This window comes from Pseudoalteromonas sp. T1lg23B (genome assembly GCF_002964665.1).
Taxonomy (GTDB): domain Bacteria; phylum Pseudomonadota; class Gammaproteobacteria; order Enterobacterales; family Alteromonadaceae; genus Pseudoalteromonas.
This window is the reverse complement of the sequence record NZ_PQBZ01000034.1, coordinates 115,771-231,113: the sequence shown is the minus strand read 5'-3', so window position 1 is coordinate 231,113 and position 115,343 is coordinate 115,771. Positions and strand designations below refer to the sequence as shown.

General features: G+C 42.7%; 111 protein-coding genes and 2 pseudogenes (2 of these 113 only partly in view). 40 read left to right on the top strand and 73 right to left on the bottom strand.

Annotated elements, in window-relative coordinates:
* From C2M32_RS09615 to C2M32_RS09565, 11 genes are all read right to left on the bottom strand, one after another.
* Positions 1-1,754, bottom strand: the 5' end (the start) of a protein-coding gene (locus C2M32_RS09615; protein ID WP_105168227.1) for a non-ribosomal peptide synthetase. Its footprint begins 6,274 nt before the window's first position; 1,754 of the gene's 8,028 nt are visible here — the first part of the coding sequence; it begins with the start codon at positions 1,752-1,754; its stop codon lies beyond the left edge, outside the window.
* A 35-nt stretch (positions 1,755-1,789) separates the two neighbouring features.
* Complete coding sequence (locus tag C2M32_RS21010) at positions 1,790-3,634, bottom strand: condensation domain-containing protein (RefSeq protein ID WP_105168226.1); 1,845 nt, start codon at positions 3,632-3,634, stop codon at positions 1,790-1,792.
* Between the two features lie 2 nt (positions 3,635-3,636).
* The gene (locus C2M32_RS09605; protein ID WP_105168225.1) at positions 3,637-13,641 is read right to left on the bottom strand and encodes a hybrid non-ribosomal peptide synthetase/type I polyketide synthase; all 10,005 of its coding nucleotides are present in this window, start codon (positions 13,639-13,641) and stop codon (positions 3,637-3,639) included.
* 892 nt (positions 13,642-14,533) lie between these two features.
* On the bottom strand, positions 14,534-15,316 hold the full coding sequence (locus C2M32_RS09600; protein WP_105168224.1) for a sporulation protein: 783 nt from the start codon (positions 15,314-15,316) through the stop codon (positions 14,534-14,536).
* A gap of 186 nt (positions 15,317-15,502) precedes the next feature.
* Positions 15,503-16,969, bottom strand: a complete 1,467-nt coding sequence (locus C2M32_RS09595; protein ID WP_105168223.1) for a metallophosphoesterase — start codon at positions 16,967-16,969, stop codon at positions 15,503-15,505.
* 114 nt (positions 16,970-17,083) lie between these two features.
* Entirely contained in the window at positions 17,084-19,570 is a 2,487-nt protein-coding gene (locus C2M32_RS09590) for a S9 family peptidase (protein WP_105168222.1), read from the bottom strand.
* 234 nt (positions 19,571-19,804) lie between these two features.
* Entirely contained in the window at positions 19,805-20,737 is a 933-nt protein-coding gene (locus C2M32_RS09585; protein ID WP_105168221.1) for a YeiH family protein, read from the bottom strand.
* Positions 20,738-20,791: 54 nt separating this feature from the next.
* A complete protein-coding gene (locus C2M32_RS09580) occupies positions 20,792-21,940 on the bottom strand; it encodes a 5-(carboxyamino)imidazole ribonucleotide synthase (protein ID WP_105168220.1) in 1,149 nt (382 codons plus the stop codon).
* Between the two features lies 1 nt (position 21,941).
* Positions 21,942-22,424 carry a 5-(carboxyamino)imidazole ribonucleotide mutase gene (gene purE, locus C2M32_RS09575; protein WP_105168219.1) on the bottom strand — a complete coding sequence of 161 codons (483 nt, stop codon included), beginning with the start codon at positions 22,422-22,424 and terminating at the stop codon, positions 21,942-21,944.
* A gap of 249 nt (positions 22,425-22,673) precedes the next feature.
* Positions 22,674-24,266 carry an ABC-F family ATPase gene (locus tag C2M32_RS09570; protein WP_105168218.1) on the bottom strand — a complete coding sequence of 531 codons (1,593 nt, stop codon included), beginning with the start codon at positions 24,264-24,266 and terminating at the stop codon, positions 22,674-22,676.
* A 64-nt stretch (positions 24,267-24,330) separates the two neighbouring features.
* Positions 24,331-24,528 carry a hypothetical protein gene (locus C2M32_RS09565; protein ID WP_105168217.1) on the bottom strand — a complete coding sequence of 66 codons (198 nt, stop codon included), beginning with the start codon at positions 24,526-24,528 and terminating at the stop codon, positions 24,331-24,333.
* A gap of 136 nt (positions 24,529-24,664) precedes the next feature.
* Here C2M32_RS09565 and C2M32_RS09560 point away from each other — a divergent pair, with 136 nt between their 5' ends.
* Entirely contained in the window at positions 24,665-25,186 is a 522-nt protein-coding gene (locus C2M32_RS09560; protein WP_105168216.1) for a TetR/AcrR family transcriptional regulator, read from the top strand.
* A 33-nt stretch (positions 25,187-25,219) separates the two neighbouring features.
* Here C2M32_RS09560 and C2M32_RS09555 read toward each other — a convergent pair whose 3' ends face one another.
* Positions 25,220-25,708 carry a GNAT family N-acetyltransferase gene (locus C2M32_RS09555; RefSeq protein WP_105168215.1) on the bottom strand — a complete coding sequence of 163 codons (489 nt, stop codon included), beginning with the start codon at positions 25,706-25,708 and terminating at the stop codon, positions 25,220-25,222.
* A 78-nt stretch (positions 25,709-25,786) separates the two neighbouring features.
* On the opposite strand from C2M32_RS09555, the gene C2M32_RS09550 reads away from it, so the two are divergent.
* Positions 25,787-25,999 (top strand): hypothetical protein, encoded by a 213-nt coding sequence (locus C2M32_RS09550; protein WP_105168214.1) that lies wholly within the window; start codon positions 25,787-25,789, stop codon positions 25,997-25,999.
* Between the two features lie 23 nt (positions 26,000-26,022).
* On the opposite strand, the gene bioD is transcribed toward C2M32_RS09550, so the two are convergent.
* From bioD to bioB, 4 genes are read right to left on the bottom strand one after another with little or no spacing between them, the layout of a single operon-like run.
* The gene (gene bioD / locus C2M32_RS09545; RefSeq protein WP_105168213.1) at positions 26,023-26,706 is read right to left on the bottom strand and encodes a dethiobiotin synthase; all 684 of its coding nucleotides are present in this window, start codon (positions 26,704-26,706) and stop codon (positions 26,023-26,025) included.
* A complete protein-coding gene (locus tag C2M32_RS09540; protein WP_105168212.1) occupies positions 26,703-27,491 on the bottom strand; it encodes a methyltransferase domain-containing protein in 789 nt (262 codons plus the stop codon). Before C2M32_RS09540 ends, bioD begins: the two co-directional genes overlap by 4 nt.
* Positions 27,488-28,627: an aminotransferase class I/II-fold pyridoxal phosphate-dependent enzyme gene (locus tag C2M32_RS09535; RefSeq protein ID WP_105168211.1), complete on the bottom strand. Its 1,140-nt coding sequence runs from the start codon at positions 28,625-28,627 to the stop codon at positions 27,488-27,490. The genes C2M32_RS09540 and C2M32_RS09535 overlap by 4 nt, the downstream gene beginning before the upstream one ends.
* Positions 28,627-29,670, bottom strand: a complete 1,044-nt coding sequence (bioB, locus tag C2M32_RS09530; RefSeq protein ID WP_105168210.1) for a biotin synthase BioB — start codon at positions 29,668-29,670, stop codon at positions 28,627-28,629. Before bioB ends, C2M32_RS09535 begins: the two co-directional genes overlap by 1 nt.
* 119 nt (positions 29,671-29,789) lie before the next feature.
* Here bioB and bioA point away from each other — a divergent pair, with 119 nt between their 5' ends.
* The 4 genes from bioA to C2M32_RS09510 all read left to right on the top strand — a co-directional run bounded on the left by bioA (position 29,790) and on the right by C2M32_RS09510 (position 33,905).
* The gene (gene bioA, locus C2M32_RS09525; RefSeq protein ID WP_105168209.1) at positions 29,790-31,079 is read left to right on the top strand and encodes an adenosylmethionine--8-amino-7-oxononanoate transaminase; all 1,290 of its coding nucleotides are present in this window, start codon (positions 29,790-29,792) and stop codon (positions 31,077-31,079) included.
* A 145-nt stretch (positions 31,080-31,224) separates the two neighbouring features.
* Positions 31,225-32,562: a KamA family radical SAM protein gene (locus C2M32_RS09520; protein WP_105169266.1), complete on the top strand. Its 1,338-nt coding sequence runs from the start codon at positions 31,225-31,227 to the stop codon at positions 32,560-32,562.
* A gap of 76 nt (positions 32,563-32,638) precedes the next feature.
* Positions 32,639-33,013, top strand: coding sequence for a hypothetical protein (locus C2M32_RS09515; RefSeq protein ID WP_105168208.1), 375 nt, complete (start codon positions 32,639-32,641; stop codon positions 33,011-33,013).
* Between the two features lie 61 nt (positions 33,014-33,074).
* Entirely contained in the window at positions 33,075-33,905 is an 831-nt protein-coding gene (locus C2M32_RS09510; protein WP_105168207.1) for an acyl-CoA thioester hydrolase/BAAT C-terminal domain-containing protein, read from the top strand.
* A gap of 40 nt (positions 33,906-33,945) precedes the next feature.
* Here C2M32_RS09510 and C2M32_RS09505 read toward each other — a convergent pair whose 3' ends face one another.
* Positions 33,946-34,482: a hypothetical protein gene (locus C2M32_RS09505; protein ID WP_105168206.1), complete on the bottom strand. Its 537-nt coding sequence runs from the start codon at positions 34,480-34,482 to the stop codon at positions 33,946-33,948.
* Between the two features lie 224 nt (positions 34,483-34,706).
* Here C2M32_RS09505 and C2M32_RS09500 point away from each other — a divergent pair, with 224 nt between their 5' ends.
* On the top strand, positions 34,707-36,836 hold the full coding sequence (locus C2M32_RS09500; RefSeq protein ID WP_105168205.1) for a prolyl oligopeptidase family serine peptidase: 2,130 nt from the start codon (positions 34,707-34,709) through the stop codon (positions 36,834-36,836).
* Between the two features lie 231 nt (positions 36,837-37,067).
* Positions 37,068-37,424: pseudogene (locus C2M32_RS09495) on the top strand (IS3 family transposase); the annotation flags it as partial.
* A 26-nt stretch (positions 37,425-37,450) separates the two neighbouring features.
* Here the strand turns inward: C2M32_RS09495 and C2M32_RS09490 are convergent.
* From C2M32_RS09490 to seqA, 12 genes are all read right to left on the bottom strand, one after another.
* Positions 37,451-38,074, bottom strand: a complete 624-nt coding sequence (locus C2M32_RS09490; RefSeq protein ID WP_105168204.1) for a hypothetical protein — start codon at positions 38,072-38,074, stop codon at positions 37,451-37,453.
* A gap of 277 nt (positions 38,075-38,351) precedes the next feature.
* Positions 38,352-38,609 (bottom strand): hypothetical protein, encoded by a 258-nt coding sequence (locus tag C2M32_RS09485; protein ID WP_105168203.1) that lies wholly within the window; start codon positions 38,607-38,609, stop codon positions 38,352-38,354.
* A 59-nt stretch (positions 38,610-38,668) separates the two neighbouring features.
* Positions 38,669-39,526, bottom strand: coding sequence for a rhombotarget lipoprotein (gene rhlP, locus C2M32_RS09480; protein WP_105168202.1), 858 nt, complete (start codon positions 39,524-39,526; stop codon positions 38,669-38,671).
* 119 nt (positions 39,527-39,645) lie between these two features.
* Positions 39,646-40,218: a hypothetical protein gene (locus tag C2M32_RS09475; RefSeq protein ID WP_158678191.1), complete on the bottom strand. Its 573-nt coding sequence runs from the start codon at positions 40,216-40,218 to the stop codon at positions 39,646-39,648.
* A 113-nt stretch (positions 40,219-40,331) separates the two neighbouring features.
* Positions 40,332-40,835, bottom strand: coding sequence for a hypothetical protein (locus C2M32_RS09470; protein ID WP_158678190.1), 504 nt, complete (start codon positions 40,833-40,835; stop codon positions 40,332-40,334).
* Between the two features lie 113 nt (positions 40,836-40,948).
* Positions 40,949-41,239 (bottom strand): hypothetical protein, encoded by a 291-nt coding sequence (locus tag C2M32_RS09465; RefSeq protein ID WP_158678189.1) that lies wholly within the window; start codon positions 41,237-41,239, stop codon positions 40,949-40,951.
* A gap of 419 nt (positions 41,240-41,658) precedes the next feature.
* On the bottom strand, positions 41,659-43,209 hold the full coding sequence (locus C2M32_RS09460; RefSeq protein ID WP_105168198.1) for a dihydrolipoyllysine-residue acetyltransferase: 1,551 nt from the start codon (positions 43,207-43,209) through the stop codon (positions 41,659-41,661).
* Positions 43,210-43,218: 9 nt separating this feature from the next.
* Entirely contained in the window at positions 43,219-44,196 is a 978-nt protein-coding gene (locus C2M32_RS09455) for an alpha-ketoacid dehydrogenase subunit beta (protein WP_105168197.1), read from the bottom strand.
* Positions 44,196-45,413 carry a thiamine pyrophosphate-dependent dehydrogenase E1 component subunit alpha gene (locus tag C2M32_RS09450; RefSeq protein WP_105168196.1) on the bottom strand — a complete coding sequence of 406 codons (1,218 nt, stop codon included), beginning with the start codon at positions 45,411-45,413 and terminating at the stop codon, positions 44,196-44,198. Before C2M32_RS09450 ends, C2M32_RS09455 begins: the two co-directional genes overlap by 1 nt.
* A gap of 287 nt (positions 45,414-45,700) precedes the next feature.
* Entirely contained in the window at positions 45,701-46,735 is a 1,035-nt protein-coding gene (astE, locus tag C2M32_RS09445) for a succinylglutamate desuccinylase (protein ID WP_105168195.1), read from the bottom strand.
* A gap of 96 nt (positions 46,736-46,831) precedes the next feature.
* A complete protein-coding gene (gene pgm, locus C2M32_RS09440) occupies positions 46,832-48,469 on the bottom strand; it encodes a phosphoglucomutase (alpha-D-glucose-1,6-bisphosphate-dependent) (protein WP_105168194.1) in 1,638 nt (545 codons plus the stop codon).
* Between the two features lie 9 nt (positions 48,470-48,478).
* A complete protein-coding gene (gene seqA / locus C2M32_RS09435) occupies positions 48,479-49,027 on the bottom strand; it encodes a replication initiation negative regulator SeqA (RefSeq protein WP_105168193.1) in 549 nt (182 codons plus the stop codon).
* Between the two features lie 127 nt (positions 49,028-49,154).
* On the opposite strand from seqA, the gene C2M32_RS09430 reads away from it, so the two are divergent.
* From C2M32_RS09430 to C2M32_RS09405, 6 genes are all read left to right on the top strand, one after another.
* On the top strand, positions 49,155-49,931 hold the full coding sequence (locus tag C2M32_RS09430; RefSeq protein WP_105168192.1) for an alpha/beta fold hydrolase: 777 nt from the start codon (positions 49,155-49,157) through the stop codon (positions 49,929-49,931).
* 82 nt (positions 49,932-50,013) lie between these two features.
* Entirely contained in the window at positions 50,014-50,235 is a 222-nt protein-coding gene (locus C2M32_RS09425) for a DUF2788 domain-containing protein (RefSeq protein ID WP_070985548.1), read from the top strand.
* 2 nt (positions 50,236-50,237) lie between these two features.
* Entirely contained in the window at positions 50,238-50,516 is a 279-nt protein-coding gene (ybfE, locus tag C2M32_RS09420; RefSeq protein WP_070985549.1) for a LexA regulated protein, read from the top strand.
* A 14-nt stretch (positions 50,517-50,530) separates the two neighbouring features.
* Positions 50,531-51,058, top strand: a complete 528-nt coding sequence (fldA, locus tag C2M32_RS09415) for a flavodoxin FldA (protein ID WP_105168191.1) — start codon at positions 50,531-50,533, stop codon at positions 51,056-51,058.
* Positions 51,059-51,167: 109 nt separating this feature from the next.
* The gene (gene fur, locus C2M32_RS09410; RefSeq protein ID WP_105168190.1) at positions 51,168-51,614 is read left to right on the top strand and encodes a ferric iron uptake transcriptional regulator; all 447 of its coding nucleotides are present in this window, start codon (positions 51,168-51,170) and stop codon (positions 51,612-51,614) included.
* A gap of 151 nt (positions 51,615-51,765) precedes the next feature.
* The gene (locus C2M32_RS09405) at positions 51,766-53,610 is read left to right on the top strand and encodes an ABC transporter ATP-binding protein (RefSeq protein WP_105168189.1); all 1,845 of its coding nucleotides are present in this window, start codon (positions 51,766-51,768) and stop codon (positions 53,608-53,610) included.
* On the opposite strand, the gene C2M32_RS09400 is transcribed toward C2M32_RS09405, so the two are convergent.
* On the bottom strand, positions 53,594-54,196 hold the full coding sequence (locus tag C2M32_RS09400) for a TetR/AcrR family transcriptional regulator (RefSeq protein WP_105168188.1): 603 nt from the start codon (positions 54,194-54,196) through the stop codon (positions 53,594-53,596). The genes C2M32_RS09405 and C2M32_RS09400 overlap by 17 nt on opposite strands.
* Before the next feature lie 290 nt (positions 54,197-54,486).
* Here C2M32_RS09400 and C2M32_RS09395 point away from each other — a divergent pair, with 290 nt between their 5' ends.
* Positions 54,487-55,662, top strand: a complete 1,176-nt coding sequence (locus tag C2M32_RS09395; RefSeq protein WP_105168187.1) for an efflux RND transporter periplasmic adaptor subunit — start codon at positions 54,487-54,489, stop codon at positions 55,660-55,662.
* A 3-nt stretch (positions 55,663-55,665) separates the two neighbouring features.
* Positions 55,666-58,839 (top strand): efflux RND transporter permease subunit, encoded by a 3,174-nt coding sequence (locus C2M32_RS09390; RefSeq protein WP_105168186.1) that lies wholly within the window; start codon positions 55,666-55,668, stop codon positions 58,837-58,839.
* An 81-nt stretch (positions 58,840-58,920) separates the two neighbouring features.
* On the opposite strand, the gene C2M32_RS09385 is transcribed toward C2M32_RS09390, so the two are convergent.
* Together C2M32_RS09385 and C2M32_RS09380 are read right to left on the bottom strand one after the other, a co-directional pair.
* Positions 58,921-59,448 carry an AidA/PixA family protein gene (locus C2M32_RS09385; RefSeq protein WP_105168185.1) on the bottom strand — a complete coding sequence of 176 codons (528 nt, stop codon included), beginning with the start codon at positions 59,446-59,448 and terminating at the stop codon, positions 58,921-58,923.
* 221 nt (positions 59,449-59,669) lie between these two features.
* On the bottom strand, positions 59,670-60,278 hold the full coding sequence (locus C2M32_RS09380; protein WP_105168184.1) for a GNAT family N-acetyltransferase: 609 nt from the start codon (positions 60,276-60,278) through the stop codon (positions 59,670-59,672).
* A 179-nt stretch (positions 60,279-60,457) separates the two neighbouring features.
* On the opposite strand from C2M32_RS09380, the gene C2M32_RS09375 reads away from it, so the two are divergent.
* The 7 genes from C2M32_RS09375 to C2M32_RS09350 are packed head-to-tail and all read left to right on the top strand — an operon-like array spanning position 60,458 to position 67,663.
* On the top strand, positions 60,458-61,057 hold the full coding sequence (locus C2M32_RS09375) for a PilZ domain-containing protein (protein WP_105168183.1): 600 nt from the start codon (positions 60,458-60,460) through the stop codon (positions 61,055-61,057).
* Positions 61,058-61,111: 54 nt separating this feature from the next.
* Positions 61,112-62,155, top strand: a complete 1,044-nt coding sequence (locus tag C2M32_RS09370) for an agmatine deiminase family protein (protein ID WP_105168182.1) — start codon at positions 61,112-61,114, stop codon at positions 62,153-62,155.
* 3 nt (positions 62,156-62,158) lie between these two features.
* Complete coding sequence (locus C2M32_RS09365; protein WP_105168181.1) at positions 62,159-63,049, top strand: carbon-nitrogen hydrolase; 891 nt, start codon at positions 62,159-62,161, stop codon at positions 63,047-63,049.
* A gap of 24 nt (positions 63,050-63,073) precedes the next feature.
* Positions 63,074-66,562, top strand: a complete 3,489-nt coding sequence (gene mfd / locus C2M32_RS09360; RefSeq protein WP_105168180.1) for a transcription-repair coupling factor — start codon at positions 63,074-63,076, stop codon at positions 66,560-66,562.
* Positions 66,559-67,350 (top strand): CsiV family protein, encoded by a 792-nt coding sequence (locus tag C2M32_RS09355; protein ID WP_267894526.1) that lies wholly within the window; start codon positions 66,559-66,561, stop codon positions 67,348-67,350. The genes mfd and C2M32_RS09355 overlap by 4 nt, the downstream gene beginning before the upstream one ends.
* The gene (locus C2M32_RS21105) at positions 67,338-67,400 is read left to right on the top strand and encodes a hypothetical protein (RefSeq protein ID WP_325047877.1); all 63 of its coding nucleotides are present in this window, start codon (positions 67,338-67,340) and stop codon (positions 67,398-67,400) included. The genes C2M32_RS09355 and C2M32_RS21105 overlap by 13 nt, the downstream gene beginning before the upstream one ends.
* Positions 67,401-67,414: 14 nt before the next feature.
* Positions 67,415-67,663, top strand: a complete 249-nt coding sequence (locus C2M32_RS09350) for a DUF3862 domain-containing protein (RefSeq protein WP_105168179.1) — start codon at positions 67,415-67,417, stop codon at positions 67,661-67,663.
* A gap of 104 nt (positions 67,664-67,767) precedes the next feature.
* On the opposite strand, the gene C2M32_RS09345 is transcribed toward C2M32_RS09350, so the two are convergent.
* The 32 genes from C2M32_RS09345 to C2M32_RS09190 all read right to left on the bottom strand — a co-directional run bounded on the left by C2M32_RS09345 (position 67,768) and on the right by C2M32_RS09190 (position 86,240).
* The gene (locus C2M32_RS09345) at positions 67,768-68,022 is read right to left on the bottom strand and encodes a hypothetical protein (RefSeq protein ID WP_105168178.1); all 255 of its coding nucleotides are present in this window, start codon (positions 68,020-68,022) and stop codon (positions 67,768-67,770) included.
* 218 nt (positions 68,023-68,240) lie between these two features.
* The gene (locus C2M32_RS09340; protein ID WP_105168177.1) at positions 68,241-68,624 is read right to left on the bottom strand and encodes a rhodanese-like domain-containing protein; all 384 of its coding nucleotides are present in this window, start codon (positions 68,622-68,624) and stop codon (positions 68,241-68,243) included.
* Between the two features lie 201 nt (positions 68,625-68,825).
* A complete protein-coding gene (locus C2M32_RS20650; RefSeq protein WP_199886144.1) occupies positions 68,826-69,002 on the bottom strand; it encodes a hypothetical protein in 177 nt (58 codons plus the stop codon).
* A gap of 120 nt (positions 69,003-69,122) precedes the next feature.
* A complete protein-coding gene (locus C2M32_RS09330) occupies positions 69,123-69,662 on the bottom strand; it encodes a manganese efflux pump MntP (protein WP_105168175.1) in 540 nt (179 codons plus the stop codon).
* A 228-nt stretch (positions 69,663-69,890) separates the two neighbouring features.
* The gene (locus C2M32_RS09325) at positions 69,891-71,234 is read right to left on the bottom strand and encodes a S8 family serine peptidase (RefSeq protein WP_105168174.1); all 1,344 of its coding nucleotides are present in this window, start codon (positions 71,232-71,234) and stop codon (positions 69,891-69,893) included.
* A gap of 251 nt (positions 71,235-71,485) precedes the next feature.
* The gene (locus tag C2M32_RS09320; RefSeq protein ID WP_070990327.1) at positions 71,486-71,779 is read right to left on the bottom strand and encodes an antibiotic biosynthesis monooxygenase family protein; all 294 of its coding nucleotides are present in this window, start codon (positions 71,777-71,779) and stop codon (positions 71,486-71,488) included.
* Positions 71,780-71,858: 79 nt separating this feature from the next.
* Entirely contained in the window at positions 71,859-72,194 is a 336-nt protein-coding gene (locus C2M32_RS09315; protein WP_105168173.1) for a zinc ribbon domain-containing protein YjdM, read from the bottom strand.
* An 80-nt stretch (positions 72,195-72,274) separates the two neighbouring features.
* A complete protein-coding gene (locus tag C2M32_RS09310; RefSeq protein WP_105168172.1) occupies positions 72,275-72,691 on the bottom strand; it encodes a DUF3574 domain-containing protein in 417 nt (138 codons plus the stop codon).
* A gap of 149 nt (positions 72,692-72,840) precedes the next feature.
* Positions 72,841-73,194, bottom strand: coding sequence for a hypothetical protein (locus C2M32_RS09305; RefSeq protein WP_105168171.1), 354 nt, complete (start codon positions 73,192-73,194; stop codon positions 72,841-72,843).
* Between the two features lie 119 nt (positions 73,195-73,313).
* The gene (locus tag C2M32_RS09300; protein WP_105168170.1) at positions 73,314-73,667 is read right to left on the bottom strand and encodes a hypothetical protein; all 354 of its coding nucleotides are present in this window, start codon (positions 73,665-73,667) and stop codon (positions 73,314-73,316) included.
* A 101-nt stretch (positions 73,668-73,768) separates the two neighbouring features.
* Positions 73,769-74,515 (bottom strand): hypothetical protein, encoded by a 747-nt coding sequence (locus C2M32_RS09295; protein ID WP_105168169.1) that lies wholly within the window; start codon positions 74,513-74,515, stop codon positions 73,769-73,771.
* A 124-nt stretch (positions 74,516-74,639) separates the two neighbouring features.
* Complete coding sequence (locus C2M32_RS09290; protein WP_105168168.1) at positions 74,640-74,891, bottom strand: hypothetical protein; 252 nt, start codon at positions 74,889-74,891, stop codon at positions 74,640-74,642.
* Between the two features lie 91 nt (positions 74,892-74,982).
* On the bottom strand, positions 74,983-75,417 hold the full coding sequence (locus C2M32_RS09285) for a hypothetical protein (RefSeq protein ID WP_105168167.1): 435 nt from the start codon (positions 75,415-75,417) through the stop codon (positions 74,983-74,985).
* 131 nt (positions 75,418-75,548) lie between these two features.
* A complete protein-coding gene (locus C2M32_RS09280; RefSeq protein WP_105168166.1) occupies positions 75,549-76,052 on the bottom strand; it encodes a hypothetical protein in 504 nt (167 codons plus the stop codon).
* A gap of 105 nt (positions 76,053-76,157) precedes the next feature.
* The gene (locus tag C2M32_RS09275) at positions 76,158-76,667 is read right to left on the bottom strand and encodes a hypothetical protein (RefSeq protein ID WP_105168165.1); all 510 of its coding nucleotides are present in this window, start codon (positions 76,665-76,667) and stop codon (positions 76,158-76,160) included.
* Between the two features lie 108 nt (positions 76,668-76,775).
* Positions 76,776-77,264 carry a hypothetical protein gene (locus tag C2M32_RS09270; protein ID WP_105168164.1) on the bottom strand — a complete coding sequence of 163 codons (489 nt, stop codon included), beginning with the start codon at positions 77,262-77,264 and terminating at the stop codon, positions 76,776-76,778.
* Between the two features lie 104 nt (positions 77,265-77,368).
* Entirely contained in the window at positions 77,369-77,857 is a 489-nt protein-coding gene (locus C2M32_RS09265) for a hypothetical protein (protein WP_105168163.1), read from the bottom strand.
* Positions 77,858-77,940: 83 nt separating this feature from the next.
* Positions 77,941-78,417 (bottom strand): hypothetical protein, encoded by a 477-nt coding sequence (locus C2M32_RS09260; protein WP_105168162.1) that lies wholly within the window; start codon positions 78,415-78,417, stop codon positions 77,941-77,943.
* Between the two features lie 124 nt (positions 78,418-78,541).
* Complete coding sequence (locus C2M32_RS09255; RefSeq protein ID WP_105168161.1) at positions 78,542-79,051, bottom strand: hypothetical protein; 510 nt, start codon at positions 79,049-79,051, stop codon at positions 78,542-78,544.
* A 115-nt stretch (positions 79,052-79,166) separates the two neighbouring features.
* Positions 79,167-79,622, bottom strand: a complete 456-nt coding sequence (locus C2M32_RS09250; protein WP_105168160.1) for a hypothetical protein — start codon at positions 79,620-79,622, stop codon at positions 79,167-79,169.
* Positions 79,623-79,735: 113 nt separating this feature from the next.
* Positions 79,736-80,305, bottom strand: coding sequence for a hypothetical protein (locus C2M32_RS09245; RefSeq protein WP_158678188.1), 570 nt, complete (start codon positions 80,303-80,305; stop codon positions 79,736-79,738).
* 99 nt (positions 80,306-80,404) lie between these two features.
* Entirely contained in the window at positions 80,405-80,899 is a 495-nt protein-coding gene (locus C2M32_RS09240; RefSeq protein ID WP_105168158.1) for a hypothetical protein, read from the bottom strand.
* A 91-nt stretch (positions 80,900-80,990) separates the two neighbouring features.
* Positions 80,991-81,491, bottom strand: a complete 501-nt coding sequence (locus tag C2M32_RS09235) for an SUKH-3 domain-containing protein (RefSeq protein WP_234401269.1) — start codon at positions 81,489-81,491, stop codon at positions 80,991-80,993.
* A gap of 11 nt (positions 81,492-81,502) precedes the next feature.
* Positions 81,503-81,955, bottom strand: coding sequence for a hypothetical protein (locus tag C2M32_RS09230; RefSeq protein WP_105168156.1), 453 nt, complete (start codon positions 81,953-81,955; stop codon positions 81,503-81,505).
* A 106-nt stretch (positions 81,956-82,061) separates the two neighbouring features.
* A complete protein-coding gene (locus C2M32_RS09225; protein ID WP_105168155.1) occupies positions 82,062-82,547 on the bottom strand; it encodes a hypothetical protein in 486 nt (161 codons plus the stop codon).
* Positions 82,548-82,668: 121 nt separating this feature from the next.
* Entirely contained in the window at positions 82,669-83,061 is a 393-nt protein-coding gene (locus C2M32_RS09220; protein WP_105168154.1) for a DUF6678 family protein, read from the bottom strand.
* A gap of 108 nt (positions 83,062-83,169) precedes the next feature.
* Complete coding sequence (locus C2M32_RS09215) at positions 83,170-83,499, bottom strand: hypothetical protein (RefSeq protein ID WP_105168153.1); 330 nt, start codon at positions 83,497-83,499, stop codon at positions 83,170-83,172.
* Positions 83,500-83,532: 33 nt separating this feature from the next.
* Positions 83,533-84,147, bottom strand: a complete 615-nt coding sequence (locus C2M32_RS09210) for a hypothetical protein (RefSeq protein WP_105168152.1) — start codon at positions 84,145-84,147, stop codon at positions 83,533-83,535.
* Between the two features lie 115 nt (positions 84,148-84,262).
* Positions 84,263-84,517: a hypothetical protein gene (locus C2M32_RS09205; RefSeq protein WP_158678186.1), complete on the bottom strand. Its 255-nt coding sequence runs from the start codon at positions 84,515-84,517 to the stop codon at positions 84,263-84,265.
* Positions 84,518-84,648: 131 nt separating this feature from the next.
* Positions 84,649-85,011: a hypothetical protein gene (locus C2M32_RS09200; RefSeq protein ID WP_158678185.1), complete on the bottom strand. Its 363-nt coding sequence runs from the start codon at positions 85,009-85,011 to the stop codon at positions 84,649-84,651.
* 118 nt (positions 85,012-85,129) lie between these two features.
* Positions 85,130-85,432 carry a hypothetical protein gene (locus tag C2M32_RS09195; RefSeq protein WP_234401268.1) on the bottom strand — a complete coding sequence of 101 codons (303 nt, stop codon included), beginning with the start codon at positions 85,430-85,432 and terminating at the stop codon, positions 85,130-85,132.
* A 145-nt stretch (positions 85,433-85,577) separates the two neighbouring features.
* Entirely contained in the window at positions 85,578-86,240 is a 663-nt protein-coding gene (locus tag C2M32_RS09190) for a hypothetical protein (RefSeq protein ID WP_105168148.1), read from the bottom strand.
* Between the two features lie 236 nt (positions 86,241-86,476).
* Between C2M32_RS09190 and C2M32_RS09185 the strand changes: the two genes are divergently transcribed.
* The gene (locus tag C2M32_RS09185) at positions 86,477-87,433 is read left to right on the top strand and encodes an integron integrase (RefSeq protein WP_105168147.1); all 957 of its coding nucleotides are present in this window, start codon (positions 86,477-86,479) and stop codon (positions 87,431-87,433) included.
* 53 nt (positions 87,434-87,486) lie between these two features.
* On the opposite strand, the gene C2M32_RS09180 is transcribed toward C2M32_RS09185, so the two are convergent.
* The 7 genes from C2M32_RS09180 to C2M32_RS09150 form a co-directional block, all read right to left on the bottom strand.
* Positions 87,487-88,248, bottom strand: coding sequence for an SDR family oxidoreductase (locus tag C2M32_RS09180; protein ID WP_105168146.1), 762 nt, complete (start codon positions 88,246-88,248; stop codon positions 87,487-87,489).
* A gap of 5 nt (positions 88,249-88,253) precedes the next feature.
* Entirely contained in the window at positions 88,254-89,141 is an 888-nt protein-coding gene (gene mmsB / locus C2M32_RS09175) for a 3-hydroxyisobutyrate dehydrogenase (protein WP_105168145.1), read from the bottom strand.
* A gap of 10 nt (positions 89,142-89,151) precedes the next feature.
* A complete protein-coding gene (locus C2M32_RS09170; protein WP_105168144.1) occupies positions 89,152-90,291 on the bottom strand; it encodes an enoyl-CoA hydratase/isomerase family protein in 1,140 nt (379 codons plus the stop codon).
* Positions 90,291-91,067 (bottom strand): enoyl-CoA hydratase, encoded by a 777-nt coding sequence (locus tag C2M32_RS09165; protein WP_105168143.1) that lies wholly within the window; start codon positions 91,065-91,067, stop codon positions 90,291-90,293. The genes C2M32_RS09170 and C2M32_RS09165 overlap by 1 nt, the downstream gene beginning before the upstream one ends.
* 10 nt (positions 91,068-91,077) lie before the next feature.
* Positions 91,078-92,235 carry an acyl-CoA dehydrogenase family protein gene (locus C2M32_RS09160; RefSeq protein ID WP_105168142.1) on the bottom strand — a complete coding sequence of 386 codons (1,158 nt, stop codon included), beginning with the start codon at positions 92,233-92,235 and terminating at the stop codon, positions 91,078-91,080.
* 85 nt (positions 92,236-92,320) lie between these two features.
* Positions 92,321-93,811, bottom strand: a complete 1,491-nt coding sequence (locus C2M32_RS09155; protein ID WP_105168141.1) for a CoA-acylating methylmalonate-semialdehyde dehydrogenase — start codon at positions 93,809-93,811, stop codon at positions 92,321-92,323.
* Between the two features lie 88 nt (positions 93,812-93,899).
* Entirely contained in the window at positions 93,900-95,078 is a 1,179-nt protein-coding gene (locus tag C2M32_RS09150; RefSeq protein WP_105168140.1) for a thiolase family protein, read from the bottom strand.
* Between the two features lie 320 nt (positions 95,079-95,398).
* Between C2M32_RS09150 and C2M32_RS09145 the strand changes: the two genes are divergently transcribed.
* From C2M32_RS09145 to C2M32_RS09110, 8 genes and pseudogenes are all read left to right on the top strand, one after another.
* A complete protein-coding gene (locus tag C2M32_RS09145) occupies positions 95,399-95,794 on the top strand; it encodes a MerR family transcriptional regulator (RefSeq protein ID WP_070986986.1) in 396 nt (131 codons plus the stop codon).
* A 20-nt stretch (positions 95,795-95,814) separates the two neighbouring features.
* A complete protein-coding gene (locus C2M32_RS09140) occupies positions 95,815-96,990 on the top strand; it encodes an isovaleryl-CoA dehydrogenase (RefSeq protein WP_105168139.1) in 1,176 nt (391 codons plus the stop codon).
* Positions 96,991-97,000: 10 nt separating this feature from the next.
* On the top strand, positions 97,001-98,608 hold the full coding sequence (locus tag C2M32_RS09135) for a carboxyl transferase domain-containing protein (RefSeq protein WP_105168138.1): 1,608 nt from the start codon (positions 97,001-97,003) through the stop codon (positions 98,606-98,608).
* Between the two features lie 12 nt (positions 98,609-98,620).
* Positions 98,621-99,403 carry an enoyl-CoA hydratase-related protein gene (locus tag C2M32_RS09130; RefSeq protein WP_105168137.1) on the top strand — a complete coding sequence of 261 codons (783 nt, stop codon included), beginning with the start codon at positions 98,621-98,623 and terminating at the stop codon, positions 99,401-99,403.
* Between the two features lie 10 nt (positions 99,404-99,413).
* Positions 99,414-101,365: pseudogene (locus C2M32_RS09125) on the top strand (acetyl/propionyl/methylcrotonyl-CoA carboxylase subunit alpha).
* 1 nt (position 101,366) lies between these two features.
* Positions 101,367-102,269: a hydroxymethylglutaryl-CoA lyase gene (locus tag C2M32_RS09120; protein WP_105168136.1), complete on the top strand. Its 903-nt coding sequence runs from the start codon at positions 101,367-101,369 to the stop codon at positions 102,267-102,269.
* Positions 102,270-102,341: 72 nt separating this feature from the next.
* A complete protein-coding gene (locus C2M32_RS09115; RefSeq protein WP_105168135.1) occupies positions 102,342-103,040 on the top strand; it encodes a CoA transferase subunit A in 699 nt (232 codons plus the stop codon).
* Positions 103,041-103,050: 10 nt separating this feature from the next.
* Complete coding sequence (locus C2M32_RS09110; protein ID WP_105168134.1) at positions 103,051-103,710, top strand: 3-oxoacid CoA-transferase subunit B; 660 nt, start codon at positions 103,051-103,053, stop codon at positions 103,708-103,710.
* 85 nt (positions 103,711-103,795) lie between these two features.
* Here the strand turns inward: C2M32_RS09110 and msrA are convergent, their stop codons facing one another.
* Positions 103,796-105,076, bottom strand: a complete 1,281-nt coding sequence (msrA, locus tag C2M32_RS09105; protein ID WP_105168133.1) for a peptide-methionine (S)-S-oxide reductase MsrA — start codon at positions 105,074-105,076, stop codon at positions 103,796-103,798.
* Between the two features lie 179 nt (positions 105,077-105,255).
* On the opposite strand from msrA, the gene C2M32_RS09100 reads away from it, so the two are divergent.
* The 7 genes from C2M32_RS09100 to asnB all read left to right on the top strand — a co-directional run bounded on the left by C2M32_RS09100 (position 105,256) and on the right by asnB (position 113,185).
* A complete protein-coding gene (locus tag C2M32_RS09100; protein WP_105168132.1) occupies positions 105,256-106,770 on the top strand; it encodes a leucyl aminopeptidase in 1,515 nt (504 codons plus the stop codon).
* Positions 106,771-106,895: 125 nt separating this feature from the next.
* Complete coding sequence (gene pxpB, locus C2M32_RS09095; protein ID WP_105168131.1) at positions 106,896-107,552, top strand: 5-oxoprolinase subunit PxpB; 657 nt, start codon at positions 106,896-106,898, stop codon at positions 107,550-107,552.
* Positions 107,546-108,472 (top strand): biotin-dependent carboxyltransferase family protein, encoded by a 927-nt coding sequence (locus tag C2M32_RS09090; RefSeq protein WP_105168130.1) that lies wholly within the window; start codon positions 107,546-107,548, stop codon positions 108,470-108,472. The genes pxpB and C2M32_RS09090 overlap by 7 nt, the downstream gene beginning before the upstream one ends.
* Positions 108,473-108,481: 9 nt before the next feature.
* A complete protein-coding gene (locus tag C2M32_RS09085) occupies positions 108,482-109,210 on the top strand; it encodes a DUF969 domain-containing protein (protein WP_105168129.1) in 729 nt (242 codons plus the stop codon).
* On the top strand, positions 109,207-110,226 hold the full coding sequence (locus C2M32_RS09080) for a DUF979 domain-containing protein (RefSeq protein ID WP_105168128.1): 1,020 nt from the start codon (positions 109,207-109,209) through the stop codon (positions 110,224-110,226). The genes C2M32_RS09085 and C2M32_RS09080 overlap by 4 nt, the downstream gene beginning before the upstream one ends.
* Positions 110,219-110,881: a pyroglutamyl-peptidase I gene (pcp, locus tag C2M32_RS09075; protein WP_105168127.1), complete on the top strand. Its 663-nt coding sequence runs from the start codon at positions 110,219-110,221 to the stop codon at positions 110,879-110,881. The genes C2M32_RS09080 and pcp overlap by 8 nt, the downstream gene beginning before the upstream one ends.
* Before the next feature lie 630 nt (positions 110,882-111,511).
* Complete coding sequence (gene asnB / locus C2M32_RS09070; RefSeq protein ID WP_105168126.1) at positions 111,512-113,185, top strand: asparagine synthase B; 1,674 nt, start codon at positions 111,512-111,514, stop codon at positions 113,183-113,185.
* 79 nt (positions 113,186-113,264) lie between these two features.
* Here the strand turns inward: asnB and pssA are convergent, their stop codons facing one another.
* Positions 113,265-114,590 carry a CDP-diacylglycerol--serine O-phosphatidyltransferase gene (gene pssA, locus C2M32_RS09065; protein ID WP_105168125.1) on the bottom strand — a complete coding sequence of 442 codons (1,326 nt, stop codon included), beginning with the start codon at positions 114,588-114,590 and terminating at the stop codon, positions 113,265-113,267.
* A 254-nt stretch (positions 114,591-114,844) separates the two neighbouring features.
* On the opposite strand from pssA, the gene trxB reads away from it, so the two are divergent.
* On the top strand, positions 114,845-115,343 hold the 5' portion of the coding sequence (trxB, locus tag C2M32_RS09060) for a thioredoxin-disulfide reductase (RefSeq protein WP_105168124.1). The gene runs 455 nt beyond the window's last position; the window shows 499 of its 954 coding nt (coding positions 1-499); the start codon lies at positions 114,845-114,847; its stop codon lies off the right edge, out of view.

Below are 115,343 nucleotides of genomic sequence, written 5' to 3'. Positions count from 1 at the left end.
GTATCGTACTCGCTGAGATCGTGTTGGATAATGTTAACCACATGGTCATTATTAAGATATTGAATCGCTTGCCCTTGTGTGTCCTTTCGGTAGTTAAAGCGCAAAATACTTTGTTGCTCAATGACCTGTGAAAAGGCCAGTGTCAGTGCATCAATATCTAATTGACCAGCCAACTTAAAAACACCCTGTAAGTTGTACTGACTACTATGCCCTTGCATCTGGTCAACAAACCATAAGCGTTGCTGAGAAAACGATAACGGATGCTCACCAAATAATGAATGTGGTTCTAACACCTCTGGCTGGGTAATACTTTGTTTGTTCTGAGATTCAATCGTATGCGCAAGTTCGGCCACGCTTGGATTGGCAAAAATTTCTTTCAGCGTTAATGTATACCCCAACTTCGCACGTATTTGGTTCAGCAAACGCATTGCTAACAACGAATGACCACCGATGGCAAAAAAGTCATCATGGATACCCACATAATCGCAGGCAACAATTTGCTTAAACAAGCATACCAGCTCATTTTGCAATGGTGTTTGAGCACTGTTACCCGCGTCATTACTTGCAACGGATAACGCTGGTTTATGTTGTAACAGTTGTGTGCGATCTATTTTGCCATTTGCAAGCATGGGTAGCTTATCATGTAGCACTATCACACTTGGGATCATAGGCTCTGCCAGACGTAACTTTAGTTCAGACTTAATACGGTGTTGCTGCTGTTTGGCACTGAGTGCACTGTGCTTGGCAACCACATGCGCAATCAAACTTGTGTGGCCGTTGCTTGATTGGCAAACCACCGCAGCAACTTTAACCTCAGGTAGCGCATTAAGTTTGGCTTCAATATCAGTTAAGTCCACGCGATAGCCACGAACTTTAGGCTGATTGTCTAACCTACCGAGGTACTCAATCTCACCCGCTTGATTCAATCTGACACGATCGCCGCTACGATAAAACCGCTGGTTATTCTCTAAAGTGACGAAATACTTTTCCGTCAATTGCGACGCATTGATATAGCCTAACGCAACACTTTGGCCACCAATATATAGCTCACCAGGCATACCCACTGGTACGCCCTGTTGCTGCTCATTAAGAATTTTAACTTCTACGTGGCAAAGCGGCTTACCTATGCTGAAGCTGCCCCAATTCTGCGTACTTTCAGATGTAAGCTGATTACACGTTACGCCAACACAAGTTTCAGTTGGGCCGTAATGGTTGACGATGTTTGCCTTTGGAAAATTACGTCTTATTTGGCAAACGAGTTTATCGGTGAGCGCCTCCCCGCCTAGCACCCATTGTTCAATGGCTGGCTTGTTTGTTAATTCAGCTATTTGCGGCAGTAACTCATTGGCAAAAGACGGTGTGATCTTAATAAAGTTAGCTTGGCTGTCTATAAGTTCTGTTACGATTTGCTGTGGCTCTGAAAACTCACTGTTTGCCGCGATTAATGCTACGCAACCTCCTTGCGCCAACACAGGATATAGCCCTGTTAAACATAAATCGGTCGCTAAGCCTGTTACAATCGCTGAACGCGTCTGTGATGACACCTCCAACACTTCACTCACCCCGGCAACATAACTATTCAATGCATGATGAGAGATCATGACACCTTTTGGTTTCCCCGTTGAACCCGAAGTAAACATCACATAAGCACAATCGCTGTTATCGATATCTACGGCTTGGTGTGCTGCTATGTCGCCTTGGTCTAGTTGGCTAAATCTATGACTATGAATTTGTGCATGACTTAATGTGTCCAAATCCGCATCAGATAATGACGTATCATCAATAACAATTAGATTGCAAACTGTGCTTGATGCAGCACTTCGATGATTCGACTAACAGGTGTGCCTTGTTCAAGCGGTAAATAAGCATGACCCGAACGTAACACCGCCATCATCGCCACCACACTGTTGATGGTACGCGGCACCAAAAGTGCAATAGGTGCGTAACCCGAGAACTGCTTATGTTTACAGATAGAGTGTGCAACTAGTGCACTTTGCCTATCAAGTTCACCATAACTGAGCTGTCGTGGTTCAGTGCCCTGTTCAAGCAATGCAATCTTTTCTGGATGGGTTTGACCATGCGTTAAGATTGATTCCAAAACCGAGTGACTGTTCGCTTTAGCCTGATTGTCTAGTAATTGATTTGCCCTAAGGATACTTGGCAGTTGAAGTTGTGTTATTGGACTGTCAGGTTGCGTGTAAAACGCCTCTGTGAGTGCGACAAAATCATCACCGAGATCATTCATTAATTGTGCATCGAATAAACTGTCACAATAATCAATGGTTGCGGCCAAACCCGCATCAGTTTGGGTAATGTTTAACGTTAGGTCGAATTTAGCGCTATGGTTATCAACCGGGAACACTTGTGCAGATAAATCACCGTTTGACAATGTATCAAGTCCAACCCCATTGTAATTAAACAATACTTGGAACAACGCCGAATGGGCACTGGACTTGGTCAAGTCAAGGGAGCGAATAATATCTTCGATTGCCACGTTTTGATGCGCTAAACCTTGTTTTACAGTCTCTTTTACCTGAGCAGTCAACGTGCAAAAGTTGATAGCTTCATCAACCTGAACTCGCAAAGGTAAGGTATTGATAAAGCAACCGATCATCGATTCAAATTCTGCCATCGAGCGATTGAGCACTGGCACGCCCAAGATGATATCCAGCTTTTGACTATAGCGGTGCAACAGCGCGTAAAAAACACTCAACAAGCCGGCAAATTGTGTGATTTCTAAAGACTTACACTGGCTGTTGAAGGACGCTAACCGTGGGCCATCAATCACAAAGTGATGTGTACGACCACGATAGCTTTTGTTGGCATTGCGAGGGTAACTAGTGGGCAGCTCGAACAATTCAAGTTCTGTTAGCTGCTCGCGCCAATACCCTAACTGATTTTGATACTCATCGGTACGTTGGTATTGCTGCTCCCAGTGTACATAATCCAAGTATTGTAAAGCGTGTGAAGTCGCGCCGTTACTTTGCCCATTGAGCTCCTCCAGTAAGGCTTGCACAAACAGCCCAACAGACCAACCGTCGGCGACAATATGATGCATCGCAACATAAAGCCACTGCCCCTGCTGAGTGCTTTCATCCACAAACAAAGTGGCACGTAGCAACAAATCATGTTCAAGGTCAAAACAATAGCTTAGTTCTTTATCTAAACGCTTAACAATGTCAGATTTACTGACATTTGGGGCCACTGGTTGCGCCTGCAAAGCAAACTCTGGGCGTTCGTTAATGCATTGAATTGCCCCTTGCTCATCATATTTAAAGTTAGATCTGAGCACTTCATGACGCATTAGCAAACTACCTATTGCATCATTAGCCTGACGAAGCGTAACAGGCCTTGAAAGCTTCACCACCCCTGCCATGTTATAGGCGTTAGATTGGCCTTCATATTGCGAGATAAACCAAATTCGTTGTTGCGCTGATGATAACCGGCCCTGCTTTTTATTATGCTGCTGCATGTAAGCGATTAGCTGGTCCTTTTGCGCCTTAATTCGCGCTAACTGTTCACTTGGCACACTCGCTAATTTGGTTCTGAGCTTTAACTTACCATCTTGCAGATACACATAAATACCTAGGCCGTCGAGTTCGGCCAACAAACTTTGAATTGCTGAATTATCCATTATTACAAGTCCATCTCCGTCATGGATTGATCCGCTAACGCGTCACTGATATCTCGGCCACTAACTACATCGCTAACCTGCTGTACTTTAGGGGCGGCACTGGCTGCTGAGCGAGCACTCAACAAGTCGTCAATACGTTGAGCAAGTTGTAATACGCTCGGGTAATCAAAAACATCTGCAACCGTGATACGTACCCCAAATTCCGTGTTGATATTCGATACCAGTTGCATTGCCAGTACCGAATTACCGCCGCCGTCAAAAAAGCTTTGTGTGGTACTGAGCTTTTCACGCTGTAAAATGTTTAAATAACATTTCAGTAGCACCTCTTCGCTGGGTGTATGTGGCAATTGCATCTCACAATCGCCTACCCGCTGAGGTTGCACATCAGGTAATGCTTTAGTATCCAACTTACCATTTGCAGTGGTTGGCCAATGCGTTAACCAACAAAGGTGTTCAGGTAGCATGTAGTTCGGTAAATACTGTGCTAGCTGTTGACGTAGCAAAGGGAGTGTCCAACGGGACTGCAATTGCTCTGCATCCAAACAATAGGCACATAGTGCGTTTTGGCCAGTGCTTGGAGAGACAATGAGTACCTTGACGTAAGAGCAGCCAAGCAACTGCGAAATATGGTATTCGATTTCACCCAACTCGATGCGATGACCATTTAGTTTAACCTGTTGGTCTAATCGACCTTGTAGCTCAATACGACCGTCAGCCAAACGCCTTGCTCTATCACCCGTTTTATAGACACGCTGTTGCAGCTGTGAAACAAACTCATGATTGACAAACCGTTCATCGGTTAGTGCGGCTCTATTTAGGTAGCCCTTTGCGACCCCTGCACCACCAATCCATAATTCCCCCCAGACACCAATTGGCAATGGCAAGGCGTGGTTTTGCGCTAATTCGTCCATCACCAATAAACTAGTATTGGCAATTCCAGCACCTATGGTGATGTGCTGTGCATCTGTAACGTGGCTAACTGCTGACCAAATCGTTGTTTCTGTGGGGCCATACATGTTCCAAAGCTCGCCACCGTGGACCAGCACTTCGCTTGCAAGTGCTTGATCTAACGGCTCGCCGCCACATAAAACCTTGAGCCCATTAGCACAGCGGGGTTCTGTACGCAGTAATAATCGCCATAAAGTTGGCGTGGCTTGTATGATAGTGATATTGGCGCTGTTGATAAGCGATACGATAGCGTTGGGGTCACTGCAAACTTGTTCGTTTGCCATCACGGTTGTTGCGCCAACCGTTAACGGCAAAAGCAATTCCAGCATAGCAATGTCAAACGCTATGGTCGTAACCGCAAGCAGCTTATCATCGACATGTATCCCGGGCTCAACTTGCATTGCTCTGAGAAAATTAATAAGCCCACCGTGGCTAATTTCAACGCCTTTAGGACGGCCGGTAGAACCGGAAGTGTAAATAACATAAGCGCGATGTTCCGCGGTTAAATCCACCGAGCATGAAGTGTTACTTTGTGCCGCGATTCGCTGTGCATCGTTGTCTATATCAACAACGCTGTAGCCACTTTGCTGCACCACAACACTACCGTCACTTTGGCTATCACATATCAGCATTGTGACGTTAGCATCATCAAGAATGTCTTTGATGCGTGATTCTGGGTAGGCTAAATCCAGTGGCAAGTATGCCGCGCCAAGCTTCATAATCGCCATTATGGTGATAAGCAATTCATTGCGTCTTGGTAATGCGATGGCAATCAACTGTCCTTCAGATACCCCTTTTTTAGCTAGGTATCGCGCCATTTGATTTACCCGCTCGTCAAGTTCACGATAGCTCAAGCTTTGTTGTTCACTTTGAAGCGCAATATGCTCAGGGTAACGCTTTACCACATCTGCAAAATCACTTACCACACTTGCACTGATTGGCAGCTCGCACTGGCCTTGTTGTAGAGGTGCAAGTAGCACACTATGGTATTGCTGATTATCCAGCAATGAACACGCTCTGCTCGACAATGTGTCACTACTTTGTAATTCACCGAATAATGACATCAGGCTTTGCACATGGTGCTCAACCATACCACGCTCAAACTTGCCTTTATTGAACTCAACCTGCAAAGACCATTGCTGCTCAATACAGACAAGGTTACAACTTAACTCAAATTGACCATATTGCGCTGAACTACTTACATCCTGTGCTGTTAATCCTGCAAAATCAGGTAAACTCTGTACCTTATCCAAGTTAAACAAAGTCGCAGGCAAATTCACCTTTTGATGAGTTAACGCCGAATACGGATAGTGTTGGTGCTCGAAGGCATCAAGCAGTTGGGTTTGCACCATTTTCACTAGCGAGGCAACATCTCTAGCTGCTTCTACATTAACCGTGATAGGCAAGATATTGGTACAATAACCCACCAATCCTTGGTCTAACAACGCAGAGTCATGACGCTCGGCAAGCAGCTGCCTATCTGATACAGGAATAGCCACAGTAACAATCGACTCTCGGGTCAGTTTATGCAACCACAGCATGTATACCGCAAGTAAGGTTGCAAATTGACCACAGCCCTGTTGTTTAGCCAACGTTGTAACGTTATTTATGGCATCTCTACCCATTGTGTACTTTAAGCTATCTACTTCGTAGCTCGAAGTTTGCTTGCTAGTAGCACTTTTTGGTAAAGACACACTTGCGCAATCGGCTAGTTGGTTAAGCCAATATTGTTCATCGGCCGCACAGCGCGGCGACGCGAGGTAGTCTTCCAGTGCGTCCACATAGTCACTAAAATGCACAAACTGTGGTGTGGTTCCCATAGCGGGCTGACTATAAAACTGCGCCACATAGTCCAGTAACTGTGCCATCGCAATGCCATCAAACAACACATGGTGCGCCACAATACTTAGATAATGCGTATGCTCATCAGCAACAATCAATGTAAAACGGCATAAGTCACCAAGTTCAAAGTTAAATGGCTGGTAACGCAAGGTTTGTAATTGGCTTTGGATTGAGTCGTTGCGGCTAAGCTCAATAACCTCAAGTTGTGCCATCGCTTCTTGTCGGCTCTGATGGCAGAGTTTGTCTGTATTTATGCCATAATTTAACACCGCAATATTGCAATATACTTTCTCTATTGCCCTTTGAAGCCGCTTTTTATCAAGCGTACCTTGTAGTTTCACAGTTGCTTGTAGATGATATGCTTTTGCTCCCTCATCACTGCGAAGCGCTAAAGCGAGCAATTGTTGCTGCGCTTGGGTGAGCGCAAATTCGTCAGTTTGCGGTGCTATATCAACGACAACCGCACCAAAATAGCCCGCTTTCTGTAATGCAAGTACACTGTCTTTTACCGCTTTAATTATCGCCTCAACATCCGCATCAGTGTGTGCATCGCTTAAGAAACAATTACGGCCTTCCCAAATAAAGACTCCGCGATTAAGCATTTCATAGAAGAACACGTCCAAGTTCTGATTAAATCTGAACCGAAATAACGATGCAAATGACTCAATACTGATGGGAATGCTGTGAGATTCAAAAAACGCGTTAAGGGTGTCTTTTAAATACGTGGTTTTTTCACTTATTTGTTTTTGGCACTGTGCGCCTCGATTTTTAATTTCACTCAGCACGGCTTTCGCACATGCCATCGCCAAAGGATGTTTACAGAATGTACCTGCGAAGAAAGTAGTATCCACTTGCGGATAGGATTGATCGCCGTATTGCCATGCGCCGCCATCAATGCAATCGAGATATTGAGCACTACCTGCAACCACGCCAATCGGCATACCACCACCAACAATCTTGCCATAGGTTGCCATATCAGCCTGAATACCCAGCAAGGCTTGTACACCACCTGGATGTGCCCTAAAGCCTGTGATCATTTCATCGAATATTAAGGCAATGCCAAGTTCTTTGGTCAATGCTCTTAACTGATGTAAAAATTCCCATGGTTGTAACTGGGGGTAACGACTCTGCACCGGCTCTACCAACACCGCTGCAATTGAATCTGCTTGAGCGCGTATGATTTCCAGTGCTTGTTCGCTACCGTAATCCAGTACTAGATTATCTGCAATTGCACCATGACGTACCCCTGAACACATAGGCTCAACGTCATCACCCGTAGGCGTTGGATGAGCAAGCGTACCATCGTAATGACCGTGATACGCGCCATTGAACTGAACAATTTTGTCTCGTTTGCTGTGTGTACGAGCTAAACGAACCGCGGTCATTACCGCTTCGGTGCCAGAGTTGCAAAAAGTGACACGCTCCAACTCGGTAAGTTCACTGATCAACTTAGCCACATCACACGCCAAAGGACTTGCAAGCCCCAACTGCATACCAGAATCAATCTGCGTCAACATCGCCTGAGTAATAAATTCGGGTTTATGACCAAATAAATTAACGCCAAAGTCCATGGTGATATCAATATATTCATTGTCATCAATATCCCAAATACGTGCGCCCTCACAGCGTTTTGCGAACACAGGATAAAGCATTTCTTTGCTAGATAACCTAAATCCTGCAGAAGCGCGGCAGTCGGCCAAATGTACTCGATGCTCTGCGACGAGCTGTTTAGAACTTACCGTTTTGTCACAATAGTTTTTTGCAAGCTCAGCTTGATAGCGTTTACTTTGCTCACTACCTTGTTGTGCACTGAGTTGTTTGGATTGAAACCCTGGCAACACACTCGCCTTTTGTGTAAGCTCAGTGGTGACCATGTTAGACACCTTCGACTGTGCGATGGTTAGATTAACGCTTTGCGCGGCCGCACTTGGCGCTTGCGTTACAACCAAACCCTGTAGCATTTGTAGTTGTCTGGCGCTGACTGCGTCTACGCTTAGCCTTGCTTGTTCTGAGGTCACACTCGCTGCTGCTTGCAATTGCTCTTTGCAAATTGCGGTCAATACCTGTTCGTTCACAGTGCCAATGGTATTGCCGTTGGATACGCGAACTTCATTTTGAGCTGGCGTCGGTGTATCAGTCGATGCAGGTAATGGTGCTGGCGCAGTTTGATAATCACTATGGCGTTCAATATAATCCACTAAGCGCTCAACAGTACTGAGTTCCTCATAAAACTGCCGTACACTAAACTCTAATGAAAACTCTTTTTCGTAAGTTCTAACCGCCTGCATGATCATCAACGAATCTACACCCATTTCTAGCAATGGTTGCTGAACCTCAATATCCGACACTGGGATAGATAACAATGATGACAACGTATTAAGCACGAACCTGCTAATAGCATCATGGCGAGACTGCTCAGAACCTTGCGGTTGCGTGTCAATCTGAGAAGCGCTCTGATTAACAGGCTCTCCCACCACCCAAAATCTTGATTTAGCGAAAGGGTAGCTTGGCAGGGGCTGTCTTATAACATCGCTAGATGGATATATCTCGGACCAGCTAACGTCAATGCCGAGTTCAAAGGCTCGGGCGATCGCCGCAGCATAGCGTTCAAAACCATCTCCCTTAGAATGCAATACGCTGATATATTCACAGTTTGCCCTAGGTAGATTTTCCTGAACGATGGCACTGAGCACGGGTTTTGGTCCCATCTCAATAACGCAGAAATGCTCAACCGACGCCAAATGAGTTAAGGTGTTAGCAAACAAAACTGGTTTGGTGATCTGTTCAACCCAGTAATCGGGGTGACACAACGCCTGTTGCTCAGGTTGACCCGTTACGCTTGATATAAACTCGTAACGTGGCAATCCATACGCGATGGTTTCAGCCACGGCTTTAAAGTCAGCAAGCATCGGTTGCATCAATGGCGAGTGAAACGCTCTAGCCGTATTCAACGCTTTATATTTTATGTCGCGCTGTGCTAATTGCTCACAAATATACTTTATCGCCTCATCGCTGCCGGAAAACACTACACCACTTTCCCCATGATAGGCTGAGATAGCAGCCTCTTCGCTGTAAGGTTTAATCAGTTCTTGTGCTAATGACTCGTCACAACGGGCCGACACCATGCTACCTGTCGCTTTGAGCTGCTCCATGAGCATCGCGCGAGCCGTGATTAATTTAATTGCGTCTGGTAGTGAAAACACCCCCGCTATGCACGCACTAGCATACTCACCAACACTATGACCTATGAGCTTATCGGGTATCATCCCTAAACTGATCCAAAGCTTACAAAGCGCATACTCAATGGCGAAAATGGCCACCTGCGTCCACTTGGTTTGATGCAATAACTCAGCCGTATCGTCTGTATACAACACATCCAGCAGGCGTTCGCCAAGTTTGTCGGCAAGTAGTTCGTCACATTGCTCAATGGCTTCTTTAAAGACAGGTTGAGTATCGTAAAGCGCCTTGCCCATGGCGTAATACTGTGCCCCCTGACCTGTAAACAAGAACACCTGTCCAGGTTTGTTACTTGGCTCTTTATGCGCTTGATGATTACCCTGTTCAAGATTTGCAAGCAGTTGCGAGCGCGACGTTGCGTAAACGCCTACCCTAAACCCTTTTACGAAAGGTCTATGCGCTAAGGTATGCACCAAAGCATCAAACTGCTCATCACTTGCATTGCTTAACCGCTGCGCATACCTATCGATTAACTGCAAAAGTGACGTTTCAGATTTAGCTGACAACGGTAAAATATAAGGTTTATTAGCCTGAGTGATATCGAGTGCGGCAGTGCATTGTAATGGCGCTTCACAACAAATCACATGGGCGTTTGTACCACCAAATCCAAATGAACTAACCGCCGCCATCGCCGCTTTACCTTGATGTTCAGGCCAGTCCGTAAGGTCACTTTTAACAGTCAGTGACATTTTATCCCACGCGATATGGGGATTTAACTGCTCTACGTATCTTTGCCCTGGGATCTGCTTATGCTGTAAACACAATAGTGCTTTGATCAGCCCCGCAATACCGGCACCAGATTCCAAATGACCTATGTTGGCTTTGGTAGACCCCAGTATTAAAGGCTGTTGAGATGTTCTGAGCGCACCATAGGTTTTGTTTAAAGCAGATACCTCAATGGGATCGCCAAGTTCAGTTCCTGTACCATGAGTTTCAACGTACTGGATGTCAGCTCCCGATACAGCTGCATTGGCCAAAGCCGCATTGATCACTTTTTGCTGTGCACCACTATTTGGTGCCGTTAGTCCATTACTGCGGCCATCCTGATTTACTGCACTGCCTTTAAGTACACCGTATATAGGGTCTTTATCAGCAAGCGCCTGAGCTAAAGGTTTTATCAAGATACTGCCCACACCCTCACTTCTGACGTAACCATTCGCAGCTTGTGAGAAAGTTTTACAATGGCCATCCGCCGAGAGCATCTGTGCACTCTGGCAGGCGTCAGTTACTTCATTGCTTAAAATCAAATTAACACCGGACACCAAAGCCAATGGGATCTCTTTGGCGCGAATCGCTTGCATTGCTTGATGTAAGGCGACTAAAGAGGAAGAACACGCCGTATCAATAGCTATACTTGGGCCAGTAAAATTATAGGTATAAGACAAACGATTAGCGGCGATACTCAGTGCAGTGCCAGTACCCAAATAAGGATTTTCCGATTGCGCTTGTTGCGACAACAAGAAATAGTCATTTTGTGAAATGCCAACATACACACCGACGCTTTCACCTGCGAGCTCTTCGGGTCGATAACCTGCCGCTTCAATTGCGTGATAAGTGGCTTCAAGTAATATTCTGTGCTGAGGATCAATAAATTTTGCTTCAGTTGGTGAGAGCGCAAACATCGCCGCATCAAAGCTGTCTATTTCATCCAAATAACCACCCATGCGATTTTCTTGCAATTGTTGGCACAAGGAAAGGCGCTGTGCGCTTGGCGTACTGATAGCGTCAACCTTATTCACTAACAACTGCCAATATGCAGATAAATCTTCAGCTTGCGGATAACGGCATGCCATACCTATGACAGCAATATCATTATCATCATACATCAGCGCGTCTTGCTTTGGCGTATGTGTGGCAATATTCTGCTCAGGTGCCTTAATATCGACTTTGACACTGTGCGGGGTGTTTTTAAAAGCCTGCTGCACCGCCTCAAATTCGCATAGGTATTGAGTCAATTGTGCAATGCTTGGGTGTTCATATAAAACCGTTGCTTCAAGCTCTATGTTGTGCATTTCCATTAACTCACCGGAAATACGCACAGCCTTCATTGAATCAATACCCAACGACTGAAAAGTTGCATCGACATCAAGGGAATGAGCGTCCTTGTCGACCTCAAACGCAATTACCTCTTTAACCAACTTTTGCACTCTGTCACGCATTGCCTTATCAAGGCCTTTTTCATTTTGTAGTGACACCGATGAGTCTGAGTTTTTATGCTTGATGTCGCGGCTTCGCGCGATAGGCTCAAAGCGATTGTTCAAATAGTGACGTTTATTTTCTTGGCGCTGAATTTTACCGCTAGACGTTTTTAAAACTCTTCCCGGTTTGATCAGCACAAGTTCGTAGGGAGTAACACCATGCTGCTCTATAATCGCTTGCGTAACCGTTGAAAACACCTGTTCAACATCGAGCTTACGCAGTGCTGTGCGCTTAACCTGCTGCACAACAACTAATCCTTCATCACCATTTGGTGTGGTGACTGAGAATGCAGCTCCACCATTGTTATCCAATGCTTGGTGTGACTCTGTAACAGTGAGTTCTATATCCTGCGGGTAATAATTTTTCCCTCTGAAAATCAACACATCCTTGCACCGCCCAGTTACATAAAGCTCATCTTGATACATAAAACCAAGATCGCCGGTGCGTAAATAAGGGCCATCATGTTCATCAGCAATATAGGCATTAAAGGTTTCCTCTGTCGCCTGCTCGTTTTGCCAATACCCTTTGGCAACACTTGCACCTTTAACCCATATTTCACCAATGGTCCCTTCTTCACAGCGCTGCTTTGATTCAGGATTAACAATAACAATCGTATGATTTTGCCAGCTCACACCACAAGATATAGCATGATACGACTGCTCATCGTCTTGCCCATCAAAATCATAAAAAGGTTGTTCCTGCTGGTATTGGGCAACGAGTACCGCTTTGCCCTGATGCATTTGTTCGGCGTTGAGCTTTAATACCTTAGTTAGCTGCGACAGCTTTCCGCCGGTGGCAAATAAGGTGGTTTCGGCCATACCATAGCAAGGTGAGATGCTCTGGCGTGTTAAACCACACCGCTTAAATTTTTGATAGAAGCGCTCAAGAGTACTGGCTCTAACGGGTTCTGCACCATTAAGTGCACAGCGCCAGTTCGATAAGTCTAATGTTTCCAGTTCATCGTCTTTTACGGTGTCAACACACAAATCATAAGCAAAATTAGGCGCACTGGAGGTTAATGCTTTTGTTTCACTGAGCAATTTCAGCCAACGTACGGGCTTTTGCAAAAAGTAAGTCGGATTCATTAACGCAGCTGGCGCACCAATGTAGATAGGATGCATAATGCCAAAGATAAGGCCCATATCGTGAAAGTGCGGCAACCAACTAACAATGGGTGTACTTTCGTCATGACCAAATGCCAACTTCATCATTTCTTCGTTATCCATGATGTTGGCGTGATCAACCATCACTCCCTTTGGATTACCCGTAGAGCCAGATGTGTACTGTAAAAAGGCCAGATCACTACTTTCAACATTAATATCATGCCATGACAATGGCTCAACGATGCTGCTATGCTCATCCGTTGTGAATATGGGTAAATCCGTCAGACTTGGTTCGCTCTCGAAAAGAGGTCTGGCTATGTCATGAATTCTAACCGTCGTCAATGCACCTGAAGCACCCGCGTCAACAATGATGCTGCGTAGTCTGTCGATATTTTGATTCTTCTTTGGCGGATAAGCTGGCACTGCCACAACCCCAGCGTATAAACATGCAAAAAACGCTTCTACGAACTCAAAACCTGAGTTGTAGAGTAGTAACGCTCGGTCGCCCTTTTTAAAGTGGGTTTTAAGCTGTGATGCGATTGTTCTCGCATTTTGGTCTAACTGTGCGTAGGTAAGGGTTTTACTCGGTTGCTCATCTTCGAAGAAATATTGATATGCGACATCATCGCCCCGCGTTTTAGCCAATGAAACTAAAGACGCCACTATGTTTGTATTCATTCCATGCCCATCAACGATAAGTACTGTGTTACCTCATCGATCACTTTGGCAGCTACCGCGTGACGTTGATGGTACCACTGTACATTTACGATCTTATAATTGAAAAAAATCAATTAATTTATTTAGTTCAATAAATATGTTTTTGCAAAACACCTATTGAATACTAATTAAGAATGACTAGAGAAAACTTACCTCTAATCAACTGCTTCTTATTACAACCACATTAATCAACGCGAAAAAATCGTGCTAATTACAATATTTGCTAAGCAGAAATCGTAAATCTCGTATCTCACACCTACGGCACTACAAACAATTTCAAAAAACTTAACAGTCTAAAAAATTACTCATTAGAACAGAATGTTACCACACCCATAAATCTAATAAAGAAATAAATACAAAAATTTAACACCAGAGTTACTTTGGCGCATTCTATTTACCTCGTATCGTATTAAATCACTGAGGTTAGGTAAATTACAGCGACTTACACAATGACTCTGTGCGCCAAAGTTAATCATCAAGCCATTTGTAAAATTAGCAGTATTTAGTCACTTACCTGTGTTTAGACGTTATTTTTAGAAAAGTGTAGTCTAACCGTATTATTTTGCTCAATTTATTTCAGAGCTATGAATTTTTTAATATTGAGTTCTTGCGGGTAAATAAAGTAGCTTTCACAAAATTGCGTCATTACTATCTGTAACGGATATGTTAGTTCTTAAAGAGTCAAGACATGCAGGTGAGCTTTACGGAGGTGTTTTTAAGAGGAGAGCTATTTGAATCGCGTAAGCGCAAAACACGCTTGTTAACTTACACAGCTTAAAATGTCGAGAAAAGGTGCCTTGACCCACCGATTAAATCAGTAAGTCAAGCCACTTGGTTGGTTTGATATTTCAACCTAGCTGTGCTGCTCTAAGAGTTGACTGATCATATCCTCAAGATGTTCGAGGTCGTCATCAGCAATAACCAGTCTCGCTTTTGACTCGTCCAAATCCAACGCTTCTTTAAAGAAGCTGACGAATCCTCTCGCCTTTCGATCAATTTCAAAAATGACTTCCAGTTGCTCACCACGATTGAAGAAAACAAGCTCAACTTCGTCGAAACGGCCATGAAATTGGCCACTTATGGTTTTAAACTCTAACTCTTGTACAAATGGTAGTTTTGCAAACGATACTGAATCTATGCCTTCGCAATCAGCCTCGTACAACTTAAAGCCTAGCGCTTCTAACGCATCAATAACCGCCTGTTGTAATGTATTGGGAACCACATAGACATAATCTTTATCAGACTTATCAAGCGCCATGTCTATGTCTAAGTTAGTCTCTAACCAAGTTTTTGAATGACCAACAGTGATTGGCGCATCTTCTGATAGCTCCAATACAAAAGGAAACTCTCTGTGTTCTGCAGGCTCAATGGTGAATTTTTCATCTAACACAAAGCGAGACAAGGTGTATTCCCTGACCTCGGTGACTACCTCATCATCTTCCGTTTCTACTTCAACGGTATAGTTACACACTACATCTAAGTCTATTTTATTAATCTCTTGAGCGACATTACCGCCAACGACTTTTATAACACCGGTTAGTTCATCACCAGGCGCGACTTCGTTGTGGTCTAATACTGCGTCTATCTTCGCGGCTCCAATACCTACACTACTTAAGACTTTTTTGAAAAACGACATACTTATCCTTATATATATTCAAAACATCGCATACTTGAGTTTTCCACTCGTAAGCTATTGTCATACAACAGAGTTTAAATCGCAACAATACACTGTATAAGCTTTAAATATGCTAGGTTTGATCGTATCAGGTTCAATAATAAAAATATTTATATCAACGATTATTGCTCTTTTAACCTTTAGTTATTAATCAGCTTTATCACATACAGCCTGACCCGCCGAAACATTCTCAGAGCCGCAGGTAATAAATACCGTACCTTGGGTATCAATGAACTCACCTTTCCATCCTTGTGTGTTTGCCAGCCTTTCTAATGATAGATAGCCAAACTTACCTTGTGTGTTAGTTATTGCCTGCTGAGAATCGATAGCCGCTGACACACTTTCATTGACGCTTTTGTTACTCAAACTCACACCGCTATTTCCCACTATGATTTGTGGTGGTCTGGCACTGTCTTCGCTAAATGTGACTGACTGATAAATATGCATGTGACCGGATAACGATAATGCGATTTGTGAAGGCAGCACTCCAAGCTTGGTTTTTGCAAGCGCGGTTTGTAACTGCGTATTCAAGGTATCTAACGGTGTGGCACTATTAAGTCCCCATATTGGTCGATGCGTCATCATCCAAGTGGTGTGGTTCGAATTTGCAGTGAAGGTGTTTAGTTGCTCAAATTGAGCACTGTATTGTGCGGTCAAATCATTTGTAGCCAGTTCATCGCAGGCATTGGCGGAGTCAAACACCCACAAGTTAAAACTATCTAGTTTCAAGCCATAGGGTTCTATCATGGCAATGTGCGGCGCTGCGGTTTTTGGCGGATGCGTGTAATCTCCTTGATTAGGACATACTCGCTGTGTAATTGAATCATCAAATTGCGCCCCAGGACCAAAAAAGTAAAACCACCCCACTCCAGCTCTTGAACATAACTCATGATTTCCTCTTGCAAACACCCAAGGTGCCGTTGCCATTAATTTGCTCGCAGGCTCAAAAAAGTCAACTCGCCAGCTATCCCAACTGTCCGGTCTGGGGCTGTTTTTTGCGTTTTGGCTATAATAAGTGGTTTCGAGTCCACATGTTGCTCCGCCGTAACCACCATCACCAGCATCATAAGCATATGTGTCGCCACTAACGCTGCCTGATGTACCACGGTAGTTAAAGTCTCCCATGTGCAAGATTAGATCTTTGTGACTTTGTGACGCTAAGTCAGCAAGCGTTTGGAACGGCTCAGCCGGTGCGTCTTTACAGACCTTTTCCTTACACCCTGTATCACCAAATACTTGAATATGCGTAGGGGCTAAGGAAGTTTTAGCGAGACTTAACGTACTACCTTGTACTGTGTAATGCGTATTCTCAACCAATATTGCCTCACACACTGTCACAGGAAATAAGGCTTTATCAGGTCTTAAATCACGTATTTTGGTTTGAATAAGCTGTCCATCATCAGTTTGTAATGTTGGGCACGACGCATTGTTATCAACTACCTTTGGGAGTACAACCCGTCCATATATTAGGGTCTGGCCTGCTTTACTCGGTGCCAGCATGCTATAGGCCGCCAATGGTGTTATATCGGGCTGAGGTTTTGATGAGCCATTACTACTTTGCTGCTCACAGCCAAGTAACAATGCAAAGATAATAAATAGTGTGGGTGATCTCATTGCTGCATTCCTTTATAAAAATCTTGTATAGATTCTAATATACAATGCCATTTTCACACGATATTTGTATAAAAAACGCCAGCTTAGTGCTGGCGTTCAATTCATAGCTTTGCTTTAAAGGTGTTCTTTAAACAACTTGTGGATACGTCGATATTCATCCAACCAACTTGATGGTTGTCTAAACCCATGTGGTTCTACTGGATAAATTGCTGTTTCAAAGCCTGTTTTCTCTAGCTCTATCAATCGTTGTACCAAGCGTACCACATCTTGGAAGAATACATTATCATCCAACATGGGGGCGTTGATCAGCAGCTCATTTTTCAACCCTTCTGCGAAGTAAATTGGTGAGCTTCGTTCATAGGCAATCGGGTCAACGTCTGGGTGGTTCAAAATATTCGACGTGTAACCTCGGTTATAATAAGCCCAATCTGTTACAGGCCTTATCGCAGCACCAGCTTTAAATAAATCGGGTTGAGTAAACAGCGCCATAAAGGTCATAAACCCGCCATATGAGCCACCATATGTGCCAACAGCTTGCTGATCCACATTCGCGTTCTCGACCATCCATTTAACCCCATCAGCCAAATCTTCAACTTCTGGTTTACCCATGTGGCGATATATTGCGGTGCGCCAATCACGACCATAGCCTTTAGAAGCGCGATAATCCATGTCCATTACCACATAACCCTCACTGGCTAATAATGAGTGAAACATAAACTCTCTAAAGTACACCGACCATCCCATATGAGAGTTCTGTAAGTACCCTGCGCCGTGGTTGAAGATCACGGCTTTGCGTTTTTTACCCGTCTCACCTTCGACGTAGTCTGCTGGATAATAGACTTTGGCATACACCGGCTGTTCACCATGGCTAGATGGAACAGCAACAATCTTTGGCGCTATCAACTTTTTATTTAAAAATTCCTCAGACACCGTGTTGGTTACACGTGTTGCAGTCGCTTTGGGTGCCACGTTAGCAACATATAACTCCTGAGGCATCATAATTTTTGAATGCGTCAGCAACAGTTGGGTCTCATCAGGGCTTAAGATGTAATCTGTCATACCATCAAGATCGGTCAGCTGTACACGTTGGCCCGTTTGTGTATTGACACGATAAATTTCATACAAACCAGGGTGATCAATATTCGCTTTGAAGTAGATGTGGCTATCATCTTTACTCAAGGTAAGGTCTGAAACAACAAACTGACCTTTAGTCAACTGCTTAGCTTTGCCTTGTAATGGTTTGGTATAAACATGGCTGTAACCACTTTGCTCAGACAAGTAGTACAAAGTGTCGCTGTTATTAAACCAGCCAAAGTCGTTATGAGCGTAGTTTACCCAAGCGTCATCGTGCAAACGGTGCTGAGATACCAGCTTTTGCGCATCAAAATCGATGGTTGCTATCCAGCGATCTTTGTTGTCCCACGCTTCGAGCATCAACGCAACCTGATCGCCTGAGCTATTCCATTGCACCGCATCTGATCCTCTTTGCTGAAGCAGGTTGATATCTCTGGGCTGATTGTTTGCTTGGTACGTTTTACCTTCCCGCGCTGCATTTTCTTTCTTGACTGCACTTAGCACATCTTCATCAAAACCGGGTAAAGTGTCATACGCTAAGGTGGTTTGTGTCTGAGTTTTAAGATCGATAAAGATCACTTCTGATGAATGACTTTTCGAATCTGCAACTTTACGGCGGGCGGGAACAGACTCAATGTGTCCATCCTGACTGACATAATTGGGCATGATATCCCCTTCATCACGCCATGAGCGTTTGTCGCCAATAACAACTACCAGTTTGTCACCTTTTGGAGATAAGCTCACTTCAAAAAGTTGCTTGCCTTTACCTAGATATATTTGATTGTTGGCTAAGGTCGAATTTTGTTCTTTGAGTTGCTCCGCACGCGCTTGTGCATCCACTTTGTTTTTATGCTGTAAAGCAACAAATTCAATTAACTTGTGCTGCTCTTTGGCAATATAGGTACTCGGCTCTTTAACGCCTGTAGGTTTGTCATTGAGGTGAAGTTTCACGATTTCCTGAGATCGGCCAGTCTCTAAATCAATTTTGTAAATAGTATTATCAATACGATAAGCAAGTTCACCTGAGAGTAAGAACTGTAGACTCGACTCACGCTCAGAGCTATGGGTCAGTTGAGTAATGACGCCACTGGTTAGAGTCTTTAAGAAAATATTCCCTTCAAATGTATAAGCCTGATATTTACCATCTGCAGAATAAATAGCATCTTGTGCACCGACAGTGTGTAGCTGACTAAGTAGAACTTGATTGGCAGTGAAGTTTTGGCTCGATGCTCCCAGCTCTACAGAGAATGTGTCTCTTAGCTCACTGCCTTGTTGTTTGCGATTAAAGATCACAGTCTTGCTATCAGCCCCCCAGAAAGCGCTTTCGGGCTGACGGCCCAGCCAATCCGGGTGTGCCATTGCTTGTTCGAGTGTAATATTCTCACCACCAAAATCAACTGGCGTGGCAACTACTGATTGAAAGACTTGTTGCGATTCGCTGCTTTGAGCAGCCTGATGAGTCGTTTGACAACCCGTGAGCAGTAAACCAGATGCCACGGCAATCGAAAGGATAGATTGTTTGATCATAGCGCTTCTTATTGATTGTAATATTAACGCTATTAAAGCAAATGTAAGTCAGGAATTCATTTAATTTAAGATTAATCACAGAGTTTCAAGATAAAAAAAGGCCAGTAAGTGATACTGGCCAAATACTCTCTGCGCTCACATAGTCGTTGATGGACAACGATTATGAAATGAGGCCTATCCACGCCTCAAGATATAGGACTGTAGAAACATAAAACAGTTCAAAAAAATTCTTAATTATTGAATAAGACCGTCAATAATGAGCAGTAATAGAACTGCACTTACAATGATCCAAAGCACCATCGCCATGGCGAATGGGCGCCAACCTGTTTGTTTTATAACAGCTTTTGATACTCCTGCGCCAATCAGGAACAGTGTTGCTACCAATACATGTTTCGCACCGACATAAAGAGTCTGCCAAAGCTCATTAAATTGAGGAAAATAACTGTTACACAGCGCAGCTAATAAAAAGCCAAAAATAAAAAGTGGGATGCTGGCACGCTCTTCGCTGCGCCAAAACACGCCTGCAGCTGCTGTGTATGGAATGATCCACATAGCGCGTGTCAATTTTATGGTTGTAGCAATACCTACCGCGACGGGACCATAGGTAGCAGCGGCGGCGACAACACTACTAGTATCATGTATTGCCAGAGCGGCCCACAGTGCGAATTGTTCATCGCTTAGCATCAGTGATTGTCCAAGCAAAGGAAACAACACTAACCCAATCGCATTGAGAGAAAAAACAACCGCTAATGCCACCGCAATTTCATGTTGTTTGGCTTTGATCACGGGTGCCATTGCAGCAATTGCACTCCCTCCACAAATAGCCGTGCCAAATGAGATGAGTACACCGGTATTTCTATTCAGTCGGAAAGCTTGCGTGAGGATCTCACCTAAGCCTATGATTGCTGTGATACTTACAATCGTTAAAACTATTGAACTGCGCCCAACTTCAATGACTTCCAATATGTTTACATGGAAACCTAGGCCAATTACCGCAACCTTCAGCAACCATTTACTCAACTGGTTGCTTAACTGCTCAAATGGATTTCTTAAAAACCAGGCAAACCCGACACCAAGCGCTAAGGCCAAAGTGGGATTAACCAAAGGAGTAAAGCTCAATATAAACAAGCTAATAAAGGCGTATTGAATGATTCGTGTCGGGTTCATAACAGCATCACTATGTATAAAAAAACCGAGCTAATTAGCTCGGTTTTGTCATTCTTAAGCGTCGATTAAACTACGCGCAGTGGCTGCAACACCGGGATAATCTTGCTCTGGTAGGATTGCTGCCAAGTCATGTAAACGTTGTCCCAACTGTTTAAGGTCATGCCCCGAAACATTAATGTGCCCCATCTTACGACCAGGCTTTGCTTCTTTGCCGTACCAGTGACTGCTTGTATCCGCCACATTTAATACTGCATGTGGGATTGCATCTTGCCCAAGCACATTAATCATTGCCGTTGGTCTTAATAACTCTGTTGATCCTAACGGCAAGCCAGACACGGCACGCATGTGGTTTTCAAACTGGCTAACATGACAACCTTGTTGGGTCCAGTGTCCTGAGTTGTGCACACGTGGTGCTATTTCATTCACCAGCAGCGTACCTTGCACATCGAAAAATTCAATTGCCAGTACCCCAACGTAATCCAAAGCATTTGCTAGCGCATTGAACGCATCCTGCGCTTGCTGTTCAATCGCCAGCTTTTCTTTGCCTGCGATTGAAAGAGTTAATACACCGTTAGTATGCTGATTTTCAGTAAGAGGGTAAGTTTTGCACTGCCCTTGCTTGTCCCGCACCCCGATGATTGATACTTCTCGATCAAACGGGATCATTTTCTCTGCAATGATTGAATGTGGAGCGATTTCAGTGCCTGAAGCGATGAACTGTGCCATTTCAGACCAAATTTGCTCTACATCTTCTTGGCGTTTAACGCGCCATTGACCTTTACCGTCATAACCTGCTTGGCAGGTTTTAACAACGAGTGGCATTCCCAATCGCTCAATGGCATGCAAAAAATGACTTTTTTCGGTGATCAATTGATAAGGCGCACATGCTACTTTGGCTTTATCAAGTAATGCCTTTTCTTTTGCTCTGTCACCGCCCGTTGCAATGGCCTCAGCACCGGGATAAAACTTACCACTTTGCGAACATAGCGCCAGCACATCATGTGGGATATGCTCAAACTCAGCAGTAATCGCGTGACTACGTGCAATAGCCTGTTCTAACGTGTAGCTTTTTGTCTCGAACGTGACTGGATTAACCACCTGCTTTGTGCCCACATCATACGCCAGTACATGCAGGTCTAAGTGAGTAGCAGACAAACTCATCATGCGAGCAAGTTGCCCTGCCCCTAAAACAAGAATATTCATATTACTCAGCAGGATTTGGGTTAGCTAAAACAGTCTCAGTTTGTTCTTTACGGAACGCTTCAACCTTGGCAAAAATCTCTGGTTGCTGACAACCTAGAATTTGTGCGGCTAGCAAGCCAGCATTCGCAGCGCCCGCATCACCAATGGCCAAAGTACCAACCGCAACGCCTTTAGGCATTTGGCAAATTGATAACAGGGAATCTACGCCATTTAGTGTCTTTGACTTAACTGGCACACCCAACACAGGTAGGCTGGTAAACGCCGCCGCCATACCAGGTAAATGCGCAGCGCCACCGGCACCAGCAATAATCACTTTGATACCGCGTTCTGCGGCACTTGAGGCGTAATCGGCTAACAGATGAGGAGTACGGTGTGCTGAAACGACTTTCGTTTCGTATTCGATGCCAAATTTGTCCAACATGTCTGCTGCGTGCTGCATAGTAGGCCAATCTGACTTTGAACCCATAATAATGCCAACCGTCATAATAAATCCTCGGTGTTAAGTTAAACGATACAGTAACAATATGCTACTTTGAGCAATAATTGGGGTACCCAAAGCAACCATAATTTTTGCGCGCTATTATACCTAATCAGCCACGTAATACCATTATTTTCAGGCCTGTCAGTAACATCAATGTCTTGCTATGGTGGCTAAAACTGAATCCGGTTCAGCGCATTTTTCAAACTAACTGTAAATAAAAAACCGCGCTGGTCGCGCGGTTTTCTGTATTCATTACTTAGCTTGTTCTTGTGTTGCTAAATATTCTTCGTAAGTACCTCTGAAATCAATGACTTTGCCGTCTTTGATCTCCCACACTCTGGTTGCCAGTGAAGATACAAATTGTCTATCATGAGAAACGAAGAATAAAGTTCCTTCGTATTGCTCAAGCGCCAAGTTTAGTGCTTCAATCGATTCCATATCCATGTGGTTGGTAGGCTCATCCATCAGCAAAATATTATGCTTGTGCATCATCAACTTACCGAACAACATACGGCCTTGTTCACCACCTGACAACACTTTTACAGACTTTTTAATGTCATTTTGTGAGAATAACATGCGGCCAAGATAACTACTTACAACCTGTTCGTCATCACCTTCTTGCTGCCATTGTTCCATCCACTCAAAGACATTTTGGTCTTTTTCAAATTCATCTGCATGATCTTGAGCATAATAACCAATATTGGCATTTTCAGACCATTTGAAATCACCGGATTTAGGTGCCAAGCGGCCAGCTAATGTGTGTAGTAACGTGGTTTTACCTACACCGTTTTCACCGATAACAGCAATGCGCTCACCCACTTCAACCAGACCTTCTAAGCCTGAAAATAAAGTGCTCTCATAGCCCTGAGATAATCCGTTGATTTCCAAAGCATTACGGAATAGCTGCTTAGACTGTTCAAAACGAATAAAGGGTGTTTGACGAGAAGATGCTTTAACTTCATCAAGTTGGATTTTATCTATTTGCTTAGCACGTGATGTCGCTTGCTTCGCTTTAGAAGCATTAGCAGAGAATCGCGACACAAACTGTTGAAGCTCAGCAATTTGTGCCTTTTTCTTAGCATTTTCACTCAAAAGCTTCTCACGAGCCTGAGTTGCGGCAAACATGTACTCATCGTAGTTCCCCGGATAAACACGTAGCTCACCATAATCAATATCAGCCATATGCGTACATACTGAATTTAAAAAGTGACGGTCGTGAGAAATAATGATCATGGTGCAGTCACGTTGATTCAATACGTCTTCGAGCCACTTAATGGTGTAAATATCCAAGTTGTTGGTCGGTTCGTCCAACAGCATGATGTCAGGATCGGCAAATAATACTTGTGCAAGTAGCACTCGAAGTTTGAAACCAGGCGCAATCTCGGACATAGGACCATAGTGTTGCTCGGTAGGTATGCCTACACCAAGTAGCAATTCACCTGCTTTTGACTCGGCTGAGTAGCCATCCATTTCAGCAAATTCAGTCTCTAGGTCGGCGACTTTCATACCATCCGCTTCGCTCATTTCTGGCAAAGAGTAGATACGGTCACGTTCTGCTTTTATGGTCCATAACTCTTTATGCCCCATAATTACCGTGTCGATAACACTGTATTCTTCGTATGCAAATTGGTCCTGATTTAGCTTAGCCAAACGAGTGTTAGGAGATACGCTGACATTGCCAGTGCTAGGTTCAAGTTCACCTCCAAGGATTTTCATGAAGGTAGATTTACCACAACCGTTCGCGCCGATCAGACCATAGCGGTTACCGTCGCCGAATTTTACTGAAATATTCTCAAAAAGAGGTTTTGCACCAAACTGCATGGTGACATTAGCTGCGCTTAAAATAATGGGCTCCTAGGAAGTTGTCTAAGCCTAAAAACCCGATTTTAAACTAATCTGAGATGTAAAACTACGAAAGTTCTACGGGATTGTTTGCACGGTAGTCTTCAAGCGCTAATTTCATATGATGAATAAACGCCTTTGGTCCCATAATTAGCAGTAAAATCGCTAACCCTCCGGGTATCAACACAGCTTTAAGCGCAGGCCCCAAAATATAGCTATAGAAAACAATAAACGGTAGAAATAGCACATAGCCGATAAAATTCATTTTACACCTTCCATAATGATAATAAACAAAAAATGAGCGTGCTCATTATTATTTATGAGCGCGCTCATTTGCAAGTGCTTTGGGCATTTTTTTATCCTTATGTTATGCTCTTTAACTCTAACTACTTGGTAATAAAATGAATAAAAAAACATCAACTAGACAAAATATTTTGCGAGCCAGTTGGCAGCTATTCAATGAACAAGGCTTCGCGCAAACAACCACTCGACAAATATCTCAGTTGGCGGGGGTTGCTACAGGGACTGTTTTTTCTCACTTTCCTACCAAGTTAGATATTCTGAAAACTGCTATGCACGAGAAAATCGAGCACACTCTCGCTCAAGCGGCTCAATCTGAAAAATTACACACGCCACGCCTCAGGCTCAGGCACTATGCAAAGTTTTTGTATCAATTTTACTTAAGTAATAGAGAGTTTAGTAAGGAACTCATTGGCGGAATTTTGTGGCAGCACGACTACTTCAGTGAGCAACTTGAAGCATTTAAACATACCCTTTTTGAAGGCCAGCCTTATGACTCATACAAAGCAGACATCATGATGGACTGCTACTTCATGACTCTGATCATAGGTTTGAATGATGAACATTCCGATGTGGACTCACTCGTACGTTTGCTGAGTAATAAGCTGCAATCAATTCAATAGTAAGATGTGTTCTTAGAGGATTTATCTGCGTTACTAAACGGTCAGTAATTTACAGTACAAGGTGCTAGATTGTTCAGTAAAGCCCAACTTTTGTAGCAGTCTAACTGAGCGCTCGTTATCTGCATCAAGATGCGCAAACACCGATGTATCCGCAGTTATATCCAACAGCTCTGAGATATTGTCCAACATACATTGTATGGCCTCTATCATGTAACCTCGTCGCCAATGGACACTGGCCAACTCAAAACCAATGCTGACGCTATGCTTATCAGCATCAAAGTCGTATAAGCCAACGGTCCCTAACAACTGTCCTTGTGGATTTGTTATCGTCATCCGACATCCCAGTCCCAAGTAGCCCTGCTCTAAGTCCCATTGGATGAGATCTTTGATATCCTGATGCGATAACGACTTGCCATAGTCATTATACTGGGCAACCAGTGGATCATTTAGCACGCCATACAGCGCCAATGCGTCCTTATGGGTAATAGACTTAAGGATCAGTCTTGGAGTTATCAAACGCATTTGTGGTCGGTCTCGATTGGCAATTTGCCAAAATAGTATAAACTAGCTGGCAAAAATAAGTCTAACGTGGAGTATTGTATGTCAGACGAATTTAAAGTTATTCCTCCAACAACCAAAGTGCTGTGCCCTGAACGTGGCGAAGGCTGGACCTTAACAGGGATCACCGGTATTCATGAACACACATCCGTGATGTTTAATGGGGTACGTTACACTATCCCAGCCAGAGAAATCGTCGAACATCTGTTGCCCAATTATATTAATCAGCAAGATAGCAACTCGAAAAGCGAGTGAGGCATAGGCCAACGCTTGTTGGCCTATAAGTGAATACCAAATAAATCCGTCAACGCCGCATAGATTTGTAATTTTGCTTTGTCTTCACTGTATGGTGCAACCGCCAATAAAGGCGCATCAATACGTTTACGTAAACTATCTAGATTCTCATCAAAGTTAGCCATGTTAGGGTCGATTTGGTTTGCCACCCAACCAACACACTTTATACCCTGAGCCTTGAGCGCATGACTGGTCAAAATGGCGTGATTTAAGCAGCCCAACTTCATACCAACGACTAATATAACGGGCAGTTGCTCTTTTTGTACCCAGTCACATAGGTATTGGGTGTCGTTTATAGGTAAAGCCCATCCACCAGCACCTTCCACCAAGGTAAATTCGGCACCAAGTTTTGCTAGCTCATGATAGTGATAACTCAACTTTTCTAGTGTTATTTCTATACCAGCCTGCTCAGCGGCAATATGTGGCGCGATAGGAGGCGCGAAGCAAATGGGATTGATCTGCTCGTATTTGCCATGCACAGTGGCCGATTCCATTAGTGTTAGCGCATCTTCGTTAACCAATTGCCCAAATGCTTCCTCAGCACCGGCAGCGATTGGTTTAAAGCCTATCGCTTGGCGCTTGTGCTGCGCTAAAAACTTTAGTAGTAATGCTGTAATGTGAGTTTTACCCACTTCGGTATCTGTGCCAGTTATAAAAAATGCACTCATAGCTTGATTAGCTCCATAATTGCGACCTCATAGCTTACTACAGCCAGCCCACCCTCAAGTGGATAACCAGACAATAACTGACCATATCGTGTTCTGCCCATTAAGCCACTTTGTTTGCTATCTTGAGACTGGATTTGATTGGCACCTATATGTTTTACCGACTTGAGCGCCTCTTTGGGGGTAGCAAACTTGTCTTTAAGACGAACCTGTCGAGCGGTTTTGACTACAAAGCCCGCATCGGTTGCAAATCGCTGTAATTGCTGCAACGTTAAAAAGTGATTAACGTGACAGCGGCTGTCAATATTTCGCCAAGCTTGTGCTATTTCTTTCAATGAGCCGTCCAATACGCTAGAGATGACTAACTGAGCTTCCGGTTTACAAACTCTATGCAACTCTTTAAATAACTGAGCCGGTAAGCTGCTCCACTGTATCGCAAAATTTGAAAATACCGAACTCATACTGTTTGCTTGCAAAGGCAGGCTATCCATATCTGCGCAGACACGCCATGCGCTATCGTCACCCTGCTGCAACATGCCATGGCTCAAATCCATGTTCAGAACATGCGATGCGTGCTGCCCTAGCTGCTGATGATGTAACAATGGCCCCGCACCTAAATCCAGCAAACGGTCATGACCGCTTTGTAACATTGTAAAAAGTAGTTTAGCTGCTTGCTGTTGCACGTGAGCATGATGCTGGTAGCACTTAGCTGCTTTTGAGAATCGTTGCGCGGTGTTTTGCTTGAGCTCTGAGTTAACTAATGGCACATCATGTAGCATCGCATTCATAGCACCTCCTCAAGCTGCTTAACCAAGAACCGAATATCTTCTTGGCTATGCGCAGCAGTCAGAGTTATTCTCAGTCGAGCAGTGTTGGCTGGAACAGTTGGTGGGCGAATAGCGCTAAGCCAAATCCCCTTTTGCTGCAACGAGCGTTGTGCATTTAGGACATTCTCAGCGCTACCCAGCACAACCGGTTGAATGGCGGTATCCGATTGCATCACCGCAATGTTGGCCTGCTCTGATAACTGCCTAAACAAAATGATGTTCTCATTGAGTCGGGCTCGCTCACGGTTTGCGTTGACTAAACGCTCAAGCTGAAAACATGCCGCATTGACCATCAAAGGCGACATAGCGGTAGAGTAAATATAATCGCGATTAAACTGAAGCATATAGTCAGCCACCGCTTTACTGGTCAGTACCGCTGCACCTTGACAGGCCATGGCTTTACCAAAAGTGATCACTAGGATGTCAGGCTTATCTTTATGTCGCTGACAAGAGCCCAAACCATGCTCTCCTACCACGCCAAACGCATGCGCATCATCTAACATCAACCAAGCATTGTGTTGCTGTTTTAGGTTAAACAAAGCCTCTAATGGCGCTTTGTCACCATCCATTGAAAACACGCCTTCACTGATGATAAGTTTGTTGGTCGCCGTGGACTTTTCCAACCGAGAACGCAAGTGCCCCATGTCATTGTGATTAAAACGGATATGCTTCGCTGCGCTTTGTAAGGCTCCATCAATTAAGCTGGCATGATTAAGTTTATCTTGAAAAATTGCACAGTTCTGTAATGGCGCAGAATCATTAAACAACGCTTTTAAAACACTTGAATTGGCGCTAAAGCCAGTACTGAATAACAGTGCGGATCCGTAGCCGAGTAGTTCGCATAGCCTATCCTCAAGCTGCTTATGGATCTGCTGATAGCCCGTTACCAAAGCCGAACTTCGACTACCCGTAATGCCTTGTTGTTCATTAAAACATTGATCAGCAAGCCCAAGATAATCGTTACTGGCGAAATTTAAATATTCCTTGCCAGCAATAGTGATGCTGCGCGCGTTACTGTGTTGAACCAACACCCGACTTCTCAGTAGTGTTTGTTCTTTGCGCGCAACTAGGCTTTGTTGTATATATTCAAAAGCCATTAATTTGCTTCGTAAAACAGCTCAGAAGTTGCTTTATCAGCGATGGCCGATGACAATGATGCCTCGTAAGCTTCATCCGAGTAGTCGTGGCGTTCTTCTGGTTTCATACCCAGCTTTTTAAGTAGGTTCATATCCGCATCGGCTTCTGGGTTTTCTGTGGTGAGTAACTTATCGCCATAGAAAATTGAGTTTGCACCCGCAAAGAAGCACATCGACTGCATCTGTTCATTCATCGCTGTACGCCCTGCTGACAAACGAACATAACTTTTTGGCATCATAATACGTGCCACGGCAATGGTACGAACAAATTCAAAATGATCTAAGTCTTCCACATCCTCTAAAGGCGTGCCTTTAACTTTAACTAGCATGTTAATTGGCACACTTTCAGGTTGCTGAGGTAGGTTCGCAAGTTGCATTAACAAGCCAAAGCGATCCGCCGCTTGCTCACCCATACCAACAATGCCACCAGAACATACTTTCATACCAGCATCACGCACATTATCAATGGTATCTAAACGGTCTTGATAAGTTCTGGTCGTGATGATCTGTTGATAATACTCAGGTGACGTATCTAAGTTGTGGTTGTAGTAATCTAGGCCCGCATCTTTGAGTGCATGAGCTTTTTGGTTGTCGAGCATCCCTAAGGTCATGCAGGTTTCTAGGCCAAGTTCTTTGACTTCACGGACCATTTTTTCAATATATGGCATATCTCTTTCTTTTGGATCTGACCAAGCTGCGCCCATGCAAAAACGCGTTGCGCCTTTTTGCTTCGCCAAACGCGCTTGTTCAACCACTTTTTCAACTTCCATCAAACGTTCACGCTCAAGATCCGTTTTGTAATGTCCAGATTGTGGACAATATTTACAATCTTCAGGACAGGCACCGGTTTTAATTGATAACAGTGTTGAGATCTGTACTTCGTTAGGATTAAAGTTCTCACGGTGAATACTGGCCGCTTTAAATAGCAAGTCGTTAAACGGCATTTCAAATAGTGCTTTTACTTCTTCATGAGTCCAATCGTGACGAACTGTAGCCATAGTTATTTTCTCTTTTATTGTAAATATTACTGCCTAAAAATGATGCAGTTAACTTGACGGTAATTGGCTTAGTCTACTTTCTAACGTAGTATTGTCAACGCCAACCAGTTAGCAAAGGTTTACCAATGAGCAATTTTACACCAATAGACAAAGAATTTGATAAGAAGCATATTTGGCACCCCTACACTTCTATGCTTAACCCGCTGCCTTCATACGGGGTAACACATACACAGGATAACAAATTACACCTTGATACTGGTCAGGTATTAATCGATGGCATGGCCTCTTGGTGGAGTGCGATTCATGGCTATAACCATCCTAAATTGGTTAACGCTATTAAAGAGCAAGCCAATACCATGAGTCATGTTATGTTCGGCGGCATAACCCACTCGCCAGCAGTTGAATTATGTAAAAAGCTCATTGCAATAACACCGCAGCCTTTAAACCGCGTGTTTCTCGCTGATAGCGGCTCTGTCAGTGTTGAAGTCGCCATTAAAATGGCATTGCAATATTGGATAAGCAAAGGCTGCAAACGCAAAAACAAATTGATGACTGCACAAAAAGGTTATCACGGAGATACCTTTGCTGCGATGAGTGTCTGTGACCCTATAAACTCAATGCACAGTATGTATCAAGGCTTTTTACCAGAACATGTTTTTGTCAACGCGCCACGCGCCAAATTCAATGAGCCTGTTGATTTTTCTGAACTAGAACAACTGGAGCAAGCATTTAAGACCCATCATCAAGACGTAGCAGCCTTCATTATAGAACCTATTGTGCAAAACGCTGGCGGCATGAATTTTTACAACCCCGCGTATTTAGCCAAACTCAGGGAACTCTGTGATAAGTATGATGTGTTACTTATCTTGGATGAAATAGCCACCGGTTTTGGTCGCACTGGTAAACTGTTCGCCTGTGAACATGCTAATATCAGCCCTGATATTATGTGTATTGGTAAAGCGCTTACCGGCGGCACCATGACACTATCAGCAACACTCACCAGCGAAAAAGTCGCCATTGGCATTAGTGAAGGAGACGCGGGTGTGCTCATGCATGGCCCTACTTTCATGGGAAACCCTTTGGCCTGCGCCGTGGCAAATGCCAGCATTGATTTGCTGTTTGAAAATAACTGGCAACAACAGGTTACTCAAATTAACCAAGCGATGAGCGCATTAAAACGCTGTGAAACCTTAGCTGAGGTCGTTAATGTCAGAATATTAGGGGCTATCGGCGTTGTTGAAATAGACAAAAATGTCGATGTCGCTAAAATACAGAGGTTTTTTGTTGATCAGGGAATATGGATCAGACCATTCGGTAAACTGATTTATATCATGCCCCCTTACATCACAGAGGCTCAAGATATCGAGCGTTTAGCAAACGCCATATACCAAGCTATTGAGCAACAGCAATACTAGTGGTTAGATTTGGGCCGAGTGACGTTATCTCGGTCTCATTACCACCTGAACTGTTGCCGTTTTAGCACAGTTGAATGAATTTGCATGGCAAAAGCTGTTACAATGTACCGCTTTTACACAGCAACCAGTAAAAGTACGAGGATTTATGCAGCAAACCGTTCATTTGCAGCCTGCCCAAGCGTATCAAGCGCCAAGGTTTAAAGTTTATCAACATCGCCAAATCGACAAGATAGAGCAACTCGATAAGCTTCCTGAGCATTTACGTTTTGAAATGAAGGTTGTTGCGAACGTTTTCCCATTTCGTGTTAACAACTTTGTCATCGAGGAACTTATTGATTGGCACAAGGTGCCCAATGACCCCATTTTCCAGCTGACTTTTCCGCAACGTGGAATGCTCGATGATGAATCATATGAGCAGATGGCTGCGTTGCTCAAACGCACACATACACAAGATGAAGTGATTGAACTTGCCAATCAGATCCGTCACAACCTGAATCCTCATCCTGCTGAGCAAATGGAGAAAAATGTACCTCAGTTTCAAGGCAAGCGTATTGAAGGTATCCAGCACAAGTACAAAGAAACCGTGTTATTTTTCCCATCTCAAGGGCAGTATTGCCATTCCTATTGCACGTTTTGTTTTCGATGGGCGCAATTTGTCGGCAAGGCAACCCGCTTCAATAATCATGATGAAGAATTACTTCACAGCTACCTTAGCGCCAATAAACAGGTCACTGATTTATTAATGACGGGCGGAGATCCAATGGTAATGCGTACCATAAAACTACGTAATTACCTAGAGGCACTTAAGGGCCCAGACTTTGATCACATAAAAACCATTCGTATTGGCACCAAATCTCTTACCTTTTGGCCATTTAGATATGTGACAGACCCTGATGCCAAAGACCTACTGGCGCTACTCAAAGAGCTCGTTGATGCAGGCAAACATGTGTCCATAATGGCGCATATTAATCACAAACAAGAGCTACGCAGTGAAATTACCAAAGAAGCAATTCGACTGTTGCGTAAAACCGGCGTACAGATCCGCACTCAAGCACCTTTGCTCAATCATATAAATGTGGATGCAAATATGTGGTCACAAATGTGGAAGGAGCAAACGCAATTAGGCATGATCCCTTATTACATGTTTATCGAACGCGACACTGGTGCCAAAAGATACTTTGAAATACCCCTGTATAAAACGTGGGAGATATTTCGTGATGCCTATAAAAACGTATCTGGTGTAAGTAGAACCGTTCGCGGTCCTTCGATGAGCGCGGGTCCCGGCAAAGTAGAAATCAGTGGCGTCGCAACGATCCATGGTGAAAAGGTGTTTGTGCTGCGCTTTATTCAAGCGCGCAACCCTCAGTGGGTACAACAGCCCTTTTTTGCAAAGTATGATGAAAAGGCAACCTGGTTGAGTGATTTGCAGCCTGCGTTTGGAGAACAGAAGTTTTTCTGGGAAGATGAATACAACACCATGTAAAGACGCGTTGTAGTGGGATGAGTGCCAACCACCCTATTCTACTAAATTATCATTAAGTAAAAACAGGCGGAAAACAATGCTCAATTTATACCTCGATTTAAGTATTTTAATCGGCTTGGTGGTCATCTATGAAGCACGTTATATTTTGAATACCGCCTCAGTCCCCATCAATCGAATCGCCATCATCACGTCACTAATAGAATTTACTTGGATGGTAATTAGTATTACCGCCTTATTTAAACTTCCTTTGTCTGCGGTTCAGGTTTTAGTGCCAACGTTATACATCACCCATAATCTCATCGGCTGGGCATATGGTTTTATATTGGCAGCCAGGAGGCATCATGAAGAAGACTTTAAGGTCAGTATTCCGCGCTGGTACGCAATATTTTCTTACACCTTTGGTGTTGTTTTTACTGTGTTATGTATATTTGTCAGTTACAGTTCTCTGTAGAATAAACAAACACCACCTACAGGTAATCTAATTCGATACCTTAGCCATAAAAGGACTTGTAATGCGCAAAATATTTACCATTTTACTACTGAGCCAACTTTTACTGACGAAAGCTTTCGCTAAAGAAGCCGACTATCATATTGAAAAAGTTCAATATCAAAACCTTGTGGCGGAACTATACCTACCTAAAGCGCAGAACAAACTCGCTGCCGTCATTGCTTTTGGTGGCTCGGAAGGTGGATTGAGTGCAGGTAAAGCTAACGGTGAAATGATAGCCCCCCATGGAGTTGCCGTGCTTGGCCTTGCCTTTTTCGACGCACCGGGCATCGCTAAAACCCTTGACCAAATTCCTTTGGAGTATTTTATTCATGCCATTGACTATCTAGCTTCTCATCCAAAGATAGATGCCAATAGAATTGGCGTTGTCAGTGGTTCAAGGGGTTCTGAAGCGGCTTTTTTAATGGCAACGCATGATAAGCGTATCAAATCTGTGGTGGTGACCACACCCAGCAAGGTAGCATGGAACGGACTCACACAAGCAAAATCAGCATGGACCTACCAAGGAAAAGACATTCCCGCACTGGGACTAGCCCTTGATGGTAATGCCAAACTGTTAGAACGGTTTAGCGTGTCGTTACAGAGCAAGAAAAAAGTGGCACGATCACTGTTCAAATTTGAACAAATGAATGGCCCGCTACTGATGATCTCGGCGCAGCATGACCAAGTCTGGCCATCATACCAAATGGCAAAAGATATAGAACAATACTTAACTGAAAAAGAATTTGCCTACCCTGTGAAACATGACACCTATGCAACTGGCCACGGGTTTAGCCAACAAACGGCTCCAAAAATCAAACAGTCTATTGCCCAGCACATTGTCAAAACACTTTAGGCGTTTATCAGGGCCAACTTGTTACATTGGCCCATTTAAATTACTCAACCATTTCAATATCGTAGAGCGTACCAACCCCTTCATAATGTTGGCATTTTACTTCTACACGCTTAGTTGATGTATTCATTGATTTGTCACAGGTGAGGTTTTGCTCTTTCATACCATAGCGTTGAATGTAAAGCGCCACTTTCTCGTCAATTCTAGCTTTGAGAGGCGCAGGTGCAGCCCCATAGAATGCATCAAACTGTTCACGCCACTCGTTCACATTCACTTCGTTTGCAACACCGAGCCAACCCATACCAATGACTGTCGACTGCTCAACATATTGGCCCTTTAAAAACATAAAAGCCAATACATATTGCGACCCTTTGTAACCCCACATTGCAGGTTCTTTTAAGACTTTGAAAGCCTTTTCATACTCACCTCTACGGTAATACTTAATACCGTTCATTTCAGCTTTATCAAGTTTGGTTGGGTCGATGCGTATAATGCTGTCTGCGTCATTCGCTGTGCTAGCACAGCCACTGACAGTTAAAAGCAACCCCAACGAGATGAGTAAATTTGTAATTTTTTGCATTTCAATTCCAATATCTTTGATAAACAGCGCTCAACCATTTGATTATACAATAATCATCAATGCTGGCGCAGTTTTAGCAAGCCCTTGCCATTACCTTATGTCGACAAACTATTGATACCCAGAAAGCTTTTGTATAAGCATTACTTAGATGACTATATTGATGGCTCTAAATTAGGTATCATTAGCCCTACAAAGGGAACAATAATAAAATATCGGAGCTATTAATGAAACACCTTATGCTAAGTGCCGCAGCAATTATTGTGCTGGGTGCTTGCTCAAACAGCACTCACTCACCAAAAGACACGCCTTTTACCTCAGTGCAACAGCTAAAAAAAGTTGAAGTCAACGAAACAGTTTTTGGTCGACAAATATCAGACCCATACCGTTGGATGGAAACAGACGATAAAACCTTGCGCGAATGGATGTCTCACGCTGCTGACCAAACGGATGCAGCCTTAACCAGTCTACCGGGATACTCTGAACTGTATCAAGAGTTGCTCACACAAAGTGCCGTTGGTGATGTCGCTAATTCTTTATCACTGCATGGCAGCAAAGTTATTCATCTTAGCAAAAAAGAGCAGGATGAAATTGCTAAGTTATACATCAAGGACGGCAAACATGAACGTGTGTTAGTTGACCCAGCTGATTTTAAGTCCAATCCAGATGACAATACAGCCATACATAACTATCGTCTTTCTCCAAAGGGAAAAACCCTTGCTTTCCACATTTCTCCCAATGGTTCAGAGATAGGTCAGATGTATTTTATGGACGTGCAATCTGGTGCGTTACTAGATCATAAATTGCCAGATATTTGGGGCGAGTTTGAAGTTAACTGGATAGACGAAGATAATCTATTTGCAACTGTAATGAGCTACGTGGAACCGTCTGATCCGCTTCAAGGAATGCAGGGTGTTAGCTACCACTTGCCAAGTAAAAAATTAACTATCGAAATGGGACCTAATGCCCAATCACCATCGGCACCTCAGATAGCACTCAATGAATTTCCGATTATGTCAGCACAGCCAAATAGTGAATGGTTAATGACACGAACAGTCGGTGCCCGCCCTGACGGGAGATTACTAATCAAAAAGAAAACCAGCAAAAACTGGATCAACTTAGCAGGTTACGACGATCGCATTATCAGCAATACGTTAAAAGATGATGTGCTCTATTTTGTTACACAAAAAGATGCCCCTAACGGCAAGTTGATGAAATTAGATTTAGCTGTTTCTCAATCTCTTGACGATGCCCAACAGATCATAGCGCACAGCGACTTACTCATTCACGATGTTTTAGCAGCAAAAGATAAACTCTATGTACAATATAAAGAAAATGGCGTTCATGGCTTGTACGAAGTTAACGGTAACCAACACTCTATAGTACCGCTTCCGCAAAAAGGTGTACTGTCTGACCTAAGTGTTGACCCAGAAACTGGCACGCTGTCTTTTGGACTCCAAACACCAAAACAACCTAAAGCTTACTTCTATTACAACAAGGGGCAAGTCTCACAATCTGAGTTTGGCAAGCCTGCCGTAGAGGCACCCGAAGGCTTTGAAGTGATACGAGAATATGCGCTCAGTGCTGATGGCACCCAAGTCCCAATTACCATTTTTAAATCTGCCCATAGCGCAGACAAGGTCGCCCCCGCTATCATATATGGTTATGGTGGCTATGGTCGTTCACTTGAACCCTATTACCGCAATAAGATGTTTCCCTTTCTTAAAAAGGGGGCTATTTGGGCTAATTGTCATGTAAGAGGCGGCGGTGAAAAAGGCCGTAAATGGCACGAAGGTGGTCGAGGAAAAAACAAGCCTAATGGCCATGCCGATTTCATCGCATGTGCTGAGCACTTAGTTAAAACAGGTCGTAGTAAACCCGGTATGATGGGCGCTTATGGCGGAAGTATGGCCGGAACATTGATTGGCCCTGCCGTCCTGAAAAGGCCAGATCTATTTCAACATGCTGTGCTACGCGTTGCTATCTTAAACCCTTTGAGAGTCTTGCACGCCCAAAATGGTGCTAACCAACTTGGTGAACTTGGCGACCCTCGTACTCAAGAAGGATTTGAATCAATTTGGCATATGGATGCATATGAGCAACTAGAGCACGTAACCCGCTATCCTGATATCATGATTAGTGTAGGCTTAAACGATCAAAGAGTGGAGCTTTGGCAGTCAGGTAAATTTGCCGCGCGCTACGTTGAGCAAGGAAAAGGAGACCTTCTTATTATTCGTGCCAATAAGAAAGGTGGACACGGCGTGGGTTCATCCGAACAACAGTCTGCCAAAGTTTATGCTGACGTTTACGCATTTATGCTAAACCGCGCTGGACACCCTGACTTTCAAATAAACTAACTTTGTCTGGTTGATGGTGCCATGATAATTACGTGGCATCATCATTTTAGCGCTTAACCAATATAATAAAGAGTATTAGACAAACAGGTTCGTCGCATCGTTTGCTAATCCCACCGTTCACTCCTTGAACTTAGAATTTGCAATGATTTTGAAAAGCTAAAAATGTAGGCTAGCAACTCAAAGGTTCAAATTTGAGTGACTGTCCTTTTTAAGTAATAAGTAATAAGTAAAGCACTTCTAGCTGCCGTATGGCGACGAAAGCCAAAGAAACAGGTGCTTATACACTCAGATCAAGGTAGTCAATTTACAGGTTATGAGTGGAGTGACTTCTTAACAGAGCACAATCTAAAAGCTAGTATGAGCCGTCGAGGAAACTGCCACGATAATGCGGTTGCAGAGAGCTTCTTCCAGCTACTGAAACGAGAGCGGGTGAAGAGAAAAATATACGTAACACGTGAACATGCAAGATCTGACATATTCGATTATATCGAAATGTTTTATAACTCTAGACGCAAGCATGGTGAGGCGAATAATATGCCTCCACTGGCTTATGAAAAGTTAGAAGAATTCAAGCAAAGATCTGTCTAGTAAAGACTGATCGATTCAAGTTTACCTTAAGCTTTATCTTTCACTTTCACTTTAAAGTCTACTAAACACACAGTCTTAGATTTATCTGTTCTGTGATAGGCGGAATATGAATGGTAATATCTCATTTTAATATCATAGCCTTCATAAGGCGTAATAAGCTCAATAAAATTTCCTTTGAAACACAGTGGCATGTCACTAGCTAGAGAGTAAATCCTTCCTGCTTGTGTATTAATATGAAACTCACCTTTACTGGTATTAAGCTTTAGGATTGTCCACAAGTAATCTTCTCCTCTATTTGAAATGTGCCCTAGCCAAGTTTCTCTCAAAATTTCTGTAGAAATAAGGTTCGCTTCAAACGTTTTTACCTTATGAACATTATTGATATGTTCATAATTTACATAATTGGCTTTTTTTTCTTCATACTTTGTACTGTAAGTCATTAACTGGTACGCGACGATTGCAAGAACACTACCAACACATAAAACTGAGTGGTAAAACTTAAGGTTCTTTTGATACTCCTTATGCTTATAAAAGAGAAATACTAATGCCGATAACAATACAGTACTGATCACACTGGTGTGCAATAATTCTAAATGGATATCTAGCGCACTTGTCATCGCTGGCGAATAAATTGTGGTATAACTTGTCATAGTTTTTGGTGGGCAAAAACATGCCCACCTTTCCCTTTTAATGTTATCGTTTTATTGCTTTGTTAACCATTTGTACTGAGCCAAATGCATGTTTTGGAAACCATAGAAAAGCTCGCCCATACTACCTAAATCCCAAGATGAATTCTGAGAGGACTGTTGCCTAACAACATGGCCCGAGACACAGAATTTGAGTGACTGTCCTTTTTACTACTACGAACAAAGCCAACTGTTATTTGTCCGCGTTTACGACTTTGTTATGTTCTCTTATCACCATCACTCACTTTTTGTGATTTAACTTTCTTGTCTCTTTTATTGATTGAACCCAATAATATAAATTGTAAAGAACACCGATTAAGCAAATACAAGCAATCAGTAATGCTGGTAATGCAATAAGTAACATATTAGCTTTGTAACCAGCTATACCAATTACGACAGAAACTGCTCCTATAATTAGCTCGATAATTGCAGTTTCCCAATCCATTGTGAATGTTTTACTGATAGTCTTAGCTGCGTAATGATTTACTTTGAACCCCATAGACTAACTCCACTGAGAACCAAACGCCCAAATAACAGGCAAAAAATTGTAGGCTAAAATTAGCGACGAAGGAGCAAAAGCCAACTGTTTTTTGTCCTTGTTGATTTTCTTGTTAGCACTACGAACACCAAAACAAGCAAATAATAATTTATTGAACCGCCACCACTATAACCTTCACGATGCTCAACCTTTGCAATTTTTTCTTCTTTTACTCTCACTTTAAAGCGAGCCAGTTCTGCATCCAAATTAGCCGTCATATCTGTAACAGCTAAACCAAAACCTTCAAGAGACTTTTCAGCTAGCGTATCGTCAATTCCAACAGCAGTAGTTCTTTTTTCAAGTTTATTAACACCCGGAGCTCTAAAAAGCATCTTTTTACTTTTTATATCAAAAACAGCCGTATCAACAAAGGTTTGTATAGAGTTTTCATTACCAGGAATAATATACATCCCGACTATTGTCCAATAGAGTAAAGCAGCATTATTTTCAAGTGATTGTGTTACTTGGTCATAGGAAACTAAAGCCATTACGTCGACATCATAAAGCCTTCCTACTTGCTCCAAAGTAGAAAAACCTTCACCACCATTTAAGTAGGTACTTGGTATGATTTCAATACGATCAATGTAATCATATTTGAGAAATGATTTTTTGACTTTTTCAAGGAGTTCAACTTGATCCTTGCCGTGAATTCCATCTCTTTGCCAATTTTTAGATGGAACAAAAGCTAACCCAACTTTCACAGGCAATCTTAATACAGGAATTTCCGGTTCATGCTCCGTACGGCTTTCTTTGTTTGGATAAAGGAAATCCATCAAACTACTAGATTGTGTTTTTTTTCCTGTATTATTACTAATGATTGCGCTGCAAGATGTTAGTAAGATTACACCTAACATTATGACAAATACTCTTGATTTCATCGACAGTCCTCTTGGTAGTGCTAACGCCCGCCTAACAGGCGAAAAAGGCTTGGCTAAAATTAGGAACGAAGTGACGCAAGCCAAGCTTTTTGCGTCCTTTGTTGAGGCGTTTGTTATGCTCACAACACTCTGAAAGATTCCACCCATTGGTTATAACCATCTGTATTTTCATCCAACTTAGTAACTGGCTTCGGGGTATCCAACGGCAACACTTTTGAAATAAACGCAATTCTATTTTTATATAGTTTAATGGTACATATCCACGTGCTAGCTACGTTTTGGTAGGTTCCCTTAGCTAAGAATTTGTGAGAAGTAGAATCAGGAAAATTTCTTTGCTCTATGACATTAAACTGGCCAGTAGAGCTAAATCTTTTTTGAGAGTGTTCATTTACAATGTTCGGAAGAACTTTTTGAAATTGCTCAGTTGTCATTTCTTTTGGCAGTTTAACCCATTCAATAGTGTATAACCCTTGAGGAGTCCAGTAACCTGAACCAATGAAAAAATCGACGAATAATTGATTGGGGTAAACTGTGTCTTTGGCATTTGGATGAACCAACGAGGGTAAATTTACAATAAATTCATTATTTGGAGATGTATATGTCTCATTTTTAAAGTCCATCTTCCCTGAAACATTTAACGTCGAACATGACATCAAGAAAAAAGCTAAACCAAATATTGCTGCAATTCTCAAAATTAACTCCTGTAAGCATAACGCCGCGTTAAACGGCTTAGTAATGCTTGCTATAATGTGAAGCGAAGCGGAACCGAGCAAGCATTACGGTGTCCGATTATTTAAACGCCTTGTTATGTGACGTTTTTCCACACGACAAACCAGTTATTATCTGCACATCCCATTGCCTGAATTACCGCTTCATTATTAAAGCCTTGCAAACCTTGAAACTCAGTTAGCAATTCAGAGAATCCCTCAGCATCATTGGATATAGCAACACCTTTAGTTTTATCTTGATTCATTAGCATCCAATGTAAGTCATCAACAAAAGGACCTTCATCACTTGTGGTTATGGCTATCTCATCAATATCCTTCCACAGAATGTATTCTTCAATACTGTTTGGAACTACCCGCTTAATTCCGATTTTATCAAATTCAACGAATTCATTTTTGTGAACATCATCGGTTTCTTGATTCTTTCTACGGATTGGTTCAAACAAACTCACTAGTAAACAAAAACCAAAGAAGATAGTTCCCCATGGAATACCCTCTTCAGAATACGTAATAACTCCAGCAGCAACAAAAGCTATAGAAATAACAATCAATGTAATGTCTGAACGATTGTACGGAAATTTCATAAAGTCACATAACGCTTGCCTAACCGGCGCGAAATAGCAGGCTAAAATTAGCGACGAAGGAGCGCAAGCCTGCTGTTTTGCGTCCTTTGGTTTAGGCACTTGTTATATGCCTTTTACTCTGAAGTTTCGAATTCAAAGCCGCCAACTTTTTTGGCAACAATATTGTAAGCCCAACAAAATAACCTCTGCATAAAATAAAACATTACACCATAAAACAAAGGAGCTAAAGCAAAGAACAAAAATGGAAAATTAGGAATTTTCTTGCCATTGTTAGTTTCCATTTCAGGAGTAATAAAAAAGAAAAATAGCGCTATAAAGCTGAATGGCAGCGTTAGAATAGCAAAGGTAATTGCAAGGACTTTACTTGTTTGGTGACCAGAGATATTTGTAATTTGAACTTTCATATTGAACAGAATTCCCTTGGCATATAACAGTGTATTAGCGTGAATTCGCGTTAATATTCTACCCATTAGCCCTACATCACACCAGTTAACAAATTTAATTGCGCAAAATATTAGCATGTTAGTACTCTTTTTGTCCTCTGTAAGTTAACACCAGACAAAGAGCAAAACGAGAATCTACTTAAACGAGAAAGACATTTTAGATGTGATATTCAAAAAAACACTACATATCAATATATTTCATTAAAAAGTAGGCACCTTCTAGAGTTGCTCAGACCATTATTAACGGGGTAAAGCCATGGATATTTTGCGGTGTTTACTTATCCCTATATAAAACACCATTGTGCACATCGATTTTTAAATTGCTCCTTGCAATAAAAAAGCCCAGCAACATGGCTGGGCTTTTAATAATTAAGAATGAGTTAGCTCATTGCCATCATCATTTTTGCAGGGTTCTCAAGGTAGGCTTTCCATAGGTTGTTAAACCTTGCTATGGTGCCACCGTCGATCACTCGGTGATCGCCTGACCAGCTCACTTGCATAATCGCTCGTGATACCACATTTCCGTTATCATCAAAACGCGGTAAGTGCTGAAGTTTACCAAGTGCAACAATAGCAACCTCTGGTTTGTTGATGATAGGCGTCGCAGTGGTACCACCAATTGCGCCAATATTTGAGATTGAGATGGTGCCGCCTTTTAGGTCATCTGGCGATACACGGCCTTCTCTTGCAGCATCTGTTAAGCGCGTTACTTCTTGAGCAACCTCAACGATAGACTTGCTTTGGCAGCCTTTAATATTTGGTACAAGCAAACCTAGTTTAGAGTCAACAGCCATACCTATGTTGTGATCATCAAAATAAGTGATTTCTGTACACTCTTCATTCACTTGAGAGTTAACAATTGGGAACTCTTTGATAGCCAAAGACAGCGCCTTAATAAAGAACGGCATCATTGTTAGCTTAATGCCCTCTTTCGCATATTGATCTTTAAGATCTTTACGTAACGCGATGATCTCCGTGAGATCTATCTCATCGCTAAAGGTAAAGTGTGGAATGGTTGAAACAGATGCCACCATTTGTTTCGCCATTGCCGCCTTCATGCCACGAATTGGCTCTACGCGCGTACCACCCGTCGCTTGGGTCGTGCGTGTAGTTGTCGTAGTTTGCGATGATGATGTGGCTGTTTGAGCCCCGCCCTGTGCAAAGCGTGTAATATCTTCTTTGTAGACTCGACCATTTTTACCTGAGCCTGGAACTTGATTAATATCAATGTCTTGCTCGCGAGCCATACGACGCACAGCGGGTGAAGCAATGGCTTTTCCATTCGCAGGTAATTGTGCTTTGGGTGCGCTTTTTTGTTGTGATGCTTTAACGGTTTGTGCGGCGGCTTTCACTTCAACTTTTGCTTCTGCAGGCTCATCATTCATACCAGCCAAACGCATTTGGAATAACGGGCTATGTACCTTAGCAATTTCACCTTTTTGATAATAAAGCTTTTCCACTACACCATCGTGTTTTGCTGGGATCTGTACCAATGCTTTGTCTGTCATCACATCACAAACTGCTTGGTCTTCTTTGATCTCATCACCTTCTGCAACTAACCACTCGACAATTTCACATTCAACAATACCTTCGCCGATATCTGGTAAAATAAAGTCTTCAAGCGTTGATGAAGCTGTCGGTGCCGGCTGTGCTTCGTTATCATTTACGTCGCTGTCGTTAGCAGGCGCAGCACCCGCTACTTCCATTGCAAACAAAGGCTCATGTACTCTGGCAATTTCACCTTTTTCGTAGTGAAGTGTGGTGATCACACCATCGTGTACCGCTGGGATCTGCACCAATGCTTTATCGGTCATTACATCACAAATAGGCTGATCTTCTTTTACTTCATCACCTACTGCGACTAACCACTCGACAATTTCACATTCAACAATGCCTTCGCCAATATCTGGTAAGATAAATTCTTTAGCCATGACTAATCCTTAAAACTCTACAGACTTTTTAATCGCAGCGAATACTTTGAGTGCATCTGGCACGTATTCTTTTTCTAATGCAAGTGGATAAGGAGTATCTAAACCACATACACGAGCAATGGGCGATTCTAAGTGTAAGAAACATTCTTGCGCAATTGTCGCCGCAATTTCAGCACCGAAGCCATTTGTAATAGGCGCTTCGTGGCTGATGATAAGACGACCAGTTTTAACCACTGACTTAGCAACGGTTTCAACATCCCAAGGTAATATGCTACGCAGGTCGATTACTTCACAGCTAATACCGGCTTCTTCGGCTTTGCTCGCTGCTTGTTCGATAATCTCCATTTGTGCCCCCCACGCAAGTAAGGTCACATCGCTTCCCTCTTTAACCACCTCAGCTTTACCAATCTCGATGCTGTAATCTTCTTCTGGCACTTCGCCAACCGACGCACGGTACAAACGTTTAGGCTCGAAGAAAATAACTGGGTTGTCATCCTTTATACATGCACGCAACAAGCCTTTAGCCTGATATGGGTTGCGTGGTACAACTAACTTTAATCCCGGAGTATGGGCAAAGTAAGCCTCGGGTGATTGCGAATGATATAAACCACCAGCTATACCGCCACCGTATGGGGTACGAATTGTTAAGTTACCAACATTAAACTCGTTACCGCTGCGATAACGGAATTTTGCTGACTCGTTCACGATTTGGTCAAACGCTGGGAAGATATAATCAGCGAATTGGATTTCCGCTAAAGCGGGAGCACCAAATGCTGCTAAACCATTGGCGAAACCCAAAATGCCCTGCTCCGTCAGTGGTGTATTAAATACACGATGTTTACCGTATTTTTCCTGTAAACCAGATGTCGCGCGAAAAACGCCACCAAAGTAACCCACATCTTCACCAAAAATACACGCTTGCGGGTGTTCATTCATGGTGATATCAAGCGCCGAGTTAATGGCGTGTAGCATGTTCATTTTAGCCATTATTTAATTCTCCCTGCAGTCACTGGATAGGCATCTGGGTGCTGTTTAATATGCTCTTTTAATTCTTCATACTGTTTTTGTAATGAAGGAATTGGTGTGTCGTAAACATCAGAAACAAGCTCTTCAAGCGCTGGCTTTTGTACTTTCTCCGCAACTTTAACCGCAGCTAAAATATCTTCACGGATCTTTTCTTTTTGCGCTTCGTCTTCTTTTTCGTCCAGCCAGCCTTGTTTTAATAGCCACTTTTTAAAGCGCTCGATTGGACAATTCGCTTTAAATGCGGCCTCTTCTTCTTTGCTGCGATAACCCGATGGGTCATCAGACGTTGAGTGTGCGCCCAAACGATACGCGATTGACTCAATTAATACAGGTTCACCCTGTTGTGTGGCAATTCTGCGCGCTTCTTGGGTTGCTGCAAATACGGCCAATGCATCAGCACCATCTACTCGAATGGTTTTCATACCGTAGCCGACACCACGTGATGCGATACCATCCCCTTTAAACTGCTCATCAGCAGGGGTTGAAATGGCGTAGCCATTATTACGAGCGAAGAAAATAACAGGGGCTTCATGTACTGCGGCCATGTTTAAGCCTGCGTGGAAGTCACCTTCTGATGCAGCCCCTTCACCAAAGTAACAAATCGTCACGTTATCAATTTCTGATGCCAGCTTACCGGTCTCTTTGTCGATATGCTTAAGCTTTTGGCCATACGCATAGCCAGTAGCTTGTGGAATTTGTGTGCCTAGTGGTGAAGATATCGTTAAGTAGTGTAACTCTTTTGAACCATAGTGCACGGGCATTTGACGGCCTTTGCCTAAGTCTTTTTCGTTAGAGAATAACTGGTTCATGAACTGTTCAAGGGTAAAGCCACGATATGCAATTGCTGCTTGCTCACGGTACTGAGCCATGATCATGTCGTCTTGCTTTAACGCCGCAGCACTCGCTGTGATGGCCGCTTCTTCACCTAAACACTGCATGTAAAAACTAACACGCCCCTGACGCTGTGCCGCTTGCATGCGCTCATCCAACAGGCGAATAAAACGCATCGTAGAGTACAGGCGCTGCGCAGTCTCTTTGTCTATATCAGGTGCCGTTGCACCAGCAAGTACTTCACCGTCATCACCTAATATGGATAAAGTTGGAATATCCAGGGCATGGCTATCAATAAACTTCAACTCATGGCTGATATTTAACGATATGTTATTGGGGTTAGTCATAACCTACCTTCTCTTGTTGTCATAACACATTTGCAATTTACGCGGCATGTGCGAGCACAGGCTGAATCTGAACGGCACCAATCTCAATGAATTTTTTAATTATAGATTGGCTTTATTTTGTATTAATAATCCGTTCAGCTAATGCAAACTGATTAAATAAAAACTAGTGTCACTTTACGTTAACGTAAAGGGTTATTCAACTAATCCTAGATGAATAACCCATAATTTGCATAATTATGCTTGGAAAGATTTTGATACGGAGGGATAACTATTTTAAAAACAAAGAATTAAACAAACCTTTCATCTACTTCCATGGGAATTACAGTTAATAAAGCGCGTTGTCCTAGTGCCACCTTGGCATTTGGAAAAATGATCGCTTCTCCCTCAACCTCCGCAAGATATCTAGTTTCACCGTCAGTTGCTAGCAACTCGCCTTTGGCAAAACCAGTGAAGTTCTCTGCACTGTCAGGAAACGGAAACGTAAAGTCTTCCTGTGTTCTATTGATCGTTCTATGCACTTGGAACAGCTCAAAGTCATCAGGATTAAATTTTCCAAAATCTAGATTTGATTGACTAATTAATGCAGTTAATGTGGCCTTGGTTTTTGCAAATCTACTCATGTCATTGCCACCAAAGGGTTTTACTTGCCCTAATTCCACAGTAAACGCATCTGCGCCAAATTGTCTTGAAGAGAAATAACTAAATGTGGTTGCTGCTGAGCGCATCATCAGCACGGTGTTTACACCACAGGCTAACAAAAATTGCAGCTGCGATTTTTTCCATGGCTCGCCATGTAAAAATGGATAAACCGCAAATTTTTCATTTTTTGAGCCACGAATGGCGGTGTGTAAATCGTAGTGACAACGATAACGGCCCTCTTCCACAGAGGTAAAAAAGTCTGTTACATAGCGTTCTAAATTTGCTGCGCGCTTACGTTCCTCATTCTCGATGCCGTCTTGTGCATGAGTACCGTTAAACAACCTGTTTAAGTTTTCTTCTACAAAACGCTCGCCGATGTTAATCGACTTGGGATTACCGAATATAAATAACACACGATGTTTGAGTTCAAGTTGTCCTTTAAGAATACTCTGGATGAGCTCATCACAAATCTCAATCGGCGCAGTTTCATTACCATGAATCGCACTGGACAACACTATGTCCTTTTGACCATATTGAGCGGGTGTAAATTTGATCACCCCCGTGTCTATCACATCAACTTGTGTGCCATTGGACAAAGTAAATTGCTCAGCTGGCAAATGAAATTCATTGTTTCTTGTCAGGGTTAAAAAGTCCCCTGTGCGTTTTAATTCTTCTAGGTACATACGGTCACCTGTTCTGGTTATTATGTGAGAGTGATTACCTTTGCTCAAAAGGTACAAAAAAGCCATGCAATAGCATGGCTTTTATTGAGTTAAAGCTTAACTGATAACTGAGTCAACGAGCGCCTTAGCCTCCTGCTCCAGTTGTTGCAGGTGCGCTTCCCCTTTAAATGACTCAAGATAGATCTTATAAATATCTTCTGTACCAGATGGACGTGCGGCAAACCAACCATTTTCAGTCACAACTTTTAAGCCACCGATCGCTGCGTTGTTACCCGGCGCATTGGTTAAGATCTGAGTGATTTTATCACCCGCTAAAACATCCGCAGTTACATCCGCAGGGCTCAATGCTTTTAAGCGATCTTTTTGTTCACCGGATGCTGGCGCATCAATGCGTTTATAAAGTGGTGCCCCAAACTGTTGCTCAAGCTCTTGATAACGCTCAGATGGCGTTTTCCCTGTCACAGCTAAGATTTCAGCGGCAAGTAAACCAAGAATAAAACCATCTTTGTCGGTATTCCAAACATCACCATTCATACGTAAGAATGATGCTCCTGCACTTTCCTCGCCACCAAACGCCAGCCACTGTCTGTTCAAACCTTTAACAAACCACTTAAAGCCCACAGGTACTTCATAAACTTCATGGTTATTAGCTTTGACAACCTTATCGATCATCGCCGAAGACACTAACGTCTTACCAATTTTGACATCGCTTGGCCAATTTCTATGATTTAACAAATAATCGATAGCGACTGCTAAAAAGTGATTTGGATTCATCAAGCCATCTTTGGTAACAATACCATGGCGGTCATAATCTGGGTCATTACCAATGCCAATATCGTAATCATCTTTTAATGCGATTAAATTTGCCATTGCGTAAGGGGAAGAACAATCCATACGAATTTTGCCATCTTTATCCAGTGGCATAAAAGCAAAACGCGGGTCAACTTGATTATTTACCACGGTTAAGTTCAAGTCGTACTGCTGTGCTATAACAGGCCAAAAGTTGATCCCTGAACCACCTAATGGATCAACACCAATGTTCACGCCTGCCTTTGCGATGGCTTGCATATCGATGATATTACCCAAATCTTCAACATAAGGGGTGATCAAATCTTGATATTTGATAAAACCTGAGCGCCTTGCCTTGGCAAATGGGAACAACTCCACTTCAACAAGGTCTTCTAGCAATAACTGGTTAGCCCTGTTTTCAATCCAATTTGTTACATCAGTGTCAGCGGGGCCACCATTTGGCGGATTATATTTAAAACCACCATCTTCAGGCGGGTTATGTGATGGCGTGACCACAATGCCATCAGCTAACTCGTTAGGGTTATTTTTGTTATGACAAACTATCGCATGACTAATCACTGGTGTTGGCGTGTAGTCATCATTTTCTTGGGTGATAACTTGTACTTCATTGGCAACCAAAACCTCTATCGCAGAATTGAAAGCCGCTTCCGATAGCGCATGAGTATCTTTGCCCAAGAACAGCGGACCAAAAATGTCATTTGCTTTGCGATAATCACAAATCGCTTGGGTGATTGCCAAAATGTGAGATTCATTAAATTTCACATTGTATGAACAACCTCGGTGTCCAGAGGTGCCAAAGGCGACACAATGTTCTGGGTGCTGCTCTAAATCAGGCTCATTTAAGTAATAAGCGGATACAAGTTTTGGAATATCAGCCAATTGCGACTGCGCTGCTGGTTTACCAGCGCCTGGGTGGATTGCCATACGATGTCCTTATAGGTAGTCTCGGATAGTTTCAGCTTGCGCTTCAGTGTAGCCTAAGCTTAACGCGACTTCATGAAGCATCATTTTCTTACGAGTCGTATTTGAGTTGGTCATCACCCAATATTCGCTATCGAGAATATTTTTTGGGTTCATACTACTACCACTTTCAAGTAACGCTTCTTTACTTTTTGCAAAATAAATACGGTCACGCCCTTTTATATCTAGCACCTTATGAAAACTTTTCTTATGAGTGCGGTGCAGCGCGCACAGAATAAATAAGAATCGCCCCACTACGCCTTTTTGCATAGCAAGTTCTTCCTTATTTAGAATATTAAACACATTTTCATTGGTTTGTGCAGGTTCTTCGACCACTGGTTGCTGTTCGCTTTGTTCTGGTTGTGTGGCAGGTTCGCTGCTTGACATAGGCGCCGATGACGCACTGCTATCAACAGAGAGATTTAATAAACGACGCAAAATTTGAGAGGCACTTTCGCCAATACTTTGGGTATTGCTTGCGATGTATTGATAAAGTTCGTCATCTATTTCTATTTTCTTCATGCTTTTCCTGTCATTACTGAAATTTAGTGCATCTGTCGGCGATTATATCCTGATTTCACTTATTACTCTACGGCTTTGCATTTTTGCCTAACGCTGGCACAATTGTGCATCAAATTTAGGAGAACGCATGTTACTTAACTACACCCAAACAGGCTCGGGGCCCGATGTTATTCTTATGCATGGTCTTTTCGGCTCTTTAGATAACCTCAATATTGTTGCTAAAGCGTTGGCCGAACACTTCACGGTGACGAATGTAGATTTAAGAAACCACGGCCTGTCATTTCACGATAATGTGATGGATTACCCAACCATGGCTTCTGATGTGATTGCCTTAATGGATCATCTAAAAATAGATAAAGCCCATTTGGTTGGCCATTCCATGGGAGGCAAAGTCGCAATGCAAGTCGCGATGCAAGCTGAGCAACGCGTCGTTCGTTTAGCCATTTTGGACATCGCCCCCGTTGCCTATCATTCAAGACACGATAGTATTATTGCAGGTTTAAAGTCTGTTGCTGACGCAGTTGCGAGTGCAAAAATACAAAACCGCAGCGAAGCGGATATAATCATGGCACAACACATAGAAGAGCTCGGCGTTAGGCAGTTCTTATTAAAAAGTTTGGCCAAAAATGAGCAGTCAGAGCTGGCATGGCGCTTTAATTTAGCTGCTATATGCAACAATTACAGCAAAATAACCGCAAATATAAATGCAACTCATTCTTGTTTGTGTGATACTCTATTTATCAAAGGAAACAACTCTGACTATATCCTGCCAGAGCATAAAGACGCTATCACCCAATGCTTTAGCAATGCCAAAGCAAAAGTGATCCATGGTGCTGGTCACTGGCTTCACGCAGAAAAGCCGCAATCAGTAAATCGCTCTATAATTGATTTTCTTCAATTATAATGTTGTTTTTACGTTGCGAACTTAATTTATCTCAAATGATTATGTTATAGTACGCGCCGTTTGAGATTTTAGTAGAGCGCACATGGTCAGTCAGTTTATAAATGAATTTGAAACCTTAGGGCTGTATTTCGCGTTAGCGGGTATCTTCTTTTTTATTGGAATGGCTATCCAGGATGTTCTAAAAAAAGGTGATGTGCCAAAATTTGGCAGGTACACCGTTTGGTTAGTGTTGTTTCTGGGCTGTTCAGGTTTTATTGCCAAAGGCTTAATTCAGGTATTTTGGCAAGGTGCAGGTGTTGGTTAGACATGGCAAAATCTGAAACAGATAGAACCACGATTGACTTATTTGATAATGAAAAACGCCCAGGCCGACCCAAAACCAATCCACTTCCTAGAGAAGTGCAATTAAAGGTCAACAAGCGTAATCAGATTAAACGTGATCGTGCAAGAGGATTAAAACGCGTAGAATTTAAAGTTTCATCAGAGCTTTACCAAGCTTTGAGTGATATGGCAGATGAACAAAACATAAGCCGCAGCGCGTTAATAGAAACCATCTTGCAAGAGAAATTAGCGAATAACAGATAGAAGGTAAGCATTAAATGGCAAGCGTAGGTATATTTTTTGGCAGTGACACTGGCAACACTGAACATGTTGCTAAGATGATACAAAAAGAGCTAGGTAAAAAGCTTGTAGACGTCAAAGACATTGCAAAAAGTAGTAAAGAAGAAATTGCAGAATTTGATCTAATCTTATTCGGCATTCCTACATGGTATTATGGTGAAGCTCAATGTGACTGGGATGACTTTTTCCCTGAACTTGAAGAAGTTGACTTCGAAGGCAAACTCGTAGCTATTTTTGGTTGTGGAGACCAAGAAGATTATGCCGAGTACTTTTTAGATGCGATGGGTATGATTAATGATATCGTTACGGAGCGTGGTGCAATCGTTGTAGGTCATTGGCCCACAGAAAGCTACCAGTTCGAAGCATCTAAAGCATTAGTAGATGACTCACACTTTGTGGGCTTAGGTATTGATGAAGACCGCCAGCCAGAGCTAACCGAACAACGCGTTAAAGCTTGGTGTGCTCAAGTGTATGAAGAGATGTGCTTGGCAGAGCTAGAGGACTAATAACAATGCGAGCTTTGCACTTAGGTGCATAGCAAGTTATTCTTAAGTTTGAGCGGCGTCGTGCGAATGACTTAAGACAAATACATATAAATAGATTGAGACAGATTTAATGACTGATCACAACTTAGAGTTAAAAAAAGCCGGTTTAAAGGTAACCCTTCCAAGGATCAAAATCCTTGAGATCTTACAATCACCAGACAATCAGCACATCAGTGCTGAAGATGTTTACAAAATCCTACTAGATTTAGGAGAAGAAATCGGTCTGGCAACGGTTTACCGCGTATTAAACCAGTTTGATGACGCAGGCATTGTAAGTCGTCACCATTTCGAAGGTGGCAAGTCTGTATTTGAACTGTCCGGCACCACACATCATGACCACCTAGTTTGCTTAAAGTGCGGTAAAGTGGTTGAGTTTGAAGATGATGTCATTGAGTCTCGTCAGGATGAGATTGCTAAACAAAATGGCATTAAACTGACAAACCACTCACTGTATTTATATGGTGAATGTGAAGACAAAGATGCATGTAAAAAGTACGCTGAAGAAAACGGCAACTGATTATAAGAACTTTGTTCATAACCGGCTTAGGCCGGTTTTTTTGTAGCTAAATACTTGCTACGACAATTTATTATTCAGAACTTTTTATAAACACTGGATATTTAGCCAGTACGCGGTAAAATGAGCATCTTAGATACGAAGGATAGAACAGATGTACAAGATTTTTGAGCGCTTCACCAATCCATTTCCAGAGACGCTTGTCAGCCAACCCCCAAATTCACTGTATGCATTTTGTCGCTTCTATACCAAGGGCATGGAGTGGCCGCTTATATTCATGTCATTGAGCGCAGCTATTCTAGCAATCCTCGAAGTCATGTTGTTTGGGTTTATGGGCGACTTGGTTGATTGGCTATCGAATTACACGCCTCAAACATTGTTTGAGCAAAAAAGCTCTGAGCTTTTGGTCATGACGTTTGTCACAGTGATAGCCCTGCCCCTAATTGTGCTTTTTCACTCGGCCATTTTGCATCAAAGTTTACTGGGTAACTACCCTATGTCGATACGTTGGCAGGCACACCGCTATTTACTAAAACAAAGTATGAGCTTCTATCAAGATGAATTTGCAGGCCGTATTGCCACCAAAGTTATGCAAACGGCACTTGCTGTGCGCGAAAGTGTGATGAAGCTCTTGGATGTGCTGGTCTACGTCATAGTCTACTTTAGTGCAATGATGGCATTAGTCGCACAAGCGGATATTAGACTCATGCTACCTATGCTTGCGTGGTTTGCTCTATACATTGGCGTACAAATGTACTTCGTTCCAAAACTAAAACGTGTTTCCAGTGCTCAAGCCGATGCTCGTTCTGAGATGACTGGCCGCATTGTCGATAGTTACGCAAACATTTCTACCGTCAAACTCTTCTCGTATACGCAACGTGAAGAACAATACGCTAAAGACAGCATGAATGTGTTTATTCAGCCTGTATATAAACAGATGAGACTAGCGACGGGCCTCAATGTGAGCGTGCAGACGCTTAACTATCTATTGGTATTCTCAGTTTCCGCATTGTCGTTGTATTTGTGGTCACTGAGTGCTATCACGGTCGGCGCTATCGCTATTACAGTGAGTCTCGCTTTGCGCCTCAACGGTATGTCGCAGTGGATCATGTGGGAGATCAGCGGGTTGTTTGAGAATATCGGTACGGTATCTGATGGTATTGCGACCTTATCTAAGCCAATAGATATAAAAGATGCGCCACAGGCACGTTCACTGGAATTTAGCGCAGGTTCAATCGATTTTAAAGATATCAGCTTCGCTTACAAACGCTTGGATAAAAATGCCCAAGCTAATGTGATTGACAACCTCTCCTTATCAATCAAACCGGGTGAAAAAGTTGGTGTAGTTGGCCGTTCTGGTGCAGGTAAATCAACCTTAGTTAACTTATTACTGCGATTTTACGATATAGACAGCGGCAGCATATGTATTGATGGGCAAGATATTTCTACCGTCAAGCAAGAAAGTCTTCGTCAATATATTGCAATGGTTACTCAAGATACCTCTTTACTGCATCGAAGCGTACGAGACAATATTTTGTATGGACGCCCTGATGCAACAGAACAGGAGTTAGTTAACGCCGCTAAACAAGCGCAAGCTTATGAGTTTATTCAGGACCTAGAAGACAGTAAAGGCAACAAAGGGTTTGATGCTCAAGTGGGTGAACGAGGCGTTAAGCTCTCAGGAGGCCAGCGTCAGCGTATTGCCATAGCTCGGGTATTACTAAAAAATGCACCAATACTCATTTTGGATGAGGCTACCTCAGCGCTTGACTCGGAAGTGGAAGCCGCGATTCAAGATAGCCTTGACACTCTAATGGCGGGTAAGACAGTTATTGCTATTGCCCATAGATTGTCCACGATTGCACAAATGGACAAACTTATCGTCATGGAACAAGGGCAAATTGTTGAACACGGAACACATAGTGAATTACTCGCTCAAGGCGGTATCTACGCCAAATTATGGGCCCATCAAACCGGTGGGTTTATTGGCGTGGAGTAACACCCGAGCAAAATAACAAACACACCTGCTCTACTAACTCGTCAAGCGCCGCTTCATCAAGCGGCGCTTGCCATTTGATCACTTGCTCCCAAAACGTTAGTTTTTTTAGTCCTCCCCAGAAGAAAGCGGCGGCGAACTCGGCGTTGAACTGTCCTAAACAGTGAGCTTTAGCCGCGTCTTCAAACCATATCAGCATCGCCTTTTCACAGTGCATAAGACGCTTATTCAGGTTGTCTGCTTGCTCCTTAGAACGCATAGACTCAATGATCACGATACGTGATAAAGTGAGGTAGTCATCATCTCCAAGCAAAGCCACTGCGCTTGTAGCCAAATGTTTAAGCTGTGTAGCAAAGTCATAGTTGGGAATAAATTGAATCGAAGTTAACGGCACAATGCGTTTTATCAATAAGTCAACGACAGCCCCAAAGAGCGCATCTTTGTTAGCAAAGTGTTTATATAAGGTTCGTTTTGAAACCTGAGCAGAACTACAAACTTGCTCCATCGTGGTTGCTGACAAGCCTTGCTGGGCAAATAGTTTAATTGCTGCACTGAGAATATCTTGCTGTTTTGCTGAATATTGCGTCATCTAATATTCTTATTGTATTGACCATTAACCGTATTTTAATAAAAAACAGGCGAAATAAGAAGTAAACTAAATCGTTTACCTACAAACCAAGAAAGTATACACTAGCGTTTACTTTCTAAAATTTCGTTCACTTATCTTTATATCGGTATATATTGTATAGTTAGTGGGCAAAAGCAAGGTCGCTTCTCTGAGTATGTCTAGTGGACTCACAACACAGCCAGTTCAGAGATAGTACGCATTATTATCTACAACGTTAGCATTACAATGCATCTATAGGAATTGGAGTAAACATGTATCCACACTTCACTAGCTGTGTAAAATCAGTCTTATTTATGGCAAGTGCGCTTTTATTGCTTACAGCATGCCAAGAAGAGAATTCACAACCAGCTTCTCACGCTATGCCACCCGCTGTTGTCAGCATTCTCCCTGTTACCAAAACCAATGTTCCCATTACCATCGAGCTACCTGCAACTCTCGCGGGTAATAAAGAAGTAGAAATACGTGCGCGTGTGTCTGGTATTGTTGAATCTAGGAATTTCGAAGAGGGTCAAAAGGTAACTGAAGGCCAATCACTTTTTACGCTAGACCTCGAACCTTTTCAGCTTGAACTGGAAACAGCGCAAGCGAAACTCCATGCCGCGGAAGCTTCCGTGACCCAGACGAAGCGAGAGCGGGATCGTTTTGAAACACTCACCAACGAGCGCTCAGTTTCCAAACGCGATTTTGATAATGCCGCATCGAGCTACGACATCGCGTTAGCAAATTTAGAGTCCGCCAAGGTTGCACTGAATGAAGCTAAACTTAATTTAAATTACGCTCAAGTAAAAGCCCCCGTTTCTGGGATCATTGGGCGAGAGCTCGTATCTGAGGGCAGCTATGTGTCAGGCCCAGAGGTGTTACTAACACAACTTACAGATACCAACACCATGCGTGTGCGCTTTGGCTTTTCGGAACGCGAACAATTAAAGATGCGTCAGGATGTTGAAACGGGTAGCTTGACATTACCTGAGAACAACGAATTTGATGCTCAGATAGTGTTACAAGACGGTAGTATCTACGCGCAAACTGGTAAAGTTAATTTCTCGGATGTCAGGGTAAACCGTTACACCGGGACCAGTGAACTACAGGCCAAAGTAGCTAACCCCAATTCGCAACTTAGACCAGGTCAATTTGTACGTGTGAGACTCAAAGGCGCGGTGCGTCACAATGTTGTATTGCTACCTCAGCGTGCGGTGCTGGATAATGGTACGGGCAAATTTGTGTATATCGCAACCAACAATGAACAAGGTGCATTAGTTGCCCTTCCTGCCCCTGTAGAAGTTGGAGAATGGGTAAGAATAGAAGGTGACAATTATTGGGTTATCCGCGAAGGTCTCAGCGAAGAACAGCCCGTTATCGTTGAAGGTATGGCACGTATTTTCTTCCCAGGTATGCCAGTACAAGTGGCTCAAAAAGGAGAAAAGTAACCCATGTTTTCTCGCTTTTTCATAGACAGACCCATTTTTGCGTTCGTCATATCGATTGTCATCGTACTTGCTGGTCTCGCCGCAATGAGGAGTCTTCCTGTGGCGCAGTATCCTGAAATCGCGCCACCCGTTGTACAGGTAACAGCCGTCTACCCCGGTGCCTCTGCTGAAGTGTTAGAACAAACGGTAGCGGCCCCTATCGAGAATGCAATTACTGGTGTTGAAGGCATGATGTATATGAGTTCAACCAGTACCAGTTCGGGTGTAACCACCATCATGGTAACATTTGAAATTGGCACGGATGTGGACCAAGCTGCCGTAAACGTCAATAATCGTGTCAAGCAAGTAGAAGCAAGATTGCCCGAAGAAACACGCAGGCAAGGTGTCGTTGTTGCCAAAGGGTCGTCTAGTTTTTTACAAGTTCATGCTTTTTATTCACCTGATAACTCCCGTACAAGTTTATGGACCTCTAACTATGTAACTATGAATGTGCTGGATAAAATTAAACGCATTCCAGGCACAACCAATGTGCAAATTTTCGGTGCCAAAGACTACGCAATGCGCATCTGGCTTCGTCCCGATATCATGAGCCAATTGAGTGTTACTGTTGAAGAAGTTACGGCTGCAGTAAGAGAGCAAAATTCTCAGTATGCAGCAGGTCAAATTGGTGCGACCCCAACGTCAAAACATGCTCAAGAGCTGGTCTACAGTGTTACTGCACAGGGACGCTTATCAACAGCAGAAGAATTTGAAGACATTTTGATTCGAGTCAATCCTGATGGCTCTAACCTACGCTTAAAAGACATAGCGCGTGTTGAGCTTGGCTCTAAGGATTACAACTTTGCCGGCACCATTAATGGTAAACAAGCCGTGCTATTGGGTATCTTTTTACAACCAGGTGCCAATGCGTTAGATGTGGCAGAACAGGTTAATCAAACTATTGATGAGCTTAAAAGCCAATTTCCAATTGGTTTATCACACTTGAATGCGTATGACACCACTCGCTTTGTTGAGGTTTCAATCCGCGAGGTACTTAAAACCTTAGGTGAAGCGATGGTTTTAGTGTTTCTTGTTGTGTATCTGTTTTTACAAAACTGGCGTGCCACACTGATCCCGACCCTAGCTGTGCCTGTATCCTTACTGGGTACGTTCGCTGGAATGTATATGTTGGGCTACTCCATTAACACTTTAACCCTATTTGGGATGGTGTTATCAATCGGTATTGTGGTCGATGATGCGATAGTCGTACTAGAAAACGTTGAACGTATTATGCACGAGAAACATGTTAGCGCGCGAGAAGCGGCCATCCAAGCCATGCAAGAAGTAAGTGGTCCCGTTGTCGCTATTGTATTGGTTCTTTGTTCAGTGTTTGTACCCATTGCCTTCCTTGGTGGCTTAACCGGAGAGTTATTCAGACAATTTGCTATCACCATTTCTATTTCTGTGAGTCTGTCAGGCGTTGTGGCACTGACCATGACACCTGCGCTTTGCGTACTTATCCTAAAACATGAACACAAACAAACCGCGTGGTTTTTTGTTTGGTTCAATGAGTTCTTTACGAAGATCACAGGACGCTACGTTAGCGCCGTTAGCTTTATGGTTAGACGAGGCTTACTAGGATTTATTTTAGTCGCGGGCATGATTGCCATCACGGGGTCGTTGTGGAAAAGCACACCAAGCTCTTTGGTTCCTGATGAAGATCAGGGCTTCTATATTTCAGCAATCTTCTTACCAGATGGTTCATCGCTGGAGCGCACAGCCAAAGTCGTAGATGAGGTAATTGCGGCTGTTCAGTCAAACCCTGCCAATGAAAATGTTGTCGCTTTCACAGGCTTTGACTTTATTGGTAATGGCTATAAAAACAGCGCTGCGACTTTATTTGTTACCCAAAAACATTGGGATGAGCGAGAAATAGAAGCCAAGTCGCTGGTTGGCGAGCTATACATGAAAACCGCACATATTAATGAAGCTTTAGTATTAGCGTTCAACCCTCCCGCAATTTTCGGACTTGGAAACACTGGCGGTTTCGAAGTTTATTTACAAAATAAAGGTGCCGGTGGGCCAGAAAAGCTAAAACAAGGTATGCAGTTATTGATGGCAGAGGCGCAAAAAAGCCCCGTACTTGCCAGTTTGCAGACTCTATGGCGCCCTGATGCCCCACAGCTTAAAGTTCATATGGACCGAGAGCAAGCTAGAGCGATGGGAGTCAATATTAATAGCGCATTCAATGCGTTGGCTGCAAATTTGGGGACTTATTACGTTAATGACTTTAACAAGTTTGGCCGCGCTTGGCAGGTACTACTGTCCGCAGAAGCCGAATTTAGGATGACACCTGAAAACGTTGGCCGAATTTATGTAAAGAATAATCAAGGTGATATGGTACCTATTTCTGCTTTCACGGACATTGAATATAGCCGTGGACCAGAAAGCTTAGAGCGCTATAACAATTTATCTGCGGTTAAGCTGCTTGGTGAAGCAGCTCCAGGATACAGCTCTGGACAAGCAATCGCAGAAATGGAACGGATCGCTCGCAGCGTATTACCACCTGATATGAGTTATGACTGGACAGGCTCCGCCTATCAGGAAAAACAAAGCTCCGGAACCACAGGGCTTGCTTTAGGGCTGGCTGTGATCATGGTATTTTTGATCTTAGCGGCACTTTATGAACGTTGGTCATTACCGTTCTCAGTGTTGCTTGCCCTGCCCTTTGGTACATTTGGTGCGCTGGTATCCATTTGGATTGCAGGTCTAACTAATGATGTTTACTTCCAAATAGGGCTAGTCACATTATTGGGGCTAGCCAGTAAGAATGCCATCTTGATCGTTGAATACGCACTGATGAAACACCAGCAAGGCTGGAGCGCGAGCGCCGCTGCGTTGGAAGCAGCTCGATTAAGGTTCAGACCCATCATTATGACCTCGTTAGCATTCATTCTGGGGGTAGTACCTTTGGTGCTAAGTTCAGGTGCAGGTGCTGGTGCGCGACATAGTGTTGGTACGGGTGTAATGGGTGGTATGATGGCCGCCACATTCCTCGCCGTTTTCTTCGTGCCTCTATTCTTTTTCTGGCTTACCAATCGCCAGTTAACAGAAAAACGCTCTCGACAGGAATTGGCTGCTGAAATCGCAGAGCAGCATAAAAAAGAACATGTAGATACCAAAGAAGGGTTGGTGTAGCATCTAAAAGGTATCAGTTATAAGATCAACAAGGCGGCCATTTGGCCGCCTTTTTATGTCTGAAAAATCTTTAAGCAACCGTTATGGTTGAACAACTGTCACATATGGGTCCCAGTTAATCTCTTTGATTAACTCTGTGCCTTTGTATACTTTTACGTAAAAAGTATACGCTTCAGTTTGCGAAACACCAGGGTTTGGACGGCCAGGTAACGTTGCATTAGCTTGAACAAAAGGCTGATAAGCAGTTTGACGTTCAATATTTACACGCTGATCTTGTCTCATTGGAATTGCATCGCGCTCATAAACATAAACTGGCATGTTACCTTGGTAAGCGGTCCAGTCTTTCAATAGCGTATTATTATTCCAATCATGCTCAGCGTCGATGATAACAGAGTAGTTTTCGTTGCTACCTTCAGGTTGAACTACTTTAGGGAATGCACTCCAACGAATGATATCATCATTGTCTACACGGATGCTTAACTCATAAGAGCCTTGTGAGTTACTTAGCACAATGTCTTGCGACGCATACATATTTACTGCACGGCTTCCAGAAGCACCATTTTCAACAGCTTCACAATCAACAACAACTTCTACGCGATGTATAGTCATTTTTTATCCTTAAAATATTCTAAATATTCAACAATCAAGCAAATTAATTATCGCACATCACACCGAATGAGCGAATTATATACCTGCTCAAAACGTGTCCGATGAACTACTCATTCAATCGAACGAGCGTAGAATATCCACACCTTAAACAAATATCAACATGAAACATACATTTTAATTACAAATTTTAACCATTTTTCATTACAGTCAATTACACCAAATTATAAATCATGAAAAACACTATTCACTTCAATCCCATAGCAAACTTCTTCAAATGGATAGCGATTCATGGTTAATCCTAATGCGCTATCTAAACTGACCGCACCGTGCTTCTCATAAAAAGATCGAGCTTGCTCATTTTTGGCGTAGATCCATGTATATGCTCGCTGATACCCCTGCTCGTAAAGCTTCAGTAGACGCGCTTTAAGCAGTGCCTGACCCAAGCCTTTATTTTGGTGATCGGGCAGCACATAACCACGATAAAGCTCACCCGCTTTTAACTTACACACGCGCCGACTAACTGGGTTGTGGGCAGTACGATACTTACCACTTGCTCCACATGCGACTATATGACGCCCATTGCTAATCACCAGTGCATTATTATCTTTGGGCTTGTTAAGAATTGACAGCCAGATCTTCTCAAAAAACTCATCTGTGCCTCTGTCTAACACATCTTGCGGTAAAAATGGGTTAAAGGCCTTTTGCCAACTTGCGCGAGTTACTTTAGCCATTTCTTCTATGTCTGCTAACGTCGCATTTCTAATCTTTAGATTTTCTGGTAAGGACAAAGCGGCGGTCAGTGCCTGAGGATCTGCTTCTATTATGTCCATATAAATCACCTATAAAATTTAATTATTAAGTAACAATTTAATACATTATTATTACAATCGTGTATTTATACAAATATTTTCGTCGTTTTTAAAGTACTTTTTACCCATGTAATCGCGGCACTATAGCGTTTTCGGAGCTAACCCGTTAATATTAAATAAAACGCCAGTGTGGTCGTGTTATGAATAAGCAGCAACTTCTCGAAAACTTTGAACAGTACTTTCAGGTAGACGACGCAAATCAGGTCAACCTCAAAGAGGTTAGTCATGATGAAGTGCCCGATACCATGCCTGAGCTTGAGGAAAAAATTCCGGCGTTGTTTAAACTCGCCAATGAAATGAAAGAACTGGATCACAAAATGCTCAGCCCATTGCGCAATCTTGGCGATATCGCCAGTGATCTTGCCACGTTTTTACAAGCTCAGTCTCGCAAAATAGATCTCATCATGAGTCACATTCTCGCCACAGAGCAGCCTGATGAAGACAATATCTATTGCGATTCATACGGTGGCGGTGGTATTCGCTTTACTTCAAGCACAACCTACCCTATTGGAACGCAACTAAGAACCAAGCTATTTTTGCGACAAGAAGCCGCAGCTATTTACTGTTATTGTGAAGTAATTGACGTCAAGAGCGTCAAAGAGAATGGCTCCCAGCACACCATCGCATTTACAAAAATTCGTGAAGAAGATCAGGAATTAGTCGTACGTGCAAGCCTTCATGCGCAGACCAGACAGCTAAAAAAACGTCAGTCAGAGCAGAATAAAGAACAAAATAGCTGACAGCACACGACACAATGATAAACTAGCGGCTTAGTTATTTATTAGTGTTTAATCATGAGCTTTAGACTTCTACCAGAATGGGCACCACAGGATGCTGTGATGCTCACTTGGCCTCACAAAGATACCGATTGGGCGAGCATACTCGCAGACGTTGAACCTGTGTATGTTACCCTGTGTCAATACATCAGCCAGTTACAACATGTTGTCATTGTGGCGCACAATGAGCAATTAAAAACACACATCATGACAGTGTTAAGCAATGCAGATATAGAGTTATCAAAAGTGATGTTTGTCGTTACTCCATGTAATGATACATGGGCGAGAGATCATGGCCCACTCACCTGTGCCGATGACCAAGGACAATTATGCATTAAAGATTTTATCTTTAATGGCTGGGGCAACAAGTTTGAATCTCAGTTAGACAATGCAATTAACGCAAAACTGGTCAACGAACTTTCAAACACAAATAACCAATATCAAGCGATGGACTTTGTTCTTGAAGGTGGTGGAGTCGAAATTAACGAACATGGTACTCTACTCACTACTTCTGAGTGCCTTTTAAACCCAAATAGAAACCCTGAATATGACAAACAAGGGATCGAGGCTTTGCTCAAAGAGCAGCTTGGCGCACGTCACTTTTTATGGGTTGATCACGGCTATTTGGCAGGAGATGATACTGATAGTCACATCGATACTTTAGTTCGTTTCGCTCCCAATAACACTTTAGTTTACGTGCAATGTGACAATCAAAACGATGAGCATTTTCCAGCTTTAGACGCTATGGAAAAACAGTTACAGAGCTTTAAAACACCCACAGGTGAGGCATATAAGTTAGTGTCTTTACCATGGCCAAAAGCCGTATTTAATGACGATGGTGATAGATTGCCAGCAACCTACGCCAATTACCTGATCATCAATTCAACAGTGTTAGTGCCTGTGTATAATGATGAATGCGATGCTCTCGCCTTGTCTCAGGTACAAAAGGCGTACCCAGAGCATACCGTTATCGGCATCAATTGCCTGCCTATTATCCATCAATTCGGCAGTCTACATTGCATCACAATGCAACTGCCACGTGGTTTTTTAAAACAGGATTAAGCCATGAGTTCACAAATACTTAAAGTTGGTTTGGTACAACATGCCAACAGCAATGACCTAGAGCAAAATACTGCAAAAACAGTACAAGGTATCCGCGACGCTGCAAAGCAAGGCGCTAAACTTGTGGTACTACAAGAGCTTCATCGCAGCCTGTATTTTTGCCAAACAGAAGACACTGACCTATTTGACTTAGCGGAGACTATCCCTGGTCCAAGTACCAGCCTATACGGTGCGCTAGCAAAGGAACTAGACATCGTTATTGTTACGTCTTTATTTGAAAAACGTGCCACCGGCCTATACCACAACACAGCGGTTGTGCTTGAACGTGATGGTACAATCGCTGGTAAATATCGCAAGATGCACATTCCTGATGATCCAGGATTTTACGAAAAATTCTATTTCACACCTGGCGATCTAGGCTTTACCCCCATTCAAACCTCTGTCGGTAAGTTGGGCGTACTCGTATGTTGGGACCAATGGTTCCCAGAAGCAGCCAGATTGATGGCCATGGCAGGAGCGGAGCTACTCATCTACCCTACCGCTATCGGTTGGGATCCTAGAGATACTCAAGATGAACAAGTTCGCCAACGTGATGCATGGATCATTTCACAGCGAGCGCATGCGGTCGCAAATGGTGTACCTGTCATTAGTGTCAACCGTGTTGGTCAGGAACAAGACCCAAGCTCACAAAGCGAAGGTATTCAATTTTGGGGTAATTCATTTGTGGCCGGCCCACAGGGTGAAATGCTAGTACACGCCAGCGAAACGCAAGAGCAAACACTGGTCGTAGAAATAGATCAGGGACGCAGTGAGTCCGTGCGTCGAATTTGGCCGTATCTACGTGATCGTCGCATCGATCAATATCAAGATCTTTGCAAAATCTATCGTGACTAAATAATAACAAAACAGGAGTGATCAATGGCGTTAGCGCATTGGAGCGAATTACCTTGGGTAAAGAACACCACTGATAAAATCCACTGGGGCCAACTCAGTGGCAGTGGCTTGAGTGTCGCGCTAAGTGAAGGCATTTCAAAGCACCCCGAATTGGTTGTGATTGTTACCCCAGATACCCCTTCGGCACTGCGCTTAGAAACCGAGCTTGGGTATTTGTTACCAAACCGCCCAGTGATGATTTTTCCCGATTGGGAAACGCTGCCATATGATCACTTTTCTCCTCATCAGGACATTATTTCTCAGCGTTTGGCCACGCTCAATGCACTGAAACATCAAAGTAACAGTGTACTGATAGTGCCTGTATCAACTTTAATGCTGCGTACGGCACCGCCTGCATTCATCTATGGTAGTGCACTCAAGTACAAAGTGGGCGATGTGATAGACGCTCAGCAATTAAAGTCCGCTTTGAGTGAGTCTGGCTATCGACATGTACAACAAGTCATGGAACACGGCGAGTTTGCGGTAAGAGGTTCGATAGTTGACCTATTCCCAATGGGCAGCCAACATCCCTATCGCTTCGACTTCTTTGATGATGAGCTTGATAGCATTCGTCTATTCGATATTGAAACACAGCGCTCCAGTGATAAGGTTGATGAGATAGACTTATTACCCGCGCATGAGTTTCCAACGAACGAAGTAGACATAGAGCGATTTCGGGTAGGTTATAGAGAGGCCTTCGGTGCAAGTGCCGAACAAGACTCTATCTACATGCAGGTAACAAAAGGAAATTGGCCATCTGGTATAGAATACTACTTGCCACTGTTTTATGAACAACTTGCAACCATATTCGATTATCTTCCAGATAACACCACTATGATGCATTTGGGCGATATTGAACATGCGGCACAAAGCTTTTGGCAAGATGTAGAAAAGCGCTATGAAAATCGCCGAGTTGATCCTTTAAGGCCGCTGTTAGAGCCCGCAAAGCTCTACCAGCCCATTGAAGAGCTGTACAGCCATTTTAGCCGCTACGGCCGCATTCGGCTAAGTCAGGCTAAGTTAGGCACCAAAGCAGGTCACACCAACCTAGCTGCAAGTGAACTATTCGACATTCGAATTGACCATAAACTCGCAGAGCCATACGGTAAAATTCTCGCCTATGTGGCAGAGCAAAAAAAGCAAAAAGCTCGGGTCATTTTTAGCGTTGAGTCTGATGGTCGTCGCGAATCTCTATTGACATTACTCAAGCCAACGGGCCTTAAACTAAAAGAATTTGACGACTTTGCTGATTTTATCGCAAGTAAGGCCGACGTCGGATTAATCGTCAGCCCGCTGGAACAAAGCGTGTTGCTATCCGCGTCGAGTCAAGACAACAAACCCGCACTGAGCATAATCACAGAACAAGAGTTGCTGGGCGTGAAGGTTTCTCAGCGACGACGTAGAAAACATAAGTACGAGCAAGGACAAGATGCGCTTATTCGTAATCTGGCGGAGCTAAAAGAAGGCCAACCGATTGTTCATTTGGATCACGGTGTAGGCCGCTACTTAGGCTTACAAACCATAGATGCAGCTGGTGTTGCCACAGAGTTTGTGACCATCACCTACGCAAATGATGCCAAATTGTATGTACCTGTCTCTGCCTTACACATGCTCAGTCGCTACTCTGGCGGTGAAGAAGCATCGGCACCTTTACATAAGCTAGGTTCGGATGTTTGGGAAAAGGCTAAGCGCAAGGCCGCTGAAAAAGTCAGAGATGTGGCCGCAGAATTACTCGACATTTATGCAAAGCGACAAAGTAAGCCGGGCTACTCTTTTAAACTTGATGGTGCGCTATACCGTGACTTTGCAAATAGCTTTCCTTTTGAGGAAACTGACGATCAACGTAACGCTATTGAGGCTGTTTTGGCCGATATGCAGTCTAATCAAGCAATGGATCGTCTGGTATGCGGCGATGTGGGATTTGGCAAAACCGAAGTCGCTATGCGTGGTGCGTTCGCAGCTATTAATGACAACAAACAAGTAGCAGTACTTGTACCAACGACTTTGTTAGCCCAGCAACATTACGAAAACTTTAAAGACCGCTTCGCCGATTTACCCGTACAGGTAGGTGTGTTGTCGCGCTTTAACAGTACAAAAGCGCAAAAAGACACCCTAGATAAGCTTGCTAACGGTCAGATAGACATTGTTATTGGCACCCACAAACTTATTCAAGAAAACATTAAGTTCAAAGATTTGGGTTTACTCATCGTGGATGAAGAACACCGCTTTGGGGTGCGTCAAAAAGAAAAAATCAAACAGCTTCGAGCCGATGTTGATATTCTAACCTTGACCGCAACACCGATACCACGAACGCTCAACATGGCCATGAGTGGCATGCGAGATTTATCCATCATTGCAACCCCTCCGGCAAAACGCTTAGCAGTAAAAACCTTTGTTAAGGAGCGCAATGATGAACTCATCCGCGAAGCGATATTGCGTGAGATTAAGCGTGGTGGTCAAGTGTATTTCTTGCACAACAATGTAGAAACTATAGAGAAAACGGCCAGCGAAATATCATTACTAGTTCCTGAAGCGAATGTTGCCGTTGCTCACGGACAAATGCGCGAACGTGATCTAGAGCACTTGATGAGTGAGTTTTACCATCAGAAATACAACGTTTTGGTGTGTACAACAATTATTGAAACGGGCATTGATATCCCTACCGCCAACACCATCATCATGGATAGAGCTGATAAACTCGGCTTAGCCCAGATGCATCAATTGCGCGGTCGAGTTGGTCGTAGCCACCATCAAGCGTATGCTTATTTGCTGACCAAAAACAGCCAAACGCTAACCAAAGACGCGGTTAAACGCTTACAAGCCATCGAATCTCTCGAAGACCTCGGCGCTGGCTTTGCGCTTGCAACGCACGATCTTGAGATCCGTGGCGCTGGCGAACTACTTGGCGATGATCAAAGCGGCCAAATACAAACCGTTGGCTTTACTTTGTACATGGAAATGCTAGAACAAGCTGTTGAGGCACTTAAAGATGGCAAAGAACCAACTTTAGATAATTTGCTACAACAGCACACTGACGTAGATTTAAAAATACCTGCACTGTTACCAGATGATTATATTCCGGACGTTAATATGCGTTTAAGCATGTACAAACGCATTGCAAGTACCAAAAGCCACCACGAGCTGGACGAACTTCAGGTTGAGCTCATTGACAGATTCGGGCTACTTCCTGATGCAGCAAAGAACTTATTTAAAGTACAAGAGCTTAAACTCAAAGCAAATGCGCTTGGCATCAGCAAAATTGAGGCTAACGTTAAAGGTGGCTACTTTGAGTTCAATGCAACAACCAAGGTTAACCCAACGTTCATCATTGCTTTGATACAAAGCAACCCCCGTGTGTATAAAATGGAAGGCGCAAATAAACTACGCTTTGCGATAGAAGAAAAAAATGGTCAAGAGCGTTTGAAGCTAATCGATGCTATGATCGAAGACTTTCATAAAAAGGCAGTTGCATGAAGCACTTAATAACAAATCTTGCGCTAGCATTATGGTTACCAACCCTTTCCTTTAGCGTTCAGGCCGAACGTTGGTTTGAGGTTGAAATGATAGCGTTTGAACAACAGCCAAGTGACTCACTAAGAGAAGATTTTAGTCTCGTTCATCCTCCTATCGAAGGTAAAAAACAATTAGATTTGTTAACTGATGGCTTCAACGCCCAAGGTCAGCAACGATGCTTAGAGGGCGACCCCGACTTTGATCCACGCCCATTCATTCAAAAGATGAATAGTACAGATCATTCTTGGGGGTGTGATGCCAATAATGATTACATTACGTTATATGACACCCTACCCATCTACCCACATGCCGATCCGCAAGAACATATGGACAATATTTATCTCTTGTCTAAGCAACAGTTAAAGTTTGAAGATGTACTCAAACAGTTGCAACGTCGTGGTCTAAAACCAATGCTTCATACTGGCTGGCGCTTCCCAGAGCAAAGTCAGCGTAGAGCACCATTTATAAAAATATTCGCAGGGAAAAGGTTTCAATCACCCGTTAGCCAAATGTTTCTCGATACCATTGAACAACGAGGCTACCTCGGGCTGTTAGATAAAAGCTTTAATGTTAAAACCGAGGCGGATGAAGATCATTGGCAACTGGAAGGGCTAATAAAAATCCACGTAAAGCACTATTTATATGTGACCAGCAATTTTGATATTCGTTACTTTTTGGATAATGGGGATATACAAAAAGCTCGAATGTCGCAGTTTAGCGTGTATACAGCGGAGATATACATTACTTAGATCATCCCAAATTGGGGATCATCTTTCAGATAAGAAAATATAAACACTAAGAACGGGTAAATTTATGAAAAAATTATTGATCGGTACCGCTATTTTGACTTTAGTCGGTTGTTCTAAAGTAAATATGGAAAACTACAACAAAGTAAAAGTGGGTATGGACAAAGCTGAGGTTGAAACGATTTTAGGCTCTGCAGATGAATGTGAAGAAAAAACCCTTCATACAAATTGCACCTGGGGCAATGAAGACAAGCACATTAAGATTACCTTAGTTTCTGACAAAGTCACACTATATACCAAAAAAGGGCTCGAATAATTACACTGCGGGAAGGCCTAATGCTTTCCCTATTTTGTACTCGCATCACTTAAAAGAGGCCATGTAAGAGCGCCTCTTCATAGATCAAATTGCCAACAGGCTATTTAACCACCGCTGTGAATTCTTGGGGCTTTAGCTCTCGCGTTTCTAAATGCTTCTTTACTCTTTTGCTCTTCAAGCTCCTTGTCAGCTTGGGTAACACATCGAGTTCTTGGGATCATGGAGCCTAGTTTAGTTGCTTGCTCACAATGGTAAGCCTTTTTCTTAGCCTGTGCTGTCGTGCCGTCATTTGCATCGTTTGACTTACAGCCTGCCAAGATTAATACACTAAGCACCGCCATTATTATTGATATTTTCATCTTCCTTTCCTTTATGCTTATTTATTAATATTTTGTTGTTGTGTCTAGAAATTAACAACAATAAATATCAAAGCACATAATTAGCATATAGAAAAGTCATATCTATATTTTATTTATATAAGTGAAATAGAAAGCCGGATTAATAAGAATTTTAAAATGCGCGCAATTAGACATATTAGCTAGGCATTTAAAGTGACATTTGATGTTACATCCTGACATTAACGATCTGTTACCAAGGGTAAATTTGCTTCAAGCCATGCATTCATATCACCTTCTAAATGCAAAAGGTTAAAGCCTTTTGGTTCCAAAGATTTGATAAAAATTCCAGCTCTTCTTCCTGAACGACAATAAACAACTAATTGCGACGACTTATTTTGTTTTAGTAGAGCTTCATGTTGCTCAATCTGATTAAATGGTATATTGATTGCACCTTTGATATGCCCTTGTTGGTACTCGTCCACGCTGCGAACATCAATAATAATATGGGCTTTGTCAGACATCTGATTAATCAATAGTTCATTCTGTGTGATACTTTGCTGTGCAATAATTTGGCCAGAGTAGAGCAATAACAGTATCGTTATTGTTTTGATAAAAGAAATCATGTTTATCTCCAAGCTTGAGGGGTTACTTGAGTGGCTAGTAAAAATAATAATAGGCTAGAGTGCTATTAATTTCTTCTCCTGACTTAGCAAGGTTGCAACGTTAAAGTAGTATTTCTACTTTTAAAACATAGCTGCGAGGGCTTTCACTCCTCGCAGACCTCGGTTTTAAATGATATTCAACTATATAGGAGCAAAAGTCCGTTAATTTTTACAACGGCCTTGTTTGGCCAATCCTGGAGGGCAATGTTTGTTGTTTGACTCACTACTTTCTTTGCTGCCAACTTTAACTTCGACATCTTGTACTTCACCTTCAACACGCGTCAGCTTACAGCCACTCAGTAGAAAAAGCACACATAACAGAGCAATTGTCACTTTCATTTTCTTAAGCCTTTTTTCTAAAAAAATATCTGCTACTAATACTAGCAGATGAGTTTGCAAAGACTCAATCATGTCCCTATTTATAACGTAACTATTTATAAAATAATGACTTTACCTATTTTAGAGCAGCAATATTTTAAAGCCCATCAGAATGAGAATAACCCCACCTAAACATTCAGCTTTACTTTCCAGCCATGTACCACTGTGTTTACCCACAACGACACCAATCCAACTAAATACAAATGTGGTAATACCGATTAGTGCACATGCAATAAAGGGGTCCACTTGCAATAAAGTTAAAGTAAAACCCGCTGCCATTGCATCTATACTGGTTGCAATCGCTAGCACCAGCATTATTCTATGTGTTATCTGCGCTATATCTTCTTCTATCCCTTCAGACATCGCTTCGTAGATCATTTTGCTGCCAATAAGCAGTAGGAGTATAAAGGCAATCCAATGCGCATAATTGTTCACCCACCCTAGTACGCCTTTTCCTCCAAGGTATCCAGCCAAAGGCATAACAGCCTGAAAAATACCAAAATATGTTGCGGATTTTACTGCGAGTGTGGATATTTTTTTGGTTTCTTTTGCTCCCAAGCCAATCGATACGGCAAATGCATCCATACTCAGCGCAATTGCCAAAATCATCACTTCAAACATCTATTATCTCACTATTAAACCACTGCTCACAAAAGCCATAGAACCTAGGTTCTAGGCGCGCAGGAGCATAACAGAAATAAACACTGTCACATAACGGATTTAAGACGTGTTGCGAACGATACAATGAAATATGCGATAAATGGAGATAACTGCTCAAAGCACATTGGGAATTAGCACAAATTTGCTATATCCCAATGTTGTGAGTCGCACTTTGTACTAAACCGTTATTCATCCATCAATAATGCCATTACAGTCGTTGTCGACACCATCTCGGCCCTTTTTACCCCTTGTATCGTTGGCATTCGGATATACGGCAGCATCATTATCATCACAATCTCCCGCTTCAACGCATACCCCGTCACCATCAGCATCGGTACACATGGGTGGTGGGTTAACTACGCCTGGTTGCCAATTAAGCGCAGCGAGCACATTTATAAGACCAGATCCTGACACTTTGTCCCACCCAGCATCATACAAATCTTTAGCGGTTTGCTGCATGGCAGTTTTCACATCTGTGGGAGTTGTCGCAGTACCATTACTTATTAGCATTGCAGATAATGCAGCAACGTGGGGAGTCGCCATTGAAGTACCTTGGAAGAAATAGTACCCCCAGCTACCACCAATTCGAGTTTCTTGCAAAATACCATCAGCATAGCCGTCACCATTACTATCAACGCTTGTATCGCCACCGGGAGCAACTAGGTCCAACATATCTCCTCGATTCGAGTAGCGCGTTACCTGATCGTTTGCATCTGTGGCACCTACCGCAATCACACTGCTGTGACTTGCGGGATAACTGATGTTTCTGCGATTTCCATCATTACCAGAAGCGGCAACCACAACAACCCCTTTTGAAGCGGCGTAGTTAAGTGCTGGGTCTAGAATTGGATCTGAAGTAATACGATATCTAGCACTCACTCCCAAACTTAGGTTTATTACGTTGGCACCGTTGTCAACCGCATGATATATGCCTTCAGCAATTGCGGCCATGCTTCCACTGCCGCTGTCATCAAGTACCTTTACTGGCATAATACAAGCACCATATGCCAAACCAGCCACACCGACGCCATTATTGGTGCTTTGAGCAATAGTACCCGACACGTGCGTACCGTGCCCATCGCCATCTTCTGGATAGTTAGTAGGATCGTACACATTGTAAGGTGCAACAACACACCCGACCCCGTCTGAACCTGAGCTTGCTAACCCAGTATCCAAAACTGCAACTGTACTCGTTCCACCAGTACTAATATCCCAGCCAGTATAAGCTTCTATATTTTGCCAATTCCACTGATAGCTTAAATATGGGTCGTTGGGCACGGCAAATTTATTCACCAATACATTGACATGAGCAACACGCCCTTTTCGGCGCATTCTTTTCACTTTATCCAGCTCCTTCCCTTTCGCGACCGAAACGATACTAAGCTGAGATTTGGGATAATAGGCAAGTACATTTAGGCTTGAGTCCGTCACAGGTCCTGCAACAACAATTTCTGCGGATCTATATTGGACATTGGCTGCCGCTGCAAGTGGCAAGCCCAGACCCACTAGTAACGACAATGTTGAAGCTTTCATAATTTACGACTTAACTTTTCACGTACATCAACTTTAGTATTATTTAAAAAAACACAAATATACAAATAAAGGATGGAAATCAGCTAGGTTGATTCGTTACAAGCGTATAACCAAGACGTATAAACGGCAGGCATAGTTTATGCCCGCAACGAGAAAGGTTTTATTTCAATAAGGTAGGTAGCAGCAATTCACATAATTAGCCAATACTCAGCTTGTGAGTTGATGTTATTTGGGTTGCTAATGATATGAAATTATTGTCCAAAACTGTATTTTCTGAGTATCTCAACAACTTCAACTACGTATGAGTCATACCACGTGTCCCTACCGAGCTGTTGCGCTACACTATGTTGGCTGTCAGCATGCCAGTTTTTTATGTCTTCTTGCGATAACCAATATGAAATTGCGATTTCCTGCTCACCTTCGGTCACTGCGATAAAGTCCTGACAGTTATACTTCTCAAACGCCAGTGTCCGCATTACCTCCACAGTTTTAGAATAGTGTTCGTCTTGTTGTCCGGTTTTTGCCTTAAAGATTACTGCAAACATCACTCAAATCCTTTCATCATTTTATTTTCTGCTTATCACTAAAGTGCTATGTCACAACATTGAGGACTCGACAAAAACACTAGGCCTTTTTAACAAATTTAGCGGTCACCATCATTTCTCCAACGCCATCAACTTTACAATCTAGCTCGTGATCTTTTTTATCCAATACACGTCTAACCAAAGCTTTGGTGCCTATCTTAATCACTTGAGAACTCCCTTTTATTTTCAGATCCTTAATCACAGTGACTTTATCCCCATCACATAGCAAAGTGCCATTAGCATCTTTAACATTGATGATGCTATCTTCGGCCACTTCTTTTGGGTTCCATTCATAAGCACACTCAGGACACACTAAGTTACTTTGATCTTGATAAACATACTCAGATTGACATTTAGGACAAGGAGGTAAAGACATATTTTGAACTTCTTGTTGTTTTTTAATAATTATTATAATGATACCGTGCGTTGATTGTCAGTATCAATAAATGGACGTACTTAAAAAGACACGCAACTATCCATTTTAATTCTCAGCACAGCTTCTTGCTGAAACTGTGTTTTATACTCATCAATAATCACTTTAATTGCAGTAGCGTGCCGCTGTTCATTATTGTGCACTACCGTAAGTACGAAGCTTGGCTCTCGAACGAGCACTCCATTATTACCTTTCCACTGCCCTGATGCCTCAACGACAGTAAATCCATTTGGAAATTGGGGTGTCACATAATTATCGAGAAATGTCTGCCACTGTTTTTTCGTAACAAAGCCCTTTTTCATCCCCGTGCCAAAGTAGAGAGATTCTTGCACCCTTTCCGTCATTCCTGAGTCACACTGACTTACATTTGATGTGAGCGTGCAAGCGCTAATTATTGTGCATGTAAAAGCAATAATTACACTTTTAATAAAAACTGACACACCTAGTCCTTTTATGTCTCAAAATAAAAATAATATAGATATTACCACTATATATGAGTTAACCAAGTAATACTGTTAACAACATAACTATAAAAAATATCAAACAGTAGAGCTTGATTAGTCAATGCGTTTATACGTTTGTTAGATTGCTATTTGCTTTTAAACTTAACAACTTTATCTTTTTGTGCACTGTAATAGAGAACACCATTTTTATCTGACTCATCAGCTATCATTGCTTTCTTACGGTAATTTGAAGTATGTATAATATAAAAATGATATAAGTCAGTTTCAACATCCAGTCCATTTTCGGCAAGATAATACTTGTTTAAGTTTTCTTTTTTATTTTTCAGGTATTCCTTAGCCGCTTCAAATGCCCTATTTTCCAACTCTGTTTTTGGATCAAATGACCAAAAAGCTATCATACCATCAGGAATTGGAACGATTACTGTTTCAGCCTTAACAGCAACTGACAATAAAATCAAAAGTATGGTGAAATATCTCATTGGCAACCTAACACCCGCATAATGGGCTTAGAATTATTGGGTATACTTTAGCGAGGTACGAACAACAAGCCAAATGATTTTATGTCCTCTTAATGCGCTTGTTAGGGGTAATCTCCAGCTTAAGTAGCCAAGCTAGAAATATTGCCATAGAAATAGCAAAAAAAATCAATCAGGTAACCTTGCCCACTTGAGAAGTCACCGACAGGAAAAGAAATTGTTATGGGTGCAATATGCGGAATCAAACTGTCAGTACCAACGCTTCGAACACTTTGCGAGATGAAAAACACTAGAGTGATTAGTATTGCAATTCGACTTTTAACCCAAGTGCCGTATGTTCCATATGCGGGTACCAGCACATAAAGTAAAATACTAACAACAGCGCTTAAATAGCTTTCAAAGTCAGAGTATATCGTTACTCCCAGACCAATCAGTGTAAACAATGCTAAAATCGAGCTGGCAACTTTAAATTTCACTTTGCCCCCTAATGCCCGCATAACGGGCTAATAAAGCTTGGCTAAAATTGGTGAGGCACCAACCAAGCCAAGCTTTATTAGTCCATTCGTTGATGCGTTTATTATATTTTTTTAGCATGAATGGTAATTGGCACTTCATTAATGAACCAGCTCACAATGCTATCTACTTCCATGAACACTTTGCTTTTATAAGCATCTTTTATTGATACCGTTCCTGAAATACGATCAACATCTGCGTAATTATCAGGCAAGTCAAAGTTCCTAATAAAGGGTTGCATAGTAATTCCGTCCTGTATTGCTGGAAATATTATTTTCATCGTGTGCAAATCTACTGCAAACATTTCAACTGCGACATGACCAGAGAGCCCATCTTCAAAAGATTGAACGCCGATACCTTTATTGTATAGAGGAGTTTCGCCGTGATAGTGGCGCCATGCGGGTTTTGCGATGATTATTATATCTAAATCATACTTATCTTTTACTTCAGTAAATGCTGGAATGAACTTTTCATAAACAGAGCTAAAACCATAAGATATTGCGTCTCCAGCCCCTAAATCAGCTTCAATACTTGCTACTATTAGCGTATCTATTAACCATTTCTTCTTTGCGGCTTTAACTAAGCTAGCTTCAACCTTACCTTTTAACCCCCAATCTACATCAACAATAATATCTTTCTGTTGGCCTGAGCGAGCTGTAGTTTCATCCCAGATATTATTATTCGTTTTATCTGTCACACTAGAGTAAATACCAATGCGAGCTTCGCTTGATAGGTTTATAGGTCTTTTTGAAGCACAACCAGAAATAAGAACGACTGCGCTCAGGAATAGTACCTTTGTAAGATTTTTCACCAAAGTTCCCTTAAAAATATAACGCCTTAATAAACGGCAAAAATTAGTTGGCTAAAATTTGTGAAGCACGAACAAAGCCAACTGGTTTTTGTCCGCACTTTTAATTTGCTTTGTTATAAGCACTTTAATTTTTTCTCAAACCTTCCATGATATATACATAATCATTGTGATCCTTGACATACAATACACCTAGTACGATTGATGTAGGCCAAGTAAGAAATAATCCTAATCCAAATGCTGGCAGAAGTACGATACAAATTATTGAAAGAACTATTGCCGTAATTTTACCCGAATAAAACAACCCAAACGGTCCGAGAAAAATATTTAATACGAGCTGTAAAACAATGCTTTTTCTTTCTAACTTGGCTTCTTCCATGCTCGGACTTTACTAGTGTTCATAACGCCGCCATCTGGGGCCGGAAAACCAGAGCGAAACGTCGGTTTTATGGTCCCTCTGGCTGGCTTTGTTAGGCATTTAGTTTATCCATCATTTCTTTTATCGGCAACTCTGCCTCAAAGAACTTTTTAAAAGCTGAGTGTAACGCTCTGATCCAGTTTTCACTTTCAGAAAGCTCTAGAAATTTCATAGCTTTTTCAGGTATAGGGTCCTTCTGAAAATGAAATGTGGAGTTTCTAAAAAGTCGAAGTGCGTCTACAAAGCCTTCTTGAGAAAGGAGCTCATCCACTTTTGGGTTGGTACATTTAAGCTCCTTGTAACCTTCTATTACGACGTAGATCAGCCCGTAGAGCACAGATAGCCTTGCAAATGACGAATGAAGAAGCTCTACGAAATCCGACAAGCCCTCCGGAAGACCATGATCCCCCCCGATCTTAGTCGCAACGACTTCTTTTACAGCATCTGCATTGAGCCAGTGCTTGTGGAGTGATATTAGTTTTTCCATGTACCCTCGAATTGCCTAATACCTTGATAACTAGCAAATTTTCCTGGGCTGATTCTTACCCGCGGAGCGGATTAGCGAAAAGCGGCACAGTTAAATTTATCTTATTAATCGATCTGTTAGGCCATTTACCATTAATTTTGAAGACGATGATTAACTAATACTTTTTCCGCTTCAATGACTTCTAAGAAGTTGACTTGCGTTTTATGCGACATGTTGCGATATCCAACACCGCTCTCAACAACTACACCGTAATCTTGAATGTCAGTGTAAAACTGTAAAAAGTACTTATTTCCAGCCTCTGTCTTAATCACTGTTTTTATAGGTTCATATTTTTCCCAAATATTTCTCTGATCCCAAGGAATTCCAAATTCAATAGTATGCTCTCCAGCAGGCTTTACAAATGTCAAAAAGCCATGATCTCCAAGTTTTTTAGGCTTAGAACCGTCAATTGAAATGTCTCTATCTCCAAGTAGATCAGAAGCGCTGTCTGTCCGGATAACGTAAATCAAGCTCTGCTCATGTGATAAACTAGGTGCATTAATCTCTTTATATAGAGGCCCATCCGCAGTAGTCGTACACCCAAAGATAAACAAACACAAAAAGCTAAATATAGTAATTTTTCTCATAATTTTCATGCAGTTAATCTCCTAAGGAAATTTAAGATATATAGGATGACCTAACGCCGCGCTTTGCGGCAAATTTGGAGCGCAGCGGAAAATTTGTCTGACAACAGCGCTTTGTTAGGCGAGACTTGGCACATTGCTTTTTAATACCTCGTTTGGAATTGCAAGCCGTAAATCAATCCGCACCAACTCACCTGCAGATGTATTTTTAAGAACCGGAGCTTCATCATGAGACTGACTTTGGGGAAACACTACCAGAGATAAATATGGCTGCTCCCTGATTGTGGAATACATAAGCATTTCACCCATATCAGTGCTTTTCCATTGGTTGGGGCCTTCTAGAATTTTGCCCACAGCATGATAGACGACCCTTATACTAGATCCATTCTCGTCACTTTCATATTTGTACAGATCGGTCGGATGATCTAGTTCAACCCCAACCCTTGTAAGTTGCCCTTGCAACTCTTCAGGAAGCAAAACCTTTAAGCAATGTTTCCAGTTAAAACACCACTCACAATCACAGCCGTACGCAGGCACACCCTTTTGATTCTGAATTTCACGGGTTGCCTCTAGATGAGTAGCCAATTTCCATTCGGCAATTGGGATTGTGGGTCGTTGCTTTTTCATATTCGCCTAACGCCTTACTAATGGGCGCACAAATGCTTGGCTAAAATTAGCGACGAAGGAGCACAAGCCAAGCGTTTTGCGTTCTTTTGAGTAACTTGTTAGCAGTACTTACCAGACTTTCCACCAAGGCTTTTGAACACCAGGGTGAGATACATTTAAATACTGCGGCTCACTTTTAATACCTGATTCTGACACTGCTGTTATTTTTATTTTAATATCAAAAACCTCTTGTTCTTCCGAATTACCATCAAACCAGACGAAATAGTACTTGTCCTTTTCTTCGAGAAAGTCTGCAAGCGTAATTGCTTTGTCAGAAAATAGAGTATCTTCAAATGTGCCCTCTATTAATTCAAAAATATAACCTTGTTCAATAGTTGGAACGTTTTTGAGTTTTAAAACAATAGAGCCAGCATCAGAACATGAACCATGATTTCCATCATCAGTGCCTCTGTGAACTCCATCTACCTCAAAAACAGGTTTGACAGGTTCTGTAGTACCTTTTCCTGTTACTTCAAAATACTTTGAAGTTGGCATCATTGAGCATGCTAATGCATCAAAAGTAATAAGACTTAAAATTAACACTAAAATTCGATTCATATTCTTGTACTGCTAACGCCTTACTAATGGGCGCATAAATGCTTGGCTAAAATTAGCGAAGAAGGAGCGCAAGCCAAGCGTTTTGCGTCCTTTTGAGTAACTTGTTAGTTACTCTTGCCACCCGCATGCTGGATTTTAAGATTATAGGGTTCACTTTCGTCACCTTCCGGCGATACAGCAATAATTTGTAATACGAAATCAATTTTTTCCTGATTGTTATAACTGCCATCCAACCAAACGAAGAACATTGAGTTTTCACTTGGGTTATATCGTGAGGGCATTACCTCATAGTCAGGGATAACATGACTTTCAAAAGTACCTGAAATAATCTTTAATTTATATCCTGTAGCCCTAATAGGATTTTCGTTTTCAAATTTTATTTTTATGATTCCAGCATCGGAGCATGAACCTCCATTTCCATCGTCATAACCTCGTTTAATTGATTCTACGCTAGCCTTTGGTATCGCTAATGGATGATTTTTCTTTTTATACAGAGGGCTAGGTAAAAACTCATCATACCCTGGCGCAAAGCTACACGCGATAGCAGTGCTATGTGATAAAAATAGTGTGATGAATAGTAGAATTTTTCGCATGACTTCCCTGAGTAACTAACGCCACCTTAAGCGGTGAGTAATTGTTGGCTAAAATGTGAAGCGAAGCGGAGCCGAGCCAACTGTTACGAACCCGCCTTTAAGGTTTTGTTATATGAACATTTATTCAAATGTCCCCCTATGAGTACACAAGGAATGAGCAATACAAGAACTAAATAAGAGGATACACCCTCATTAAAATTAAACACAGTAAATAGAACTTGCGGTAACAGACCAATACCAGCGACCATTTTGACATTCATACTCTTAGTGCCCTCATAGCTTCTAGCTGCGATATAGCCCGCGAGAAGAGTATAAATAATACCAATTGGTACGTATAGCATTGCAACATAGTCCGCACTAAATTGCTGAAAGCCCTCAGTTCCAAAACGGCTAACTAAGTAATTCATAAGACCTAAAGTGACAAACTGCCCAAAAACTAAAATACCTAAACCTCGACCAACAGCTGCTGGAGCTGAAGGCAATTTACCTTTTAGACATTCATTCAATGCCTTGTAAAGTAAGTAGATTGCAACTAAGGCAACATAATCAGAGAGATGCACGATACTTCACCTTGTTCATATAACGCCCGCATAAGGGGCTAAGTAATGTTTGGCTAAAATGTGTAGCGGAGCGGAACCGAGCCAAACGTTGCGTGTCCCGTTGCTTTATGCGCTTGTTATGTGTTTATTTGCTTGGTTCACGACATTGACCGTAATACTCAAACTCTACTGGAGTTATTTTATTAGCAGCCTCATCAACACGATACAGCTCCGCTTTACAATGTGTAGAATGCGCACCTAACTTACCAGTAACATTCATCTCATAATTCGAGTTAGCTTCAGGTTTAAATGAAGAGTAAACTGTACAGTTACTCATGCCTGCGACTGACATAATCATGAAGCTATATTTCTTACCTACAGCTAGTTTTACACCATCAGGGTTTAATTCAGAAATTAGAGGGTTGTTATCATCTAGTACTATTAATTTTGCACCACTTTCAGAACCAAATGATTTACCGCAAGTTTGCTCTTCTGTGTGAACATTAACAAATGTGGAATAACCTAAAAATGGAGCATCGAAATAATGATTAACCTTAAATTTCGCAGAAGGAACATTAGTTTTTGGTTCAACATAATTTGGTAACCCAGCACAGCCAGTAACCAATAATAGAATTAATATGATGCTAAGTTTCAAGATGACTCCTTATAAAACACATAACGCCCGCATAACGGGCTAATAAAGCTTGGCTAAAATTAGCGAAGAATGAGCGCAAGCCAAGCATTTTGCGTCCATTTTTTTAAGGCGCTTGTTAGAAGCTGCCTCTTCGGTGCTCTTTTGAAGGATCATGAGGCTGAACATTACCACCTTGTGTGGCTTTGTTTATGTAGCCCAAATCTGTTTCAATCTCTACTTGAATCAAGTAAGGTTTACCTAATGCTGAGCGCCAGTAGTGATACTTTTCTTGATACTCTTGATTAAAACTAAACTTCGCAGAAACTGACTTAACCCATTCCCTTGGAATCTGATGCGCAGCAAGCATTCGATTCACCTCAGACTTCATCGATTGGCACATATCAACCAATACAGGTGAGACAATATCGCTTTTACAATCTATTAAGTTTAGAGTGAGCGAATCAACGCCATGCTCTTGTGCAAGTAGAAATAACTGACCCACGGCCCAATAGCCGAGATAGTCATTATTTCGACCACTCAATAATTCAGAGAGATTGTTCACAACCCCTTTTAGTTCTCTACGACGAGGCATAAATTCTCATAGGCTTCTAACGCCCCAATCAGGGGCTGATAATAGCTTGCTAAAACTGTGCAGCGAAGCGGAACTGAGCAAGCTGTTAGCAGTCCCGTTACTGAATTGGCTTGTTAGGTGCACTTTGCGTTTGTACACGCCACTACATACTCAGGTTTAAAACTTGGTGGTTCCTGAACACCATAACCTTTTAACCAAGTTGGAAATGCTAAAACTGAATTTGTCGGTAGCTCCACTTCTAGTTTTTTTCCCTCTGAAGAAACCAGCGTGGCTCTAATAGCCCAATAGTAACCATTAGTTCCCCAAGGGTATTGAACTAATTTTGTAACCTTTAGAATAGTTCCTTTAGGCAATGGGGAAATAATTGAACGTTGTTTTTCAAAAGCTAATTTAGTAAATAATTTTTCGTCCCATTGTTTTTTCGCTGATTGATAATCTTCAAAATTAGCTGGTGTTCTTGCGTACTGGTTTCCTGAGTTAAACGCTTGAATTCCCGTACACCACTCGGTCGATTGAACAGAAGCATGAATATCAGCACACCTAGCTTCGTACAAAAATCCGTCTTTGACGGTCATGAAGTTAGCCCCAACAATACCCTCAGCTATTGGTGCATTAGTTTTGTCATGAACAACTACACTACATCCAGAAAGTATCGTTAATAATAAAATAGCTAAATATTTCAAATGCACCTCCTGTGCACCTAACGCCGCCTTAAGCGGTAAGTAGCAGTTGGCTAAAATGTGAAGCGAAGCGGAATCGAGCCAACTGTTACGAATCCAACTTTAAGGCTTTGTTAACTGGACTATTTTAAGAATCTTGTTCTTTCTTCCATCTAGTACATAATCGATTGAAACACACTGGCCGTTTTTTATGAAATTATCTTTATGTAACTTTCCATGAAAATAAGGGCCGACATCATAATTGCTAAAAGTAAATTCAACATCATCAATACTGAATGACTCAATTAAGGTGCCATGTTTAGGTGTTTGTTTTTCATAGTTGCTAATACAACCTTGAACTTGCTTAAACTGTTTACTTTCAATGATATTACTTACTCCAACTTTATCAGAGTAGTTAAATATTTCACTTAATGTAGCCAACAGACATATAACAGCAAAACCTCTAACCAAGCTTACTCTTTTTATTTTTGTTATATCAGCGGCTACTTGAGATACAGCTGGAAACTTAAGGACCAAAAACAGTAATACAAAAAAAGGGATTAGGCCTAAGAAATGGTCAATACTTGTATTTATTGTTGGTTCAAAATATACACTCAATTTTCACGAGTCCAGTTAACGCCTGCATTTGGGGCCGGAGCACGCAGTGCGGAGGTCCCAGCCCACGAAGTGGGTGAACAACATGAACTTGTTAGGCTTTTTCAAGCGCTGTACCATAATTGATACCCAATAATACCCTTTTCATTGTTTCTTCGAAGCTGCCTACTTTATAGAGCTGCTCGCCAGGGTCAGTAAATATGTAGAAGTTATTTTGATCGTCAACTAGTAGCAGCATATGGTCGTGATGTGCTGAAGCAAAAGCATACAAAGACACATCTAGACTTTGCCAATAGTTATGGAACTCATTTCCGAAATCAAACGCCTCGGTTCTGAACGATATGTCACTCGCGGAAAGCTCTCGCCCTGGGCCGACTTCCCCCACATTGAGGCCACCAAATTCAGCCAGCACGGAAGCTGCATTTTTATGAGCGGCACTAGATGCGCTTAAGGTCTGATTTTGGCCCTCAACTTGGCGACCTTCATGCCACCCTGCATCGACAAATAATTTAGCTATATATTCTTCGGTATCCATAGAGCCTAACGCCCGCCTAACACGCAATGTGTTGGCATGGCTTTTTGCGTTGTTTGCCAAAACCATGACAACTAATCATTGTCGGAGTTAAGGCGTTTGTTATATTGCATTGCAAACGTTTCATAATCTCTTGATTTTAAGTTGGTAATATTAATTAGTACCAAGCGTTGAGAGCCATATGTAACTGCGAAACTTACGGCAACACCAGAATTGATATCTAAAACGATATCTGAACGTTTGAAACCTGTCTGTTCAAAATTACTGATTTTAGAAAGTACCAATGCTACTTCTTTATCTTTAATAGTAAATGTCATTGATGCTTCTGTGACTGGCTCATTATTAGCGTTTTTAGAAGGATAAACTAATACATTCCAGCTCGGGTCATTGCCAGCGGTTAGCCTGTGAATACCGAATTCACTCGCTTGCTCAGGCGTAATTATTTTCTCGGAAATAAATACCATATCCGTAGTAGCAACAGAGCACCACGGTAGAATCAAAAATAATAGAGCCAAAAGTCTAATCATACTTCCCTGCAATATAACGCTTGCCTAACCGGCAAAAAATAGCAGGCTAAAATAAGCGACGAAGGAGCGCAGCCTGCTGTTTTGCGTCCTTTGGTTTAGGCACTTGTTATATTGCCTTGTGCCAAGCTCTTAAGTTCTGTAACTGAACAAGTGCTTGTCGTTTATCGACTAAATACCAGCCATATGATAAGCCTAAAATCATGTTATACTGAGTTTTAACTTCAACATCAGAAGCTGACTTCTTACTTACAGGCTGATAGACAAAAAAGTAATCTTTTCCACCTTCGAAATCATAGTTAAAATCCAAATTCGAAATTTTAATCGGAGCATTAGGGGTGAAAGATACTTTTTTGTTGCCAGGAGTAACACTTACTTTGGCATAACCTGGATAACCAATACACTCTTTATATTTACCATCAATTCCAACAAGTAAACATGAGTTAACCCCGGGCATATCAAATTGGTAAAAGTACAGGTTAGCTTTGTCATTAGACTGACCTGCAGAGTAATTAAATACTGGACCTTTTGGTACTACTTCAGTACTCATGCAGCCTTGTAAAACAAGGGCTAAAAGTGCAATAACTATTCTCAAAGCTAAGGTTTCCTTATGGCAATATAACGCCCTGTTAAGGGGCGGATAAAGCTTGGCTATACTTGTGAGCAAAGCGAAACGAGCCAAGCTTTAGACGTCCCACTTCAACAGTTTGTTATAACTACGTATACCCCAAAACTTTATATCCTGTAGGAGTTTGTGTAATTGGAAACTTAGCAATAACAGAAAGATGCTCAATTAAGCTTGGCACGTTGTAGTTGTCGTCAAACGTAAACTCTAACCACTCAATTTCTTTGTAAATTGATGGTTCAATAAACCAATAATCATCAACGTGCTCTTCAAATTGCTCTGTATGAGAGATCTTTACTTGGTCATCATTAACTAGTTTATAAGTTACTCGATAACTCCGTTCTTCAAATGACGCAACAGCTTTGAGTAATTTAATCCACTTTGTATTACTCATATAAGAGACGGAAAACTTGCGAGCAATTATCGAATCTAATCGCAGATAAGATTTAGCTAACTTTTCTTCCTGAATCTGAATTTTACTCATAGTTTCTAAAGTAGTTATAACGCCTTACTAATGGGCGCATAAATGCTTGGCTAAAATTAGCGACGAAGGAGCACAAGCCAAGCGTTTTGCGTCCTTTTGAGTAACTTGTTATAAAGCACCAACTGTTATTTTGAATAGCAAATACAAATAAAATAATGCAGCAGGGACACAAAATATTAAAGGTAAATAATTACGATAAAGTAATTTATTTGGCAAAAACTCATAAAACACGTACGTAATTGCCCATGTGACAAAGCCTAAAAAGGCCAGCAAATGTATGCCTACTAACAATACAAAACCTGCACCAAAAGCTGAAAACGCTCCTGCATTTCCAGAGTTTTCGTCTATTGGGCCTAGTAAGCCTACTGCAATAAGTATTGTTCCTACGAATGCAACACAGCTAAGTGCCAAAAATGTTAGATATAGAAGCCTGATCATCTGTGCTTTATAACGCCGCAAGAAACGGCGAGTTTACGAGTCCGATTTACTTGCCTTGTTAAGTCGTAATTCGTACTCGGTTAATTTAACTAGGAAATCATCAATAAACGATAACTCCCTCTCTTTGCTTGCCAAGGATTTTGCAAAATTAGCTTCAACTCTAATCTCTTGGCACTGTGCAATTGAGGCTCCGTCCATGCCATATAGAATCCCCGAAGGCCATTCATGCACGCAATGTGACAACCAACTCAAAATACTCTGTAAGAGTAATTTATTGCCTTCTTCTATGTTCGGATCAATTTCGTGGCATTTTCTAAAAAAATCCATTTCAACATTAGATCCAAGCTCTTCAAAGATACCTTTGGTTTGATATACATTCTGAACCAGTTTTCCTAGCCACAATGTTGAATTATAGTCACTGCGCTCAAATCCTTTCTTTAATACAGGGTAAACAAGATCAATGAAGATCTCATACCTAATGCAGCTATGCCTGTTTTTTTCTAGCGTTGGCAAATAACTCCAAACCCAGCTCTTTATTTCATCGTCATTTTCAAATGAATCAACAAACTGCTTGATCGAAGTAGCGGCCTTCTTTTTGAGTCCTAACTCAAGCTCCGATTCAAATTTTTCGAAGTATTCAATATTCATAGAGACTTAACGCCCTGTTAAGGGGCTGATAATGTTTGGCTAAAATGTGTAGCGTAGCGAAACCGAGCCAAACTTTAGCAGTCCCGCGCTTAAACAGCTTGTTATGTTTCAGTGTTTACTTTTCTAACTCTTTATCCCTTTGAACCAATGACTCATATTTGAATAATACATGTAAATAGCAAAACCCAAATACAACTGGAATTACGGCGACTAAAAGCAGAACCAATCGAATTAAAATTTCAACTGATGAAAGTTCAGAAGACTTACCCAAAATAGAAATAACAGCAACAGCCGAAATTACAATCATTAGCCCTTTAGTAAGATCCCAAGCATAGCTCAATTTACTTTTATTGTTTGTTTGAACTTCCAATTTCACTCCGAATTAATTTATGAAACATAACGCCTTAATAAACGGCGAAAAATAGCAGGCTAAACTAAGCGAAGAATGAGCGCAAGCCTGCTGTTTTGCGTCCATTGTTTAATTAATTTGTTAGCTGGCAATTACTCTTGATTGACCTTTGGTTTTAGTAACCTTAACGGTGCTAAGTAAGATAAAACAATAACTACAGCAGCAAACAAAAACCAACTAATTTCTCTCAATGAAAATACAATTTCAGCAGAATTACCAACGAAGAAAGCAAATAAAGCAGCCATAAGAATTTTAGGGTTAGTTGGTTTTACGCCGATTTTTTTTATACCAAAATGAAAAGCAATTGCTGATGGAATAGCTAAAACGACTGCACTTATAAGAACATTAATTATCAACCCCAAATTTACAGGGAGGCTTTTAGCCAAGTTTAAATACGTTAATATTCCTGTGATAAGAAACATTAATGCGCCAAAAATAGTTGATGATTTCTGCATAATTTCTTTTGCCTGCTAACGCTTAGCACAACGGCGGAATAATTTGGCGGGGCTTTTTGCGTTTCTTTGCAAAAACCGCGACAGATTATGGAGTCCGTTGGTGCTTTTGGTTATGTGTTTACTTGATTTCATTGACATAAATTTTGTATTCCTTACCACGATCATCTGTAGCATACATATACTTGCGTTGCCCCGAGGGCCAAATAAACTTTACTGTAGTTAGCTTTTCAAGCTGAACATTATGCGACGATAAATGTTTTTTAAGTGTATCACCCCAATACCCAATAGATTTGTTGATCCTTGGGGTAGCCATTTGAGTCGGTGAAAACTTACTAGTTAGCCAATCAACTTCAATGTCGTAGCCTTTGCTGTGAATTTTGCCAAGTTCATCGATTACGTAATCACTATCGACGTAATTCATTAGGCTCGTAAAACTGTGCCCGAAATTATGAATTGCTGAGTATATATTCTTATACTTCATCGTAGCCTTTTACACATAACGCCGCCAACAGCGGCCGAGCGTAGCGAGGTCCAGCCAGCTTTGCTGGCGATGCTGCTTGGCCTTGTTATACGCTGACATTCGTTTGTATTCCCTTGCTTTTAGCAAAGATTAGAAACTCATATAGAGATTCATTATCAAAAGCCTTTGCGGCAAAATCTAGTTTGAACGGTTTACCTGATAAAGGAATAAAATTCAGCCTAGAGGCCATTTGATCTTGGATAGCCCCATGGCCCGCCGAAAGCTTTTCTGCCATGTTTGCACTTTGGCCAATATTGATTTCTCGTATTGAGCTTACAGGTATCTCAATATCTAGAGATTTCCATCCGGCTTTGCCTTTGACCCTTAATGTATCATTGATAATTGACAGCTGATAAGACGAGAGTGATTTTGTTAACCAATTTATATAGAGATAGCCAGACAACACAAGAAGACCACCACCTATAACCCAGCCAATTTGCCTTGCCAAAGCTTCGTCGATGCTAAATATATTTGTAAGAAGATACATAACTAACAAAACGAAAATCATTCCGTAGAACACAAGAGATACCAATGCAAGAGGAAGCCAGCCAACAAATGACTTTAAGATTTTCTTCTTGCTATTGTTCCTTACTTCCACGACTTCTCCGATTGCGTATAACAGTGTATTAGCGTGAATTCGCGTTAATGTTCTACCCACTAACCCTGAAAAACGCCAATTATCAAATTTAATTACGCCAAATATTAGCATGTTAGATGCTATTTTGTCCTCAAAAAATTAACAATGGGCATAGTTCAAACCGAGAATCTACTTAACCGAGAATGAGCGAACTTGTTTATAAATGCTAAATCTAATAGGAATCATAGATATAAATAACCTGCCTGATCTTTAGACGAACAATTTGCGCAAAAATTAACGGGATCTCTAGTTGCAAAATTTGATGCCTTAAATTATACCTGTACAAAAACACAGTAAATGGATTTACTATGAACAAGTCACCTTTTTTGGAGTCTGTGCGCGTTGAGCTCAGAACTCGTCGCTATAGTTTAAAAACGGAAAAAGCCTATCTGCATTGGATCAAACGGTTTATCTTGTTTAATGACAAGCGTCACCCTGAAGAAATGAGCAACGTTGAGATTGAGCGTTTTCTTAATCATTTGGCTTGTAACAGGCTTGTGAGTGCAGCAACTCAAAACCTCGCGCTATGCGCCATTATATTTTTATACCGCTATATCATAAAACGAGAAATTAAAGGTTTAAATTATTCTTCGAGCCAAGCAGAAAGAGCATTGCCTACCGTACTAACCCATGATGAAGCGACAGAAATAATTAATCATTTGCAAGGCAAATATGCACTCATCGCGAACATGCTATATGGTAGCGGCTTACGTATAAATGAAGCGTTATCCTTGAGAGTGAAAGATTTAGACTTTAACCTAGGTACAATTTTTGTGTTTAGGGGCAAGGGTAAAAAAGATCGCTATACACTACTACCCAAAAGTTTACACCACCTATTACAACAGCAAATCGAAAAGGTAAAACTATTACATAACCGTGATCTAAACGAAAGCTTTGGTATGGCATCTTTGCCACCGTCTCTTATTAGAAAATATAAGCACGCTGTGAAAGACTTTGCTTGGCAATACCTATTTCCTTCTAGTACACGATGCATTCACCCTTACGATAATTATGTTTGTCGACATCATTTACATGAGACCACTTTTCGCAAAGCACTACGTGCAGCCTTACTTAAAACAAATATATGCAAACGAGTCAAAGCACACACTTTCAGGCATTCTTTCGCAACTCAGTTGCTTATGTCTGGTACCGATATACGCACAGTACAAACGTTACTTGGGCATGAAGACATTAAAACCACACAAATTTATACTCACGTGATTGGCGACATATTTGCCTACACAAACAGTCCTATCGACAAATAAAAAAGGCATGTACCAAAAGTACATGCCTTTTCAAATTATAAACTCACGTTTAATTACAAACGAATTCCGCCATCAATCTCAACCACACGACCTGTGAAAAAATCATTCTCGATGATGTACTTCGCAGTGTGGGCAATTTCTTGTGCTTCACCCAAGCGCCCTACTGGTTTCATTTTCAGTAAGCGCTCTTTAGCTTCTGGCTTCATTGCGTCTGTCATTGTAGTGCGGATCACACCCGGTGCAATTGCACCAACACGTATACCAAAACGGCCTAACTCTTTTGCCCAGCTCGTCGTCATAGCGACAACACCTGCTTTCGCAGCTGAGTAATTGGTTTGCCCCATATTTCCAGCACGGGCAACACTAGACATATTGATTATTACGCCACCTTCGCCCGCTTCTACCATTTTGGCAGCCGCCTCGCGACCACACAGGAACACGCCCGTCAGGTTTACATCAATCACAGATTGAAACTGTGACAAAGCCATCTTATCAACAACTTTACCTTCTTTAGCTTTGAGCAATAACCCATCACGTAAAATACCAGCATTGTTAATAAGCACTGCGATATTACCGCAGTCCGCTTGTATTGCATTGAACACTGACTCTACGTCGCTTTCAACACTGACATTAGCTACATAAGTATGCACCTCAGCGCCCAGTGCTTTTAGTTGGGCCTTTGCATTGGCTAATACTTCCTCTTGCATGTCGATCAGAGCCAGTTTGGCACCCGATTTTGCAAGCTCGGTGGCCATTGCAAAGCCTAGGCCTTGCGCCCCACCGGTTATCACTACGGTTTTATTGTTAATATCCATAGGGTTTACTTTTCACTATATAATTTAAAAATTGCACTAAAGTCTTCTGCGCCTTTACCTTGATTTTGCATAAGGTTGTATAGGTTTTTGGCCATCGCCCCCAAGGGCGTTGCTGAATTGGTTTGTTGAGCGGCTTGCTGAGCGAGTCCCAAGTCTTTAGCCATAAGATCAACCATAAAGCCTGGCTTATAGCCATTTGAACTAGGTACGTTCTCTTGTACATTTGGACATGGGTTATACACCTCAAGTGTCCAGTTACGGCCCGAGCTGTTTAACATGATCTCACTAAGTACTTTTGGGTCTAAACCGTGATCAATACCCATTTGCAACGCTTCACTGGTCCCTGCCATAAGTATGCTCAACAGCATATTATTACAGATCTTTGCGACCTGACCGGCACCTATGTTCCCCGCATGGAATATGTTCTTACCCATATCGGTCAAAATACTGCTAGCGCGATTAAAGTCCGCATCTGAACCACCTACAATGAAGGTTAAGGTTCCCGCGGCAGCCCCTGCAACACCACCAGATACTGGTGCATCAACAAAGCTGACACCCGCTTTTGCCAATTCATTACCAACAAATTGCGCTGATTCTGCATCGATCGTGGAGCAATCAATGACCAACGTTGACTTATCTAGGTGATTGATCAAACCATTTTCACCACAATAGATCATACGAACATGTTTGCCTGCCGGTAACATGCTGACCACGAAATCTGCATCTTCACACACTTGCTCTACGCTGGTTGCCGCTTTTGCGCCTTGCGAACTCAGCTCAGCGACTGCGCTTTCACTTAAATCAAATACCGTGACTGAATGACCTGCTCTTACAAGGTTGCTGGCCATTGGCCCACCCATGTTTCCAAGGCCAATAAATCCAATTTTTGCCATGTTATGCTCCTTACATATCCGCTAGTGGATGCGTATCGACCGCCCACTTAGGTGTCAAAAATGCAGCAACAGCTTCTTCGCTTACGTCACTGACCGAGTTAAATTGCCATTTTGGTGTGCCATCTTTGTCAATCAACAAAGCGCGAACGCCCTCTTGAAACTCACCACTTAGCCCCGCTTGCACCGACATACCTAACTCAAACATAAAGCATTCTTTTAGGCTTTTGCCTTGCCCAGCTTTTAATTGCTCACTCACCAGTACGGCACTTAAAGCAGAACCATGTTGCAATGATTTTTGTGCCTTGCTTAACCACTTGTTGTCATCGCTCTGTAACGCCAGAATATAATCAACTTGAGCTTGTAAAGTGTCTAAGGAGCTAAGTTCATTTAATTGATCTTGAATGCCTTTAAGCTCACTTTTTGGTGGCTGTGAAGAGTGCTTGGCTAACTCAAGCAGTGCTTGGGTCAGCTTCTCATGGTTTATCTGAGTGGCTTTTTGCCATTCAATACCCAACAACTCTGCCACTAACTCACCGTATTTATCTGCCTCTACATAATGATCTGCAAGACCTACATACTGAGCATCACTGGCATTGATAGAAGCCCCTGTTAGCCCTAGAAACAAGCCAACACCCGCAGGCATTTTATTTAGGAAGTAGCTTCCACCGACATCAGGGTACAGACCAATGGTGATCTCTGGCATTGCGATACGTGCAGACTCAGTAACCACACGATGACTCGCTCCTGCCATCAAACCTAAGCCACCGCCCATTATGATGCCATTACCCCAAAGCAGAATTGGCTTTTCATAGGTGTGAATTTGATAGTCTAAGCGATATTCTTCGGCGAAAAATGTCTGTAGATAATCATTGCCATCACTTGCAGCCATAGCTTTATATAAACTGACTACATCTCCACCTGCACAAAAAGCTTTTTCGCCTTCCCCTTTGAGCACAACCATCGCGATATTTTCGTCTTTTGACCACGTCTCTAACTGAGGAGCAAGCAGGCGGATCATATCTAAATTAAGAGCATTAAGTGCTTTAGGTACATTCAAAGTGGCAAACGCCACCTGCATACCATTATCACAATTCGCTAGTTCGAAAATAACTGGCGCATCGGCCTGATTGAGTAGCTGTAACTTTGCCATTATCCATTCACCCAGTTTGGTTTACGTTTCTCTAAGAATGCATTCACGCCTTCTTTTTGATCTTGCGTATCAAACAGGGTTACAAACAACTCACGCTCTAGTGGCAATGCACTATTGATAGTACCAGTACGACCTTTTTGAATAAGCGCTTTACAGGCTGTAACAGCTACGGGGCTTTGCTCACCAACTTTTTCAGCCAATGTCAGCGCCGCATTAAGCGCTTCACCCGTTTCAACGACTTCTTCAACCAAACCTATCTGCTGCGCTTTATCAGCTCTTAAACGCTCACCACATAGGATCATGCGCTTAGCCCAGCCTTCACCAACCAGCCAAGAAAGATTCTGCGTACCGCCAGCACAAGGTAATAAGCCCACTTTAGCCTCTGGTAATGCCATCTGAGCCTGCGACTCTGCGATACGAATATCACACGCTAAGGCGACTTCTAAGCCTCCACCCATAGCAAAGCCATTAATGGCCGCAATAGACACACCTCTGAAATCGCTCAGGGTTTCAAACGCTTCACCGAATACACGAGACATATCCGCTGCAATACCCTTATCACCGCTGGCGAATACATTCAGATCAGCCCCAGCCGAAAAGAACTTCTCACCTTCACCGGTGATCACTAACGCATAAATATTTTTATCAGCGTTTAATTCGTTTACAAGTTCTTTTAACCCAACCAACGTATCACGTGTCCAAGTGTTTGCTGGCGGGTTGCTCATGGTGATAATTGCAGTATTACCTTGTTTTTCAAGCTTTAATTGTGCACTCATGATGTTCTCCTTATAAAACGCTTGCTGCGCCTTCGGCTAAAATACGACGTGCGATGATCACACGCATGATCTCGTTCGTACCTTCTAAAATTTGGTGTACGCGTACGTCACGTACATGACGCTCTAATGGATACTCTTTGATATAACCGTAACCGCCATGAATTTGCAGCGCATCATCACAAACTTTGAAACCCACATCTGTAGCAAAGCGTTTTGCCATAGCGCAATAAGTGGTTTTTTCACTATCGTTAGTGTCTAGTTTGAATGCAGCTAAACGCACCATTTGTCGGGCAGCAACAAGCTCGGTATTCATATCAGCAATTTTGAACTGTAATGCTTGGAACGCAGCCAGAGGCTTACCGAATTGTTCGCGCTCTTGCATATACTGTTTAGCAGTATTAAGTGCTTGTTGCGCTGTACCGATAGAGCAAGTCGCAATGTTGATACGGCCACCGTCTAAACCCTGCATTGCAAACTTAAAGCCTTCGCCTTCACTACCGAGTAAATGGTCGGCCGGAATACGAACATTTTCCAGCGTTACCAAGCGTGTTGGCTGGGCGTTCCAGCCCATTTTTTCCTCAGCTTTACCATAAACGACACCCTCAGCATTAGCAGGAACAACAAACGCTGAAATTCCTTTAGGACCCGCTTCTCCGGTACGAGCCATAACCACTAAAACATCGGTTTCACCGGCACCCGAGATAAACATTTTAGAGCCGTTTAGCACGTACTCATCACCTTCTTTAACCGCTTTAGTCTTCAGTGACGCCGCATCTGAGCCCGAACCCGGCTCAGTTAAACAGTACGATGCTAGCAGTTCGCCCATTACTAATTGATCGATGTAAGTTTCTTTTACTGAATCAGTGCCAAAACTTGCTATCATCCAAGTGGCCATATTATGAATCGTCAACATCGCAGTGGTTGCTGTACAACCCATTGAAAGCTGCTCAAAAATAATGCTTGAATCTAAACGCGATAAGCCCAAACCACCGGCTTCTTCTGGTGTATATAAACCACAAAAGCCCAGTTCGCCCGCCTTTTTAATCACGTCTTTTGGAAAAATATGTTCACGGTCCCAAAGTGCTGCATTCGGAGCGAGTTCGCTCATAGCAAATTGATACGCGGTTTCAGCAAATGCCTGTTGATCTTCGGTTAGATTAAAGTCCATAAAGACCTCTTGTTGTGTTGATGACTAAGCCAGAGAGACTCTGGCTTAGTTAATAATTGTTCTAATAATTTTTTGAAACGCTGAATTACTTCAGGTCAATACTCATGTTTGGACCTGAAGCGATATCATCTTCAAACCAACGTGAGGTAATGGTTTTGGTCTCAGTGTAAAAACGTACGCCTTGTTTGCCGTAAGTGTGCTGATCGCCATAGAACGACCCTTTCCAGCCTGTAAATGAGAAGAAAGGTAGTGGCACAGGAATTGGCACGTTGATACCAACCTGACCCACTTCAATTTCATGTTGGAACTTACGTGCTGCTGCACCACTTGACGTAAACAGTGATGTACCGTTTCCATATGGGCTTGCATTGATAAGTGCAATCGCTTCGTCCAACGTGTCAACAAACATACATGCCAGTACAGGACCAAAAATCTCTTCTTTGTATAGGTCCATTTCAGTGGTCACGTCTGTGAATAAGGTTGGACCGACCCAGTTACCTTGCTCATAGCCTTTAACAGTGAAATCAGAACCATCCAATAAGCAGGTAGCACCTTGCTCTTTTGCACTGGCGATCAGTGACAAAATGCGGGCTTTAGCCTGAGGCGTTGTCTGCGGACCATAAGCAGCTTCAGGATCATCCCAAACACCTGGACGCACTTTTGACAATGCTTCTTTTAAGTCGTCAACCCATTCTTTGGCTTGGCCAACAAAGACCGCAACGGAAATACCCATGCAGCGCTGACCAGCAGCTCCTACAGATGAACCTACTAAGTTATTGATTAGTTGTTCTTTCTTAGAGTCTGGCATGATAACCATGTGGTTTTTTGCGCCAACACAAGCTTGTACGCGCTTAAGGTGCTGCGTCCCTTTTGAGTAAATATATTGACCCACGCCGCAAGAACCAACAAACGAAATTGCACGAATTTCAGGCGCTTCTAAAATGTGATCAACTTGCTCTTTGGTGCCATGTACAACCTGTAGTACACCTTTAGGCGCGCCTGCTTCTTCGAACAGTTCAACTAAACGCATTGGCGTTAGTGGGTCTTGCTCTGACGGCTTCAATATAAAAGTATTACCGCATACAATCGCCATTGGAAACATCCAAAGTGGGATCATTGCAGGGAAGTTGAATGGTGTAATACCCGCACATACACCTAATGGCTGCATGTATGAGTAAGTATCGATTTTGCGCGCTACATTTTCGACTGTTTCACCCATCATCATTGATGGCGCATTGGCTGCTTGTTCAACAACTTCAATACCACGCCACACGTCACCCTTAGCATCTTCGAAAGTTTTTCCTAACTCATGACAGATGATGGTGGCCAGCTCATCGTGATGCTCTTTTAGTAACGCTGCATAACGCATCATGATGCGAGAACGCTCTGTTACAGGCACTTCTTTCCAAGTTTTAAATGTTTCTTTCGCAGAATCAATTGCTGCGCGCATTTCTTGCTCTGTCGCACAAGGTACTTTAGCCAGTACTTCTTGTGTTGCAGGGTTTACAACATCAATCCATTTATCGGTTGATGACTGTGTGAATTCGCCGTTGATGTATAAAGGTACTTGGTGCATTGTGCACTCCTCCCCAGATTATTTGTCTTGGCACCAAAGGCTGTAATAATTATTTTGCCTGATAGTTTGGTGCCCTAAGAATGTATGATTAGACTTCTACCGCCAGTGCTACCGCTTCACCACCACCAATACACAGTGATGCAATGCCTTTTGACAGGCCGCGGTTGCGAAGTGCGTGAATGAGTGTCACAAGAATACGAGCGCCACTGGCACCAATTGGATGGCCCAGTGCACATGCACCGCCATTGACGTTCACTTTAGCGCTATCTAAGCCCATTTCGTTGATGGCAAGCATAGTTACCATGGCAAACGCTTCGTTGATTTCCCAAAGATCAACCTCGTCTTTGCTCCAACCAGCACGTTCAAGTAACTTATTCATCGCGCCAACAGGTGCTAAAGTAAATTCGGCTGGAAGCTGTGAGTGAGTCGTGTGAGCAACTATCTTGCACAATGGTGTTAGACCATGGCGTTTTGCTTCGGTTTCACTCATTAAGATTAGCGCCGCAGCACCGTCTGAAATTGATGACGAATTAGCAGCCGTTACCGTGCCGTCTTTTTTGAACGCAGGGCGAAGGCTTGGGATTTTTTCTGGACGTGCGTTGCCTGGTTGCTCGTCAATAGTGACTTCTACATCGCCCTTGCGAGTGCTCAGCGTAACTGGCGCTATTTCGCCACTAAAGCTACCATTTTCGATAGCTGCGTTTGCTTTGCTAAGTGAGCCAAGTGCAAAATCATCCATTTGCTCGCGAGTGATGCCGTATTCGTCGGCTGTGCCTTGTGCAAAACAACCCATTGCTTTGTTATCGTATGCGTCTTCTAGACCATCAGCCATCATGTGATCTTTGATCTCACCATGACCCATACGCATTCCGCCACGCGCTTTTGGAATAAAATAAGGCGAGTTAGTCATGCTTTCCATACCGCCAGCAATCGCTGAATTAATGCTGCCAGCTTTTATTAAATCATGTGCTAGCATGGCTGCTTTCAAACCTGAACCACATACTTTATTGATTGTGGTTGCGCCGGTTGAGCGAGCAAGTCCCGCATGCAACATAGCCTGACGCGCTGGTGCTTGACCTAGACCCGCTGGCAATACACAGCCCATGATAACTTCATCAATCGATGCGTCACTCAGACCAGTGTCGGCCATCACACTTTTAATCGCGGTTGCGCCTAAATCCGTTGCACTGGCGCCAGATAAAGCGCCCATGAAGCCACCCATTGGGGTACGTTTTGCGGCTACGATGACTACTGCATCATTACTCATTTTAAACTCCTATTCACAGATGCCGTTATATGTGGCACCCTGCTTAAACGATTCATCATTAATTTGAGCATACATAATATTTACGTTTACGCCAACGTAAATCTAAAATCAAGCAAAGTGCGTTGACTGGATCTGTAAACATAAGTTGCACACTTAGCTTTCCAAAGCACGCATTTACTCGGTTCCGTGTCTATTTTTTGTCATATTCCGAACATTCCCTCTTGATAGCACTAAAGTAGTATTTTTACACATTACTTTACCTTTACGTAAACTTCACTTATATTGGTCAAATAAGTATTGAAGTCAATGTGTACATAACCATGCAAGATAACCATAACGAAGAAACCTATTCGATCAGTGAATTAGCGAAGGAATTCGATATTACCACGCGAAGTATCCGCTTTTATGAAGATCAGGGCTTGCTATCTCCCGAACGTCATGGACAAACCCGTGTGTATTCAAAGCGCGATAGAGTTCGCTTAAAACTTATATTACGCGGTAAACGTCTCGGGTTTACATTGGCTGAAACTGGCCGTTTGTTTGAATTGTATGATGCTGACAAATCAAGTGCGAAACAGCTCTCGACGATGTTGCAACTTATCGAAGAGAAAAAAGCAGATTTAAGTCAGCAAATGGATGACATCAAAGTGGTGTTGATGGAGTTGGTAACAGCCGAACGCCGTTGTCGCGACACTTTAAAGAATTTAGAAGAATAATCTCTCACAGGATAAATAGTATGAGTACCGTATCTTTATATAAAGAAATGAATTTTGGACTAGGCGAAACCGCCGATATGATCCGTGATCACGTAAATAGTTTCGCAAGCGCCGAAATCGCGCCATTGGCCGAGAAAACAGATTTGGAAAACAGTTTCCCTAACCAGTTGTGGCCACAATTTGGCGATATGGGTTTATTAGGTATCACTGTACCTGAAGAATTTGGTGGCGCTGGCATGGGCTACCTTGAGCACGTCGTAGCTATGGAAGAGATCAGTCGTGCCAGTGCGTCAATTGGTCTAAGTTATGGTGCACATTCAAACCTGTGCGTAAACCAAATCAACCGTAACGGTAACGATGCCCAAAAGCGTAAATATTTGCCTAAGCTTATCAGTGGAGAGCACATCGGTGCGCTCGCAATGAGTGAACCAAATGCGGGCTCTGACGTGGTATCAATGAAGCTCAAAGCTGAGAAAAAAGGCGATAAGTACGTTCTAAATGGCAACAAGATGTGGATCACCAATGGTCCTGACGCTGACGTTTTAGTTATCTACGCGAAAACAGACCTAAACGCAGGCTCAAAAGGGATCACTGCATTTTTAGTAGAAAAAGACTTTCCCGGTTTCTCTACCGCACAAAAACTAGACAAACTTGGTATGCGCGGGTCAAACACTTGTGAGTTAGTGTTTGAGGACTGTGAAGTACCAGAAGAAAATATTCTAGGTGAGCTAAATGAAGGCGTAAAAGTACTCATGAGTGGTCTGGACTATGAACGTGTCGTACTTGCTGCCGGCCCACTGGGTATCATGCAAGCATGTATGGATATCGTCGTGCCTTATATCCATGAGCGTAAGCAGTTCAATAAATCAATCGGCGAATTCCAATTGATTCAGGGCAAAGTGGCTGACATGTACACACAAATGAACGCAGCTCGTTCATATGTCTACACAGTAGCTAAAGCATGTGACCGTGGTGAAACGACACGTAAAGATGCTGCTGGTGCCATCCTTTATGCCGCAGAGTTGGCAACTAAAATGGCGCTTGATGCCATTCAAATCTTAGGCGGTAATGGCTACATCAACGAATATGCAACGGGCCGCTTACTGCGCGATGCAAAACTATATGAAATTGGCGCAGGTACGTCAGAAATTCGCCGTATGCTAATTGGACGAGAGCTTTTCACAGAAAGCCGCTAAGGAATACCAAATGACTGTACTTAACTCTTCGGTTAACCCTCACGACAGTCAGTTTAAAGCAAACAGCGAAGCGATGGCTTCGCTGGTTGCTGATTTAAACGACAAAGTCGCTACATTATCTCAAGGTGGTGGTGAAGAACTCATCGCCCGTCATCAAAGTCGCGGTAAACTCTTCGTTCGCGATAGAATCAACGCCCTACTTGATGAAGGCTCACCGTTTTTGGAAATCTCCCAATTTGCTGCGTTTGGCGTGTATGAACAGGACATCCCCTGCGCTGGTGTAGTCGCAGGTATTGGTCGTGTGCAAGGTGTGGAATGTATGATCGTTGGTAACGATGCCACGGTCAAAGGCGGAACGTATTTTCCATTAACTGTGAAAAAACACTTACGCGCCCAAGAAATCGCAGAACGTTGTCATCTACCCTGTATTTATTTGGTTGATTCAGGTGGTGCTAACTTACCTGAACAAGATGAAGTTTTCCCCGACAAGCTACATTTTGGCCGTATTTTTTACAACCAAGCTCGTATGTCTGCCAAAGGGATCCCACAAATTGCGGTAGTTATGGGGTTATGTACCGCTGGTGGCGCTTATGTTCCGGCCATGGCGGATGAGAGTATCATCGTAAAAGAGCAAGGTACTATTTTCTTGGCAGGTCCACCGCTTGTTAAAGCTGCGACAGGTGAAGAGGTTAGCGCCGAAGATTTAGGCGGTGCAGATGTACACTGTAAAGTCTCAGGTGTTGCGGACCATTATGCCGAAAATGATGAACACGCATTGTCTATTGCTCGTCAATGTATCGCGCGCATCAATCACCAACGTCCGACGCGCCCTATTTTAAAAGATGTTAAACCACCTCGCTATGATATTCGTGAAGTCTACGGCATTGTCGGCACAGATTTGAAAAAGCCGTTTGATGTACGTGAAGTTATTGCTCGTATCGTAGATGATTCTCAATTTGATGAATTTAAACGCTACTTTGGCGAAACTCTGGTTACCGGCTTTGCCGAAATCTATGGTCACCCAGTTGGAATAGTCGCAAACAATGGCATTTTATTCTCTGAGTCAGCGCAAAAAGGTGCCCACTTTATTCAACTGTGCGCTCAACGTGATATTCCCCTACTCTTTTTGCAAAACATTACCGGCTTTATGGTTGGCCAAAAATACGAAGCGGAAGGTATCGCCAAGCACGGTGCAAAAATGGTAACCGCTGTCTCTTGTGCCGATGTGCCTAAGTTTACTGTGCTCATCGGTGGCTCTTATGGTGCGGGTAACTACGGCATGTGTGGTAGAGCTTATGAACCGACGATGATGTGGATGTGGCCAAATGCCCGTATTTCCGTAATGGGTGGTGAGCAAGCCGCAGGTGTATTGACTCAGGTACGTCAGGATGGTCTTGCACGTAAAGGCCAAAGCATGAGTGACGAAGAAGTTGCTCAGTTCAAAAAGCCAATCGTTGAGCAATATGAAAAACAAGGCCACCCGTACTATGCCAGCGCTCGTTTATGGGACGACGGCATCATTGACCCAGCTGACACTCGTACTGTATTGGGCCTTGCGCTTGAAGCGGCCGCCAATGCACCACATAAAGAGTCAAAGTTTGGCATCTTTAGAATGTAACAGGAGCAGACTATGTCGGTCACTTTAACTATAACAAAAACAAAAGTGGCGATTTTAGAGTTAAGTCGCCCCGAAAAACATAATGCCTTTGACGATGTCGTTATCGCTGAGCTGATCCAATGTATTGAGCATGCTAATAGCCTAGATATCAGAGCATTAGTGCTTAAGACTCAAGGCAAACACTTTTCAGCAGGTGCCGATCTTGGCTGGATGAAATCCATGGCGGACAACAACTACGAAGAAAATGTTGCTGATTCGGCTCAATTGGCCAAGCTCATGTCCGTTTTAGCGACATCTCCTCACCCTACGGTTTGCTTAGTTCAAGGAGCAGCTTTTGGCGGCGCATTGGGACTGATCGCCTGTTGTGACATCGCCATTGCCAGCCCAGATGCCAAGTTCTGCTTGAGCGAAGTTAAACTCGGCTTGATCCCAGCAGTGATCAGTCCCTATGTGATCAAAGCGATTGGTGAGCGTCAAGCTCGTCGCTATTTCTTGACCGCTGAAGTGTTTAAAGCTGAACAAGCACTGGCTTTGGGGTTAATTCATGAAATAAGTGACGACTTAGGCAAAAGCGAGCAACACTTTATCGATACGCTACTGAACAATGGCCCAGCCGCCGTGAAATCAGCTAAAGCTTTGATAGATGAAGTAGCAAATAAAACAATTGATGAACAATTGATTGCTCACACCGCAAAACGCATCGCCGAAATTCGTGTAAGCCCAGAGGGGCAAGAAGGGCTAAGTGCCTTTTTTGACAAGCGTGCGCCAAGTTGGCAAAACGCGGCTAAACAGTAAAGGATCAATCATGTTGAAGAAAATCCTCATTGCAAACCGTGGTGAAATTGCCTGCCGCGTAATGAAAACAGCGAAACGTCTGGGCCTAAAAACTGTCGCAGTTTATTCCGATGCAGACGCCAATGCCTTGCATGTACAACTGGCAGACGAGGCCTATCATATTGGTCCTGCTCCTAGTAAAGACTCATATTTGGTGGCAGATAAAATACTGGAAGTTGCCAAATTGTCTGGCGCAGACTGCGTTCACCCAGGTTATGGCTTTTTATCAGAAAACAACACCTTTGCCGAAGCGCTAGAAGCTGCCGGTATCGCGTTTATTGGGCCCCTAGCCAGCTCTATTGAGGCCATGGGTTCAAAAACTCGTGCCAAAGAAATTATGGCACAAGCAAGTGTGCCATTGGTGCCAGGCTACTATGGTGAAAAGCAAGACAGTGACTTTTTAGCCGCTGAAGCTGAAAAAATTGGCTATCCCGTGCTTATCAAAGCTGCTTTTGGCGGTGGCGGTAAGGGTATGCGAGTGGTGCGCGAAAGCAAAGAGTTTATGGCCGCATTAGATGGCGCTAAACGTGAAGCGCTTGCAGGGTTTGGTAACGATTTAGTATTACTGGAGCGTTATGTCGACACCCCACGCCATGTTGAAGTACAGGTATTCGCTGATAATCATGGTAATTGTGTTATCTAGGGGATCGTGATTGCTCTTTACAACGCCGTCACCAGAAAGTGATCGAAGAAGCACCAGCACCTGGACTGTCCGATGAACTTCGTAAAGAAATGGGTGAAGCCGCTGTTCGTTGTGCACAGGCCATAAACTATCGCGGTGCAGGTACCGTTGAATTCTTGCTCTGTGGTGAAGAGTTCTTCTTTATGGAAATGAACACTCGCCTGCAAGTTGAACACCCTGTAACAGAGATGGTGACAGGTCTAGATCTGGTCGAATGGCAAATACGCGTTGCGAATAACCAAGTATTACCGTTGAGCCAAGAACAAATCAGCTTGTCAGGTCACAGCTTCGAAGCACGAATCTATGCAGAAGACCCGCGTGAAAACTTTATGCCGTTTTCGGGTGAATTAACTCATCTTTCGTTCCCTAAAGAATCAACGGGTGTACGTATCGATACTGGCGTACAAAGTGGCGCAGAGATCAGCTCTTTTTACGATCCTATGATCGCAAAACTTATCGTGCACGGACCTGACCGTGAAACAGCTCTACTAAAACTGCATCACGCTTTAGAAGAAGTGCATCTAGCGGGTGTTAAGAGCAACGTGGCATTTTTGCACTATTTATCGGGTCATCCAACGTTTATGGCTGGAGCCCCAGATACGCACTTTATTGATAGCCAAACAGAAACGCTGACACAGCAACCTGTGCCACTGGCCCCGATGACTTTGCTAGCAGTAGCTGCATTTATTAAACATACTATGCCCAGTAAAAATAATACACCTTGGCAAAGTGCACTGGGCTTTAGGTTAAATCAAAATGCAAAAGTGCATGTGCCATTGTTTGATGGACCTGTTGAGGCCACTTTAACCGACGGATTGATATGTGTTGAGTACGACGGTAAAGCAATCGACATCAGTGCATCATTGGAGCAAACTCAGCTTAATGCAGTAATTGATGGTAAAAAATACCAAGCTAATGTGCTGGTTGACGAAGATTTAATTACGGTAATGTATCAAGCTTATGCTCATACCTTTGAGCTTAAGTCTAAACATTATATCAGTGAACATGAGCACGAAGCTGCGCCACTGGCAGCACCGCTAAACGGTACTGTCGTTAAGCATCTGCAACCGCTTAATAGCCAAGTCAATAAAGGTGATGCTGTTGTCGTTATTGAAGCGATGAAGATGGAATATACCCTCAATGCGCCATTTGACGGTACTTTAACCAGTTACTGCTTTGCAGAGGGTGCCCTTGTGAGCCATGGTGATATGCTTGCCATTGTTGAACCATTGGAGGCGTAATATGGCTTATCCAAATATGGTGCGCATTGTTGAAGTGGGCGCGCGTGATGGTCTACAAAATGAAGCCAGCGTCACAACAGAGCAAAAGATAGCGCTGATCAATGCTCTATCTGAAGCCGGATTACGCGACATTGAAGCCGGAGCTTTTGTCTCTCCCAAGTGGGTGCCACAAATGGCTGATTCTGCTGATGTGATCAAAGGGGTCAAGGTTGCAAAAGAAGTGACCCTCAGTGCGTTGACACCCAATTTAAAAGGTGCTGAGGCAGCACTGGAAGTGGGTATCAAAGAATTCGCTATTTTTACCGCTGCCAGTGAAGCTTTCACGCAAAAAAATATTAATTGCTCAATCTCTGACAGCATCGAACGCTTCAAACCCGTGGTTGAATTAGCCAAAGCCAATGGCGTAAAAGTGCGCGGCTATGTGAGCTGTGTTTTGGGCTGCCCATATCAAGGTGAGGTCGAACCAGAGGTTGTACTTGATGTGTGTAAACAATTGTTGGCTATGGGATGTTACGAAGTCAGTCTTGGTGACACTATCGGTGTCGGTACGCCTAACAAAGTTCAAGCGCTACTGACTCTTTTGCTTGCGCATATCAGCGCTGACAAGCTTGCTGTGCATTTTCATGATACCTATGGCCAAGCTTTAGCTAATATTAGTAAGGCGCTAGAAATGGGTATTGCGACCATTGATAGTGCAGTGGCAGGCCTAGGCGGATGCCCTTACGCCAAAGGCGCGTCAGGAAATGTTGCCACCGAAGATGTAGTTTACTTACTACAAGGACTTGGCATCAACCCCCAAATTGATTTAGAAAGACTAGCCAAAGCTGGCTGGGCAATTTGCGAGGCGCTTAATAAGCGACCTGTGAGCAAGGTCTCTTTGGCTTTACAAGCGAAGTGCGAATAAAAAACAAACATAATTTTTATGCATTATAGTTTGATGCATATTGAACAATAAACAATCTTTAGGAGTGGGCTAATGGCCGGTTTCGATAAAGTAGTAACAAGCTATGCCGAAGCAATGGAAGGATTAAAAGATGGCGATATCATCATTGCTGGCGGCTTCGGATTGTGTGGTATTCCAGAAGGCTTGATCAACGAAATTAAGCGTAAAAAAACCAAAGAACTAACTGTAGTTTCAAATAACTGTGGAGTTGACGATTTTGGTCTTGGCATCTTGCTACACGATCGCCAAATTAAAAAAATCATTGCGTCTTATGTTGGTGAAAATGCTTTATTTGAACAGCAATTATTAGATGGCATCATTGATGTTGAGCTAACACCACAAGGTACGCTTGCTGAAAAGATGCGTGCCGGTGGTGCGGGTATTCCAGCTTTTTACACCGCTACAGGTTATGGTACGCCAGTAGCTGAAGGTAAAGAAGTGAAAGAATTCAATGGCCGTCCATACATTTTGGAAGAATCCATCACTGGTGAATTTGCCATTGTTAAAGCATGGAAGGCTGACAGATACGGAAACCTAGTATTCCGCCATACAGCAATGAACTTTAATCCGATGGCAGCGACTGCAGGTAAAATTACGGTTGCTGAGGTTGAAGAAATTGTTGAACCAGGTGAATTAGAGCCTAGCCAAATTCATACCCCTGGTATTTACGTTAACCGCGTGATCAAAGGTAACTTTGAAAAACGCATTGAGCGTGTTACTACGCGTAAATAAGGAGAAGATAATGGCTTTATCACGTGAACAAGTAGCAATGCGCGTCGCTCAAGAGCTACAAGACGGTTTTTACGTAAATTTAGGCATCGGTATACCAACACTAGTAGCTAACTATGTACCTGATGGCATTGAAGTAATGCTACAGTCTGAGAACGGCTTATTAGGGATGGGTCCGTACCCAAATGAAGACCAAGTAGACGCAGATATGATCAACGCGGGTAAAGAAACCGTGACAGCAGCGACAGGTGCAGCAATATTTAATAGTGCCGATAGCTTTGCCATGATCAGGGGTGGTCATGTAGACTTGACGGTTCTTGGTGCATTCGAAGTAGATCAACAAGGCAATATTGCTTCTTGGATGATCCCGAAAAAGTTAATCAAAGGCATGGGTGGTGCAATGGATTTAGTTGCCGGCGCACAGAACATTATTGTTACTATGACCCATGCTAGCAAGCACGGCGATTCTAAGCTGTTAGAAGCATGTACTTTGCCACTAACGGGTGTGAATTGTGTTAAAAAAATCGTAACTGACTTAGCTGTGCTAGAAGTAAAAGACGGCGCATTTCATTTGCTAGAACGCGCGCCGGGTGTTAGTGTTGATGAAATTATAAGCAAAACAGCGGGTAAGCTCATCATTGAAGGCGATATCCCTGAAATGCAGTTTGCCTAACACCATGTACCGACCTCATTCCCAGTGCCAATGGCGCTGAGTTACCCAAAACCCCTCTCACGAGGGGTTTTTTTTATCTCTCAGTTTATAAAGCTCGTGGTACAAATTCGAGCACAGTAGCGTTGATACAATAGCGATCGCTACCACCGGGTCCCTCACCTGCAAACACGTGTCCTAAATGAATACCACTAGATTTAGAGCGTATTTCCGTGCGTTGCATACCGTAACTATTATCTTCATGATAGGTTACACTGTTTTTTACCGGCTGCTTAAAAGACAGCCAACCCGTGCCAGAATTAAATCTATCTTTGGTATCAAATAGTTGTGCTCCACTTAACTTATCTATAAAAACCCCTTCCCCTGTGTTTTTGAACAAGTCATATTGCTTACAAAATGGCGCATCCGTTTTGCTTTGAAAAGCCACTTTAAATGCTTCTGAGTTTCCTAGCTTAAACGCGCCTAACGCTTTGTAAAACATCTCTTTAGTCATAAAACCTTGATGCGAGTACAGCTCTTTACCTTGTTCTAGGAGTATAATGGTAGGCGTTGCCCAAGTGGGCGTTTTTATCTGTAAGCCAGCTAATTGGTCAGCATATCGGTAGTGCAATGGGATGCTGCCCTGATAGTCATGCAACACCGTTTTCTTGAGCTTTTCGCAATATGGACAATAACTTTTAGAGTCCAGAACCACTATGTGCCTACCAGATAATAATGCTTTATTATCTCGTCCTTGCTCATTTACTTTTTTAAATACCACACCCGTTGAATGATCAGGGCAGTAGCCATCTGGGTTCTTAGCTATGTAATTCTGATGATATTCTTCCGCAGGAAAAAAAGTGTCTAATGGCTTAAGTTGTGTCTGGATCTCACCATAGCCTGCTTGGTTAAGTAACTTCTGATAACGCGCTTGTAACTCTAAGGCCGTTTTCTGCTGCTCTTGTTCGGTGTACAGAATGATAGAGCGATATTGAGTACCCACATCATTACCTTGGCGGTTCTTTTGTGTCGGGTCATGACCTTCAAAATAATGCATTAAAAGCTGTTCGGTAGTAAGCACGTTTGCGTTATAGGTCACTTTCACCACTTCGGCATAATTGTTGTCATCAAACCGTCTACTGAGCTTAGTGATCGCTTTATAACTTGCCTCAAAACCTTCACCATCTGCGTAACCTGACTCAGCATCCAACACCCCTGTCATTGCTTCATAACGTTTTTCAGCCCCCCAAAAACAGCCCGACCCCAACACTAAGGTTTTTACATGTGTACTTGCTTGTGTCGGCGGCTGTAGTGTCGTCTTCTGTGCCGCCCAAACAGTCGTGCCAATTGATAATATTAAAACTAAATAGCTTAACCACTTTGCCATCATTGTGTTCCTGTTATGCTCTGCTGTAATAAGTTAGACCCAGCGCCTAGCTGATTTCTTTCACGGCATCGCTTCCTCAAACACGTATTAGTCTTCATTATTTGGTATTTCAACGACAATTTATGACTTTTCGGGATGTTTTGCGGTAAAAACAGTGCATAGATAATACAAAGAGTTTATCAATGAAATTAGTCACTCATATAACCGCTGTGGCGCTTGCTATAGCCAGCACGGGAAATGTGCTTGCTGCACAATTTGAATTCACTTCTAAACTCACCCGTGGTGATACATTAGTATTATTCCAAAGCGCTGATAGTAAAGAAGAATTTAAATTTTTGGATAAGGATACCCGCGCACAACTCAACAAAGCTGTTAAAAGCACCGCTTTTTCAGCTCAGTATGGCAAAAGCCTAGAATTGCTCGCCCCTATTGATAGTGATTATGAGCGCATCGTATTGGTTGGCTTAGGTGAAACCGATGAACTCACCGTAGCTAAAATGGCGAAACTCGGTGGTGATATACATGCATCTTTGATACAGAAAAAAGCCAATAAAGTCGCGATGTCATTTGAGCGGGTGTCAGGACTTGCAAACAACAGTGAACTTGCAGCGCAGTTTGCACATGGTGCCAGCCTGCGTGACCACAGGTTTGATGCGTATAAGAAGTCAAACGACCACCGTAATATCAGTTATACCTTCGATGTAGCTGATCAAACAGCCACAACTGAGCTCTATAAACAGCTTGCCAATATTGAGCAAGGCGTTTTCTTAGCAAGAGATTTAACTGCAGAAATCGCTAGCGAAATGACGCCTGTGGATTTTGCAAAGGCCGCCAAATCACTTGAACAATATGGCGTTTCGGTCACCGTATTAGAACCTGAACAAATTAAAGCACTCGGCATGGGGGCGCTCGAAGGTGTGGGTCGTGGTAGCAAAGATGGTTCTCGTTTAGTGGTCGCCCATTATAAAGGCAGTAACGATGCACCTATCGCGCTGATTGGTAAAGGGATCACCTTTGACTCTGGCGGCTACAGCATCAAAACAGGTAAAACTATTGCGCTTATGAAAGGTGATATGGCAGGCGCTGCCGCAGTGCTTGGTACAGTGAAAGCAATGGCATTGAGCAAAGCCAATGTAAATGTTGTAGCAGTTATGGGCATGGCTGCAAACATGGTTTCACAAAACGCTATTGCACCTGGTGATATACTGCGTACCGCGGAAGGATTAAGTGTAGAAGTACTCAACACGGATGCCGAAGGACGCTTAGTGCTTAGTGATGCAATGTGGTACGCACGTAAGAATTTCAATCCAGAAATCATGATCGATGTTGCAACACTAACCGGCTCAAAAATAACAGCCGTGGGTGAACGTTACAGTGCTATTTTTTCTGATGATGAACATTTAGTGAAAGAGCTAACCACTGCAGGAAAGCAAGTCAATGAGCAAGTGTGGCGCCTACCACTTGGCTACAAAGACATGCTCAAATCTGATATCGCAGACCTAACTAACATAGGGTCTGCCGGACCTGGTGCGACGGTAGCAGCTTCATTCTTGCAGCATTTTGCAGGGGATACCCGCTGGGTGCACATTGATATTGCGGGTAACGAATTATCCAGCACTGCGTCCGGTGAAGTGCCGACTGGCGGTACTGGGTATGGTGTACGCCTGCTAAGCGAATGGCTATTGAGCAACCAATAATTTAACATTACTCCTAACCTTAGCCATGCCTAGCATGGCTTTTTTATTACTGTTTTATAACAGTTGCACAGCAACCCCACCTATTCGCTATACTAATGCCATGATAATAAAAAAGAACCATTAATATGTCAGATGCTCACAGTTATTTACTCGGAGAGAATGCCTTAGTCCTTTCTTTAGATGTAAACGCCCCATCGCATACTCAGCAGCGAAAATTGTTCGCTCTGTGTACGGCGTTAAAGGACAGTAATGCATTTATAGATATCGTACCCGCAAAGTCTTCCGTCACAGCTTACATGGCTAATCCAAGCGACTATCAATATTGGCTCAAGCATATTATGTTGCTTTGGCATGAATGCGATGACTTCGCTTTTGACGCCAAAACACATATTATCGAGACAATTTACGGTGGCGAATTTGGGCCCGATCTGAGCGATGTCGCCCAACAAGCCAATTTAACAGAACGTCAGGTTGTTCAATTACATTGTGCTCAAACATATCAAGTTGAATTTCTAGGGTTCCTGCCTGGTTTTGCTTACTTAGGTAAACTGCCAAGCGAATTACAGCTCCCTCGCAAAACAACTCCAAGGAAGCAAGTGCCAAAAGGTTCGGTTGCTATTGCGGAGGATCTGAGCGCCATCTATCCTAATCAATCTCCTGGCGGATGGCATTTACTTGGGCGTTGTCAGCACACCCTTTTCAATCCGACTCATAACCCACCAAGCCTCTTTGCGCCGGGCGATAAAATTAAATTTGTACCACTTAAGGAGGGCATATGCTAAAAGTCAATAAAAGTGGTGTAATGGCAAGCATTCAAGATATTGGCCGCTTTGGTTATCGCCATTATGGCGTTTGTCGTAGCGGTGCGTTAGACCCTTTTGCAGTGTGCTTAGCAAACTTATTGCTAGACAACCCTATCCATAAAGCCGTTATTGAAATCACCATTGGCCTCGCAGAATTTGAGTTTACCTCCGCCTGCAATTTCTCTCTTACTGGCGGCTGTCTAAATGCGAAACTAGCTGACAAGCCTATTTATCCTGGGTGGCGCTATTACGCCAGCGCTGGTGACGTGCTAACTTTTGGCACCAGTGCCCACGCCCAACGCGCTTACCTATCTGTGGAGGGAGGGTTTGAGCTCACGCCTATAATGAATTCATGTGCGACAGATCTACAGTCACACTTTGGTGGGTTTCATGGTCGAGCTCTGAACGCTGGTGACACACTCAACTACTATACATCCGCGGTAAAACTCGATTCGCTCGGCGTGAAACAGCCTCCATATACACAGCAGGTACGAGTACTTAAAGGGCCTCATTGTGATAAGCTGCCTAACAACACTTTTGAGCGCTTTATTGAACAACCATGGCGTGTCAGTGAATTAAGTAATCGTATGGGTAGCCGATTAACCTGTGATGCTCCTTTGAGCCACAGTGTTTCTATCACAACACAAGCTGTTCATCCAGGCATCGTACAATTGCCTCCCAGTGGTGAGCCAATCGTATTGCTTAATGATTGCCAAACTACCGGAGGCTACCCGATTATAGCTAGCGTTATCGATGCTGACTTACGCTTGTTCAGCCAACTTGGCGTCAATCAAAAGTGTCAGTTTGTTCCCTGTACATTGGCGCAAGCGCGCAAAGCCAGTGACAAACTCAGTGCGCATTTAGCACAGTTTTCATTGGCTAAAAATAATAATAACTAGAGTAATTTTATGACTGAGTTAAACCTTTTGCCGTTGGTAGGCATCATCATAGTTGTTTTTGGATTTGCCCTACGTTTCAACCCGTTGCTTGTTGTCTGCGTTGCAGGTTTGATGACGGGCTGGGCAGTGAATATCGATTTTTTAGTGATGCTTGAAACCTTCGGCGAGAAGTTTATGAACTCTCGTCAGTTAGCTAGCTTTTTGTTGATATTACCCGTTATCGCTTTACTTGAACGGTATGGATTGCAACAACGGGCTAAATCTTGGGTTGCTAGCATAAAATCAGCGACGACATCACGTATTCTCAGTGTATATTTTGTTGTTAGAGAGTGTTCTGCCGCGCTTGGACTACTGAGCCTCGCGGGACAACCTCAAACGGTCAGGCCTTTGCTTGCCCCAATGGCCTTGGGCGCTGCAGCCAATATTCATGGTCCGCTTCCCAAGCATATTCAAGACTTGATCAGCGCCCATGCTGCCGCTTGTGACAACATTGCAGTATTCTTTGGTGAAGATATTTTTATTGCTTTTGGTGCTGTGTTGCTAATGGATGCCTTTCTCAAGGAAAACGGCATTACAGGTATAGAGCCGCTACACATCGGACTATGGGCAATTCCTACCGCTATCGCCGCCCTGATAGTACACCTGTTTAGACTGGCGCGTTTAGAAGCTAAAATTCATCAGCTAATGAATGAGCGTGCTCAAGACACTACGGCTCAATTGAATGAGGAGCTATCATGAGCGCGCCCATGTCCTCTGTCGCCGAAACGCAATCAATTCTATCTATCAACAATATTTATTTGCTGATTGGCTTTGTAGTGATGTTTTTAGTAGTCAAAACATTACAGGATAAAGAACATCCCAAAAGACTAAGTACCGCCTTATTTTGGTTTTTGTTTGGTAGCGTTTTTTTGTTTGGTGACCTATCTATCAAGTTAATCGGCGCAACGTCAACATATCAATGGGTCGGTGCAAATGTGCTGCTAATAGCGTTATTGGCGGGGTTTGGCAAAGTTTCCATGGGCAGTTATGACGTCCCATCGGAGCAACAATTAAATACATCAGCACAGCGTATCGGTAACCACTTATTTATTCCCGCGGTAATGATCCCTGTCGTGACCGTTGTCTGTACATTGCTGCTGAGCGATATACGTATTGCAAATATTTATCTATTTGACCAAAAACACGTCACCTTAGCCTCATTAACGTTAGCTTGTGGGGCTGCACTTTTAGCAGGCTGGAAGCTGACTTCTGGCTCCCCTGCACTTGCACTAAGTGAATCGCGACGACTTGTTGATTCAATTGGCTGGGCTGCTATTTTGCCACAGATGTTAGCCATGCTTGGCGGTGTGTTTATCGTTGCTCAAACAGGCACCGCGATTCAAGATCTCGTTTCCCTATTCATTTCACCTGACAACCGTTTCATGTTGGTTGTTTTATATTGTACGGGAATGGCTCTTTTTACTATGATAATGGGAAACGCATTTGCTGCTTTTCCGGTAATGACTGCAGGTATAGCGGTGCCATTTTTAATTCAAGGGCACGGTGCTTCAGCTGCCCCACTGGTCGCCATCGGCATGTATTCAGGGTATTGTGGTACATTAATGACCCCCATGGCTGCAAACTTCAATATTGTGCCAGCTGCACTACTTGATTTAAAAGACAAATATCAGGTTATCAAGGTACAACTCCCAACTGCATTGACCTTGTTAGCTATTAATATCTTGCTTATGTATGGAGTCATCTTCAATGACTAGGACACAAAAACCCAGTATTTTACTCACAGGTTTCGCTCCTTTTGGCGGCGAGCAAATTAATCCTTCTTGGCAAGCAGTATCACAACTTGAAGGAGAACATATTAGTGGCTTTATAGTTCATACCAAAGAGCTACCATGTGAGTTTGGCGCTTCATTAAAAGAACTACATTTAGCAATTGATAAATATGCGCCACAGCTAGTCCTGTGTATCGGTCAGGCCGGGGGTAGAGCTGATATATCGCTAGAACGTGTGGCAATAAATATTAATGATGCCCGCATAGCTGACAATGCGGGTAAACAGCCAATCGATACGCCCGTTATCGCAGGCGGTCCTGCTGCATATTTCACCAATCTACCTATCAAGCGTATATTGCTCGCTTTACAACAGGCTGAGATCCCAGCTGCTATCTCAAACACCGCTGGTACTTATGTCTGTAATCATGTGATGTATGGCTTAATGCATTTGATAAATCAACATGATACACATGTCAAAGGTGGGTTTATACATATCCCATATTTGCCCTCTCAAGCAGTTAATCATCAAGGGGCAGCCAGTATGAACTTAGAGACGGTGACCAACGCACTAAAAGTAATTATGACCTGTGCGATTCAAGACAAGCAAGATATTAAAGTCGCAGCGGGCACAACACATTAATATCAAAGTGCTCTAAAAAGCGCTCAGTTTTAAAGATGCCTTTTGTACATTTCCAAAACTGAGCGATCCATTGCTTGTTTTATTGAAATCTTGAGTTTAATAACCATTTGCGCATTCTCACGGTGAGGAAGAAAGTCTTTCTATAGCGTCAGCTGTATCTAGGTTACTCCGTCAATGCATCTAACACTTACTCAGTTATTGAGAATATAGTCGCTTATTACTGCACCAAGCAGTTATAAAGTAACTCAAAATTCGTCTAAATACACCGCACCAATAAGGTGCAACTCAGTTATAAATCAACGTAAATCTTGACTACTTCCCTCAACATGTGACTAAAAAATCTTCAAAATTAAGATAACAGCGTGCGTTTTGCACCATCTTGCAGCAAAGGCCTTAAAGTTTGCACCAAGGTGGCATTGAATTATTCACAGAAAACTCACTTTTATATGTGACTTAGCTTGTCAATTCTGATACATCTAAGGTTATCTCCAAGTCTTACAGTACACGCACGGCTCGCTGTGCCTTATCACTTGGATCGTTAATAAAAACATATTTGCTTCTTATAAAGACATCATTTTTAAAGAGGCCTAATTTGTATCACAACAAATCAACACAGGAATGAGGTAATTTATGTGTTCAATTTTTGGTGTATTGGAGCTTAAATCCGATCCCACAGAGCTGCGTAGTCAAGCTATCGAAATGTCTAAACTATTACGCCACCGTGGTCCAGACTGGTCAGGCGTATATTCGTCTGATAAAGCCATATTAGTCCATGAAAGACTTGCGATTGTTGGTGTTTCAAGTGGTGCCCAACCTTTGTATAACCCTGAACAAACACATATCTTAGCGGTAAACGGCGAAATTTATAACCACAAGGAGTTAGCCAAAAACTTAACTGTAGACTTTGAATTTCAGACCGAGTCTGACTGTGAAGTTATTTTGGCGCTATATAAACAAAAGGGACCTGAATTTTTAGATGATCTCAATGGCATTTTTGCATTTTGTTTGTATGATGAGGAGCAAGACGCTTACCTGATTGGCCGTGACCACATTGGTATCATTCCTTTGTATACAGGTCGTGATCATCACGGAAACTTCTATGTCGCAAGTGAAATGAAAGCGTTGACCCCGATTTGTACTCAAATCGAAGAGTTCCCTCCTGGCCACTACCTATATTCAACAGATGGCGAATTGCGACCATACTACAGTCGTGATTGGCAACAGTATGATGCGGTAAAAGAAAATGAAGCAAATGTCACGGACGTAAAAGAAGCGCTAGAAGCTGCGGTTAAACGTCAATTAATGTGTGATGTACCTTATGGTGTACTACTGTCAGGGGGCCTAGATTCTTCGGTGATATCTGCTATCACTCAGAAGTTCGCTGCAAAACGTATTGAAGACAATGATGCATCAGATGCTTGGTGGCCAAAATTACATTCCTTCTCTATCGGCTTAGAAGGCTCACCAGATCTAGCGGCAGCACAGAAAGTGGCTGATGCTATTGGGACTGTACACCACCCGATTCATTTCACTGTACAGCAAGGGATTGACGCCCTTAAAGAGGTTATCTACCACCTTGAAACATATGATGTGACGACAGTTAGAGCGTCAACTCCTATGTACTTAATGTCAAGGCAAATTAAAGCAATGGGCATCAAAATGGTTCTTTCCGGTGAAGGTGCTGATGAGCTTTTTGGAGGCTACCTATATTTTCATAAGGCTCCGAATGCAAAAGAGTTTCACGAAGAACTTAACCGCAAGGTTTCTAAGCTTCACATGTTTGATTGTTTACGTGCGAATAAGTCAATGGCAGCTTGGGGTGTCGAGGCACGCGTTCCCTTTTTAGATAAGGAATTTGTGGACGTTGCAATGCGCACTAACCCCGAGTACAAGATGTGTAAAGATGGCCGAATTGAAAAGCACATTTTACGCGAAGCGTTTGACGGATATTTACCTAATGAAGTGCTTTGGAGACAAAAAGAGCAATTTTCTGATGGCGTTGGCTATAACTGGATTGACTCATTAAAAGCCCATGTTGAAGAGCAAGTGTCTGATCAAGATCTAGAAAATGCTAAATATCGCTTCCCTATAAATACACCAGATAGTAAAGAAGCCTATTTTTATCGCCACATTTTCACCGAACATTTCCCGAGCGATGCAGCAGCACACTGTGTACCTCACGGTAAGTCTGTGGCATGTTCCACTCCTCAAGCGCTTGCTTGGGATGAGTCGTTTCAAAACAATGCTGACCCGTCTGGTCGCGCTGCAAGTGTGCACAATGAAGCGTATAAGGCGAAAGCTTAATCCCATATGGGATTAATAAAAAACCCAGCAGATGTGCTGGGTTTTTTATTTTGCAAATCATAAACTCAAGGTGTCTAGATTAGATAAAACGCTTAATAATAAAATCGACTTTTACGCGTTTAGCCTGACCCAATAACTTCCTAATAGGCAGAGGATAATCATCCAATGTTTCCACATCCTCAGGCCCAGTTAATAAACGGCAGTTTGCCAAAATAGCTTGTTTTTCTTTTTCTATATCCTCTCGGATCTGGCCATCTGGATCTTCGATCAAAATGCCATTTTCAATATCTAACCCCCAAGCTCTTGGGTTTAGATTATGTCCGCTTAATAGATGGGTATGATTATCTTTACATATCCCTTTTAGGTGAAATGAATTGCTCCCTTCTTTCCACAAATATACTTTTAGCTGACCGGACTTAATAAAGCGATATTGAGATTTCAAGAACTTTCTTAGAATTGTCTCATAAAGATACGGCAGCGCTCCAATGCGACTGAATGGCTGAGTTGGACAGATATAAAAATCGTTGGCCGTTTTGTCGCCAACAACAATACTAACCTGTTGCCCTTGTTTCAATAAACGACGCAACGAGCGCAGTAACGGCGCTGGAAAGTTGAAATACGGTGTATACAACACCAACTCATGCTCTGTCGTATCGAACAAACTCTTAATTAACCTATTCAGTTTATTGGTCCGCCTGCCAAAACCTAAAAACGCTCGAACATTAAGACCTTCGTTACTATCTGCGCCTTCAAAAGTATATTTAGCTTTTTTAAGATCGCGCATAAGGTGTTTTTGTGCCAGTTTAATGTCAACCAACTTCGGCAACGGTCTAGTATCCAGTCGTGCAACTGCTTCAGAGCTCAAAAGGTACTTTTCTATAAACTGACAAAAACTATTTGCTAGTAAGGGCTGTTCAATCACAAAGTATCTATCTAATCGATACTTATCTTCGTAGTGCAAATACACATTATTTAAGCTTGCTCCGCTGTACAGAACGGTGTCGTCAATTACAAAACCCTTGAGATGCAACACGCCAAATAGCTCTTTTGCTTTAACTGGCACGCCATATATCTTTACATTACTTTGCGTCTGTTCAAGCTTGTCACAATATAGCTTTGCATTTCCTTCAGATCTTTCTTCCCCTATCAGGCCTCGCTGTGCCCGATGAAAATCAACCAGTACGTTTATTTCAAGCGCCGGATTTGCAAGTGATTTCTGATGCAAAGCATCTAAAATCTCTCGTCCAGCTTCGTCGTCTTGTAAGTACAACGCAGTGATGTAGATCCTTTGCTTTGCGGCATGAATCAAGTTGAGTAACTGATCATGATATTGCTTTGCATCCGTTAAAATTTGGATTTTATCAGCCGTCAATGCAAATCCAGGTGTATCCTGCCAAAATGCCATAAATACCTATTCGTTAGGGGCTATTCTCTAGAGAATAACGAAACAAAATTGCTATGAACATACCAAAAAAAAACAATTTGGTCATCGAATAGCGTTAGTTTTGCCTCTGATGGCTTAAATATCCATCAAGTACAGTATTTTTGACAACTGTACGATTTAAGGAAAAATGAAATTGCAGTTTTATTTTACATCTAGGTTGAATTACATAGAATCGACCTCATTGATTCTCGGTATGTTAATTTTAGGAATAACTCATGAGTGATGTTAAACACTGTAAACTGCTTATTTTAGGCTCAGGCCCCGCTGGCTACACAGCTGCTGTATATGCAGCACGTGCAAACTTAAACCCAGTACTTATTACTGGTATGCAACAAGGTGGGCAATTAACCACTACAACTGAAGTTGAAAACTGGCCCGGTGACGCCCACGGTTTAACAGGTCCTGCACTTATGGATCGCATGAAAGAACATGCAGAGAGATTCGAAACAGAAATCATCTTTGATCACATTAATAAAGTAGATGTAACTCAACGTCCTTTTACATTAACGGGCGATCAAGGTACATATACGTGTGACGCACTTATCATTGCAACGGGCGCATCTGCAAAATATCTTGGTATGGAGTCTGAAACCGCGTTCCAAGGACGTGGGGTTTCTGCTTGCGCTACTTGCGATGGTTTCTTCTATCGAGGTCAGAAAGTGGCTGTAGTTGGCGGTGGTAATACTGCTGTTGAGGAAGCGCTGTATTTATCTA

Bases quoted from the DNA above. Each gene is read 5' to 3' on its own strand.
- C2M32_RS21010 (WP_105168226.1), bottom strand. From the start codon at position 3,634: ATGGATAATTCAGCAATTCAAAGTTTGTTGGCCGAACTCGACGGCCTA.
- C2M32_RS09605 (WP_105168225.1), bottom strand. From the start codon at position 13,641: ATGAATACAAACATAGTGGCGTCTTTAGTTTCATTGGCTAAAACGCGG.
- C2M32_RS09600 (WP_105168224.1), bottom strand. From the start codon at position 15,316: ATGTCGTTTTTCAAAAAAGTCTTAAGTAGTGTAGGTATTGGAGCCGCG.
- C2M32_RS09595 (WP_105168223.1), bottom strand. From the start codon at position 16,969: ATGAGATCACCCACACTATTTATTATCTTTGCATTGTTACTTGGCTGT.
- C2M32_RS09590 (WP_105168222.1), bottom strand. From the start codon at position 19,570: ATGATCAAACAATCTATCCTTTCGATTGCCGTGGCATCTGGTTTACTG.
- C2M32_RS09585 (WP_105168221.1), bottom strand. From the start codon at position 20,737: ATGAACCCGACACGAATCATTCAATACGCCTTTATTAGCTTGTTTATA.
- C2M32_RS09580 (WP_105168220.1), bottom strand. From the start codon at position 21,940: ATGAATATTCTTGTTTTAGGGGCAGGGCAACTTGCTCGCATGATGAGT.
- purE (WP_105168219.1), bottom strand. From the start codon at position 22,424: ATGACGGTTGGCATTATTATGGGTTCAAAGTCAGATTGGCCTACTATG.
- C2M32_RS09565 (WP_105168217.1), bottom strand. From the start codon at position 24,528: ATGAATTTTATCGGCTATGTGCTATTTCTACCGTTTATTGTTTTCTAT.
- C2M32_RS09560 (WP_105168216.1), top strand. From the start codon at position 24,665: ATGAATAAAAAAACATCAACTAGACAAAATATTTTGCGAGCCAGTTGG.
- C2M32_RS09555 (WP_105168215.1), bottom strand. From the start codon at position 25,708: ATGCGTTTGATAACTCCAAGACTGATCCTTAAGTCTATTACCCATAAG.
- C2M32_RS09550 (WP_105168214.1), top strand. From the start codon at position 25,787: ATGTCAGACGAATTTAAAGTTATTCCTCCAACAACCAAAGTGCTGTGC.
- bioD (WP_105168213.1), bottom strand. From the start codon at position 26,706: ATGAGTGCATTTTTTATAACTGGCACAGATACCGAAGTGGGTAAAACT.
- C2M32_RS09540 (WP_105168212.1), bottom strand. From the start codon at position 27,491: ATGAATGCGATGCTACATGATGTGCCATTAGTTAACTCAGAGCTCAAG.
- C2M32_RS09535 (WP_105168211.1), bottom strand. From the start codon at position 28,627: ATGGCTTTTGAATATATACAACAAAGCCTAGTTGCGCGCAAAGAACAA.
- bioA (WP_105168209.1), top strand. From the start codon at position 29,790: ATGAGCAATTTTACACCAATAGACAAAGAATTTGATAAGAAGCATATT.
- C2M32_RS09520 (WP_105169266.1), top strand. From the start codon at position 31,225: ATGCAGCAAACCGTTCATTTGCAGCCTGCCCAAGCGTATCAAGCGCCA.
- C2M32_RS09515 (WP_105168208.1), top strand. From the start codon at position 32,639: ATGCTCAATTTATACCTCGATTTAAGTATTTTAATCGGCTTGGTGGTC.
- C2M32_RS09510 (WP_105168207.1), top strand. From the start codon at position 33,075: ATGCGCAAAATATTTACCATTTTACTACTGAGCCAACTTTTACTGACG.
- C2M32_RS09505 (WP_105168206.1), bottom strand. From the start codon at position 34,482: ATGCAAAAAATTACAAATTTACTCATCTCGTTGGGGTTGCTTTTAACT.
- C2M32_RS09500 (WP_105168205.1), top strand. From the start codon at position 34,707: ATGAAACACCTTATGCTAAGTGCCGCAGCAATTATTGTGCTGGGTGCT.
- C2M32_RS09490 (WP_105168204.1), bottom strand. From the start codon at position 38,074: ATGACAAGTTATACCACAATTTATTCGCCAGCGATGACAAGTGCGCTA.
- C2M32_RS09485 (WP_105168203.1), bottom strand. From the start codon at position 38,609: ATGGGGTTCAAAGTAAATCATTACGCAGCTAAGACTATCAGTAAAACA.
- rhlP (WP_105168202.1), bottom strand. From the start codon at position 39,526: ATGAAATCAAGAGTATTTGTCATAATGTTAGGTGTAATCTTACTAACA.
- C2M32_RS09470 (WP_158678190.1), bottom strand. From the start codon at position 40,835: ATGAAATTTCCGTACAATCGTTCAGACATTACATTGATTGTTATTTCT.
- C2M32_RS09465 (WP_158678189.1), bottom strand. From the start codon at position 41,239: ATGAAAGTTCAAATTACAAATATCTCTGGTCACCAAACAAGTAAAGTC.
- C2M32_RS09460 (WP_105168198.1), bottom strand. From the start codon at position 43,209: ATGGCTAAAGAATTTATCTTACCAGATATTGGCGAAGGCATTGTTGAA.
- C2M32_RS09455 (WP_105168197.1), bottom strand. From the start codon at position 44,196: ATGGCTAAAATGAACATGCTACACGCCATTAACTCGGCGCTTGATATC.
- C2M32_RS09450 (WP_105168196.1), bottom strand. From the start codon at position 45,413: ATGACTAACCCCAATAACATATCGTTAAATATCAGCCATGAGTTGAAG.
- astE (WP_105168195.1), bottom strand. From the start codon at position 46,735: ATGTACCTAGAAGAATTAAAACGCACAGGGGACTTTTTAACCCTGACA.
- pgm (WP_105168194.1), bottom strand. From the start codon at position 48,469: ATGGCAATCCACCCAGGCGCTGGTAAACCAGCAGCGCAGTCGCAATTG.
- seqA (WP_105168193.1), bottom strand. From the start codon at position 49,027: ATGAAGAAAATAGAAATAGATGACGAACTTTATCAATACATCGCAAGC.
- C2M32_RS09430 (WP_105168192.1), top strand. From the start codon at position 49,155: ATGTTACTTAACTACACCCAAACAGGCTCGGGGCCCGATGTTATTCTT.
- C2M32_RS09425 (WP_070985548.1), top strand. From the start codon at position 50,014: ATGGTCAGTCAGTTTATAAATGAATTTGAAACCTTAGGGCTGTATTTC.
- ybfE (WP_070985549.1), top strand. From the start codon at position 50,238: ATGGCAAAATCTGAAACAGATAGAACCACGATTGACTTATTTGATAAT.
- fldA (WP_105168191.1), top strand. From the start codon at position 50,531: ATGGCAAGCGTAGGTATATTTTTTGGCAGTGACACTGGCAACACTGAA.
- fur (WP_105168190.1), top strand. From the start codon at position 51,168: ATGACTGATCACAACTTAGAGTTAAAAAAAGCCGGTTTAAAGGTAACC.
- C2M32_RS09405 (WP_105168189.1), top strand. From the start codon at position 51,766: ATGTACAAGATTTTTGAGCGCTTCACCAATCCATTTCCAGAGACGCTT.
- C2M32_RS09400 (WP_105168188.1), bottom strand. From the start codon at position 54,196: ATGACGCAATATTCAGCAAAACAGCAAGATATTCTCAGTGCAGCAATT.
- C2M32_RS09395 (WP_105168187.1), top strand. From the start codon at position 54,487: ATGTATCCACACTTCACTAGCTGTGTAAAATCAGTCTTATTTATGGCA.
- C2M32_RS09390 (WP_105168186.1), top strand. From the start codon at position 55,666: ATGTTTTCTCGCTTTTTCATAGACAGACCCATTTTTGCGTTCGTCATA.
- C2M32_RS09385 (WP_105168185.1), bottom strand. From the start codon at position 59,448: ATGACTATACATCGCGTAGAAGTTGTTGTTGATTGTGAAGCTGTTGAA.
- C2M32_RS09380 (WP_105168184.1), bottom strand. From the start codon at position 60,278: ATGGACATAATAGAAGCAGATCCTCAGGCACTGACCGCCGCTTTGTCC.
- C2M32_RS09375 (WP_105168183.1), top strand. From the start codon at position 60,458: ATGAATAAGCAGCAACTTCTCGAAAACTTTGAACAGTACTTTCAGGTA.
- C2M32_RS09370 (WP_105168182.1), top strand. From the start codon at position 61,112: ATGAGCTTTAGACTTCTACCAGAATGGGCACCACAGGATGCTGTGATG.
- C2M32_RS09365 (WP_105168181.1), top strand. From the start codon at position 62,159: ATGAGTTCACAAATACTTAAAGTTGGTTTGGTACAACATGCCAACAGC.
- mfd (WP_105168180.1), top strand. From the start codon at position 63,074: ATGGCGTTAGCGCATTGGAGCGAATTACCTTGGGTAAAGAACACCACT.
- C2M32_RS09355 (WP_267894526.1), top strand. From the start codon at position 66,559: ATGAAGCACTTAATAACAAATCTTGCGCTAGCATTATGGTTACCAACC.
- C2M32_RS09350 (WP_105168179.1), top strand. From the start codon at position 67,415: ATGAAAAAATTATTGATCGGTACCGCTATTTTGACTTTAGTCGGTTGT.
- C2M32_RS09345 (WP_105168178.1), bottom strand. From the start codon at position 68,022: ATGAAAATATCAATAATAATGGCGGTGCTTAGTGTATTAATCTTGGCA.
- C2M32_RS09340 (WP_105168177.1), bottom strand. From the start codon at position 68,624: ATGATTTCTTTTATCAAAACAATAACGATACTGTTATTGCTCTACTCT.
- C2M32_RS20650 (WP_199886144.1), bottom strand. From the start codon at position 69,002: ATGAAAGTGACAATTGCTCTGTTATGTGTGCTTTTTCTACTGAGTGGC.
- C2M32_RS09330 (WP_105168175.1), bottom strand. From the start codon at position 69,662: ATGTTTGAAGTGATGATTTTGGCAATTGCGCTGAGTATGGATGCATTT.
- C2M32_RS09325 (WP_105168174.1), bottom strand. From the start codon at position 71,234: ATGAAAGCTTCAACATTGTCGTTACTAGTGGGTCTGGGCTTGCCACTT.
- C2M32_RS09320 (WP_070990327.1), bottom strand. From the start codon at position 71,779: ATGTTTGCAGTAATCTTTAAGGCAAAAACCGGACAACAAGACGAACAC.
- C2M32_RS09315 (WP_105168173.1), bottom strand. From the start codon at position 72,194: ATGTCTTTACCTCCTTGTCCTAAATGTCAATCTGAGTATGTTTATCAA.
- C2M32_RS09305 (WP_105168171.1), bottom strand. From the start codon at position 73,194: ATGAGATATTTCACCATACTTTTGATTTTATTGTCAGTTGCTGTTAAG.
- C2M32_RS09290 (WP_105168168.1), bottom strand. From the start codon at position 74,891: ATGGAAGAAGCCAAGTTAGAAAGAAAAAGCATTGTTTTACAGCTCGTA.
- C2M32_RS09285 (WP_105168167.1), bottom strand. From the start codon at position 75,417: ATGGAAAAACTAATATCACTCCACAAGCACTGGCTCAATGCAGATGCT.
- C2M32_RS09280 (WP_105168166.1), bottom strand. From the start codon at position 76,052: ATGAAAATTATGAGAAAAATTACTATATTTAGCTTTTTGTGTTTGTTT.
- C2M32_RS09275 (WP_105168165.1), bottom strand. From the start codon at position 76,667: ATGAAAAAGCAACGACCCACAATCCCAATTGCCGAATGGAAATTGGCT.
- C2M32_RS09270 (WP_105168164.1), bottom strand. From the start codon at position 77,264: ATGAATCGAATTTTAGTGTTAATTTTAAGTCTTATTACTTTTGATGCA.
- C2M32_RS09265 (WP_105168163.1), bottom strand. From the start codon at position 77,857: ATGCGAAAAATTCTACTATTCATCACACTATTTTTATCACATAGCACT.
- C2M32_RS09250 (WP_105168160.1), bottom strand. From the start codon at position 79,622: ATGCCTCGTCGTAGAGAACTAAAAGGGGTTGTGAACAATCTCTCTGAA.
- C2M32_RS09230 (WP_105168156.1), bottom strand. From the start codon at position 81,955: ATGATTAGACTTTTGGCTCTATTATTTTTGATTCTACCGTGGTGCTCT.
- C2M32_RS09220 (WP_105168154.1), bottom strand. From the start codon at position 83,061: ATGAGTAAAATTCAGATTCAGGAAGAAAAGTTAGCTAAATCTTATCTG.
- C2M32_RS09215 (WP_105168153.1), bottom strand. From the start codon at position 83,499: ATGATCAGGCTTCTATATCTAACATTTTTGGCACTTAGCTGTGTTGCA.
- C2M32_RS09210 (WP_105168152.1), bottom strand. From the start codon at position 84,147: ATGAATATTGAATACTTCGAAAAATTTGAATCGGAGCTTGAGTTAGGA.
- C2M32_RS09200 (WP_158678185.1), bottom strand. From the start codon at position 85,011: ATGCAGAAATCATCAACTATTTTTGGCGCATTAATGTTTCTTATCACA.
- C2M32_RS09195 (WP_234401268.1), bottom strand. From the start codon at position 85,432: ATGAATTACGTCGATAGTGATTACGTAATCGATGAACTTGGCAAAATT.
- C2M32_RS09190 (WP_105168148.1), bottom strand. From the start codon at position 86,240: ATGCTAATATTTGGCGTAATTAAATTTGATAATTGGCGTTTTTCAGGG.
- C2M32_RS09185 (WP_105168147.1), top strand. From the start codon at position 86,477: ATGAACAAGTCACCTTTTTTGGAGTCTGTGCGCGTTGAGCTCAGAACT.
- C2M32_RS09180 (WP_105168146.1), bottom strand. From the start codon at position 88,248: ATGGATATTAACAATAAAACCGTAGTGATAACCGGTGGGGCGCAAGGC.
- mmsB (WP_105168145.1), bottom strand. From the start codon at position 89,141: ATGGCAAAAATTGGATTTATTGGCCTTGGAAACATGGGTGGGCCAATG.
- C2M32_RS09170 (WP_105168144.1), bottom strand. From the start codon at position 90,291: ATGGCAAAGTTACAGCTACTCAATCAGGCCGATGCGCCAGTTATTTTC.
- C2M32_RS09165 (WP_105168143.1), bottom strand. From the start codon at position 91,067: ATGAGTGCACAATTAAAGCTTGAAAAACAAGGTAATACTGCAATTATC.
- C2M32_RS09160 (WP_105168142.1), bottom strand. From the start codon at position 92,235: ATGGACTTTAATCTAACCGAAGATCAACAGGCATTTGCTGAAACCGCG.
- C2M32_RS09155 (WP_105168141.1), bottom strand. From the start codon at position 93,811: ATGCACCAAGTACCTTTATACATCAACGGCGAATTCACACAGTCATCA.
- C2M32_RS09150 (WP_105168140.1), bottom strand. From the start codon at position 95,078: ATGAGTAATGATGCAGTAGTCATCGTAGCCGCAAAACGTACCCCAATG.
- C2M32_RS09145 (WP_070986986.1), top strand. From the start codon at position 95,399: ATGCAAGATAACCATAACGAAGAAACCTATTCGATCAGTGAATTAGCG.
- C2M32_RS09140 (WP_105168139.1), top strand. From the start codon at position 95,815: ATGAGTACCGTATCTTTATATAAAGAAATGAATTTTGGACTAGGCGAA.
- C2M32_RS09135 (WP_105168138.1), top strand. From the start codon at position 97,001: ATGACTGTACTTAACTCTTCGGTTAACCCTCACGACAGTCAGTTTAAA.
- C2M32_RS09130 (WP_105168137.1), top strand. From the start codon at position 98,621: ATGTCGGTCACTTTAACTATAACAAAAACAAAAGTGGCGATTTTAGAG.
- C2M32_RS09120 (WP_105168136.1), top strand. From the start codon at position 101,367: ATGGCTTATCCAAATATGGTGCGCATTGTTGAAGTGGGCGCGCGTGAT.
- C2M32_RS09115 (WP_105168135.1), top strand. From the start codon at position 102,342: ATGGCCGGTTTCGATAAAGTAGTAACAAGCTATGCCGAAGCAATGGAA.
- C2M32_RS09110 (WP_105168134.1), top strand. From the start codon at position 103,051: ATGGCTTTATCACGTGAACAAGTAGCAATGCGCGTCGCTCAAGAGCTA.
- msrA (WP_105168133.1), bottom strand. From the start codon at position 105,076: ATGATGGCAAAGTGGTTAAGCTATTTAGTTTTAATATTATCAATTGGC.
- C2M32_RS09100 (WP_105168132.1), top strand. From the start codon at position 105,256: ATGAAATTAGTCACTCATATAACCGCTGTGGCGCTTGCTATAGCCAGC.
- pxpB (WP_105168131.1), top strand. From the start codon at position 106,896: ATGTCAGATGCTCACAGTTATTTACTCGGAGAGAATGCCTTAGTCCTT.
- C2M32_RS09090 (WP_105168130.1), top strand. From the start codon at position 107,546: ATGCTAAAAGTCAATAAAAGTGGTGTAATGGCAAGCATTCAAGATATT.
- C2M32_RS09085 (WP_105168129.1), top strand. From the start codon at position 108,482: ATGACTGAGTTAAACCTTTTGCCGTTGGTAGGCATCATCATAGTTGTT.
- C2M32_RS09080 (WP_105168128.1), top strand. From the start codon at position 109,207: ATGAGCGCGCCCATGTCCTCTGTCGCCGAAACGCAATCAATTCTATCT.
- pcp (WP_105168127.1), top strand. From the start codon at position 110,219: ATGACTAGGACACAAAAACCCAGTATTTTACTCACAGGTTTCGCTCCT.
- asnB (WP_105168126.1), top strand. From the start codon at position 111,512: ATGTGTTCAATTTTTGGTGTATTGGAGCTTAAATCCGATCCCACAGAG.
- pssA (WP_105168125.1), bottom strand. From the start codon at position 114,590: ATGGCATTTTGGCAGGATACACCTGGATTTGCATTGACGGCTGATAAA.